Genomic DNA, 115343 nt, shown 5'->3' on the forward strand with positions numbered 1-115343 from the left:
CACAGTTTTCTACATTTCCTCGACGGTGGCGGCGGTGATATAGGTTCAGCGGATTTCCCGTTGTCGACGTCAGTAAAATCATGCGGGTAATCAGGTGATGTGATTTTGCTGGTGGATATGGGCGTGATTCGGGGCAGGGTTTCTATGTTGATTGTGCAGTGATATTGCGTCAGACCTTCGCTCATAATCGATTGGTCCGCAGTTCAAGTCTGCGAGGGGCCACCATATTTCGAAAGGCGTAGCAGGTTAATACCTACTACGCCTTTTTTGTATCTTATATCTTTGGGTACAGTTTCGGTTGCGGTAACTCGTCACTAACCTCGTAATAGCTTTTCTTCTTCCCCTCTTCTTTAACTATTATCTGGCTTTCTATACGAGCAATAGAAACAAAATGTCTGCTCGTGATTTAAACCATTGACCCTCAGACAACTTCTGATAGTATGGACATATAAACGTATGGACGTCTAAAGCAAAAATGGAGCTACAATGAAAAGTATTGGTCACTTAAAGAAACTAGCTTTGATTCTCACGGCAGTAGTCGGCTTAAGCGCTTGTGGAGAAAAAGATGACTCTGTCATTAAAGTGGGCGCGACAGTTGGACCACATGCACAAGTAGTCGAGGCGGTAGCGAAGGAGGCAGCGAAGCAAGGTTTGAATGTCGAAGTCATTGAGTTTTCTGACTACGTGACACCTAATGCCGCTCTTAGCGATGGTAGCATCGATATTAATAGCTATCAGCACCAGCCATTTTTAGACAACTTCAACAGTAGCCATAACGCCCAATTAGTATCAATTGGTCAGTCCATTCTTATGCGTATGGGGCTTTATTCCAATAAGTATCGCTCACTGCAAGAGCTTCCAAACAATGCACGTATAGCGCTTCCAAATGACCCTACCAACGGTGGTCGTGGTCTGTTGCTACTCGCCGATGCAGGTTTAATTGAGCTGAAACAGGGTGTTGGCCATAAAGCCGCCCTAACTGATATCACAAAAAACGCAAAATCATTTGAATTTGTCGAGGTAGATGCCGCTCAGCTACCAAGAACATTAGATGATGTGGACGCGGCTGCGATTACAATGAACTACGTAATGTCTTCTGGTTTAGATCCGAAGAAACAAAGTATCTATCTTGAAGCAAAAGACGCCCCATTAGCAGTCATGGTCATCGCCACTCGTGACGCAGACAAAAATAATGAAGCGTATAAAAAGTTCGTTTCTATTTATCAATCTCAAGCGATTCGTGATTATCTCGATCGCACTTTCAAAGGCACAATCGAAGCAGCTTTTTAATCAATAAAGCAGCGACTACTTTGCCCCACGAATCAGATAGAAAAGAGGCTAATGTTTTCTCATAGCCTCTTCTTTTCATTACTCACTAAATCGACTCATTGTCGACTTTCAGCCTCTAACTTCATTGCCAAATAAGCTTGATCAGCAGAAACCAATTCAGGGCGGTTAATCAACTTCCAGAGGAAGTATGGTGGGATTAAAAATACGATGAAGTAGAGAGATTCATGGAAAAAAACATCGGCTATCGTTTGCTGATGCTCCCAAAGTGCCGTCAGTGCGAAGAGCTCTAACATCACGCCTAATACGCCAAAGACGACAGAGACAACAATCGCTAAACCCAGTAGTTCTCTAACAAAGTGCTTGTATGCCATGATACTAATTCCTTCTAGCAATAAGTCATACTAACTTACGCTCATAAGAAACAAGTGAGCTTGATTATTATCAAACTCACCTCATCACTGTTAAGAACTTAGTTTTATAAAAAAGTACTTGTATATAGCGTCAGCGAAGACTGATTTCCCTATCACAGAGCATAGATACCTCTACAAATAGAAGGTGATGGAACGACCAACTATTGACTATATGAGCGCAACTTTAATCAGATAAGTAATATTGAACCGTCGATACCACTCGTACTTTCTTAATGTAAGGCGTGTTGCTGTCTCGGTCATAAATCGAGAACTGCCCTTGAGTTGCACGTTTGATCTTACCCAGTGAACTCTGTGAGTCTTTCGCAAATTTCTCAGCCACTTCACGCGCATTCTTAGTCGCTTCTTCGATCATGTCTGGCTTCACATCATTCAGCTTAGTAAAGCTGTACTCAACACGATTTGCATAAGGATCTTGGTTAAGCAAAACGCCTTGCTTTCCTAGCTCACCTATTTCATTGATTGCCGCTCGAACAACATCAACACTCTGGCTATAAACCGTAACGGTTCGCGAGGCCAAATAACGATACTCAATGTCTTGCTCGCTCCCATATTGCTGTGCTTTTCTGTCAATGACCGCTGGGGAAGAAAGGGAAACGCTGGTTTCAGGAAGCCCTTTGGCACTTAGAAAGTCCAAAATCAAACGGGTTTGCTGGTCAATTTCATCAAACATGGCTCCCATATCATTACTCGCTAGAGTAAATTGAATCGGCCAAATCACCGTATCAGCAGGATACTCACGCTCCGACAAACCTTTTACTGTCACGACTCTTTCATAGGCTCGGTATTTCACCGCCGTCTGCTGCATAAAATAGCCAAGGATGCCAAGACCAAGTATCAAACTTAGTCCAATCCAAAGTGCTGCTTTATTGGAAACTCGTTCCATTATTTCCCCCTGATAAATATCAACTTAGCTTAATCTTTGTTCTAGATAAGATAGCCTATCTATTGTTTTAAGAGGGAGACATAACGCGAGTTTTGATTCATAGCACAGTGATATACCGTTTTCTTTAGTCAATAAAGCTTCATTGGTTTGTCACCAAAGGCTCATGCTTTTGCCTCTTAACTGTCATCTGTAATTTCTACTATCCAATCAGCAACTTGTACGCTGAGGTAAATATGGATAGTTCAACCCCTTTTCGTCTCCCTCGTAAAACGCCGTTTGGCATTGGTGAAAACGTTGCTGAATGGGCAACCGGTTTAAACCAACTTGATAAGTTCTACGCCCAACGCCCCGTTAATGCCGATACCAAAACTTTTCTCCGCTTCACGCTGGATATCTTAGGTATCGATTATCGCATTGCTCATGGTTCACTCGACTCAGTACCTAAGCAAGGTGCTACCGTCATTGTGGCGAACCATCCGCTTGGTTGTGTGGAAGGCGTCATCTTGGCCGAACTCTTGTTGATGGTACGAGACGATATCCAAATTCTAGCCAATCAATACCTGAAAACCGTACCAGAGTTAGATCAGCTCTTCATTGGTGTCGATGTGTTTGAAGGCAAAGACGCCGTCAAATCGAATATGAAGGCCCTGAGAGCGGCCAATAAACACCTAGCAAGTGGCGGCTTATTGCTTGTCTTTCCTGCCGGTGAGGTTTCCCAGTTAGTCGATGCCAAACAGCAACGCTTGGAAGATAAAGCGTGGAGTCGAAGCGTAAGTAGCCTAATCCGCAAAAACAAAGCAACGACAGTTCCAGTATTCATCAGTGGTCAGAACTCGAAACGCTTCTATATGGCAGGGAAAATCCATCCACTTTTGCGCACCCTACTGCTTGGGCGAGAACTGCTGAACAAACAGGCGCAAACCATCAACTTATCCTTTGGCCAAGCGATAAAATTTAAAGAGCTGAACACACTTAGCGATGATCAAGTGGTGAACTATTTGCGGCTCAACACTTACTTACTCAATCGTGAAATCCAATCGGTGAAGCCCTCTTCCTCATCAGAACGGCTCTCACCAATAGCGGCAGGGTTACCCGTAGGCGAATTGCTTGAAGAACTGAACAACTTACCAAAAGAGTCCAAGCTGCTAACAAGTGGTGAGTTCGATGTCTACTGCACGGAGTCGCAGAATATCCCTTCCCTACTGCATGAAATTGGTCGCCTACGTGAGCTCAATTTCCGACAAGTTGGCGAAGGGACGGGACTAGCAATAGACATTGACCATTTCGATCATGATTACCTGCATCTGTTTGTGTGGGACAGAGAGAACCAATGCTTGGTGGGCGCGTATCGTTTAGGTCTGGTTGATCAACTGATTGAAAAGCGCGGCGTAGCAGGTCTGTATTCACGAACGTTGTTTAACTATGACCAACGCTTTATCGACCAAATGGGTAAATCCATTGAGATGGGGCGCTCTGTGATTGCACAGCAATATCAAAAGAGCATGAGCGCGCTACTGCTGCTGTGGAAAGGCATCGCAACGTTCGTTCATCAAAACCCAGATTACACTCACCTATTTGGTCCGGTAAGCATTAGCAACGATTATAGCGATACTGCACGTCAATTACTGGCTCAATCAATGACACTGCACCACTACGACAACAACTGTGCAGAATACGTCACGCCTTCTAACCCACTTCCTGAGCACCACCGTGACTGGAATACCAGCATGCTCACCGCTCTGGGTGATTTACAGCTATTGTCACGTGTCATTGCCAGAATCGATGAAGGGAAAGGAGTGCCCGTTTTGCTGCGTCAGTACTTAAGCCTCAATGGCAAGCTGGTATGCTTCAACATCGACCCTGCATTCAATAACGCTCTAGATGGATTGATTATGGTGGATTTGCGCGATGTTCAAGAAAAGACGTTGGCAAGGTATATGGGACGCGAGCAAGCTCATGACTACCTCGTCTATCATACTAATAGCAACGATGATTAAGAACAGTGATTAAGTAGAGAGTTGGGAATCACAAGAAGAACCGTGTGGCGACTCTCTTTATTTACCCTTTCATCAACTAATTAGGCGTGCTCCGTGAAGTGCGCCGAAAAGACTCTCATAGATACAATCTATCGAAAGATCTAGATAGCATTTATCTCACCAATTCCGTCACAAACTTTCACAAAAAACAAAAACAAATCCAGGTCACACTTTAAATCCACCACAACTCAACACAAAACGTGACATTGATCATTACAAGTATTTAATTCGAATTTCAAAAAAAATCAAAAGTGATCAAAGTCACAAAGTATTTTAATTTTAAATTTGTCAGAAGATCGGATTGATCACTAAGATTTTTATTGACAGATTTGAAAGTGGCTTTTTGTTATTAAGTTACAAGTTAATAAGTTGAACTTGGTCACTTAAAAACCGTTTCTCAGCCTAAGAAATGCGGGCGTAGATCACGAAAAACCCGTTGTCAGTTCCAATTGGAAAATGTGTGGTAAATTGATTGGGTACTAAGCAATCAAACAAACGGTTTTGGCGAACCGTTTACTACAACAAGATTCATCAGAACATCGAACGGGGAATTGTTATGATATCACCAGATGCCAAGATCAAGATACAAAATTTTGGTCGTTTTCTGTCAAACATGGTAATGCCAAACATCGGCGCGTTTATCGCGTGGGGCTTTATCACTGCTCTATTTATCCCAACTGGATGGCTACCAAACGAAACGTTAGCCTCTATGGTTGGCCCAATGATTACCTACTTGCTGCCACTACTTATCGGTTACACCGGTGGTAAATTAGTTGGCGGCGATCGTGGTGCGGTAGTCGGTGCAATCACAACAATGGGTGTGATTGTCGGCACAGACATCCCAATGTTTATGGGGGCAATGATGGTCGGCCCAATGGGCGGCTGGGCTATCAAGAAATTCGATAACTACATCGATGGTAAAGTAAAAAGTGGCTTCGAGATGTTGGTTAACAACTTCTCTGCGGGCATCATCGGCATGCTATGTGCGATCCTTGCCTTCATCTTTATCGGTCCATTCGTAAAAATTCTTTCTGGTGGCTTGGCGGCTGGCGTTAACTTCCTAGTTTCTGCTCACCTACTACCACTGACTTCAATCTTCGTTGAACCTGCGAAGATCCTGTTCCTAAATAACGCGATCAACCACGGTATCTTCTCTCCACTGGGTATCCAACAAGCGTCTGAGACAGGTCAATCGATCTTCTTCCTAATCGAAGCAAACCCTGGTCCTGGTCTAGGTATCCTGCTAGCTTACATGGTGTTTGGTAAAGGTACGGCTCGTCAAACTGCAGGTGGTGCATCAATCATCCACTTCTTCGGCGGTATCCACGAGATTTACTTCCCATACATCCTAATGAACCCTCGCCTAATCCTTGCGGCTATCGCAGGTGGTATGACTGGCGTATTCGTTCTAACTATCTTTAACGCAGGTATCGTTTCTCCAGCATCACCAGGTTCAATCTTTGCAATCTTGTTGATGACTCAGAAAGGCTCAATCGTTGGTGTTCTAGCGTCTATCGCAGCAGCAACAGGCGTGTCATTCGCCGTAGCAGCACTGCTAATGAAGACACAAACGTCAACAGAAGAAGACGGTGATGAAGCAGCCTTAGAAAAAGCGACATCACAAATGAAAGACATGAAATCTGCATCTAAAAACGATGCGGTGGTAAACAGCCAAAGCAAAGGTGACGTAGACCTAGCGACAGTACAAAGCATCATTGTCGCTTGTGATGCGGGCATGGGATCGAGTGCAATGGGCGCGAGCATGCTACGAAAAAAGGTTCAAGACGCAGGTCTGAACATCCACGTAACCAACCTTGCCATTAACAGCTTACCAGAGAGTGCAGATATCGTGATTACTCATAAAGACTTAACGGATCGTGCACGTAAGCATGCTCCAAACGCACACCACATTTCATTGACTAACTTCCTAGATAGCGAGATGTACAACCAGCTAGTCACCAAACTACTAGCAGCGCAAAACCAATCCGCAGCCAATGACGACCAAATGGTAAAAGTGTCAGTCATGGCAGCAAACGACGACAACTTCGAGCCACAGCAAACGTCGGTGTTCCAAATCCAGCGTGAAAACATTCACCTAGGTTTGAAAGCTGCCAACAAAGAAGAAGCGATTCGCTTCGCGGGCAACAAGTTGGTCGAACTTGGCTACGCAGAACCAGAATACGTAGACGCGATGTTTGAGCGTGAAGCATTGGTTCCAACTTACCTAGGCGAATCTATCGCAGTGCCTCACGGCACGGTAGAAGCGAAAGACCGCGTGAAGAAAACCGGCATTGTAATCTGCCAATACCCATCGGGTATCCAATTTACTGAAGACGACGATGATGTAGCGAAACTGGTTATCGGCATTGCCGCTAAGAACGATGAGCACATCCAGGTGATTACCACCATTACGAACGCGCTCGATGAGCCGGAGGCAATTGAGAAGCTAACCAGCACCAACGATGTGGAAGAGATTCTAAACATCCTTGGCGGTCAACAAGCGGCTTAATTACCCCTTTAATTTGCTCCTGAGGCAAATGAGGTCAGCTGTCACCCCCTATGCGGTTGGCCTCCCCCTAGTTTCGTAAGTCAACATTTTAGACATTGGTAGGTAAGAATTATGAAAAACGCAGTTCATTTTGGCGCAGGTAACATTGGTCGTGGCTTCATCGGTAAACTATTAGCAGACGCAGAAGTCGAGGTGACATTCGCAGACGTTGACGCTCCACTCGTCGACCAACTGAGTCACAAGCAAGAATACAAAGTAAAAGTGGTCGGTACTGAGTGCCAAATCGATACAGTAACTCACGTCACCGCGGTTAACTCAGCCAGTGAAGATGTCATCGACCGCATTGTAAAAACCGACTTGGTAACAACAGCGGTTGGCCCTAACGTACTGGACATCATTGCAAAAACCATCGCTACCGGCATTGCTAAACGCTTTGCAGCAGGTAACGATAAACCATTGAACATCATCGCGTGTGAAAACATGGTTCGTGGTACCACACACCTAAAAGGTGAAGTGTACAAACATTTGGATGAATCATTACACGCGAAAGCAGACGAGCTAGTTGGCTTCGTCGACTCCGCAGTGGACCGCATCGTACCACCAGCAGAAGCAGCGAACGATGACCCACTAGAAGTGACGGTAGAAAGCTTTAGCGAATGGATTGTGGATGAGCAGCAATTCAAGGGCGAAATCCCTGACATCGCAGGCATGGAAAGAACCAACAACCTAATGGCATTTGTAGAACGCAAGCTGTTCACTCTCAATACAGGCCATTGCATTACCGCTTACCTAGGTTGCTTGAAAGGCCATCGTACCATTCGTGAAGCAATTGAAGACCCAAGCATTCACGCTGAAGTAAAACAGGCGATGCAAGAGAGTGGTGAAGTGCTGATCAAACGTTACGGCTTCGACCGTGACATGCACAACGCCTACATCGAGAAGATTTTAGGACGCTTTGCCAACCCATACTTAGTGGATGAGGTGGATCGCGTAGGTCGTCAACCAATTCGAAAATTGGGTGCAAACGATAGATTAGTGAAGCCTTTACTCGGTACAATTGAGTATGGCACTGAAAATCAAACACTTTTGAAAGGCATTGCCGCTGCGTTGAAGTACACTAACGACACCGACCCACAAGCAGTAGAACTGCAAACCTCATTAAAAGAAGTGGGTGTGAAGAAGACGCTAGCGACATACACAGGTCTTGCAGAAGACAGTGATGAAGTGGCTCAAATCGAGACACTTTACAACCAACTTTGATTTACCTAGGGGAGCTTGGCTCCCCTTCTATGTCCTTCTCTGCTTGAAGAGTTGGGATAGCTAATAATTAGAAATGTATTCAGTATATGGCAGATAACATCAACGAAACCGAGATCATTGAGCGATTAAACAGCGCACCATCGGTACGAGGCTTTTTCATTGCAGCAGTCGACGTTTTTAACGATTCGATCGACGGGTTGGTGCAAAGAATCTTTCGTAAAGATAACTTCGCTGTTCAATCGGTTGTCGGTCCGCTGCTACAAGACTCTGGACCGCTGGGCGATCTATCTGTTCGTTTGAAGTTATTGTTTGGCTTGGGAGTGCTCCCCGATGACATTTACCACGACATCGAAGACATCATCAAACTCAAAAACCAACTCAATAGTGACGCTTCAGATTACGAATTCACTGACCCGAATATTCTAGAACCAATTAAGAAACTGCACTTGGTGAAGAAAATGGGCATGGTGCAACTGGAAGTCAGCGAACCAGATGACGACATCGACCTTGAGTTTTATCAGCTACAGCTGCAACGTCAACAACAAATCATTAAGTCAGGGCTCTCACTTGCCATTGTCGAGATTTGCAATGAGCTCGGCAAAGACAGCCCTTTTTAATCGAAAAACTGGCAAGGAAGCCTCCTCAACTCGCCCCTCTTTTTGCACATTCTTCTATACAACGTGCGTGAAAGCCATCACAGTCCATATTCCGATGTCTCTGTAACATCAGACCAATCTATCGCTAGTATTGAAACGGGATCGCATGCTTTCAATCGAAGACACTAAAACTAAGTGGGAGTTTTTCCAGAAACACCACTGGGTATCTCCAGAATTTTCCCGCACTCCCGTCCTCGAGTCGTGGGAGCGTTGCATAAAGCAATGCAGCCCTTACACCTGGTCAAAACCACATATTGCCTCTGGATTTACCTTCTCATCTCTAATGAAGCGCAACGAACATCTCATCGAATGCGCCACGACCGTACTTGAAGATACATACGATATGCTTGGTGACGAAGACCTGGTATTGATGGTAACCGATGGCAACGGCTGTATTCTCTCTACCGTCGGGCACGACTCTATGCGACAAGAGATGCAAGCGCTCGGCATAAAACAAGGCTGTTTTCTCTCCGAAGGAAAGATAGGCACAAATGCAGTCAATCTCTGTATCAACACTCATATCCCGTGTGACGTTTTTGCTGCCGAACATTTCAATCGCCACTTGCACTCTTATGCCTCTGTAGCGGCGCCTGTTTTCGACCAATTTGGCAAATTACGCGGTACAACATGCCTTTTCAGAAAAGCGGAAAGCTATAAGAAAGAAGACTTAGTCATCATCGCGTCGAGCGCGAAAGAAGTCAGCTTGCAAATCCATATTCAGTCGGAACAAGAAAATATGAACCGCCTCACTTGTGCGCACAACGCAACGTTAGAGTGCATGGATGACGGCCTTCTGGCCTGGGATGAAGAAAGCCGTATAACCATGGTAAATCACCAGTCCGAGCGCTTGTTAAACATTGAAGCCAGTCAGGTCTTGGATAAAGAAGTCTTTTCTGTTTTGCGCTTCCCACCGAATGTCCTTACTAGCATTGAGTCAGGTGCGAGCATAAACCGTAAACTCACAACGGTAGAGGTTCGTGGCGAGTTTGTTGAAGCGATCATCACCTTGCGTCCACTCAACGACGGCACACACTTATTGTTCTTGCACCCTATCGATAAAATTCGCGAACTTGCTCAACAACAAATAGGTGGCAGTGCGCGCTATACGTTCAGCACTTTGCCCGTCATTTCACGAAAAATGAAGCATGTCATAACCGTGGCAAAACGGGCCATAAAGTCCAAATCACCGATTCTAATTACGGGTGAAGAAGGTGTAGGAAAAGCCACTCTCGCCATGGCGATTCATAACGAAAGCACCTACAAAGAAGGGCCGTTCATTACGCTCAACTGCCGCTCCATCAATACAGAGCAACTGGTCAAAGAAACCCTGGGGTATGACGAAGGGCAAGGCATGCCTTCAAAGTTTGAGCTCGCCCATGGCGGTACGCTCTTTTTAGAAAAGGTGGAATATCTGTCGCCCGATTTACAAGCCGTGCTACTTAAGTTGTTAAAAACTGGGCTCGTCAGCCGCAGCGACAGTTTGCGATTGATCCCCGTAGATTTTCAACTTATTACCAGCACCGCTTCAGAGATCAGCGAGTATGTCACTCAGCGCTCATTTGGTCGGCAACTTTATTATGAAATCTCCTCGAACGAGCTGCATATTCCACCACTACGAAAGCGTAAAGAAGACATTGAATTTCTCGTCCAGCAGCTTATCAGCCATTACGAACGCCGCCACAATGTGACGATCTCGATAGAGCCAGTCGCACTGGAAGCGTTGATGAATTTTCGTTGGTCAGGCAATAACTCCGAATTAAGAAATCGAACTGAGCGAATTTTGCTTAACCGCAGTTCCAACTTAATCAAGCTGAACGATATTCCTGAAGACATTAAACTGAATTCTCGCCATACCGCAGAAAATACGCCAGTAATCACGTTAGAAGAAGCCGAGAGAAGAGCGATTGTTCAGGCTTGGAATCAGTGTGATGGCAAAATGCATGATATGGCGAAAGCATTGCAAATTGGCCGCACGACCTTATGGAGAAAAATTAATAAGTTTGGGCTGCTGGAGCAAATGAAGCTGTATTAAGTCGTGAATTGGCGTTCCTATAACAAAAGTAAAACCGGCGTAAGCACGCCGGTACAGGTGTACTAACGATAAGGTATCGATTAAACATCGACAGACAACTGACGAATCTGCGCTTTTAGTCCCGGTAGCATGCTCGAACTGGCGCTGAATTTTCGCAACCCCACGCGAAGCAATGTTTCTGTGGCATTTGGATCGCCAGCCATCTCACCACACATACTAACCGGTATGCCCGCGCGATCGCCTGCTGCACACGTGAGCTCAATGGCTTTTAGTACCGATGGTTCAAAGTAGTTCACCAATTCAGCAACGGCGGCGTTACCTCGATCGGCGGCCATAACATATTGAGTCAAATCATTGGTGCCGATAGAGAAAAAGTCGACTTCTTGGGCTAACGCATCAGCACTTAATACCGCGGCTGGCACCTCAATCATAATACCAACGGGCAAATGAGTCGCATCCAAGCCGAGTTGGTTTGCTTGATGCGCCAACAGCGCTTTTACTTTTCTCACTTCTTCAACCTGAGCCACCATCGGTATCATCAATTGAATATTCGGTTGCTCGTGAAAGGCTCTCAGAATGGCTCGAAGTTGAGCGGTAAACAATGACTCATGTTGAAGGCACAACCGCACCCCTCTCAAACCTAAAAATGGATTATCTTCTGCTGGCATAGGATAAGCGGCTAAAGGCTTGTCACCGCCAACATCTAGACTACGAATCGTAAGTGGCTTATCACCAAGTGCGGCAGCAATATCACGATACACTTGGTATTGCACTTCCTCAGTCGGCAACTCATCACTGTTTTGAAATAGAAACTCAGTCCGGAATAGACCAACGCCCTCAGCTCCTGATGTTAGTGCATCATCAATATCTTTCGGTCCACCAATATTGGCGAATACTGGAATATGGACACCATCACAGGTGACTGCGGCTTGCTGAGCACTCGCTAGTGCACTTTGTCGGGTGCTTTGCCACTCAATTTGTTGCGCTTCTAATTCCTGCTGTACGGCATCTGAAGGAGAGAACCATAAATACCCTCGGAAGCCATCAATAGTCACCACTTGACCAGCACGCACAGCATCAAGGCAGCCCTGAGCTTTAACGATGGCAGGAATACCCATCGCACGGGCAAGAATCGCACTGTGAGAGGTTTTTCCTCCTTCACTCAAACAGATACCAAGCACTTTCGATTTATCAAGCCCGGCCACATCAGAAGGCATCAGGTCGCGGGCCAACAAAATACTCGGTTCCTGAATGTCGATGGCATTAGGCGTTACGCCTGTCATTTCAACCATAACTTGGCGTGCGATATCATGCACATCAGCTTCGCGTTCCCGCATGTACTGACTTTCTGCCTGGCGAAACTCTTCGGCCAACCTTTGCAGTGATTCTACCCAAGCTTGCTCGGCTATCATGCCCGTTTGAATTCGCGACTCGACCGATGCCCATAATTCTGGGTCACTGAGCATCATGCTATGAGCAGCAAATATTTCCCCTTTCGGCTGCTTCGCTTGCTCCTGCAAATGTTGAACAACCACGCCTATCGCACGCTTAACCCGTTCAATTTCATCTTGTTCACTTTGGAAATCACGTTCAGGCACAGCTGGCATTTCATGAGTAAAAAGGACAGCAGGAGCAGTAGCGATACCGTCATTAACTCGAATACCAACAACAGCACCTTCAATCTGACTTGAGGCCATGCCATCGAGCAGAGTATCCGAGCTTTCTTCAGGTTCGACAATGCCTTGCTCAACCGCCTCTTTTTCTCCGAAGTGCTCACTAGCTAAGGCTTCAAATGCCTTGATTGCTTCACTGGATTGAGGTCCAAGTGCGCATAAGGTGATCGTCTCTTGACTACGAACGCCAAGTTTCGCAATGCTGTTTAAGCTTTTCGCGTTCACACGGCGCTCGCCTTTTTTCAACCATAATTGGCAGTCGAAAGGCGCGAGTGCACCAACAATGGCCGCAGTGGGGCGAGCATGTAATCCATGCGGATTTTGCACTACCCAATCAAATGTCCGTTCTTGCTCAAAGTTCTCTGATACTAGCGCTATCTCAGCGGATGTTAGTGGCTGATCACCAAGATGCTCTTGTTTTACGCTTAACGCATTCTGTGCCTCTTCGACTACCGTCGATAAAGGTAGTCCGGCAGCAGCAGCCACCGACGCCGCCATGGTTCCTTCAACAATAGGTGCCGAGATAAGGGTGACATTTTCCCTCACATGATCATCAATCAGGTCCAGAGCCATTTCCGTGCTAAGCAACGCGCTGCCAAGATCCATCAACACAACAACCCCTTGTTGATCTTGTACCTGCTCAATCGCTTCCATCACGGCAATGGCATCGGTTCCGATCGGGTTCTCTGGATCATCAATCCCAGCAGCAATCGCAAGCTTGGCTTTGCCTTGCGTCATTTGGGTGGCAAGTTCTGCCACCCCTTCGGCAAGTCGACGACTATGAGATACAACTACAATTCCCACCATCTTAATTACCTGCTATTGCCTGCTGTAGTGCTTTAATCATTAACAAAGAAGAGGTTGCACCGGGATCTTGGTGACCAATACTGCGTTCACCTAAATAGCTTGCTCGCCCTTTTTTCGCCAACATTTCAATCGTGGCAACCGCGCTCGTTTCTGCTAGCTCAACCATTTCATTCAGTAAGTGATCGGCGCTCATGCCATTTTCTAACGACGCCTTCACGCTAACTAAAACGGGTAACCAAACATCACACATGGTTTTATCACCCAGCTCTGCTTTACCACGAGACACCACGCCATCCACACCGCTTTTTAGTGCATCCACTAACTCTTCAAACGTTAATTGCTCTCGAGTTCCGACAGCGGCAGCCGTGCGAATAAACAGCGTGCCATACAGCGGGCCACTTGCCCCACCAACACTAGAAAGTAAGGTCATGCCCGTATTCTTGAGAATGCTGCCGATATTTTGGTCCGCAAATTGCGGCAGTTTTTCAGCAACTTTTTTAAAGCCACGGTTCATATTGAGACCATGGTCTGCGTCACCAATATCACGATCAAGGTCGGTCAGAAAATCTTGATTCTCTTGATACGTTTTTGCACATAACTCTAGCCAGTGAACGATATGTTGTTTTTCAATTTGCATGTTTGCTCCCCCCTCTTACCACTTGATCGCGGCCGTATCGACAGGAGCATCGAACAGCTCCAACATCTCTTTATCTGCCTTCAGCAACGTAATCGAAACGCCTTCCATATCGAGTGACGTACAGAAGTTACCAACCATATTACGCACGATACGGAACCCTGCTTGCTCGCAGTTATGAGCCAGACGGCGGTACACTCCGTAAAGCTCTGAAGTTGGCGTACCGCCCATACCATTCACCATCACGATGTAGTCGTGTTCAGCGGCGAAAGGCTCAATGCTGGATTCCACTTCATCCCATTCACCTTCGTCACGATTCCAAATACGCAATGTGCGCTGATAAGGTGTGTTTTCAGCAACTTCAGCAAACATTTCATCCACTAACGTATCGACATCGGTGTATTTCACTCGCTTGATACCTGGTTCACCATGGATACCAACACCAAACTCCACTTCATCATCTTCCAGAACAAAAGATGGTTTACCTGCTGCGGGTACAACACAAGCATTAAGCGCCACGCCAAATGAACGACAGTGATTATTAACGCGACGAGCCAGTGCTTCACATTGCTCCAACGAATAACCTTTGCTCGCGGCAGCCCCAACTAACTTTTCAACCAATACCGTTCCAGCTACGCCACGGCGACCAGCGGTATACAGGCTGTCTTTGACTGCAACATCGTCATCCACCAACACCGACCCAACTTTGATGCCATCGGTATGAAGCAGCTCCACAGCCGTTTCAAAGTTCAACACGTCTCCGGTGTAGTTTTTAATGATAAATAGCACGCCTTCACCAGTATTCACTTGGTTGCCACATTCGTACATTTGATCTGGCGTTGGTGAAGTAAATACCTCTCCAGGGCAGGCGCCTGTCAGCATGCCTTTACCAATAAAACCTGCGTGCAAAGGTTCATGACCACAGCCACCACCAGAAACCAGTGCCACTTGCCCCGGTGTTTCCTCGTGCCACATGTAACGAGGTTCGTAGTTCGCTTTTAGCTCTGGGCGAGATAAAGCCAGACCTTCCATTTGCTGCAATACAACATCATCAACTTGGTTAATTAACTTTTTCATCGTTCTATCTCATTCCATTTATATTTTTATGTAGGGTATGAATTCATCTTAAACAGAGAAAATGCGTGCTCAACAAAAATCAATCCGTTTCATATTGAAACAAAAACTTCGGCATTATTGTTTCAATATGAAACGAAAAACGACAAATTTTCCTGAATAGTGATCGTCGCCATAAAGCATGCTGATTCTTATTACTTCTGGCAGTCGGTTTGACACAGAGGTCATAAAAGCATGGAACAAAACCAGAGATATCCTTCACCACTTACCACACCAAACCTAATATAAACCTTATCCCTACAATGGATATTCATTGCAGTCCAAAACACACATAAAAAAGGTTAAAGGTTTGAATTATGGACAAAATTATTATCAGCCCAAGCAAATACGTCCAAGGTGAACAAGTACTTACATCTATCGCTCACTATGTGAAAACATTGGGTGAACGTCCGTTAGTAATTGCCGATGAGTTCGTGACTAACCTGGTTGGTGATGACGTCAAACAAAGTTTTGCTGACGAAAAGCTTCCACTCGCTATGAACATTTTTGGTGGCGAATGTTCACGCGTTGAGATTGAACGCATCACGGACATTTGTGCCACTCAGAAACACGATGTCATTGTCGGTATTGGTGGTGGTAAAACGTTAGATACAGCAAAGGCTGTTGCGTTTTACACAAAAATTCCTGTCGTGGTGGTTCCTACGATTGCCTCGACTGATGCGCCAACCTCAGCGCTTGCGGTGATATACACACCTGAAGGTGAATTTGCAGAATATTTGATGATCCCTAAAAACCCAGACATGGTCATCATGGATACGTCAGTCATCGCCAAAGCCCCTGTTCGCTTACTTGTATCGGGGATGGGCGACGCGCTTTCCACCTACTTTGAAGCTCGTGCCAACATGACTTCTGGTAAGGCAACAATGGCTGGTGGGTTAGCGACGCGTTCAGCACAAGCGCTTGCGAAACTTTGCTATGAAACCTTGCTTGAAGATGGTGTAAAAGCAAAAGCTGCAGTAGAAAATGGTGTGAGCACCAAAGCGGTAGAAAACATTATTGAAGCCAATACATACCTTAGCGGTATCGGTTTTGAAAGCAGTGGTCTAGCGGGTGCTCACGCTATTCATAACGGCCTAACTAAGCTTGAAGAGTGTCATCATCTCTATCATGGTGAGAAAGTCGCGTTCGGCACACTAGTTCAGCTGGTACTAGAAAACGCAGCGATGGAAGAGATTAATACGGTTCTTGCATTCTGCCGCTCTGTAGGTCTACCAACCAACTTATTTGATATGGGCGTTAAAGAGCTTAACCACGCTAAGTTGCGCGAGGTCGCCGAAGCCTCAACGGCCGAGGGAGAAACCATCCACAATATGCCATTCCCAGTGACGGCAGAAAATGTCTACTCTGCAATTCTAACCGCTCACCAGTTGGGTCAATAACTCACAAACCTTAAAATGGGTTTAAATAAAAAAGCGGCACATACTCTCGCATGTGCCGCTCAGGATTTTTGCTGTTAAGCGTAATTACTCAACCGTTACCGCTTTCGCTAGGTTACGTGGTTGGTCTACGTCCGTACCTTTGATCAGTGCTACGTAGTAAGACAGCAACTGCATTGGGATGGTGTAGTAGATCGCCGCCGTGATTTCACTAACGTGAGGCATAGTGATGATCTTCATTGTCTCATCGCCTTCGAAGCCTGCGTCTGCATCTGCGAATACGTATAGAAGGCCGCCACGCGCACGCACTTCTTCAACGTTTGATTTTAGCTTTTCAAGTAGGTCGTTGCTTGGTGCAACCACAACAACAGGCATGTCAGCATCAATTAGAGCCAGAGGACCGTGTTTCAGTTCACCCGCCGCGTACGCTTCTGCGTGGATGTACGAGATCTCTTTCAGTTTTAGAGACGCTTCCATCGCGATTGGGTAGAACTCGCCACGGCCTAGGAACAATGTGTGGTGCTTGTCTGCAAAATCCGTTGCAAGTGCTTCAATTTCTTTCTCGAAAGAAAGTGCCGCGTTGATTTGCTTAGGAAGTGCGTGTAGCGCTTCAACAATCTCTTTTTCTTTCTCTTTGCTGATGCGACCTTGCTCTTTACCCAGTGCTGTTACCAGCATAAGTAGTGCAGAAAGCTGAGTCGTGAACGCTTTGGTTGAAGCCACACCGATTTCAACACCAGCGCGAGTCATGAACGCAAAATCTGATTCACGAACCAGAGAAGAGCCTGCTACGTTACAAATGGTCATCGCCGCCATGTAACCTTTCTCTTTTGCTAGGCGAAGTGCTGCTAACGTATCTGCAGTTTCACCAGACTGAGACAACGTAATAAGAAGGCTGTTTGGACGAGTCACAAACTTGCGGTAACGGAATTCAGACGCAATTTCTACATCACAGCTAACGCCTGCAATGTCTTCAAACCAGTAACGTGCCGTCATACCTGCGTTGTAAGACGTACCACACGCCACGATTTGTACGTGTTCTACTTTGCTTAGAATGTCTGCCGCGTGCACACCGATCGCGTCTGTCACAACAGAATCTGACGTGATACGACCTTCCATTGTGTTGATCAACGCTTTAGGTTGCTCATAGATTTCTTTTTGCATGAAGTGACGGTATTGGCCTTTATCACCTGCATCATGCTCTGCATTAGATTCAACAATTTCACGCTCAACTGGCTCACCCGTTGCATCAAACACAGTGACTTCACGGCGAGTAATTTCTGCTACGTCCCCTTCTTCTAGGTACATGAAACGGCGCGTAACGTTAAGTAATGCAAGTTGGTCAGACGCTAGGAAGTTTTCACCTACACCAAAACCGATCACGATCGGGCTGCCTGAACGTGCTACTACGATGCGAGATGGGTCTTTGCGATCCAACGCTACCGTGCCGTATGCGCCTTCAAGTTGTTTTGCTGTTTTTTGTACCGCTTCTAATAGCGTTTCTGAAGTACGAAGTTCCCACTCAACCATGTGTGCGATAACTTCTGTATCCGTTTGCGATTCAAACACGTAGCCACGAGATTGAAGCAGCTCACGCAGCTCTTCATGGTTTTCGATGATGCCGTTATGGACCACTGCGATATCACCAGACATGTGTGGGTGAGCATTGATTTCAGAAGGTTCACCGTGCGTCGCCCAACGAGTGTGCGCAATACCAGTTCCGCCGATCACTTTTGCTTCTTCTACTGCATCAGCCAATTCTTGTACTTTACCCAAGCGACGAACGCGCGTTAGGTTTGATTCGCCATCAACAACCGCAACGCCAGCAGAGTCGTAACCGCGGTACTCTAAGCGGCGTAGACCTTCAACCAAAATTTCTGCAACATCTCGTTGTGCTACTGCACCTACGATTCCACACATGTGTTTATCTCCGTTTGTAGTTTTGTTCTTCCCTAGCCATGATTTCAAATAGAGGCAGCAAGCAAAGGCCTTTATCCAGAGGGAAGTAAAATATGAAACTGATTACATTATTAGGCGCAAATGACTTTCACGCCATGTTGTTCAATCTGTACTTTATGCTCTGCTTGGATATCTGCATCGGTCACCAACACATCAACTTGATGCCAAGCGAGCTCTAAGTTTGGGATCTTACGGCCGATTTTTTCGGACTCGATCATTACGATCACTTCACGTGACGCTTCTGCCATTACCTTACTTAAGCCAACCAACTCATTAAATGTCGTGGTTCCACGCTCGAGATCGATGCCATCCGCACCGATGAATAGTTGGTCAAAGTCGTAAGCTCGTAATACAGATTCGGCCACTTTGCCTTGAAAGGACTCTGAGTGCGTATCCCAAGTACCGCCAGTCATCAGCAGTGTCGGTTCGCTCTCTAATTCATTTAGGGCGTTAGCAACATGCAACGAGTTGGTCATGACCACTAAGCCACGTTTGTCATTCAACTGTTGAATCAGCGCGGCAGTCGTGCTGCCACTGTCGATCACGATGCGATTATGATCGCGAATCAATGATGCTGCTGCTTTTGCTAAGCTTAACTTTCGAGTCGAAACATTAGCGCCCAATTCTTCGTGAATGACTTCCTTTGGGATAGCAATCGCACCGCCATAGCGGCGTAGAAGTTGGCCGTTTTTCTCTAAAGAAGCTAAATCCTTTCTAATCGTGACCTCTGAGGTTTCGAATTTCTGAGCAAGTTCATCAACGCTGACTTCTCCTAGTTCAGAAACCAAGTTAGAAATGGCGTGTCTTCTTAATTGAGTGTTTCGTTTCGACATTTAAGTTTTTATTTTAAGTTTCGATGTGAAACTTATTATAGTCAAACCGAAACTTTCAAGTCCATTTATTTCGATCCAAAAAATTAATATTTCTCGATAAAACCTTGTCCTAAGACAATTCTTAAACAGTGATATTGGATTCATTCAGTGGTAGAATTCGCCACCGAAAAGAAAAAAAATTACAGAATTGAAGGCTATTTTTTTGCAACTTTCTGCATATAAAGTGGGATTAGTCACAAAAAGGTAACCAAAATCGCCGATCTTTTAGTCATAAAATGACTAAACTTGGTGAAAGACTTTCAGAATCTGAAGTTCTAATAATGAGACGAAAAATCGGTGGGTGACAGGTACTAAATGTCATCAAAAACGTCCTGACTTCAGAGTAAATAACCGACTTTCAAATTGTAACTATACTTACCGGAGAGTATCTTCCATGAAAAAGACCAAAATCGTATGTACGATTGGCCCTAAAACAGAATCTGTAGAGAAGCTAACTGAACTAGTTAACGCAGGCATGAACGTAATGCGCCTTAACTTCTCTCACGGTGACTACGAAGAACACGGCACTCGTATCGCGAACTTCCGTAAAGTAATGGAAGCTACTGGCAAACCACTAGCAATTCTTCTAGATACTAAAGGTCCAGAAATCCGCACTATCAAGCTAGAAGGCGGTAACGATGTTGATCTAGTAGCAGGTCAAGAATTCACTTTCACAACTGACACTTCAGTTGTAGGTAACAAAGATAAAGTTGCAGTAACTTACGCTGGTTTCGCAGCAGACCTAAACGTAGGTAACACTATCCTAGTAGACGACGGTCTAATCGAGATGGAAGTTATCTCTAAGACTGAAACTGAAGTTAAATGTAAAGTTCTTAACAACGGTGCACTGGGCGAAAACAAAGGTGTTAACCTTCCTGGCGTTTCTGTAAACCTACCTGCACTATCTGAAAAAGATAAGAACGACCTTAAATTTGGTTGTGAGCAAGGCGTTGACTTCGTAGCAGCTTCTTTCATCCGTAAAGCGTCTGACGTTCAAGAAATCCGTGAAGTACTTGCTGCAAACGGCGGCGAGAACATCCACATCATCTCTAAGATCGAAAACCAAGAAGGTGTTGATAACTTCGACGAGATCCTAGAGCTTTCTGACGGCATCATGGTTGCACGTGGTGACCTAGGTGTTGAAATCCCAGCTGAAGAAGTAATCTTCGCTCAGAAAATGATGATCGAGAAGTGTAACCGTGCACGTAAGATGGTTATCACTGCAACTCAAATGCTTGATTCTATGATCAACAACCCACGTCCTACTCGTGCGGAAGCAGGCGACGTTGCTAACGCGGTAATGGACGGTACTGACGCAGTAATGCTTTCTGGTGAAACGGCGAAAGGTAAATACCCTGTTGAAGCGGTAACTATCATGGCTCAAATCGCGAACCGTACTGACTCAGCGCTAAAAGCTGAACTAGGTTCTCGTCTAGACAGCCCACGCCTACGCATCACTGAAGCAGTATGTAAAGGTGCAGTAGACACAGCTGAGAAACTAGCTGCTCCACTTATCGTTGTTGCAACTGAAGGCGGTAAGTCTGCACGTTCAGTACGTAAGTACTTCCCAACTGCAAACATTCTAGCGCTAACAACTAACAAGAAAACTGCTGCACAGCTAGTTCTAACTAAAGGTGTTACTCCTGTAGTTGTTGATTCAATCGAAAGCACTGACGCATTCTACGTAGCGGGTAAAGAACTTGCTCTAGAATCAGGTCTAGGTAACAAAGGCGATATCGTTGTTATGGTTTCTGGCGCTCTAGTTGCTTCAGGTACTACGAACACAGCTTCTGTACACGTACTATAAGACTGAACTTTTAACACTTCAGTTTCTTGAGAAGGAGGGCTTATGCCCTCCTTTTTTATATTTTATATGGCTTTCTTGCTCTCATAATAGGCTAATTGTATTATTCACCTCTATCAGAATTTCGTACTGTTTAATTTTATCGTCACGATTAAAGTTTCTTCTATGAGGTGTATGTGTCTAGTCCCACTCTTACCGACAAAGTATTAAGAATGCTCCGTCAGGATATTCTCGATGGCGAGCTTAAACCAGGTCAAAAACTCGTGGTTGCCGAACTCAAAGAGAAGTACAACTTAGGAGCGTCACCCATTCGAGAAGCATTGGTGCAATTATCTTGGAGCAAATACGTCAAACTCGAGCCGCAAAAAGGCTGCTGGGTTGCACCTGTATGTAAAGATGAGTTACATGACTTGTACGAAAGCCTGCAAATGGTCTCCGCATGCTTACTCAGTAAGGCAATTATGATTGGCGATGAAAAATGGGAACTGGATGTACTAACTGCTTATCACAAGTTATCCCGAGTAAAACCTGGCGAAAGCTTTTGCTGGAGGGAATGGGAAGAGCGCCAAAATCAGTTTCTTACTGCGCTGTTTGAAGGTGCTGGCTCTGTCAATATGTTTGGGTTTTTCCGCGATCTACTCACGCAAATTAAACGCTACCAATACTTCGCGATGCAGATTTTAGGCACAGGGAACCCTGGGCACTGTAATCTCGATGAGCAAGAAATACTGATGAAGGCATCGCTAGACAAAAAGAGTCAGGATGCTTTAGGTTATCTAGAGCGTTATTTGAGACAGTCAATACAGTGTATCGAAGCCGCCATCGACAACCAATGTCGCATACTGGCTAGCGAATAACGCTGAGACTAAAAAGCGGGGGTCTATCCCCGTTTTTTCGTTTTTGTAAAAGCACTAAGCAATATCATCATAACTATGACATAGCGATACGCAGTTACGCCCTGCACTTTTTGACTCATACAAAGCAATATCAGCACATTTATACGTTCTTGTACGATCAGAGGTTAAATCACTATACCCAGCACTGACAGTAATGCCTCTATCACTACGCATTTGAACCGCGACACGTAGCCTGTTCAATACAATTTCAGCCTCTTCTAGTGTTGTATGCGGCATAATCACTGCAAATTCCTCACCACCGACACGAGATACAAAGTCTGTGCTGCGGACTTCTTCTAGGAGGGTTTCTGCGACACTACAAATCACCTTGTCTCCTTCGTCGTGGCCAAGCTCGTCATTAATACGTTTAAAGTGGTCAATATCAAACAACGCCAAACAAGCAGGAGGGCTATCAGGATAGCGTTCAATAATCCCCGCATATTGCGCCAATTGCTCTTCAAATTTTCGGCGGTTCCACAACCCCGTCAAGCCATCTTTTTCGCTTAGGTTTCGTAATTTTTCTTCTAACTCTTTTTGCCCAGAGATATCCACCAGCGACGTAATGTAATAACTCACTTTACCTGACTTGGTTAAATTCGCCTGAATACGCATTATTGCAGTAAAGACTTGATTAAACTTAGTTCGACAACGAATCTCCCCTTCCCATACGTGTTCACTCTTCAGTGTTTTCCAGATACTCAGGTTTGCTTCGAGATCTTCAGGTAAGAGAATTAAATGATGTGCACTCCAACCTTGGGCATGCTTGGTTGAGTAACCCATCATGTTTTCAAACTCTTGATTAACCATGATGATTCTATGTGAAGCATCCGAGATCATCACCGCAGTCATACCATCAAGAGCAGCTCGAGCCAACTTCGATTCCATACTATGACGCCGATAATGCAGAGCAAGGGCTGCCGTCGGCAAAGTGAAGCCGAGCACCAAACTTAAAACAAAAAACGCTTCTTGGATTAAGTCATCAATATCCCTCTGAGCTCGGGATAATAACTGCTCATTGGTAAGATCAATAACCAGATGAAGAGGTTCGCTAGAAACAAACTGGATGGTGCGATACGCGACCAAATTCGAACCATTGTAAGCATAGCCCGAATCTTTTGAATTTAAACTACGCCAAATGTTTGGGTACATCCGGCCAAAATTAAATTGAGAGCGAGCGGGAATTATATGGCCATACAAACGAGCTGATTTAGGGCTATCAATGTAAAATCCGTCACTCTTAATCAGCTCAATATGGAAATCAAGCACTGACGAATAGTTGAGTCGAGAGGATAAATAGTCAATATCAACATTAAGCACAAGATACCCTTCGCGCTTTCCGTTAAGCGAAATAGGCATCAAAATACGCAGTGACGGGCTATAGGGATAGACTAACTCGCCATACTCTCGTTCTAAACCTATCCCCCACGAAGCGATTTCGCCATCGTCTAAGTTCTTAGCGAATTGAAAGTAATCTCGCTCTGACTTATTTTGCAATTTGATCGCGGGCAACGCAGCGCCTGTTTCAATCTCATAATTAATCCTAACTTTTTCTCGACCAGAAACATCAAGAAAGCGAATTTGCTTATACAACTTTTGATTGATTGCGACCGAGATCCACATGTCTTCTAAGATGGAACGGTTCACCCGGTTAGGTTGGCGCAGATATTCATACAGACTTTGGCTGTGACCAAGTAGGTCACTGATCGTTTCGATTTGATCCTGAATATTGCTGTATTCACGGCCAGTATAGGCCAATTGATGTAACGCTTCTTGAGCGGTGTTCTCAACATTGTTTTCTAACAACGTCAGATATTTCTGATAGTAGTAAGCGGCAGTGAGTGCACTAAAAAATAGTGCTGTCGCCAATAAGGTGCCGACTCGCTTAGGTACTTTCACACGTCTAATGCCTATCATGCTTACTAAAACGACAATTATATCATTAATTGTTATTTTCTAAACAAAAAAGCCACTTAGATTAAGTGGCTTTTCTATATGCAATCAGAGAGTTAAGGTTTGAGAGCTCGCTCTCCTCGCGCAATGCCAACGACACCACTACGAGCAACTTCGACAACTTCGGTCACTTCGGATATCGCTTGAATGAAGGCATCTAGCTTTTCACTCGTACCCGCAAGTTGTACGGTGTATTGGGAAGCCGTGACATCCACGATCTGGCCACGAAAGATGTCTGCCGTCCGCTTCACTTCTGCTCGCGCAAAACCACTGGCTTTCACTTTCACCATCATCAGTTCACGCTCAATGTGCTCATACTCGGTGACTTCTTGCACTTTCAGCACATCGATCAATTTGTGTAACTGCTTCTGAATTTGTTCCAACTGCATCTCATCAGATGTCGTGGTAATGTTCATTCGCGACAGGGTTTCATCATCAGTCGGTGATACCGTCAAAGATTCAATGTTGTAACCACGTTGAGAGAACAAACCAACAACACGAGACAACGCACCCGGTTGGTTTTCCAATAGCAATGAAATAATGTGTCTCATATTAAGTTCTCTCCGTTTTGCTTAGCCACATTTTATCCATACCCTCACCTTTGATTTGCATCGGGTATACGTGTTCGGTTTCGTCTACGTTGATGTCCACAAACACCAGACGATCTTTCATATCCAACGCTTTTTGTAGCCCTTCTTCGAGCTGATCAGGCGTTTCGATACGAATACCGACGTGACCATAAGCTTCTGCAATCGCTGCAAAGTCAGGAACAGAACTCATGTAAGAATTAGAGTGACGTCCTTGATAAATAATGTCTTGCCACTGTTTTACCATGCCTAAGAATCGGTTGTTCAGGTTGATGATCTTCACTGGAATGTCGTATTGCATGGCTGTCGACAATTCTTGAATATTCATCTGAATACTGCCGTCACCAGTCACAACCACGACCTCTTCTTGTGGCATGGCAAACTTCACGCCCATGCCAGCCGGAAGACCAAATCCCATGGTGCCAAGACCACCAGAGTTTATCCAACGGCGCGGCTTATTGAATGGGTAGTACAGCGCCGCAAACATCTGATGCTGGCCCACATCAGACGCCACATATGCGTCGCCATTAGTTAGCTTGTGCAGCGTTTCAATTACTTGCTGTGGCTTGATTCGTTCTGGAGACGTTTCATAAGACAAGCAGTTGCGGTCACGCCATACTTGAATGTCATCCCACCATGCGGTGATAGCATCTTGATCATTTCCACTACCTTGCTCTGCAAGCAGCCCGAGCATGGTTGTCAGCACTTTTTCCGCAGAACCTACGATCGGCAAATCCACTTTCACGTTTTTCGAGATCGATGACGGATCGATATCAATATGCATCACTTTTGCGTTTGGGCAGTACTTTTCAAGGTTGTTGGTTGTACGGTCATCAAAACGCACACCGATACCAAAAATAAGATCCGCTTCATGCATTGCCATATTAGCTTCGTAAGTGCCGTGCATACCCAACATGCCCAGTGAGTTTTTATGTGTACCCGGGAATGCCCCCAAGCCCATCAAAGTACTCACTACTGGTAGGTTCAGTTTGTCGGAAAGCTCTAAAATATGTTCATGGGCGCCAGAAATCACCGCACCACCACCGATATAAAGCACTGGTTTTTTCGCTTCTAATAGCGATTTAAGCGCTTTTTTAATCTGGCCTTTATGGCCCGAAGTTGTCGGCTTGTAAGAGCGCATAGAAAGCGTTTCTGGATATTGATAAGGCAGTTTGATTTGCGGGTTCATTACATCTTTTGGCAAATCAATCACAACTGGACCAGGTCGACCTGTAGTCGCGATATAAAACGCTTTTTTGATTGTTTCAGGAATATCTTCCGCTTTTTTTACTAAAAAGCTGTGTTTGACCACTGGGCGGGAGACACCGACGATGTCACACTCTTGGAAAGCATCATTACCAATTAGGCTATTCGGTACGTTACCCGAGATAACGATCATTGGGATAGAGTCCATATACGCTGTTGCAATACCCGTAATGGTATTGGTCGCGCCCGGCCCCGAGCACACAAGTACGACACCCGGTTTACCGGTAGCTCGAGCGTAACCATCTGCCATATGAGTGGCGGCTTGCTCATGCCTTACAAGTACGTGTTTGATTTGATCGGTTTTAGCATGCAGTGCATCGTAGATATCCAAAACAGAGCCACCTGGGTAGCCAAAGATCTGCTCTACGTGCTCTTCTATCAGAGATTGAACCACCATCTCTGCGCCTGACAACATTGCTGTCATAATTGTTCTCCTTAGCCAGTTTCCTCACCGTAAGGTCAACGGATTGGTCTGGTTTTACATAGTCTAGGTCTTATTCGTAGCCTAATCGAAATACTTCCACGTTTTCGGCTATGTCTTGCGTTCGTCATAACATCCCGCAAGGTTACCCAACAAATGTAACGTTTTATTATCAAAGGGTCTAATGAGAGATTGGTCTACTTTTTAAACAAGATACTAGTAATTAGAATGTTAGTAGGAATAGCAGCCACACATCTCCTATTTCACAGTACAAACTAAAAATTCAACGCTCAAAAAAAGAACATTATTTCATAAGCTTTTAGCTATTGGGTGCGAAATAGCGTTATTTGACGAGCAAAGCAGAAAAAATCAATACAAACAAAAATCCCCAGCAATGCGCGATCACATCACTGGGGATTTTTTCATCAATATAAAATCTAAGTCAGCTTAAGTTACTTTTTATCCGACTTTTCCTTATACATTTCTTCAATTTCATCTTGGTATTTGTCATTGATGACTTTACGACGAAGTTTTTGAGTTGGCGTTAACTCACCATCATCCATAGAGAAAGCTCTTGGTAACAGTTTAAACTTCTTCACTTGTTCAAACTTTGCCAACTCTTTTTGAAGATCGTTCACACGCTTCTCAAGCATTTCGACCACCTGGTGGTGCTTAATCAACTCAACGCGATCGTGATATTTGATATTCAGCTCTTTCGCGTACTCTTCTAGCGAGTCATAACAAGGCACGATAAGCGCAGAAACAAACTTACGAGTATCCGCAATGACTGCGATTTGCTCGATAAAGTGGTCTTTACCAATCGCACCTTCAATCATTTGTGGAGCGATGTATTTACCACCTGAAGTTTTCATCAACTCTTTGATACGGTCGGTGATGAACAAGTTGCCATTTTCATCAATGTAACCAGCGTCGCCCGTTTTTAGGAAACCGTGCTCATCAAAGGTCTTTTCCGTCTCTTCTGGCATTTTGTAATAGCCACGCATCACCATTGGACCACGAACCAGAATCTCGTTGTTTTCGCCGATCTTAACCTGTGCGCCAGGCATCGACATACCAATAGAGTCGGGGTTAAAACATTTATCATCCCAACACGATACTGTCGCCGTGGTTTCAGTCATGCCGTAGCCCAACTTAACGTTGATACCAATCGCATGGAAGAATCGACCGATGGTTTCATCCAGCTTTGCACCACCACAAGGCATAAAGTTGATTTGCCCGCCAAGTAGCGCACGCAGTTTGCTCAGAACCAACTTATCCGCCAAAGCGTATGACTTACGCAGCAAGAGCGATGGCTGACGTTTTTCTTGATGACAAGCGGCCATTTTTGCGCCCATGTTGACTGCCCAAGTAAACATGATCTTACGATGAATCGGCGCGCGAGACACTTTCTCGTGAATCGCAGAGAAGATCTTCTCATAGAAACGCGGTACGGCACACATCACGGTAGGTCTCACCTGGCTCAGTGCATCACGTACTTGCATGGTGTCTTGCAAATAGCAGTTGGTCGCCCCTTTGTACAATACATAAAAGGTCCAAGCGCGCTCAAATACGTGTGACAACGGAAGGAAACATAATGACACGTCACTTTGAGAAAGGCTCAAGCGCTGATCGTGCCCTTCCAATTGCGCCGCAATGTTTGCGTAGTCCAACATAACGCCTTTTGGCTGGCCTGTTGTACCCGAGGTGTAGATCAGCGTGAGTAGATCATCTTCTTTTGCCTGATCTAAACGCGCGTCCAATTCAACTTGATATGTAGCGTCGCCTTTGGCAACAAATGCTTGCCAAGAGATAACGAAATCATGATCGCCAAGTTCTATATCATCAGACATCGCAACAATGAGCTCTAACTGTTCGCACTGGTCGAAAATGCTCACTGCTGCATCAAATTGAGGCTGTTCACCAACAAACAGAACTTTGACGTCTGCATTGTTAATGATGTACGCCGACTGGGCGGCAGTATTGGTTGGGTAAATAGGTACTGTCACGCTGCGTAATTGCAGTGCTGCGATATCAGCGATCGTCCATTGCGGCATGTTGTTCGAGAAAATGCCGATCTTATCTTGGACTCCTAATCCCTGAGCCAAAAGTGCAAGTGATAAAGCATCAACTTGCTGACCAAATTGCGTCCACGTAATACCTTGCCACTCCTCACCCACTTTATGCTTGAGTGCAACGCGTGTACCACCGTTCGCAATTTGTTCACGAATACGTTTAACGATATGAAAATCTAACTTGGCCATTCTTTTACTTACCTTTTGGCTTACAGGCGTAAGCTAATTGAGCGAACAAGTGTACTCACGGCTTGCTAAAACGCAACTGACCAGTATCAAACTTATCACTAATAAGAGACAACTATCACTTATACGTCGCGAACGTACCTCAAATTGCTGAATGATTACTCTATTTAACTTACTGTTTCGATTGTTGATTACGAAAACAAAAAGCCCCGAGAGACAAAAATCGCTCGGGGACCAATGAATTGTAAAAATTGATGATTACCAATATGGTCTAATCGAGAAGACCAAACGTCATCTTATTTTGCGGCAACGACTTCACCACAAGTGATCATCAGTTGATCGCGTAGCCAAATGTGGCCTTTATCTTTTTCACTTGATTCATGCCAGCTTAAGAATCCGCTGATTTCTTTGTTCGCAAATGGGAAATCAAGAATTTGCAGTTGATCGCTGTTTACCGCATTTTCCGCCATCCAACGTGGTGCAATAGTCACAAGCTCAGATTGACCCACCACGTATAGTAGGTTGCTTAAACTAGAACCTTCATACGCCGCTTGGCAATCCAGTTCACGGTACGCTTGCTCTGAGAAACTACGTTGGCCATGCACTTTCGATAACTTCGCATGCTTTTCGTTAAGCAGTTGCTCAGCCGTCACACCACCTTGAATGCGTGGGTGTGTTTTTGATGCGATAACCACTAATTCATCTTTGAAGATTTCAGTACTTGAGAAACCTTGCTCATCAAAACGAGCGTAGTCGATCACGAAATCAATTTCTTGGTAGCGCATACGCTCAGACAACAAACGGTCAAATTCTGCATCTAGGTGAAGCTGAACGTTTGGTGCTTGTTGATTCACTTTTGCCATGATCTTCGGAGCAAAACGCATGTCGCAAGGGCTGCAAATCGCAAGCTTGAATAAGCGAGTCGAAGATTCTGGTTGGAATACAGAGCTAGGAAGTTCATTGCGAATCAGCTGTAGTGCTTGGCGAATAGGGCCAAACAGTTGACGTGCTCGTTGCGTAGGCTGAATACCACGGCCTTGGCGCATGAATAGCTCGTCGTTAAACATCACTTTTAAGCGTGCCACGGCGTTACTTACCGCCGGCTGAGACATGCCTAGGTTATGTGCTGCACGAGTAATATTTTGCTCTTGCATTACAGCATCAAATACAGTCAGTAGGTTTAAATCTACACCACGCAAAGTGCTTTCCATACGGTAGCTAGCAATTGCGCTCATCGCGTCTTTCTTCTCTAACATTGAGTGCGCCTCTTTTGTAATCGTCAACTTTGTTCATTAAATTCATAACGAATAGAATCCCATCTCGCACAAAAGACGGCGGCTGGATTCGAATCATTTTACGAATAGATAACCTAACTTTTTATTATATTTATCGTCCGGATACTTCCGGCTCGAACTGTACTATCAACTAATCGATTGCGGTTTCGCAACTAGATTGATATTTAATCAGTAAATTTTAGCCAATTAGGTATTTATTTGTTAAATAACAAAGATTTGATAAAAACATAAAAAACTATAAAACACGTAAAAATGCATTCTTTGAGGACGTATTTAGCAAATTGATAGGACAGGCGGTCAACACAAGCATGCATTTAGCTCAGTTATTAGTTGAAATAAGAACAACAGATGACAGCTATATCTCTGATTGAATTTTGCACTTATCAGTCAAATTATCAGCAAATACACACTGAATAGAAATGAGAGAGGAAGAATAAAAATGCAGCCTTCCAAATAGAAAGGCTGCAACAAAATCGTGTCAAAAATGGAAGGAACAATGTACTTAGAACAACGTACTTAAATGTTCGACACGTAACTTGGAAAATCAACCTGCTCCCACAGCTGTCTGGATAACTCTGCTTTTGAATCCCATGCACCTTGCAGTACCCAATGAACAATAGCCTGAGCAACATCTGGGTATTTCACACTTTCGGCTTGTTGCTCCTTTAGCCACTGGCGTACTGCGGAAATGTCTAAGCTCTCCATCGACATCGCAAGCCCTAAATCTTCTAAGGTCGCAACATTGCTCTGCTGCTCGAATTGACCCGCGAGTGGCTTTAGTAACAATTTTTTCCCCAAAGACAAGGCTTCTGAAGGAAGCTCAAACCCACCATTAGCAATGACACCACTACAGCGATGCAAATGATGCTGGAAGTTGCTGTGGCATAAAGGGCGCAGTTCTATGTTTTCTACCTGCTCACATTCGATCACATCCGGGTGATAACAGATAAACGCTTGTTGATTAAAGTGGAACAATAAGTCCGAGATATCTTCAATCGATTCGAACGGTAGATACACCAACACGAAGTCGTCGTTTTCTGCTTGGCTATCGACGGTATGCACTATCGGTGGTAACAAAGGTTGATCAAAATGATGCCAATGCAAACCAAGGTGGTGTTGAGAAGGCGCAAAGTATTCAATGACGGATTTATCTAACCAACTTGCTCCCTTTAGTGGCACCGGATAACGGAAAGCATTTTGGTGGCTGATACCAATAGAAGGCTTATTTTGTTGTCTCGCTGCCCACGCAGTCACAGGTTCGAAATCATTAATGATAAGATCGTAGGACGACAGATCGAGTTGCTTAACTTCTTTGAAAAACTGCACCAAATTGTTATTCAATGCTGTTTTCGCGTAGTTTACAGAGCCTTTTTCGGTAATAAAGGTGAAGCCTCGGCGAGTCTGGTAATCGCCAAATGCTTCCATTGAAAAGTATTTTTCCGGCGCTCGCCCAGAAAACAAAAAGTCGACCTCAACATCGTGCTCTTTAAACGCATGACTCATCGCCCTTGCGCGTGCAATATGTCCGTTTCCTGTCCCTTGAACACCGTACAAGATTTTCATCAATTAGCCTCCTAACATCGCAATCGCTAATCCACCACAAAGACTGCCAAGCAGCGCACCAATGATGACATCGGTAAAAAAGTGCACACCCAATAAGATTCGCGCGGTTCCGATTAAACTTGCCCAAAAGAATGCAGCAACGCCTAGGCTCGGATAGAAATGGTCAATCAGCGTCGCCATGACAAACGCAGCGGCAGTGTGTCCTGAAGGAAGACTGTAGCGATCAGAGGGTGTAATAAAAGCAGGAAGGAGTGCATTAAGCTCTTCAGGGCGACGACGCTTAAAACTATTTTTCAGCGTCCAATAAATTGGTAGCTCGATAGCAAAAGCAAGTAAACCCGCCAGTAAAAACCAGACTCCTTGCTCCTTATCTAAATACCAAGCTAATAAACCCAACACCAAGTAAAGGTGCCCGTCACCACTGTGGGAGACTCCTTTGCTGATATTGGCGACTTGTTGATTAAAACGGTGCTTAAGACAAACACTAGAGAGCGCTAAATCAAACTTAGCAATGGTTGCAATTGGCTGTGTAATTGTCTCTATGGTTCGCATGTGACCTTTCCTTACTTTGACAACGCCTTTGTGTGAAAAGTAGGAGGTTTAGGTGACAACAGCATGACGGGAATTTGGACAATTAATGACAAAGGCCAAATTAAGGTGTGCCCAACAATTTATCTATTGGGCATAACCATAAAAATAGAGCATTAAGAAGGGTTTGTTGGTTGCGGTTGAGGGGTGTCTATATACCAGACTTTTCTCTTCTTGCGGCAGGCGCGCAAAGAGCCCGTCGTCATGTCGCCATCTTTTGTAAGCTCATAGCTCAGTGAGCGGCAAGTATAGTTTCCCGACAGTTCATGCTCTATACTCGTTTGCTCCGTTTTACTCGATTTAGGCTCTAGTAGAGGGTTAGGCTGAGTAGATAAAATGTCACGATTTATCACATTGCTGCGCGCATAATCCTTATGGACATAACCTTTTATCACTCCTTTCTGTTCAACGAGAAACCAAGGTTGATCAACCACTTTTGCTAGCACATTAAAGACTTCCCCTTTCGATAATACGCCAAGCTTTGCCCCTTCAAGACTCGGTTTGGAGCGTAGGTTTAATGTGGTCTTAGAGCGGTAAGAGACATCCATAAACTCTACTGGGTTTGAGGTATCGACACCTTCAGTGGTTGGTCGGAAAACTTCCGCTTGCTGTTTCTCACTAGGCTGGACACGGATCTTCCACCAAGAATACGTTTCCGGATCTTTACCTTTAAACTTATTTCGGCTGTCAGACTCAAGGGCAACAAGCATCTGATTCAAGAACGATTCGCGTCCTTCATAACTCAAAAATCGATCCATTTGATCATTGATGACCATGACGCTCTGTGAGTGATCATTCATAACAACGGGGGAAGCCACTTCCACATAGGTCTGCGATTGAAACAGCTGACAACCCGACAAGCTGACCAGAGTAAGTACTATGGCTGAACGTCCAAATTGTTTTGTTAACCTCATTCTTTCCCTAACCCTTATATTTCTTTTACCTAGTGCAACTGCACTACTATAAATGGTCATTCAAAACTTTTGCCAAACAATTCGGACCTTTGTGTGACAAGTCGCAATCCCGATGCTTGTTTTGGTAATGAAACGTCGCAAACTTGATGAGAACTTACTTCTTCTAGCACGTTTCTATCGCATCATGCCGTTTCACTTAGTGCTTCATTTTTCTCAAGCAAACGAAAAGACTCATCCGATATGAATAAAAAATCGACTTTAGGGTTGACGCGCTTCATGGAGTGCGGTACTAATTTGTTAACTTAATTATGTGGAAAGCTTAACAACTATGTCAGCTCATTTTTCTATCCTGCTTAGCCTCCTCCTGATCGTGACCAGTTCGCGCGGGTAGGCTGTGGAAGAAAAATAACCACACCAATTTCTAAGAACCCGCATGAGAATGCGGGTTTTTTTATATCTAAATACTGGAAGTAAACGATTCACTTGCGCGAAAGTGCAGAAATCAGGAAGGAAGCAAACATGAACGATCAGGTCATTATATTCGACACCACATTGCGTGATGGCGAGCAAGCGTTGTCAGCAAGCTTGACGGTTAAAGAAAAACTGCAGATTGCCTATGCGCTGGAAAGACTCGGCGTTGATGTTATCGAAGCTGGCTTCCCAATCTCTTCACCAGGTGATTTCGAGTCTGTACAAACCATCGCAAAAAACATAAAAAACAGTCGAGTTTGTGCCCTTTCGCGTGCCGTTGCGAAAGACATTGATGCTGCCGCTGAAGCATTAAAAGTGGCTGACCAATTCCGTATTCACACGTTTTTAGCCACTTCCACCATTCACGTAGAAGACAAACTACGCCGCAGCTACGACGATGTACTAGAAATGGCAGTCAACGCCGTTAAACATGCACGTAACTACACTGATGATGTCGAGTTTTCTTGTGAAGATGCTGGTCGTACTCCAATCGACAACCTATGTCGCATGGTAGAAGCCGCCATCAATGCAGGTGCGAGTACAATCAACATTCCAGATACCGTTGGCTACACCGTACCAAGTGAGTTTGGTGGGATTATTGAAACTCTATTTAACCGCGTTCCGAACATTGATAAAGCGATCATCTCCGTTCACTGTCACGACGATTTGGGGATGTCAGTTGCCAACTCTATTGCCGCCGTTCAAGCTGGCGCACGTCAGATAGAAGGAACGATCAATGGCATTGGAGAGCGAGCGGGTAACTGTTCACTTGAAGAGATCGCAATGATCATCAAGACGCGTCAAGAGTTTTTGGGCGTTCACACTGGCATTAAGCATGATGAAATTCACCGCACTAGTAAGTTGGTTAGCCAGCTATGCAATATGCCGATTCAAAGCAATAAAGCAATTGTGGGTGCAAATGCGTTTAGCCACTCTTCAGGCATCCACCAAGATGGCATGTTGAAGAATAAGAATACCTACGAAATCATGACCCCTGAGTCTATTGGCCTAAAAAACCAAGCTCTGAACCTAACCAGCCGCAGCGGTCGCGCTGCCGTGAAGAGCCATATGGACACCATGGGTTACAACGAAGACGAGTACAACCTAGACGCGCTGTATGCGGATTTCTTGAAACTTGCTGATCGCAAAGGCCAAGTGTTCGATTACGACCTAGAAGCCCTAATGCACTTCTCGAACTTACGTGAAGAAGATGACTTCTACAAATTGAGCTACCTAAGCGTGCAGTCTGGCAGCGTAATGGCCACCACCAGCATCAAAATGCAATGCGGTGATGAAGAAATGTGTGAAGCAGCGGTCGGTAATGGCCCAGTTGATGCGCTATACCAATGTATCTACCGCGTGACAGGCTACGACATCGTTCTGGATAAATTCGACCTAACCGCGAAAGGTGAAGGTGAAGATGGTTTGGGTCAAGCAGACATCATTGCCAACTACAAAGGTCGCAAATACCACGGTACGGGTGTTTCCACCGACATCGTTGAGGCTTCCGGCCAAGCATTATTGCACGTTATTAACAGCATTCATCGTGCAGATAAAATCGAAGAAATGAAGCAGAAAAAGATTGCGACTGTGTAATAACAACCGGGCTACACGGCTCAGGAAAGAACACGCTCGTTGAAATAATTAAGCTCAAAATTAGAAAACTTAAAGGATTAACATGACAGACAAATCGTACAAAATTGCCGTCCTACCCGGTGACGGCATTGGCCCGGAAGTAATGGCGCAGGCACATAAAGTATTGGATGCAATCGAAAAGAAACATGGTATTGCGTTTGAGCGTGACGAGCATGGTGTAGGTGGTATCGCGATCGACAATCACGGTTGCCCACTTCCAGAGAGCACAATAAAAGCATGTGAAGAGTCTGATGCAGTCCTATTCGGCTCGGTTGGCGGCCCTAAGTGGGAGCACTTACCACCAAATGACCAACCTGAACGCGGTGCCCTACTGCCACTACGCAAACACTTCCAACTGTTCTGTAACTTACGTCCAGCGCAAATTCACTCAGGTCTTGAAGCCTTCTCACCACTTCGTGCAGACATCTCAGGCCGTGGTTTTAACATCGTCGTGGTCCGTGAACTGACTGGTGGTATCTATTTCGGTCAACCAAAAGGCCGTGAAGGCGAAGGCGCGACAGAAAAAGCATTTGATACTGAGGTGTACCACCGCTTTGAGATCGAACGTATTGCAAAAATCGCTTTTGAGTCTGCTCGTCTACGTCGCAATAAAGTGTGCTCTATCGACAAAGCGAACGTTCTACAAAGCTCTATCTTATGGCGTGAAGTAGTCGAAGAAATCGCAAAAGACTACCCAGATGTCGAGTTGTCACACATGTACATTGATAACGCGACTATGCAGCTTATCAAAGACCCTGCTCAGTTCGACGTAATGCTGTGTTCAAACATCTTCGGCGACATCATTTCTGATGAATGCGCGATGATCACAGGCTCTATGGGTATGTTGCCATCAGCAAGTCTAAACGAAAGCAAATTCGGTCTGTACGAGCCAGCAGGCGGCAGTGCACCAGATATCGCAGGTAAGAACATCGCTAACCCTGTGGCACAAATCCTATCTGCTGCACTGATGCTGCGTTATAGCCTAGGTGAAGAAACGGCGGCACAAGACATCGAAACGGCAGTTTCAAAAGCACTATCAGCGGGTGAGCTAACGGGTGACCTTGCTGGTGACAACCCTGCACTTTCGACGTCTGAGATGGGCGATAAGATCGCTGAGTACATCTTAAACTCTTAATACAAAACAGATTCATAATAAATACTAAATCCTCGGTCAACCAATGGCTTTCCTCTAAGTCATTGGTGCAATAGCAAGGCAGCAAGCCCATTTATATTAAGGCGTTTAGTTCGCTAAATAACTGGATAAATGGGTGTCGCTAACGCAGTTATTGCGGCAAAGGCGACGAGGAAAGGAAGCAAACAATGGGCAAAACATTATACGAAAAAGTCTACGACGCACACGTTGCCGTCGCAGCAGAAGGGGAAAACCCAATCTTGTACATCGACCGTCACTTGGTACACGAAGTGACGTCTCCGCAAGCATTTGACGGCTTGCGTGAAAAAGGTCGTAAAGTGCGTCAGGTCAGCAAAACTTTTGCCACCATGGACCACAACGTTTCGACAACCACCAAAGACATCAACGCATCCGGTGAGATGGCTCGTATCCAGATGGAAACGCTATCGAAAAACTGTGAAGAGTTTGGGGTTACGCTTTACGACATTAACCACAAATACCAAGGTATTGTGCACGTTATGGGTCCAGAGCTTGGTATTACCCTACCCGGCATGACCATTGTTTGTGGTGACTCGCACACTGCTACACACGGTGCATTCGGTTCTCTCGCTTTTGGTATTGGTACATCTGAAGTTGAGCACGTATTAGCGACTCAAACGCTAAAACAAGCGCGCGCTAAAACGATGAAGATCGAAGTGAAAGGCAAAGTGGCTCCGGGCATTACTGCGAAAGACATTGTGCTAGCAATCATCGGAGAAACGACAGCAGCTGGCGGTACAGGCTACGTGGTTGAATTCTGTGGTGAAGCGATCACAGACCTTTCAATGGAAGGCCGCATGACCGTATGTAACATGGCAATTGAGCTAGGTGCGAAAGCCGGTTTGATTGCACCAGATGAAACCACGTTCGAATACATCAAAGGCCGTAAATTCTCACCTCAAGGTGCCGACTTTGATGCAGCAGTAGAATACTGGAAGACATTAAAAACGGACGATGATGCTCAGTTTGATGCAGTCGTGACGCTAAACGCAGCAGACATTAAACCACAAGTCACTTGGGGTACTAACCCAGGCCAAGTGATCGCGGTAGATCAACCTATCCCAGCACCAGAAAGCTTTGCCGACCCAGTAGAAAAGGCATCGGCAGAAAAAGCATTGGCTTACATGGGCCTAGAGGCAGGCAAGTCATTATCTGACTACAACGTCGATAAAGTCTTCGTTGGTTCTTGTACTAACTCACGTATCGAAGACATGCGCGCAGCCGCTGAAGTAGCGAAAGGTCGCAAAGTCGCGCCTCACGTTCAAGCGCTAATCGTTCCTGGCTCTGAGCAAGTAAAAGCGCAAGCAGAAGCGGAAGGCTTGGACGTTATCTTTAAAGAAGCGGGCTTTGAGTGGCGCCTACCTGGTTGCTCGATGTGTCTAGCAATGAACAATGACCGTTTGGGTCCACATGAACGTTGTGCGTCTACTTCAAACCGTAACTTTGAAGGCCGCCAAGGTCGTGATGGCCGTACCCACCTAGTGAGCCCTGCGATGGCAGCGGCAGCAGCAATTGCTGGTCACTTTGTAGATATTCGTGAACTAGACTAAGGAGCAAACCAATGTCAGGCTTTAAACAACACACAGGCTTAGTTGTTCCTCTAGATGCAGCGAACGTTGATACTGATGCCATCATTCCAAAGCAGTTCCTACAAAAGGTCTCTCGCCTAGGCTTCGGTAAGCACCTATTCCATGACTGGCGCTTCCTAGACGATGCTGGCGAACAACCGAACCCAGAGTTCGTGATGAACGCACCTCGCTACCAAGGCGCTTCTATCTTGCTGGCTCGTGAGAACTTCGGCTGTGGCTCATCTCGTGAGCACGCACCGTGGGCACTAGCGGATTACGGCATCAAAGCGATGATCGCTCCAAGCTTTGCCGATATTTTTTACGGCAACTCAATCAACAACCAAATGGTGCCAGTTCGTTTGACTGAACAAGAAGTGGATGAAATCTTCCATTTTGTTGAGGCGAATGAAGGTGCAGAAGTCGAGGTCGACCTAGAAGCGAATGTGGTTCGTGCCAACGGCAAAGAGTACAGCTTTGAAATCGATTCGTTCCGTCGTCATTGCTTGCTAAACGGTTTGGACAACATTGGTCTAACCCTTCAGCACGAAGATAAGATTGCCGAGTACGAAGCGAATATTCCAAGCTTCTTGCGTTAAGACGCGTTAGTAAATACACAAATCAAGGGCTGGCAATTGTCGGCCCTTTTAATGTTTTGGGTAACTGTTCTCATATCGCTTTGCTTACAGAATACCGAACGCCTCTGTTGAAATTCGTCATCCTGAACAGCGACGAAGGAGTGTAATTCAGGATCTACTGCCAGAGCGCACTGTGCAGATTCATACTGTCTTTACTCAAGAGTTTGTGGGTATTAGATTCCTGATATCGCTTATGCTCCTCAGAATGACGGCGAATAAAGGCCACTGATTACTGAAAGAAAACAAGCACTAAACTGGTCTACACTATCAACAATATCTCATTCAAAGGTATCTCTATGAAGCGTCTGTTATTGCTGTTGTGTGCTCTGGTTTCTTTCTCGACATTTTCCGCTCCAAAATCCGACTTATGGCCATATTGGAAACAATCGAATCAAGCCAACCAAACCCTAATTTCTCATCAAGAATGGCAACAACTACTCGATACTTATTTAGTTGAACAAGGCGAGAATACCTTGTTTCGTTATAGCCAAGTCTCCTCTGTCGATAAAACTAAGCTGAAACAATACATCCAGCGTTTGGCAAAACTAGACCCTCTACAATACAACCAAGCAGAGCAATATGCCTATTGGGTAAACCTTTACAACGCCATCACGGTAGATCTTATTTTGGATAACTATCCAGTCGAATCAATCACCAAGCTAGGTGGTTTATTTAGCTTTGGTCCTTGGGGAGACGATGTGGTCGTGGTCAACGGGAAGGATCTAACTTTAAACGATATTGAACATCGAATTTTGCGTCCAATTTGGAATGACCCAAGAACGCATTACGCGGTTAACTGTGCCAGCCTAGGATGCCCTAATCTGCAATCTCAAGCATTCACTGCTGACAACACGCAAGCTCTACTGGATAGTGCCGCCAAAACATTTATCAACAGCAGCAAAGGCGTATCTATCCAAGGAAACACGGCGCAGCTGTCTTCTATTTATGATTGGTTTGCAGCGGACTTTGGTGGAGAGAAACAAGTCTTCAACCACATCGCAAAGTATGCTCCGCAATACAAAAACTTCTCTGGCAAAGTGAAATACGAATACGATTGGGACTTGAATCAAGCCAACTAAACTGGGGGGATGTGAGGTCAATTAGCATTAGGGACATGATAGGCCAAAAGCTAAAGACACCGACAACTCAAAGACTAAGACATGAAAAAGGGCACTGAGTGCCCTTTTTTACATCCAAATGTTTGATAGAAAACGTCCGACTACTTAAAGCCTTTAACCTTCTTAATAAGATCGTAAGCGTTTTGAATCTCTTGAGATTTCTCTTTCGCGACGTTCATCATCTCTGGTGGTAAACCTTTAGCCATCAATTTGTCCGGGTGATGCTCGTTCATCAATTTACGATAAGCACGCTTGACGGTTTTACTGTCGGCATCTGAAGACACATCCAGAATTTTGTACGCGTCAGCCAGTTGATCTGCTTGTGAAGCTTGTTGCCAGCTACCACCAGAAGATTGGCCTTGATGCTGACCATGAAAACCGCCCTGGCTTTGGAAACGAAATGCGGCTTCTTGCATTTGCAAACGACGCTCTAATTGCTCAGAAGAGAAACCCAAACCACGTGCAATCTTGTGTAGTACATTTCGTTCACTCGGGTGGATCGAGCCATCTGCAAAGGCCGCCGAGATTTGCAGCTCTAAGAAAAATTGCAACAAGTCAAAGCGACCAGCTGTCGAAATTTTCACACGAACAAGAACATCTTCTAACGGAAAGTCGCTGTCTTTACCTTCACGAAACGCGTCTTGCGCTGCGCGACGCTGTTCGCCATGCAAATTCATGCGGTCCATCATGGCTGAAGCCAGTTGGATTTCCTCTTTGGTGACTTGGCCTTTCGCTTTTGCCACATGTCCCATTACCGCAAACGCCGCTTTAAAAAACTCTTCTTGGCGCTGAGCTTGACTTGGCCCTTTTCCAAAGCCGCCAGTAGAGAACCCGGCTTGACTCAAGCGACGTGCTTTATCGAATTGATGGCCAATAAATAAGCCAAAGAGTAAACCTAGCGGCCCGCCAAGTAACAAGCCAAAAAAGGCACCCAGAATTTTGCCAAAAATATGCATTATGTGTTCTCTATCAATGAATTTTTATCGACGACGGCGGTCTTATAGTGCCGGATGCAACGATTTCCTTTATGATAATGGAATTAGTTTTATTTCGGCTAGGCCATTTCGCCTGCTTATCTTTGCAGCTATTTTGTCGTCATTATGCCACAGTGAATCAATACGCTGGGATAAATGCGACTATAGTTGATTCATTTGGCTATTACGCTAGGGTACAACAAGCCCTATAGCCATCGAGTAGTAGTGACACAGGAAAGTTCAATTCAATGCAACATTTCTCCCGCACATTTTTAGCGGCCTCTATCAGCACCGCCTTGTTTGTACCCACCACTCAAGCTGAAGCGAATATCCATGATAGTGTGCAGGAAATGCCCGCCACAGATCAATGTTTGGTCGATACAAGTGGCGAGGAGGACGCTCTTAATACCCCAGTAGTGGTAGAAGCTGACACCCTGCAAGCCATCAATGGTGACAAAGCTCAGTACTCAGGTAATGTACAAGTCACCCAAGGCCAGAAGAAAATTACCGCAGATAGCGTAACGCTGCACCAACAAGACAACGTCGTGGTTGCCGAAGGCAACGTGACTTTCAATGACGGCCAAGTCAAAGCTCGATCTGATCGTGTTACTAACGACATTAATCAAGATACGTTTTCACTTGAGAACACCGATTATCAGTTCCTTTGCCAACAAGGCCGAGGCACTGCAGCCTATATCGCCCGCACAGGTCAGTCGGTTTATGAACTCGAAGACGGCTCTATCACATCGTGCCCTCAAGGCGATAATTCATGGCGATTGGTTGCGTCAGGCATCGATGTTGACCAAGATGAAGAGACAGCGACGCTGCACCATCCTCGATTTGAAGTGTTAGATGTGCCTGTTTTCTATGTGCCGTATCTAACCATGCCAATTGGAGATACGCGTAAAACGGGTTTCCTCTTCCCTTCTTTATCGTATGGTTCTAGTGATGGTATGGAAGTCGAGGTGCCATTCTATTGGAACATCGCGCCTCAATATGACATGACACTCACCACGCTCTATATGCAGCAACGTGGTACAAAACTCGATACTGATTTCCGCTACCTAACAGATGGTTGGGGAAATGGGGAAATCAAAGGCGAATACCTCAATAGTGATCGCAAATATCAGGACGAGTCTCGTTGGGGCTACCAAGTTAAACACGACGGTATCATCAATAAACAGTGGATAGTCAAAGTCGATTACTCAAAAGTGAGTGATATTGATTACTTCCTCGATCTAGACTCCGACATTGGTAACCGTGAAGATGGTCAACTGGTTCAAGAAGGACAAGTACAATATCGTTCTGACTTCTGGGATGCCTCGTTAACCGTTCGTGACTTCCAAATCTTATTGAAAGAAGAGAACCGCCCTTATCGCCTGCTTCCTCAGTTAGACTTGAACTACTACACGCCGTTGTGGGGAGACTACCTTAACTTTGACGTGAAGAGCCAAGTGAGCCGCTTCGATACCAGCGATGCTGCGCGACCAAATGCGACCCGTGTTCACATTGAACCAGGGCTTACATTACCACTCTCAAACTCATGGGCAACGTGGACAACAGAAGCGCGTGTGCTCTCTACGTATTACTCTCAAGACTTAACGGGTTTGACAGATGTAAACTTGCAAAACCAGTTGGATGATGAAGTTTCTCGTGTTATTCCTGAGTTCCGTACGCATGCGCAACTTTACTTAGAGCGAGATACAAGCTGGATCAAGGGCTACACCCAAACACTGGAGCCTCAGCTGCAGTACTTGTACGTACCTGAAGAAGATCAAACCAACATCTACAACTACGATACCACCTTGCTACAAACCGACTACTACGGGCTATTCCGCAGTCGTAAGTACAGTGGCATTGATAAAATCGCCTCGGCGAACCAGTTAAGCTACGGTGCGAGTACTCGCTTCTTTGATGATGACTATAAAGAGCGTCTTAACGTTTCATTTGGTCAGATTTACTACTTCGATAAAAAGACCAAACTGAGCAACAGCCCAAATCTTCCGGATGAGACCACCAATTACTCATCATGGGCGATTGAAGCTGATTTCAACTACAACGATTACTTGTTCTATCACGGTGGAATTCAATACGATATTGATTTGAGCTCCATGCAGTTGGCAAACAGTACCTTGGAATACCAATTCAACGGCGGCTTTATTCAGGGTAACTATCGCTACGTTACGCGTGAATACATCGAAGATACGATCATTCTCGAAAACCTAGACACAATTACTCGTAAAGGTATTTCTCAAGCAGGTATTGTAGCGGCCTACGAGTTCAACCCGAACTGGTCTGCGAGTGGTCAATACTACTACGACCTCAATGAAAATGCGGACCTAGAATGGTTAGCGAGCCTGCGTTACCAATCTGACTGTTGGTACATTGGCGTCACTTACTCAAACCAATTGCTTGGTTGGGAAGACCAAGCTATCGGCAGCACCGGGGCATCACCTGAATACGAAAATAACTTCAGCGTTAACTTCGGTATTCAAGGCTTTGCGACCAACCAGCGTGAAGACACTGCTGTCAAAGAACTGGATGGTTCTGACAACGCGATTAAGTACGGCCGCCCATTCTATCTGAACAATTAATCAAAATAGGCGTCTTAAATGAATAAGACGCCTATTCAAAAATACTGACGGAATTTTAAATGAAAATTTGGAAATCAATCTTATTCACGACCCTACTCTCTTGCGGAGCGGTTGCAGCACCAGTAGAGATCGATAAGGTTGCGGTCATCGTGAACGACGGTGTAGTTCTACAAAGCGACATCGAAACAGCGATGAAAACGCTGCAAGCCAACGCTCGTCAAAGTGGAAAGAGCTTACCTTCTACCAGCGTGTTAAAAGAACAAGTCGTTGAAAAACTTATCATTGATACGTTGCAAGGCCAAGAAGCAGACCGTATTGGTGTGCGTATTGACGACAACCGTTTAAACCAAGCGATTGCAGAGATCGCACGTAATAATGAGCAATCGGTAGAACAACTCGCTGCTTCTGTAGAAAGTGAAGGTTTAAGTTACCCAGAATTCCGCGAACAAATTCGTAAGGAAATCGCCGCATCAGAAGCTCGCAATGCACTGGTTCGTCGCCGTATTAATATCCTTCCAGCAGAGGTCGATAGCCTTGCTGAGCAACTATCACAAGAAACCAATGCGACTGTTCAATACAAAATTGGACACATTCAACTGCGCTTCTCTGACGATAAAGAAAAGTCAGCTGTAGAAGCAGAAGCTAAAGCGCTCGCGAAAAAGCTAAACGAAGGTGCAGACTTTACGGAGATGGCCTACACCTACTCAAAAGGTCCTAAAGCTTTACAAGGTGGTGACTGGGGCTGGATGCGTAAAGAAGAGATGCCAACCATCTTTGCTGATCAGATCAAGATGCAAAACAAAGGCAGCATTATTGGTCCTTTCCGTAGTGGCGTTGGTTTCCACATCCTAAAAATAGAGGATGTAAAAGGCCTAGAAACGGTTGCGGTAACGGAAGTAAATGCGCGTCATATTTTGATTAAACCAACCGTGATTCTGAGCGACGAAGGGGCGAAGAAGCAACTGAATGAATTTGTACGCCGCATCAAAGCCGGTGAAGCAACGTTCGCTCAATTGGCAACACAATACAGTCAAGATCCTGGCTCGGCAGCACAAGACGGTGAACTAGGTTATCAAACACCAGATCTTTACGTGCCAGAATTTAAGCACCAAGTAGAAACTCTGCCAGTTGGCTCAATCAGCGAACCGTTCAAAACCGTTCACGGCTGGCATATCGTTGAAGTGTTGGATCGTCGCCAAGTTGACCGCACTGACTCAGCGATGAAGAACAAAGCTTACCGTATTCTATTTAATCGTAAATTTAATGAAGAAGCGGGCGCATGGATGCAAGAGCTACGCGCAAGTGCGTTTGTTGAAATCGTGGATGACAACAATGACAACTAATACAATTCGTAGAATTGTCGTAACCGCAGGGGAACCTGCGGGTATCGGCCCAGACTTAGTGCTTGCCCTATCGAAAGAAGATTGGGCGCACCAAATTGTCGTCTGTGCCGATAAGAATATGCTGACGGAGCGAGCCAAGCAGCTTGGCATCGAAGTCCAACTGTCTGATTACAATCCAGAAGAAGCACCTAAAGCACAAAAAGCGGGCACGCTTATCGTTGACCATATCCAAATATCGGAACCTGCGGTCGCAGGCGAGCTCAATGAAGCGAATGGCCACTATGTACTAAAAACGCTAGAAAGAGCGGCTTTAGGCTGTATGAATGATGAATTTGATGCTATTGTCACCGGCCCTGTTCATAAGGGGGTGATTAATCGCGCAGGTGTTGCATTCAGTGGTCATACTGAATTTTTCGCCGAGAAGTCACAAACGCCGCTAGTCGTAATGATGCTAGCAACGGAAGGACTGCGCGTGGCGCTGGTTACAACACATATTCCTTTAGCTTATGTGTCCAAAGCTGTCACCGAAGAGCGATTAGAAAAAATCATCGATATTCTTCATAAAGACCTTGTAGAAAAGTTTGCTATCGCACAACCAAACATCTACGTTTGCGGGCTTAACCCTCATGCTGGCGAAGATGGCTGCTTAGGTCGTGAAGAGATCGAAACCATCACTCCGACACTGGAAAAAATTCGACAAGAAAAAGGTATCAACCTGATCGGCCCTCTGCCGGCTGATACCATTTTCAATGAAAAATATTTAAATGATGCTGATGCTGTTTTAGGCATGTACCATGATCAAGTATTGCCAGTATTAAAATACAAAGGCTTTGGTCGTTCAGTAAACATTACTCTTGGTCTACCTTTTATTAGAACATCGGTGGACCACGGTACTGCATTAGATCTGGCAGGGACAGGTCAAGCGGATACAGGGAGTTTCCGAACAGCGCTCACGCATGCGATAGATTTGGTAGAGAAGAAACAATGAGAAATGATGTCCATTTAGGACACAAAGCGCGTAAACGTTTTGGTCAAAACTTCCTGAACGATCCATACATTATTGATGGAATCGTATCAGCGATTAACCCAAAACCAGGTCAAAACCTGGTTGAAATCGGTCCTGGTCTTGGTGCTATCACTGAGCCAGTAGGTCGTGAAGTAGATAAGTTCACAGTTATCGAATTAGACCGCGATCTGGCGGAACGCCTACGTACTCACCCTGAACTGGCAGATAAGTTGACCATCCATGAGGGTGACGCTATGCGTTTTGACTTCACTCAACTAGTGAAGCCAAACAACAAGCTGCGCATTTTTGGTAACTTGCCATACAACATCTCTACACCATTGATGTTCCACCTTTTTGAGTTCCATAAAGACATTCAAGACATGCACTTTATGCTGCAAAAAGAAGTGGTAAACCGCTTAGCCGCCGGCCCTGGCAGCAAAGCTTACGGCCGTTTAACGGTAATGGCTCAGTACTACTGTAAAGTGGTACCAGTACTGGAAGTGCCGCCAACGGCATTCGTTCCACCACCGAAAGTGGATTCTGCCGTTGTTCGTTTAGTGCCTTACGAAGAGCTGCCATGCCCGGCGAAAGATCTGCGTTTGCTCGATCGCGTTTGTCGTGAAGGCTTTAACCAACGTCGTAAAACAGTTCGTAACTGCTACAAATCGTTGTTAAGCACAGAAGTACTAGAAGAGCTAGGTGTTAATCCAAGCATGCGTCCAGAGAACCTGACGCTAGAACAATTCGTAGCAATGGCGAACTGGCTTGCGGATAACCCGCAGCACTAAGAACTCAAACAATGAGCCAAACCCTTGTAGGTTTGGCTTATTATTATTGGGATATTACGTTTCTGAGGAGTGCACATGGACGTCATTCAACCTTGCATCAAAATTCAAGTTCACACCAAATACATCGAAGAACAGTCCAACCCAGAGCTACAACGCTACGTTTTCGCTTATATCATCACCATCAAAAACCTTAGCCAGCAAACCGTACAGTTAGTGAGCCGCCGCTGGCTAATCACAGACTCGAATGGCAAGCAAATGACGGTTGAAGGTGACGGAGTGGTAGGCCAGCAGCCCTTTATTCCAAGCAATGATGAATACACGTACAGTAGCGGAACCGCGTTAGAAACCCCTGTCGGCGTTATGCAAGGACACTACAAAATGCTGGATGAGAAAGGGCAAGAGTTCATCACCGAAATCGAACCATTTCGCTTGGCTGTTCCAAATGTTTTAAATTAGTAAATTGGAGATTCAGTGGCTACCTATATTGTTGGTGACATCCAAGGCTGTTTTGATGAATTGCAGCGACTACTAGAAAAAGTATCTTTCTCTGCGAAAAAAGACCAACTTTGGCTTGCTGGTGATTTGGTCGCCAGAGGGCCTAAATCACTAGAAACGTTACGCTTTGTCAAGTCACTTGGCGCAAACGCAATCGTCGTGCTTGGTAATCACGACCTTCACCTTCTCGCAGTGGCTCACGGGATAAAAAAGGTCAAAGACAAAGATAGAACCGCACCTATTTTCACGGCCCCTGACAAAGAGGAACTACTGACATGGCTAGCTCAGCAACCTCTAATGGCCGAGCATGACGAGTTCGTGATGTGTCACGCTGGCATATCACCGCAGTGGAATCTAAAAACAGCGAGAAAGTGTGCCCGTGAAGTTGAGCGCATCATCCAAAGTGAAGAGCTGCCTTGGCTATTAAAAAACATGTACAGTAATCAACCTGATTCCTGGGATGACTCTCTACAGGGTTTGGACCGATACCGTTATATTATCAATGCTTTTACGCGGATGCGCTTTTGTTTCCCTGATGGTCGTTTGGATATGGATTGTAAATTGCCACCGCAACAAGTTTCCGGTAACGAACTTATTCCATGGTTTGATGTGCCTAAACGTATCCACTTAAACAAAGCGGTGCTCTTTGGGCACTGGGCTGCACTACAAGGCTATATGAACAACGAAGTCATCGGGCTAGATACTGGCTGCGTTTGGGGAGGAAGCCTGACCATGATCCGTTGGGAAGATAAGAAAATTTTTACTCAGGATGCGTTAAGTTAAACACTGAATAACAGTCGATAATCCATAGTAGGAAGAATACCTGTCACTTAACACCTCCTGTAGGGTCATTCCAACGAGCCTTAACGAGACTAGGAATCTAATATCCTCGCGCTGCGAATAGATAGAAATACCTTTGACAACAAAGTACTCGTATAGAGGCTCCTGAATCTCGCTCTTTCGTCGCTTTTCAGGATGACGGTAGGTTGGGATGGCCGCTCGCTGTTATACGAACGGCATTACCGTATTAACTACGCGGTGTTAATCTCGAATTACTTTTCTAACACAGTAAAGCGCATGTTGTAGGCGTTCTTCTCATCGGCTTGATACATTTCTGAGTAAGTTTCCTTAAACTCGTCTCCCCAATCTGGGAACTGAGTATCACCATCAATGGCCGCTTCAATGTGTGTTACATACAGTTTATTGGCCATAGGCAGACAAGTGGTGTAAATCGCACCACCACCAATGATCATCACTTCTTCCACATCACCTGCGACTTCCAGAGCCTGCTCAATCGATGTTACGGTAGTGACACCTTCGATCTTTAGTGTCTCATCACGGCTAATAACAATATTCAAGCGACCAGGTAAAGGGCGACCAATAGACTCATAGGTTTTGCGTCCCATCACAACCGGTTTTCCCATGGTACAACGCTTAAACCAAGCGAAATCGGCGGGAAGATGCCAAGGCATTTGATTGTCTTTGCCAATGATGCGATTGTCGGCCATCGCGGCAATCATACTAATGATCATGTTAGGTCCTTATACAATTGGTCTGCGGCGATAGAATAACAGCCCCGGAACCGCAAGACCAACTGCTAAACCTGCAATAATAAACATGGCCTTAAGAAAGTTTTCCATACAGGTTGCGACAAGCTCGGGTGAGTAGCCAACATGATTGATTTCTACCATAGCGATCATTGCTTTGTACGCAAACACACCCGGCACCATCGGGATCAAAGCAGCCACAGTAAACACTTTTGGATGCGCGAGAAAACGGTGAGACCAGTACACACCGATCATCCCAACTAACGTCGCGGCAAAAAAGGTTGCCCACTCAATAGGAATGCCAAACTGCATCATCAAGTAGCGGCTACCATGACCAATCGCACCACCAACAGCGCAATACACTAAAGCTCTTTGTGGCACGTTAAAAACCAATGCAAATCCTACGGCGGGAATCGCCGCAAAAAACATGTCATTCAAAAGGCCAAACATCAAATCAAATAAACTCATTAGATTGCCCACCCCCAAATTCCAGTTACACTCATCGCAGCAACGATCCCCAAACATGTCGCCAACGTTAGTAAACTAGCCATCACAAATCGAGCAATCCCCATATTAAAGTGGCCTTTCAACATATCTGCGACAGAGTTAATGAGTGGGAAACCAGGTACAAGCATTAATACTGACGATGCCATTGCTACGGTAGGTAGATTACCGACTTGGTAAATTTCCGCCTGTGCTGAAATTAAGGTAGTCACAAAAGCGGTCGCAGCAAAGTTCAATAGAGGGTTGAAATGACGATGACCAATTTCTTGGCGAACGATCATGCCACCAGCTGAAGCTAAAAAGGTCATGATGAATACTCCCCAATCACCACCAGCTAGATGACTGAATGCCGCACAAGACAAGCCAATCATAAACACCACCAACCAGCGGTTATAACGCTCTGGACTGATAGCGTTCAGCTTTTTCTGCGCCATGGTTGAATCGAGTAAACCACGCTCCATCATGATACAGATTCGTTGAATTTGCGTAATAACGCGCATATTGATGCCACGATCAGCGCAGCTTCGGGTGGTGGTGATGCAGTGCCCATCCATTACCGTCGTCACAACCAATGCATTAGCTGATAGTGCAACCGCAACTTCATTCACCCCACAAGCAAGGCCAATACGACGCATAATATCGCTCACAAGAGTACTTTCAGCACCATGAGCAAGTAGCATTTGTCCGGCTTGGGCGACAAGACGAGAAATCGATCGTTGAGTAGATACCGCCAACTCTCTAGGCGGTATGGTTTCTAGAGTCATAAATAAGTCTAATTCCTTTTAGGGTGTTACTCATTCATACGCGCGAGGGCCAAACTAACCCTCAAAAAAACACGACGTATCAGTTATTGTGCCGTAAATCACATCACCTAAATATGATTTAGATACAAAAAAAGCCGCAATAAATAATTGCGGCTTAATGAATTATAGGCAAACAGGCATTGTTTGACCGTTCTGATTAGTCACGAACGTAGACAACGTGACCGTCATCTTCTTCATCGTCCCAGTCATCCCAATCGTCGTCGTCATCTTCAGTGATAACGTCTTTACCCGCCATCGCATCTTTATGGTAATCATCCCACATGAAGTTAACTTTATCTTCTTCAGCCACTTCTTCCTCTTCGCGAGGCAGGTTATCCATAAAGTCAGCCAGTTTGTAACAAAGCTCTTTAGTACCGTTACGATTGATCGCCGAGATCTTAAAGTACTCGTCTTCCCAACCTAGTGCGTCTAAGATTTCTTGGATCTTCTCATTCGCTTCTTCTTCAGGCATTAGATCAACTTTGTTGAACACTAACCAACGCGGCTTACTTGCCAGTTTTTCGCTGTATTGTTCTAGTTCATCAATGATCGTCAATGCATTTTGCACCGGATCGGACTGATCAATTGGCATAATATCGATCATGTGCAGCAACACTCGACAACGCTCTAAGTGCTTCAAGAATCGAATACCAAGGCCAGCGCCATCTGCTGCACCCTCGATCAAACCAGGGATGTCTGCAACAACAAAGCTTTTCTCTGGTACGACACTTACGACACCCAAGCTTGGGATCAAAGTCGTGAATGGGTAATCAGCGACTTTCGGTTTTGCTGCTGATACTGCGCGGATAAAGGTTGATTTACCAGCATTAGGTAGACCAAGCATACCCACATCAGCAAGAAGCAATAGCTCAAGGCGAATTTCGCGTACTTCACCCTTTGTACCCAATGTTCTCTGACGAGGCGCGCGGTTTACTGAAGATTTGAAACGCGTGTTACCTAGACCGTGCCAACCGCCTTTTGCGATCATCACTTTCTTACCGTGTTCAGCAACTTCCGCCACGATTTCATTTGTGTGGATATCCACAGCGCGCGTACCCACAGGTACACGAAGAACGATGTCTTTACCACGCTTACCTGTACAGTTACCACCGCGACCGTTTTCACCACGCTCAGCTTCGTAGAAGCGCTGGAAACGGTAATCAATCAGGGTATTTAGGTTTTCATCGGCTTGGATATAAACATCACCACCGTCACCGCCATCACCGCCATCAGGGCCACCTTTAGTGATGAATTTTTCACGCCAGAAACTGACAACGCCACTACCGCCATCACCAGCCTGAACTTTTACTACCGCTTCATCTACGAACTTCATCTTTTACTCCGACTACTTCGTGCGTGGATTAAATCTTACTATGTCATCCGACAATTTTAGCAGATGACAGATCTAAGCTCCCAGATTCAAATCGCTTAGGATCTTAGCGAGAAACTTCGATATGTCGACTGCCACAAATAAAAAACCCCGCCGATTCGGCAGGGCTTTTGAATTCAGCTTAAAGCTATTAAGTAATTTGGTTAAAAACCTAATTACTCAGCTTCGATGCTTACAAACTTACGGTTCTTAGGACCTTTCACTTCGAACTTCACTTTACCTTCAGTAAGAGCGAATAGAGTGTGGTCTTTACCGATACCTACGTTGTTACCAGCGTGGAACTTAGTACCACGTTGACGAACGATGATGTTACCTGCAAGTACAGATTCACCACCGAAACGCTTAACACCTAGACGTTTGCTTTCTGAATCGCGGCCGTTACGAGTAGAACCACCAGCTTTTTTGTGTGCCATTGTTAAACTCTCCTAATAGATTAAGCGTTGATACCAGTGATCTTCACTTCAGTGAACCACTGACGGTGACCCTGTTGCTTACGAGAGTGCTTACGACGACGGAACTTAACGATTTTAACTTTATCGCCACGACCGTGTTGTACAACTTCAGCAACAATTTTGCCGCCCTCTACAAGAGGAGCACCAACTTTGATGTCTTCGCCGTTAGCAACAAGAAGAACTTTATCAAATTCTACAGTTGCACCAGTTTCAACGTCTAATTTCTCTAAACGAAGAGTTTGACCTTCGCTTACACGGTGTTGTTTACCACCAGATTGGAAAACAGCGTACATATTTTACTCCGCTTTTTCCGCACAGCCTTTCTTGAGGGTGTGCGCTAAACTAATCATCAATAGGGCGCAGATTCTACAGAATAGATGCTCCTATGACAAGCCATATTTTGAAAAAATTGGCGAAAAGCTAATCGCCAAAGAAAAGTGCGGCAATCATGCCCTTTAGTAATGTATTAATCAACGTTTTTTAGTGTATTATTCGACAATTATATAAATCGAATAAGCCTTGCAGGGTCTAACTTCAGCCGGATATACGATGGATTTTAAAACTATCCAAGCGCTTACTGCCGATGACATGGCAAAAGTGAATGAAACAATTCAAGCCCAACTTAATTCTGATGTCTCTTTAATCAACCAGCTCGGTTTTTATATCGTGAGTGGTGGAGGCAAACGTCTAAGACCGCTTTTAGCGATACTGTCAGCCCGTGCACTTGGTTACCAAGGCAATGGTCATACAATGGCAGCTGCGTTTATTGAGTTCATCCATACAGCGACTTTGCTGCATGATGACGTGGTAGATGAATCAGACATGCGCCGTGGTAAAGCCACTGCGAATGCAGCATTTGGCAATGCGGCTAGCGTATTAGTTGGGGACTTTATCTATACACGCTCATTTCAGATGATGACAGAACTAGGATCCATGAAGATCCTTAAACTAATGAGCAATGCCGTAAACGTGATCGCCGAAGGTGAAGTACAGCAGTTGATGAACTGTAACGACCCTGACACGACAGAAGAAAGCTACATGCAAGTCATCTACTCTAAGACTGCGCGCTTATTTGAATCCGCAACTCAAATCGGTGCAATCTTAAATGATGCTCCTGAGCATGTGGAAATCGCAATGCAAAATTACGGTAAGTATCTAGGCACTGCGTTTCAGCTCATTGATGACGTCATGGATTACACTTCTGATGGCGAAGACATGGGTAAAAATGTGGGTGATGACTTGGCCGAAGGCAAGCCAACTTTACCTCTACTCCATGCTATGCGTAATACCACACCAGAAAACGCCATCATGATTCGTGAAGCGATTGAGAAAGCGAATGGTATGGATCGCTTAGAAGAAATTCTTGCGGTCATGAAAGAAGCAGGCTCTCTGGAATACACAACGCAAAAAGCTCTAGAAGAAGCAGACAAAGCAATCGCAGAACTATCAGTGTTGCCAGAGTCTGAATACAAACAAGCGCTTGTTACTCTGGCTCATGTCGCAGTACAACGCACGAAGTAATCAATAGCTACCCATAACGCAAGACTTATAGCAAAAAGGAAGAGCATGCTCTTCCTTTTTTTACGTTTGATACCTAATGACGACGCCGGAGGCGCTAGTAATATCTGTCACTACCGCCATGCAGTTGTGGATCATCTTCTATTTCATCAAAGCTAACGGCGAGCTGCTGTTCAGTCCCTTGTTTGGACAACAATACCGTCTCTGCTTCATGGTCGACCACTAATATCGTACCGACGCCTTGTTGGCACTCAACAACCATGCCTTTACGGATTCGACTCGCTTCCATCATCTTCTCCTTCACTACGTGGTTTTATTGGAAAGTTTTACGAAGTTGAGAAATCAAGGATCAAAAAAGCCGATCAAAATGATCGGCTTTCTTCTTATATAGGCTTTCTAGATTACTTTGCGAATTCAACACCAATGTTGATGTCGCCATTTAGTGTTTCTAGCATACCGTCTAATGCAGACTTTTCGTAATCGCTGAGTTTGCCGTAGCTTAGTACTTCTTCAACGCCTTCTTTACCCAGTTTCACAGGTTGCGCGAAGTACGTCGCGTGTTCGCCGTCGCCTTCAACGTAAGCGCACTCAACTACGCCTTCTTCACCTTGAAGAGCACGAACCAGAGACAGACCAAAGCGACATGCAGCTTGGCCCATTGATAGTGTTGCACTACCACCACCCGCTTTCGCTTCTACAACTTCAGTACCTGCATTTTGAATACGTTTCGTTAATGCTTCTACTTCTTCAGCTGTAAACTCAACACCTTCAACTTGAGACAGTAGAGGTAAGATCGTTACGCCAGAGTGACCACCAATTACTGGCACGCGAACGTCACCTGGATCTTTGTCTTTTAGCTCAGCAACAAACGTTTCTGAACGGATAACATCCAACGTTGTTACACCAAATAGACGACGCTTATCATAAACACCCGCTTTTTTAAGAACTTCAGCAGCAATTGGCACTGTTGTATTTACAGGGTTTGTGATGATACCAACACAAGCTTTCGGACATACAACCGCAATCTTCTCCGCTAGCGATTTAACGATACCAGCGTTTACATTAAATAGATCCGCACGATCCATACCTGGCTTACGCGCAACACCAGCAGAAATTAGCACAACATCCGCGCCTTCTAGTGCTGGAGTAGGATCTTCACCAGCGTAACCTTTGATAGAAACTGGCGTAGGGATGTGGCTAAGATCAGCGGCCACACCAGGAGTTACTGGAGCAATATCATATAGGGCTAGATCAGAACCAGCAGGAAGACGGTTCTTAAGTAGAAGGGCCAGGGCTTGACCGATGCCACCAGCGGCACCAATAACGGCTACTTTCATGTAGTTCTCCTTGAGAGTATTTCTCTTATAAACGTATTCGTAGGGTAGTTTGTAACCAACTTAAATAAAGCTATCGGAATCACAACTTGATTACAATCAATTAACGCTAGCTTTGCGACCTCGCGCAACTCGCTGTTACCGTGCTACAAATGGGGCTTGGATTATTCTTTTATTCTGTTGAAATGACAAGGAATTCAAGAAAACAGATACAGCCCTACTTCAGCGCGCTAAAGAATTCTATGTGGTATATAGTTTACAGTGACGCATCTAACATAATCCTGGGACTCTTTGGCACCGCCTGAATATATATGCGAGAATATGCAAAATTGCTGACCCGTAATAAGAGATTTGTAATGACTATGCGCAATTCAGAAAAACAAGACAACTTAGTTCGCGCCTTTAAAGCCCTGTTAAAAGAAGAAAGCTTTGGCTCACAGGGCGAGATTGTTGACGCACTCAAACAGCAAGGGTTTGAGAGTATCAACCAATCTAAAGTCTCACGTATGCTGACTAAATTTGGCGCCGTCCGTACGCGCAATGCAAAAATGGAAATGGTTTACTGTCTTCCTGCTGAGCTAGGTGTCCCAACAGTCAGCAGCTCTCTGCGTGAACTGGTACTAGACATCGATCGTAACGCAGCGTTAGTAGTAATTCACACCGGCCCAGGTGCAGCGCAGTTGATTGCTCGCTTGCTTGATTCACTCGGTAAATCCGAAGGTATTCTTGGTGTTGTCGCGGGTGACGATACCATTTTCATTACGCCAACCATGGCAATTACGACTGAGCAACTCTTCAAATCAGTGTGCGAGCTGTTCGAATATACTGGTTAAGTTCTATAAAGCTTCAATCAGCTAACTCATTGTGGGTTATAAAAGAAGTCTCATTTTGTAGCCCATAATTTATGTAAATTTTTTGCTTACTCCGCTCATTCTTTAACCATCCGTTTTGTGATTAACATCACGCAATTGATCTTTTTCATTTCAGTCACTAAACGTTAATTAAGTAATTGTTATAAAAAGAATTAAATCACAAATTGAATCCTATCCCCTGATACAAAATTCAGACTTATCAACTATAACATTTAACAATTGGATAATTTTCTGCCAATTTTTTGTTATGATTCGCTCGCTTTTTCAAACGATTGGATTGAAAAAGGTGCCGTTTCCAAATAGGAAACTCCAGAAGTGATTTATGGTTATTTCCGGGTAAATAATGAATATAAGGAAGGGAAATTCATGGCATTTAACAAACTTCTCAAAGTAGGCGCTATCGCTGCAGCCGTAATGGGCGCAGGCGCAGTTAACGCTCAAGAGTTTATTACCATCGGTACTGGCTCTGTGACAGGTGTTTACTACCCAACTGGTGGTGCTATCTGTAAGTTGGTAAATAAAGGTCGCAAAGACCACAACATCCGTTGTTCAGTAGAATCGACTGGTGGCTCAATTTACAACGTTAACACTATCCGTGCAGGCGAATTAGATTTTGGTATCGTGCAATCGGATTGGCAGTACCACGGCTACAACGGTACGAGCAAGTTTGAAGAACAAGGCCCGTACAAGAAGCTACGCGCAATGTTCTCTCTTCATACAGAACCTTTCAACATCATTGCGCGTGCAGATTCAGGTATTGAAAACGTTGAAGACCTGAAAGGTAAGCGCGTAAACATCGGTAATCCAGGCTCTGGTGACCGTGCAACGATGGGCGTTGTCATGGAAGCGATGGGTTGGACAAACGACAGCTTCAAATTGGCGTCTGAGCTAAAAGGCTCTGAACGCTCTCAGGCACTTTGTGATAACAAAATTGACGCCTTCATTTACATGGTCGGCCACCCGAACGGTTCAATCAAAGAAGCAACCACATCATGTGATGCGAAGCTAGTTTCAGCAACAGGCCCTAAAATCGATAAAATTGTTGCCGACAACCCATACTACGCCTTTAGCTCAGTACCGGCTGGTATGTACCGCGGTACAGACAAAGACGTAAACAGCTTTGGTGTTGCAGCAACAATGGTAACGACCTCTGATGTTTCAGACGATGTCGCTTACAACGTGGCAAAAGCTGTGTTTGAAAACTTTGATACCTTCAAGCGTCTACACCCTGCGTTCGCAAACTTGAAGAAAGAAGACATGGTGAAAGCTGGTCTTTCTATTCCTCTTCACCCAGGTGCAGAAAAATACTACAAAGAAATGGGTCTAATTAAGTAATTTCCTCAGACTCTACATACAGGCAGGAAAGAATATTTTCTGCCTGTTTGAGCATACAGGTTGTAGCACGTTCTAACTGTATGCTTCATTCGCCAGTTTTCTTCTGAAAACTGCGAGCTCATACCCAAGAAAACTTAAACGCCGCCTAACAGAGTATCCAACAATCAACACTTTGAGTTCAGGCAGCAAAATACTCGAAAGCAAACTTCGCTCCATTCACTACACTGATAGAGGCGAAGTGTGGTTCTCGATAAAAATCAGACAGGACCATCAATAATAAGGAAAAAGTACATGGCGACGAATCAAGCTCCGTCACAAGATGTGCAAGAAATGGTGGCTCAGGCAGACACAGGTGCACGTAGCCCTTCGGGAATGCAAGGACGAATCCTTTGGTTTGTTCCTCTGTGTTGGTCACTATTTCAATTATGGTACGCATCCCCGTTACCATTTATTTTCAATTTTGGCGTACTGAACGACACGGAAGCGCGATCTATCCACCTTACTTTCGCGATCTTTTTGGCTTTCACTGCTTATCCAGCGATGAAGAACTCTCCTCGCGATCATATCCCTCTTGTTGATTGGATACTCGCGTTGGCTGGCAGCTTTTCAGCAGCCTATATATACCTTTTTTATACCGAGCTAGCAGGACGCTCAGGCGCACCGACAACGGTTGATATCGTTGTTGCTGTTATCGGTATGATCCTCCTTTTAGAAGCAACACGCCGAGCTCTTGGTCCACCATTGATGGTCGTGGCTGCTGTTTTCCTTACTTACACCTTTGCAGGCCCTTACATGCCTGACGTTATCGCACACAAAGGGGCAAGCTTGAACAAGGCCATGTCTCACTTGTGGCTAACAACAGAAGGCGTATTTGGGGTTGCGCTAGGTGTTTCTACCTCTTTTGTCTTCTTGTTTGTATTGTTTGGAGCAATGCTGGAACGCGCTGGTGCTGGTGCTTACTTCATTAAAGTTGCCTTCTCGTTACTTGGCCATATGAAAGGTGGTCCAGCTAAAGCGGCCGTTGTTGCATCAGGTTTATCTGGTCTGGTTTCTGGCTCTTCAATCGCAAACGTAGTAACAACTGGCACCTTTACCATTCCACTGATGAAGCGTGTTGGCTTTCCCGGCACAAAAGCGGGTGCGGTAGAGGTAGCGGCTTCAACCAATGGTCAGTTAACACCGCCAATCATGGGTGCAGCAGCATTTTTGATGGTGGAATACGTCGGTATCTCCTACGTTGAGGTGATTAAAGCCGCCCTACTTCCAGCGCTAATCTCTTATATTGCTTTAATTTACATTGTTCACCTTGAAGCGTGTAAAGCAGGCATGACAGGCCTTCCTCGTCGCCACAACCCAACACTAGTACAAAGTCTGCTGTCCTTTACTGGTACAATCTTAGGATTGTGTGTGATCAGCGCATTGGTTTACTACGGAGTGGGTTGGACAAAGGACGTCTTTGGTGATGCCGCGACACCAATTGTTACCGTCGCACTATTAATCGCGTACGTTGGGTTGGTGAAAGTCTCAGCAAATCACGTGCAAGATGGCGCAATTGAGATTGATGCAGAATTAACAGAAGTACCTGATCCTGGCCCAACCGTTAAGTCAGGCTTGCACTACCTACTCCCTATCGTCGTATTGGTTTGGTGTTTGACTGTCGAACGTTTCTCACCTGGCCTTTCGGCATTCTGGGCAACGGTGTTCATGATTTTCATTTTGCTGACTCAACGTCCGTTGATTGCACTGCTGTCAAAGCAAGGTGACATGCTTCAGCAAACCAAAGATGGCTTTGTCGATCTTGCCGAGAGCTTAGTTTCTGGTGCGCGCAATATGATTGGTATCGGCGTTGCAACCGCGGCAGCGGGCACCGTTGTTGGTGTTGTTACACTAACGGGTATCGGCCTAGTGATGACCGACTTCGTCGAGTTTATCTCTGGTGGCAGCATCATTCTTATGCTGCTGTTTACCGCCATCATTAGCTTGGTTCTGGGGATGGGTCTGCCAACAACGGCGAACTACATCGTGGTCTCTACGCTAATGGCGCCGGTTATTGTTACGCTCGGCGCAGCGCATGGCTTAATTATTCCGTTGATAGCGGTGCACTTGTTCGTTTTCTACTTTGGTATTTTGGCCGACGATACCCCACCTGTAGGCCTTGCGGCTTTTGCAGCAGCAGCAATTGCGAAATCAGATCCAATTCGTACTGGTATCCAAGGTTTTACTTACGATATTCGAACCGCTATTTTGCCGTTCATGTTTGTGTTCAATACCCAGCTATTGTTAATGGGGATCGACTCTTGGTGGCATTTGGCACTCACGGTCATCTCATCGATCATTGCAATGCTGATTTTCTCTGCGGCAACTCAAGGGTGGTGGTTCACGCGTAACAAGTGGTGGGAAACAGTCCTATTATTAGTACTGACATTTTCGTTTTTCCGTCCAGGTTTTTGGTGGGACATGCTGTACCCAGCGAAAGTTCTTTCTCCTGGCGTTGAGGTAGCTCAAATCACGGAAACACTAAATGTAGGAGAATCATTGGAGTTACGTGTTGCCGGTGAAAACCTTGAGGGCGACTACATTGAGAAAACGGTTCGTCTTCCATTCGAAGACAGTGCGACAACAGCAGACGCACGTATTTCATCTATGGGTCTGATGCTGACCGAAAGTGACAACAAAATGATTGTCGATATGGTTGAATTTGGTAGTCCAGCAGAGTCCGCAGGTATCGACTTTGATTGGGAAATCAAGTGGGTTATCCAGGATGCAGACCGTCCGATGAAAGAGTGGGTGTTTGTACCATGCTTAATGATTTTGCTGGTGCTTGCAATGAACCAAAAACGTCGTGCTCGTAAGGAACAATTGAGCGCATAACCGATTTGGCCCCGAGGATAAAGGGGCCTTAATGAGAGACATTGAATGTACAAACAAATTCTTGTTCCGGTTGATCTAAATGACCAAGGCTTTTCAGACCGAGCGGTTGAACTAGCGGTTTGGCAGGCAAAGCAAGCAAATGCTCAAATCCATCTTCTGACGGTACTACCTGGTATTCACATGTCGATGGTTGCCACATACTTTCCGAAAGATGCTGCGGCCAAAATGAAGCAAGACGTGAAGCAGCAACTAAAAACTTTCGCTAATGAGCATATTGCTGAAGATGTGGTTTACCAAGTGCATGTTGCTGAAGGCAAGGCCTACGCGACCATTCTTGATTATGCAGAACGTTTAGGCGCTGATCTCATCATTATGCCAAGTCACAAGCGCTCTAAAATCAATAAAGTAATGCTTGGCTCTGTCGCGAGTAAGGTTGTGGAATATTCTCCAATCAATGTGATGGTCGTAAAACCGCAAGGCTAAGTAAATACAGAAACGAAAAAGGACGCTAACATTAGCGTCCTTTTTATATTAAATAAGTAAGGGTTATGCCATCACTGGGTAATCGGTATAACCTTCTGCTCCACCCAAATAAAAGTGTTCTGGTTTCGCCTCATTAAGAGGTGCATTTTTCTTAAATCGCTCAACTAAATCTGGGTTTGCGATAAAGGGAACGCCAAATGCGACCACATCAACTTTGTTTTCTGCAATTGCTGTTGCCGCTTCTTGTGCACTGTAGCCCACGTTCGCCATTAAGTGACCTTGATAGTTTTCGCGTGCTGGCTTGAGAACATCTGCTTTTTGTACGCCTTTCAGATCCGCACGCATCACGTGCCAATAAGCAAGATCGAAAGAATTAAGTTGCTCTGCTAAGTAACGCATCAAGCCAACTGGATCACTGTCTTTCATGTCATTAAATCCATTTAGCGGAGATGTGCGCAGACCGACTCTTCCAGGTCCCCACACCTCAACGACTTCTTTCACTATCTCAAGTAAAAATCGAGCACGATTTTCAACCGAGCCACCGTATTCATCGGTACGTAAATTTGAGCCGTCACGAAGGAAGTTATCAATAAGATAACCATTGGCGCCATGTATCTCGACCCCATCAAAGCCGGCTTTCTTGGCGTTTTCTGCACCTTGTTTAAACGCCGCAACAATGGAAGCTATCTCATCCACTTCGAGTGCTCGTGGTACCGTATATGCTTGCTTACCCGAAGGGGTATGGACTAATTCATCACGAATGGCCAATGCGCTCGCCGCTACAGGTGTTTTTCCTTCATTCAGATCAGGATGACAAGCTCGTCCCGCATGCCAAATTTGCAGTACAATCTTACCGCCTCTCTCATGAACCGCATCCGTTACCTTTTTCCAAGCTGCGATTTGCTCTTCGTTGTAAATACCCGGCTCTGCCATGAAAGCAGACGTACCTTCCATCACCATGGTGCATTCAGCAATGATAAGTCCGGCACTCGCACGTTGAGCGTAGTATTCAACCATAAGGTCATTAGGAATATGGTCTGCGCCAGCACGAGCTCGCGTTAAAGGCGCCATAATGGCACGGTTATCTAATGCTAATTGACCGAGTTCGATAGGAGAAAATAAGTCTACAGAGTTGGACATGTTGTTTACCTCAAATGACAATAACTTGATGGCTAAGGATGAGGTGCCAGACTATAATCAGATTAATATTGAAACAATATGGATAATTGAAAGTGATTGTTCGCAATTTAGAAACAATTGACTTTAGAACGCTTTCTATCTTTGTCACAAGCTGTCGACTACTGAGCTTAACCAAGTGCGCGCTGGAGTTAAGCCTACCGAAATCTACTGTTAGTAAAGCCATAACCAAACTCGAACAACACTTTGAAGCCAAACTCCTAGAGCGCACAACCCGAAAGTTAGTGATCACCGAAGCTGGCCAAATGGTTTTAGAGCGTGCTGCAAGCTTAGTTGAGGAATTCCACTCAATTGGCCATGACGTACAGGAGATGGAACAACAGATCCAAGGCCGGCTGCGTATTTCCGCGCCACCAGCGTTGGATGCGTATATGGCGGAACACATCTTTTTGCCATTTTTAAAACAATGGCCAAAAGTACAAATTGCGTTAGAAGCATCGAACGATTTTGTTGATCTGTTTTCACACGGCTTTGATATGGCAATTCGAGTCGGTCAGATAGTTGATGATCGATTGATCGCAAAAAAATTAGGCTATACCACTCGAGTCCTGGCTGCTAGCCCTGAGTATTTAGCTGAGTTCGGCGTACCTGAAACGCCAGAAGATCTGACAAAACACAACTGTTTGAGGTATCAATATGTTTCAGAAATAGGGCCTTGGACGCTGATCTCACACGATAATACCGTCAATGTTTCAATAACCAGTAACTTCTCAAGTACAACTGTAGAAGCAATATTGAAAGGCGCACTTAAAGGACTAGGCATCGCTAACTTACCTGTGCAGAACATGACGCAAGAGCTAGAAAGTGGCACCTTAGTCAGAGTGTTACCGCAATGGCACACGGTACCAATGCCTATTTATTTAGTCTATCGTCCTGGAGCAAACCGCCCACGGCGTGTACAAGCAATGATTGACCATATCATGAGCTTAAGATCTCAATTTGAATTTGGACCTCGGCATGGTTTGTGTTGCGGAGAAGCATAACCTAGCAACTATCAGGCACTAGCATGCTGCTCGGATAAATGCCGCAAGCTTCTCACTAGCATGCTGTTCACTCAATGCAGACATATCACCCGCGGCTTCCACTTTACCATCTGCCACAAACACAAAGTGGCTGGCAATCGCTTTGGCATCGCTTAAATGGTGCGTGACCATCAATACGGTTATTCCCCGCTCTGCTGCGAGTTTTTTTACCAAGCTCAGCATCTCTTCACGCAACACCGGATCAAGCGCCGAGAACGGCTCATCCAATAGCCACATGGGATGAGGCTGAACAAAACAACGCGCTAAGGCAACACGTTGACGCTGGCCACCAGAAAGATGCTCTGGCAAACGGTCGAGGTACTCTGCAACACCAACTTGCTGCGCGGCTTGTTCAATCTGACGATTTTGGTCCACCGTAAGCTTTAGCCCTGGGTGTAAGCCCAAACCGATGTTGTCACGCACCGATAAGTGAGCAAACAAATTGTGCTCTTGGAACAACATAGAGAACGGACGCAGATAAGGCTCTTTACGCACAATGGACTCACCATCAACACAAATATCACCACGGTCAGGATGGATGAATCCTGCCACCAACGCCAGCAAGGTTGACTTCCCTGCCCCACTTGGTCCCATCAGCGACACAATCTGTCCTTGCTCAATCGTTAAGTCAAAACGAAACAGTTCACGTTGGTAGGTGTACTGCACATCATCCAACACTAACATTACGCTCTCTCCTTCGTTTTCAATACTTTCTCAATCAAGGCAAAACAGCCCACACTCAACAACAATAAGGTCACCGATACCACCGCAGCCGCGTCCATCTGATAGCTGCCAAGCAGCTGGAATAAATACAGAGGTAAAGTGCGGAACTCTTGTCCGCCAAACAACGCAATAGCACTTAAATCGCCAATCGCAAACATAAAGCTGATCGCAAACGCATGTGCAAACGGCTTGCGTAGCGCCTGCCACTCCACCACTTTAAACCGTTGCCAGCCACGCATGCCTAAGCTGGCACATACATACTGATACTGTTGTTCAATGTGCAGCATTGGCTGTGCCAGCGTTTTGATCACGTAGGGCAAAGCCATCAAACCGTTCACCAAAATCACGACAAAAAATGCCAAGCTAAAAACATCGGTAAATGCGCGCAGTAGTAAGAATAAACCGGTGCTAATCACCAGACCTGGAGTCACCAAAATAATGGTGCCGATCGACTCAATCTGATCGGCTCGCGTGTTTTTGTACTGCAACCGCCAACGGCGACTGGTCAATAGTATGGACACCCCTGCAGCGACCGCAAGCGCGCTAGCGACACAGGCGACTTTGAGAGAGTTCAATAGCGCAGACCAAAAACGCTCATCGGTTAATACTGTCCAAACTTGTTGGTTGATGCCACTCAGTAACACCATCAATAACGGCGGTATTACCAGTAAAAAGGCACCTATGATCCAAAAGCTATCCCAAGCTTTTGACCACCCATGATCCTTCGTTAAATATTGCTGTACCGATGTGCTTCCAGCACTGATAGAAACAGGCCTTGTTAACTTCTGCACTCCAATAGCAAGCAGTCCACATAACAGCATCTGCCACAGCGCCAATAACGCCCCAGCTTGTAAATCAAAATCAAACTTAATCGCTTGGTAAATGGCCAATTCAATGGTGGTGGATTTTGGCCCGCCCCCCAACGCCATTACAGTGGCAAAACTGGTAAAGCACAACATAAACACCAACCCACAAACGTGGGGAAGCTGCTGCCTTAAACGCGGCCATTCTACCCAGCGAAACTTATCCCAATGGCTCATCCCAAGATGCGCGCAAAGCTTATGCTGCTCGGCAGGAATAGACTCCAAGGCTTGCAGAAGCAATCGTGCCGCGTAAGGTAAATTAAAGAACACATGGGCGAGTAAAATGCCGTTCAAACCGTAAATAGAGAATGGCAGTTTAGTGTCGAAACTTTGCAACCACTGCGCCAACAAACCACTGTTGCCATAAATCGCTAACAGCCCAAAAACACCAACCAAAACCGGCAAAACCAGTGTCGATGCAAACAGCTTAAGCAGTAATGATTTACCAATAAATTGGCGACGCGAAAGTGCGTGCGCTACTGGAATGGCAAAGCCAACACTGAGCAATGTGGAAAGAAACGCTTGGTAGAAACTGAACTTGGTGACATGTTGATAGTACGGGTCGCCCCATACCACAGACACATCAAGTGAAGGGGCTTGAACAATCAAAGCACCTAGGGCAGAAATAACAAAGGTCGCGATGATCATCGCGACCCCTAAACCTATTTTTGGAACAGAATTCAAAGGTAAAACCTATCTCATTCAGATGAGGGTGGAAACGTCAGCTAAAACGTCAATGCGCTTTGCCATTCGCGAATCCAAGACTTACGCATTTTTGCCACTTCATCAGCACTAAAGCTCAACGACTTGCTTGGAACACTCAAAGTTTCAAAACCTTTAGGTAACTCAACGTCAGTGACTGGGTACATCCAGTTACCCGTTGGCATCGCCGATTGGAACTCATCACTTAAAATGAAACTCATAAATTGATCAGCAAGTTCTGAATTTTTTGCCCCTTTCACTTTGGCGGCGACTTCAACTTGCATGTAGTGGCCTTCAGCAAAATTCGCCGTAGCAAACTTCGAATCGTTTTCCGCAATTAAGTGGTACGCAGGTGAGGTGGTGTAAGAAAGCACTAAATCGGACTCACCATTGAGGAACATAGAATACGCCTCAGACCAACCTTTCGTGACCGTTACGGTTTTGCTCGCTAGCTTCTGCCACGCTTGCGTCACATCGTCGCCATAAATAGATTTCATCCATAGCATTAAGCCTTGGCCCGGCGTTGAAGTCCGCGGATCTTGGTAAATCACTTTCAGATCGTCGCGCGTTTCCACCAGCTCTTTCATGCTTTTCGGCGGATTAGCCAGTTTCTCTTTGTTGTACACAAACGCGAAGTTGCCGTAATCGTACGGTACAAACGTCGTGTCACTCCAACCGTTTGGTAACACTGTGTTAGCCGTATCCACATTGTGCTCGGCAAGCAGATCGGTTTTCTTCGCTTCTGCCATCAGATTGTTATCCAAACCTAATACGATGTCCGCTTTGCTATTACCGCCTTCAAGACGAAGACGATTCAGAATCGACACACCATCGTCCAACGCTACGAAGTTAACGTCACAGCCACATTTTGCTTCAAAAGCTTGCTCGATTTTAGGACCCGGCCCCCAATCTGCGGCAAAAGAGTCGTAGGTATAGATGGTTAATGTGTTTTCAGCGGCAAACGCTGAAGTAGAGGTGATTGCAGCTAGGGCAATCAGATTTAGAGTGGGTTTCACTGCTCGCTCTCCATGAGTATTTCAGAGAAATAAGTTGAGCGGCACAGGGTTTGAGGCGGCTATTAAGGACTTCCAATATCCAGACTCAATTCCTACGCCAGCATTATCTGGTTCAGGTAATACGGGTCCATAGTTAAACACTTAGGTCTCAGCGCCCCAATGCATTGATTGACTCAATGCTAAATGGGTTTGCTCCCCGATGAGTTGGATGGATTGTAAAGGTATTTGAGTGGTTACACAATCAGCTCACGAGCGCTGGTCATAACCCCAACGACGCACCAAACCTTGCTCAATACCTAAGTGGTCAAGAATTCTCGCCACCATAAAATCCACTAAGTCTTCAATACTCTTTGGCTGATGATAGAAGCCTGGAGCTGCTGGCATGATGGTGACGCCCATTTGCGACAGTTTGTGCATGTTCTCCAGATGTAGCGTTGAAAATGGTGTTTCGCGAACCACGAGCAACAGCTGCCCGCGCTCTTTCATTACCACATCAGCGGCCCGCTCGATCAAGTTATCTGACATACCATGCGCAATCGCTGCAACGCTTCCCGCAGAACATGGGCAAACCACCATTTGCTTTGGTGCAGCAGAACCAGACGCAACCGGTGAGAACCAGTCATCTTTACCGCAAACGGTGATGTTATTTCGATTGCAGTTCAGGTGCTCTACCAATGCTTGCTGCGCCGCTTCTGGGCCACTTGGTAGCTTAAGATTATGCTCGGTTGCCATCACAACACGAGCCGCCGAAGAAATCAGAACGTAGACATGATAATCCGCCGCAACCAAGCATTCTAAAAGACGAAGGCCGTAGGGAGCACCAGAAGCACCCGTTAATGCCAACGTGATGGCTTTTTTATGAGAGGGTTGTGTTTTGTTTTGCATATCAATCAGGCTTTTTGTTTTAACTGCTCAAGAAGTTTTCCGTGAATACCACCAAAGCCACCGTTGCTCATGACTAGAATTTGGTCACCTGGTCGCGCACGTTCGACGATCTTGGCTACAAAGTTATCTATATCCGCATCGACAAACGCTGGCTGTGTGCATTGGTCGGCAATGTCTTGCACAGACCACTCGATATTATCTGGCTGGAACAAGAAGACTTCATCTGCACTGTGTAGTGACTCTGCAAGTGTGTTTTTGTGTACGCCACGCTTCATGGTGGCAGAACGCGGCTCTAACACAGCTAGGATGCGTTTTTCACCTACCTTGTTACGCAAACCACCGACAGTAAGTTCAATTGCCGTTGGGTGATGCGCAAAATCATCGTAAACCGTCACACCTTGTTCTTCACCTTTCAGCTCTAAACGGCGCTTGGTATTGATGAAACGCCCTAATGCTTGGCAAGCAAGATCCGGAGTGACTCCAACATGTCGTGCAGCAGCGATTGCCATCAGCGCATTATCCACATTGTGGTCACCCACCAAATTCCATTCGACGGTACCAACCTTCTCGCCTTGCAACGCAACGTCAAATTTTGAGCCATCAAGCACTAATTTGTGCGCTTGCCAGTCACCATTCTCACCAGAGAACTGTTTTTCAGTCCAGCAGCCACGCTCTAATACATCCGCTAACGCCTGATCTTTTCTCGGCGCTAAGATCAATCCATTGCCCGGTACAGTTCGCACTAAATGATGGAATTGGCGCTTGATCGCTTCTAGATCATCGAAGATATCAGCATGATCAAACTCAAGATTGTTCATGATTAAAGTGCGAGGATGGTAATGCACAAACTTAGAACGCTTATCGAAAAAAGCACTGTCATATTCGTCCGCTTCAACGACAAAAAACATACTTTCACCCAAACGAGCAGACACTCCGAAGTTACCGAGTACCCCACCGACTAAGAAACCCGGTTGATAACCACAATCTTCAAGTATCCAAGCAAGCATGCTCGACGTGGTCGTTTTCCCATGTGTACCCGATACCGCCAATACCCAACGATCATGCAGCAAAAACTCGTTGAGCCACTGCGGGCCAGAGGTGTAACGCATGTTAGTGTTGAGCACATGCTCGACACACGGGTTGCCACGGCTCATCGCGTTACCAATCACCACAAGATCTGGTTGGGGGTCGAGTTGAGACGGGTCAAAGCCTTCAATAATTTCAATACCTTGAGACTCAAGCAGTGTGCTCATTGGCGGATAAACGTTGGCATCAGAACCAGTGACTTTATGTCCTAATTGGCGCGCTAGAATCGCTGCGCCGCCCATAAATGTGCCACAGATACCCAAGATATGAATGTGCATAAACTAAACCTTGTAATGCGTTTTTTAATGCTTTCATTATCGCGATTACCGCCTGAAAAGCGAGTGACTTTAGCCTTCTTCTTGCAGTCCCTTTCACAAATATGACAAGGTTGAACACAGACTGTACAACCTCTTGCTTACTGATGAATCCCTCAAACAAGTCTACAAATAAATTGAGATCTCAAACAGTTACTTCATTACCATTAAAAAGATCTGCGACTTAAACTTACATCCAGCGCAATCGTTTAACATCCATAAAGAGATGCTCACTTGCGCACTACCCCCAATGAAATGAAAATGTAAGGATTAACCATGTCAGGACTGCGCACCCTAGGCGAGTTCATTGTCGAAAAACAAGCGGATTTCCCCCACGCTAGCGGTGATCTATCATCCCTTTTAGCCTCCATTCGTTTAGCTGCAAAAATCGTTAACCGCGAAATCAACGCAGCGGGTCTCGGTGATATCACTGGTGCTGTAGGCACGGAAAATGTCCAAGGTGAAGATCAGCAAAAGCTCGATGTTTACGCGAACGATAAGTTCAAAGCCGCGCTTGAAGCTCGTGATCAAGTGTGTGGCGTTGCCAGTGAAGAAGAAGACGAAGCAGTTGCGTTCAATAAAGAACTCAACCAAAACGCCAAATATGTAGTACTGATGGACCCACTTGATGGTTCTTCTAACATCGATGTGAACGTCTCTGTTGGTACTATCTTCTCGATTTACCGTCGTGTTTCTCCAATCGGTACTCCACCAACTGAAGAAGACTTCCTACAACCTGGTCACAAGCAAGTGGCTGCGGGCTACGTGATTTACGGCTCCTCCACCATGTTGGTATACACAACTGGTAACGGCGTAAACGGCTTTACTTACGACCCATCTATCGGCAGCTTCTGTCTTTCTCATGAAAACATGATGATTCCTGATGATGGTAAGATCTACTCCATCAACGAAGGTAATTACATTCGTTTCCCTCAAGGGGTGAAGAAGTACATCAAGTACTGCCAAGAAAACGTGCCAGAAGACGGTCGCCCATACACTTCTCGCTACATTGGCTCGCTGGTTGCTGATTTCCACCGCAACCTACTGAAAGGCGGTATCTACCTTTACCCAAGCACACAAAGCCACCCACAAGGCAAGCTACGCCTGCTTTACGAATGTAACCCTATGGCATTCCTCATTGAGCAAGCTGGCGGCATTGCATCGGACGGCGTGAATCGCATTATGGACATCAAGCCTACTGAGTTGCACCAGCGTGTACCTTTCTTTGTGGGTTCGAAGAACATGGTTCGCAAAGTTGAAGAGTTCCTTGAACTGCACCGCGACGAAGAATAATTTCAGACCTTTGTCCAACGCGGCAGGTGTTTACCTGCCGCGTTTTTGTCGCTAAAGTGAAACGCGAATTTATCATCAGATGAAACCGCTTTTGTGTGACTCATCGTTAATGAAAAGGAATATTCTAATGAGCTTAAACCATGTACCAGCAGGCAAGTCGCTGCCTGAAGATATCTATGTCGTTATCGAAATTCCTGCAAATGCAGATCCAATCAAGTACGAAGTAGATAAAGACTCTGGTGCTGTATTTGTCGACCGTTTCATGTCTGCACCAATGTTCTACCCATGCAACTATGGCTACGTGAACAATACCCTGTCTCTTGATGGCGACCCAGTCGACGTATTGGTACCAACACCATACCCACTCATGCCAGGTTCAGTCATTCGCTGCCGCCCTGTTGGCGTTTTGAAGATGACAGATGAATCGGGTGAAGATGCAAAAGTGTTTGCGGTTCCCCACTCAAAAATCTCGAAAGAGTACGAGCACATCCAAGATGTGGACGATATCCCAGAACTACTGAAAGCGCAGATCACGCAATTCTTTGAGCGTTACAAAGAGCTTGAAGCAGGCAAATGGGTGAAAGTGGATGGTTGGGCAGATGTTGCTGCCGCCAAAGCTGAAATCCTAGAATCTTACGAGCGCGCTCAGAAAAAATAAGCATCACTGCTGATACAAAACTAAAAAGAGCTGCTCTAGGGCAGCTCTTTTGCTTTCATCTTACCTGTGTCAACTAGATAGGTGCGCCTGCTGAAGACATTCGTCCAGCGTCGTAGTCATGTTGAAAGAAGGGGTCAACATCATCACAAATGCCAAAATACGGACGCCCGATAACACCGAGCATATAAGCACTTTGCTCACAATACTCTTGTTTACCTTGCTGGTAACCCGCTTGATAAGCCATTATCAGTTCTGGCGTCGCATGGTTAACATCATCCAGCTTCGCAATTCGCTCCTCAGATAACTCCCGTAATCCATCTAAAGCTGACTGCTTACCAAACACTTGCCAATCGGTCACATTATTCGAAGTCGGTAGTGTTGTTTGTGCGCATGCAGCAAGAAGCAACGCCATTACTCCAATTACGAATGCTTTCATCGTGACTCCTTAGTGTTTAGCTCGTTGCTATTGATAATGTCAGTATAGCTCACACCTTTTGACACCAATCTCCGGAAGCGATTTCTTCGGTTAACTGCTCAATATCTTGATATAAGTAGATCCAAGCTTGGCCAAAAGGCGTAACGATGCTCTCTCGGCGATATTCCACTGGCACATCTTCTAACCTATCTAGCTCCGATAAGGTTTCATCATCAATCAGATACACTTCACCTTGAATCGAGCGTTGCCCAACAGACAACGCTGGATAAGGGCCTAAGTCATACATTGCAAATTGAGCATCCGTTTCATGTAAACCAAGAAACTGCGCCGAGCGCAAATACTGATGGTTGTACTCTCCCTTGCGTAACGTGCCGTAGACAAAAATCAAATGCTGCATAACCACTCCTTAGTCATGACTGTGTATGCTTAGGTTAAAGCACTTTAATCGAACTCAAACTGATAGAGTAGGTCAACGGCGCTATCTACACCAGATACCGCTTCTAAATACAAGTCTTGCATCAATCGGTAACGCACAGTGAACTCACCTAGGGAGTTAAAGATGCCGACACCATATTTCACCTGCAAACCTGGCAGAATATAACCACTCACCGTCACTTGCGAATCATCGCCCGACCCAGCAGTGTCCAGCTGTAAATCTTGTACGCCAAAGGCTTCACCAATTTCACCAACCACACGACCACTCTTCGCCAAGCTTAAACCAATTAAGGTAGTCGTCATTGCATTACCACCGGCTTCACCATCAATATCTTGACCACGAAGTAGATAAGAAAGTGCATTGGCTTGGTTCATCGCGGGCTCTGAGAAAATTTCTATACTCGGATCAGATGCTGGGCCCGACACTTGTACCCCCGCAATGACATCATCTTGGGTATTGTCTGGATTACGAATCGCTTTGATAGACAAGTAAGGTTGATCTGGTGGACCATTCATCAGAATCTTACCTTCTTTAATCAATAAGTCCTGACCAAACGAACGATAAGAACCGTCGACAACATTCACTTCACCAACGATGAAAGGACCTTTGTCTTTTTGTGTCACGTTTAGGTTCCCTTTCAACCCACCTTTTAAACCAAAAGCGGCAAGTTGGAAGTCATCACCAATTTTAATGTTGATGTTCGTTTCCACATCAAACGGCATCGCAGCGACATCGTCCACTGGCTGCAAGTTTTTATCGAGAATAACGGTATCACTCGATACGCCTACCGCACTTGGTGGAAGCTCTTCGACGACAACTCTGCCCCATGGCAAATTAATATCACCCTCAATTTTCGCAAGCTGAGGAGTCACATCTATTGTCATGTCAGGCTCAACTTTGATTTTTACCATTGGAGGCAAATCAACATTGAGCTCTTTAGCAAATACACGCGCTTTAGTACGCCAGTTCTGTAAGTCCTGCCAGTCGGCATCACCGGTAACGTTCAACTCACCATCCGGGGTTAGAATTCCGGCATCCAAGTCCGCTTGATGGCCTTTAAAGTTGATGACGACCTGCCCTGAGTTTATATCTATCGGTGTGACTTCACCCTGTAGCTTCATCTGGTCAATCAAGAACTGGCCGTTCACCTTCGGATGCATGACGTCACCTGATATCGCTAGGTCAGTATTCATGTTTGCTTTAAACAAGCTGTACTCACCTATCAACGGTGCCAAGAAATCCAAGTGGAACGTAGAGAGTGAAACCTTACCATCAATAGTGGGCTTTTCAGACGAGACATTCAGTAAAGAAACCTTACCAGACAAGTCACCGTTATCTTTCACATCAAATAGCCACTCGGCATCAAGCTTGTCTTTCGCTAATGCCGCTTTAAAGTTGAAGCTTTCCCAACCGACTTTAATTGGCTGCTCAAGCGCTTGTTCAACTTGGCCTTTTGGCATATTGACACTTAAGGTTACTTCAGGCTTTTTCTCTGGTGCCCATTTAGCAAAAGCCTGTGCATTAACCGAGCCTTGCAGCTTGGTTTCTGGCGGCAGGAATTGCTTGATTTGGTCAAAATCAAAATCATTGATGGCTAACTTCGCCTGGCCACTCTTACCGACACTAATGTCTTCGGTTAGACATACGCTCGACTCCGCTTGCAACCAACAATGCGCTTGAACGTTCGCGATCTGTTTGTCGATATTGACCTTCACCGCGGTCGATTTTTGCAACGCCCACGGGCCTTGTTGCGAGCTCAGCGTCAAGCGGCGCAGAGCCCCATCCCAAATCATTTCTGGTTTCTGCTGGAATGTCCCTTCAATTTCTAAACTGGTCGACACCAGGTCAGACACTACATCGAGCGTCAGTTGATGCAGTTTTTCATCCCCAGAGACTTCAAGGTCAGCACTATCAACTTTTATGTCGTCATAGGTAATGTTGTTCGCAATTAGGCTTATGTTCGCTTTTGGTGCTGGCAGAGGCTTCACATCACCCTTTAAGGTGATCGTTTCTACGTTCGCCTGTTGCTGCCAGTTTATCTGATTTAAAGCGAGATCAAGATTGATGTCTGGTTCTTTCAAGCTACCACGTAGTGCGACTTTACCTTGCATCTTACCTGCAAGATCCGGAACACTTTTCGCAAAATCAGGGAAGTTAACCTCAACATCCATCAGAATTTGCTTATCGATCTTACCCTTTGCACTGAGTTGGTTTGGACCATGAGAAAGCGCTAAACCCTGAGTGGTAAGTTGGATGTCTTCGCCTTTGCCGTTTTTATCAGACGCTTCAAGTTGCCCTTCAACATTCAGCGGATACCCTCGCAAAATGCCGTCAATGTCTAACTTAGGCAAACTGACTTGCCAACCGCCTTGTTCTGTTAACGACCCCGAAGTCGAAAGGTTACCGCTGATATCCCCTTCAGCTTCTTTCCATTGTAAACCTGGTTGAATGTTTTTCAGGTTCAAGTCAGCTTGCCAGTTGATTGGCGCGGCCCAATTGGCCATGACTTTCCCAGAGAGTTCGCCCCCTAAGGTTTTCACTACAAGGCTTTCGAGGTCAATTTGCTCTAGCGTACCTTTGCCGTTTAGTGCGACATCAACGGCGGGAATATCTTTGCCCGAAGCTTTGGTTTCTAATGCGACTTCGTAGCCATCAAGTGAGCCTTTTGCCGCCAAGCTTGGTACAGAAACCTGGTAATCGCTTTGTCCAAATAGCGGCCATTGCGCCTGTACATTTTTAATCGCGACATCAAACGGCAACTGTGTTTTAAGCGGTTGAATATCACCTTTGATCTCCGCTTGTACAAGCTCAGAAAGCGTAGCATTTAGTGACAAATCACCAACCGAACCCGAGACCGAAAGCGACAGTTTTTGTCCCTTCGCATCCGCTTGCTTCACTAACGCGTCCAATTGCGCTTTGATAGGGTAATCAGAAGAAAGCGTCACTTGTGTGCTCAACTTGCCTTCCACTTCTGGCATGTCGAGCTCTAACGTTTTGACATCAACACGTTCACCGCCTGCTCTTGCAACCAAACCAAGATGATTGACGATCACTGGCGTTTCACCCGCCAGTTTGAAATTGTGAATATCAAGACGACGCGCTTCAACCGTCAGTGGAATCCATACTTCGGGTAACACAATATCTTGCGGCGTAACGTCAGTTTCTTTCGGCTCCTCGGCAGCCGCTTCAGGTTCAGCCTCACTTGGTGCTAAAGCCACATTAATGTCTTTCAACGCGGTAGGTGCGATCACCAAACGATCACCCTGCATCGACAAAGCGGTCGAGAATGTTTGCCAATCAATTTGATTGCCCAGCACATTGACATTGATGTCATTAAAGCTGACTTTATTAACAAAAATTGGCACTGGCGTACTGATAGAACGCAGTGGTGGTGTTTCCTCTTGCTCCTCGCTTGCTGGCGGTAGCTCTGGCATCTTAAAGTCAAGCCCCTGCAGTCTTAACTCATCGACACAGACCTTAGGGTCAAAGAAACAGCGGAAGTTCACTGCCAAAGCTAAACGCTCGACTTTGGCGTCGATATTCAAAGACTCATCGACAAAACTGACGTTATGCAGTTCGAAGCGAGGAAACAATGAACCCTGCACTTTTTCAATCTGCAATTGTGGTAATGCTTTTTCAGCTCCCCACAAGGCAAATTTGAGGCCTGGGTGGGTAAACAAAACTGTCGCGACAATAATGATGAGCAACAGCAATAGGCCAATCAAACTGAGCGACAGCCATTTGGTCCACTTAAACATCATTTTGATCATAGCTCAGGCCCCAATGAGAAGTGGATACGAAACTCTCGTTCTGGTTTTGCATCCAACCCCCATGCAAAATCAAAACTAACAGGGCCCACCGGAGACGCCCAGCGGATACCAACACCAGCACCTGATTTCCAATCTGGTGTTTCATTAAACGCATCACCAATATCGTAAAACGTTGCAGCCCACCAGTTTCCATAAACACGATATTGGTATTCTAATGTACTGCTAACAATGTATTTACCACCCGTCAAAGCACCACTCTCATCCACAGGTGAAATAGATTCATAGCCGTAACCACGAATATTATTGTCACCACCTGCGAAGAAACGCAGCGACGGTGATAGCTTTTCAAGTTCATCGGTAATATTCGCACCACCTTCTAAGCGGAACAAACCACGATGATTCTCTCCAATACCACGAATCCAAGAAGTCGAGCCAATTAAGCGGAGCACTCTAGTTTCAGAAAGCATAGCGGTATCACCATACTCAATAGTGATGCTTTGCTTGTCTCCCCACATTGGCATATTGCCCCCTCGAACCCTAGTCCGAGAAAATGTCGCACCTGGAAGTACGAAGTTGAATTCATCATCTTGTAAACCTTGCGTAAAGCTCTCGTACAAATGACGAACATAAACGGTATTATGCCAACCACCGTCTGCTAACCAATGACGCTCCACTGCAAGGTTAGACTCGATACTCTGCGTGTCACGGTTGTCTAGGTTTTTAAGCCCATATTGAACTTGATAATAATCGTTAGCGACATCTTCTAAAGGAATTTTGTAAGAAGCAGTCACGGTTTGCTCTGGCTTAGATAGGGATAAAGCGGTGTTGAAACTGTGTCCTCGGGAGCTCACCCAAGGTTTCTTCCACTTCAACGTCCCTCGAACGCCGACATCCGTTGAGTAACCAATACCCGTCTCGATCTGATTCTTGGAAGCAGGAGATAAAGACACTTTAATTGGCAAGTCTCGGCCATCATCAAGCCTATCCAATTCAGGCTCAACAAAAACTGAGGAAAACCACTCCGTATTTGATAGCTTCTGGTTAAACTCGCCCAGCTTCGAAACGTTGTATGGGTCCCCTTCTTTAAAAGGTTGTAATGATGCGACACGATCTTCCCAGATGTGGTTGCCAATAAAAGAAACGTCGCCAAAATTGAAACGTATTCCACTGCTGTAGTGCAAACGGACATTAGCTTCGTTCAGATCAGGGATAACCTCTAATCGACTTAGCGTAAACTCACCATTGAAGTAACCACGCTGAAGCGCCAAGTTACGAATGCCTGACTTAAGGCTGTCGTATTGGCCTTGATTCAAAACTTGACCAACTTTGAGCGGAGAGCGCTCAATAAGTTTTGCAAACTCTTCATCGTCCTTGGCCTCTCCAGTGATGGCCACATCCATGACTTTCACTTTCACTGGCAAGCCCGGCTTGATGAGCACAATTAACTCATCATTCGCTTCAGGAATAGAGTATGAAATTTTTGCATGATAATACCCAAGCGCGTTAAGCGCTTCAGTGATACTTTGATCTAATCTCGCTTGAAAACGCAGAGAAGTGGAGTAATCCTTCTCTGGAATAGATGATAGATACGCACTGACATTCTCTTCTAAAGCGCCATCAATGCCTTTCAAAGTCAAAGAAACATCGGCATAGGCACCATGAGAAAAGGCAAACAGGCCAACAATGGTGGGGAGAGCTTTTTTTATCATGCTTTTATGGCTGAATGAGGTTAAGTAAACGTAAATAATGATAACGCCAATTAGATTCTAAGTCTGTAATATTAATAGGTTTAACGCGGTCTATGTCATCACAGCATCAGATACAGACGAAATGAAAAAGTTCGCAAATTTAAGACACGTATTGAAGGACAAATACCATGCTCAACAAACAAACATTGATCAGTATAGAAGATGCCTTGCCAGGTAGAGATCAACCAATGCAGATTGACGATCATCATTTTGTAAATAAATCTAACCTAAAGGCGCCTCTTGCGTCACACCAACAGCAGATTTTGCTCGGAATGGGCTGTTTTTGGGGCGCTGAGCGCGTATTTTGGCAACTCGACGGCGTTGTATCTACTTCGGTCGGTTACGCTGGGGGGTACACACCCAATCCCACGTATGAAGAGGTCTGTACAGGTAAAACGGGTCATACTGAAGTCGTACGAGTCGTTTTCGATGAACGCGTCATCTCATTAGAAAAGCTACTGGCTGTTTTTTGGGAAAAACACGACCCAACTCAGGGAATGCGTCAAGGTAACGACTTAGGTACTCAATATCGTTCTGCAATTTACACTTATTCGACGGAGCAGCTCGAGAGCGCAGAGAAATCGAAACTCTTGTATCAGCAAGCACTGCAAGAAGAGCAACGCGCGAACATCACCACCGAAATACAACCAGCAGGTCCGTATTACTTTGCGGAAACCTACCACCAGCAATATTTGGCGAAAAACCCTGATGGTTACTGTGGCATCGGAGGAACGGGAGTTTGCTTCCCACCAAGCCTCCAAGGATAAACCTAACCAGCAACAAAAAGAGCGACCGATATGGTCGCTCTTTTCTAAATCTAAGTGGGTACCAAGCTAACTAAGCCGATAATGATGCTATCACTTGGTTGACTTCTTTAAAGATGGTGAGCCTTTTATGATCGTTGACGTCAGGTAGTAACACTTTGCCATTGTCGAACTGAAAACAGCCAACCCCCAACAATAAAAAACTGACCTTTGAACAACGTTTTAACAAAACGGGCCACTTGTAATGGTCGATATACAGCAAACTCACGTAGCATAACTCACCTCAATTCCTTTGAGAAAACACGGATTGCTTATTTTTCCTCTGCAATCTTAATGCGCAATTTGCGACGGAACTCATTTTAGCAAATTCTAAATATAACGCAAGATTACACCACTCCATACGTTAAATAAATGTTATCAACGGTCCTACAAATTTCTAGGTTCTGGATATATACTGGAAGCTTCCAAACCTCGTACGGAATATAACAATATGAAAACTAAGACTCTCCTACCTCTATTACTGGCCTTAACGCCAAGCTTGACCTTTGCACACAACTTGTCAGTGGGAAAAAGCGTTCCTCCTGTCAATGTTGCCGCTTACGGCGAGATTGTTTTACAAGGCGAAGGCGTTGCATACCAACCCTGGGCAACTCAACATATGCAAGGCAAAGTTCGTGTTATTCAAGCCATTGCAGGCCGTAGCAGTTCAAAAGAAATGAATGCCCCTTTAATGTCGGCAATAACAGCGGCAAATTTTCCACAAGAAAGCTACCAGACCACAACTATCATCAACCAAGATGATGCAATTTGGGGGACAGGCTCTTTCGTGAAGTCTTCAGCTCAAGACAGCAAAAAAGAGTTTCCTTGGTCATCCATGGTTCTTGATGAAAATGGCGTAGTTGCCAATACTTGGGGCCTGAAAGAAGAAAGTTCGGCCATTATTGTTCAAGACAAAACGGGCAAAGTTCTGTTCGTCAAAGAGGGCGCACTTGAGCAAGATGAGATAACAAAAGTCATTGAGCTTATTAAACAGAACATCTAGCTTCATTGAATGGCTCCTTGTTCTTGTTGTAAGGAGCTATATGAATTTGATTAGAAGCATGGGCAGTGATAACTCTGCTCTTTATAAGTGCGACACTTCCATCAGAGAGTATTACCAATATTTTTCGGCACGTATGTGTGGAGTTAAATTTTTCTGCTAGCCAACAAAAGAGTGAACTTTTATTCATTATGGGTGTTATATTATAACAGTCGGTAAGAGGAGCTCAGATGTACCACCACCAGCAAAAAACACTAAGATATTGGTATCGCACTGCTTTATTTTTCAGTGTTGCGTTGCTGATCGCTTGGAACTTTGCGGTTGTACTCCATCAAGTCGATCTGACGCCCGACCATCATACCCATCATCATTGCCAATTGTTTTCTGGTGTTCAGCACGGTATAGCAAAGGTACAACCTACCCTCTCTACACCGACTTTTGCGCGCGCCCAGCATCATCATGTTTTTTTGCATCTCGTGTACGGCGAAGAAGTTCTTGGCGCTGCTCGTGCCCCTCCTTATTTTGCTTAATTTCCAAACTATTCCACACTCAAAATTATTGAGTTCATTCCCGCACCTAGTGTGTCAGGGAACAATAACTTAGTGAAACTCGAATCTGAGCAATACCGCCTTTGGTTAATGCCAGTAAAATTAGGAAAAATACAATGTCATCAAAACACGTTTTAGCCCTTGCTATTGGCCTCACTTTATCGACAGCAGCGAATGCAAACGAATACCGCCAGCATGGTGCTCATGTGCATGGTCACGTCGAGTTTAATATCGCCCAAGATGGCAAAGATCTGTTAGTAGAGATCACAGCTCCTGGAGCTGATGTTGTGGGTTTCGAACATGCTCCAGAAAACGCACAACAAGAGCAAGCGCTTAAACAAGCCGTCGCTACACTCGAAGACAGCAACGCATTGTTCGCTATTAACTCACAAGCTGATTGTAATATTGAAGAAGCTTACGTGAGCCACAACCTAAGCGAAACTCATGAGGAACATGATCATAGTGAGCACGACCATGATGACCATGCACATCACGATCATGAAGGACACGAACACCATGATCATAATGAACATCATGATAAACATGACCACCATGACGATCATGATGAGGCGCACGATCATGGCGGTCACGGTGAATTTTCGGTGCAATATCGCTTCAATTGCGAACAAGTTAATCAGCTTAGCCAAATCCAAACCGATTGGTTTAACCAATTCCCAACTACAGAGTCCATCAGCGTCAATATATTCACTGATACCATGCAATCAGCAATTAAATTAAGCAAAGATAACACCCAAATCGTAATCAAATAACACGAGTGGCGTGTAAGTACCCACTTACACGCCACAGCTTTGGTGATTTAATATGACTGAAACCACACCAAATGTTGTCGAGCTAGAGGATGCCCAATTTTTCTGGCCCGGTTCAACCAACGCGACCATCCACATCCCCAAATTACACATTACACAAGGCGAACATGTGTTTATCAAAGGTCCAAGTGGCTGCGGTAAATCGACCTTGCTCGCTTTGTTGACGGGGATTAACACATTAACTTCAGGCTCTCTATCTGTACTCGATACTGACCTTGCTAGTTTAAGTGCCAGTCAGAGAGACCGCTTTCGCGCCAATCATATTGGCTACATCTTTCAACAGTTCAATTTATTGCCGTACCTTAACGTACTTGAAAACGTATTATTGCCATGTCAGTTCAGTAAAATACGACGTGACCGTGCCCATTTAGGTGCCTCATCTCAAACGTTAAATGAACAGGCTCAGGCCCTACTAGAACGACTGCACTTGCCAAACGAGCTTCATACACGCCCTGTCTCTGAATTGAGTATTGGTCAACAACAACGTGTGGCTGCGGCTCGAGCTCTGATAGGACATCCAGAGTTAGTGATCGCTGACGAACCAACCTCAGCTTTAGACTATGACAATCGTAAAGCATTTATTGAGCTCCTTATGGAGCAAGCGAATCAAGCCAATGCCACACTGGTATTCGTTAGCCACGACCCAACACTCGAACCCTTATTCGATCGCACGCTCAATCTACCCGACATTAATCAAGTATCTAGCCTAGGAGCCATATCATGAGTGCTGTTGTAAAGCTCGCCTGGAAGAGCTTGATGAACCGCAAAGCGACGGCAATTCTAACCATCATGACCGTTGCGATTTCAGTGGTACTCCTCTTGGGCGTCGAGCGTATCCGAACTCAAGCCAAGGATAGCTTCGCCAATACAATTTCAGGCACAGACCTCATTATTGGTGGACGCTCTGGGCAAGTGAACCTATTGCTCTATTCTGTGTTTCGTATTGATAATGCGACCAACAACATCGATTGGAAAAGCTACCAAGAGTTTGCCAATCATCGTTCAGTCGATTGGGCTATTCCAATCTCGCTTGGCGACTCGCATAAAGGCTTCCGAGTTATGGGAACCAATCACAGTTACTTTGAGCATTACAAGTTTGGAAGTAAGCAACCACTAACATTCAGCAAGGGTAGAGAATTCAATGGTTTATTTGAAACCGTACTAGGTTCTGATGTCGCTAAACAACTTGGTTATGATATCGGTAGCGAAATCATCATTGCCCACGGCATTAGCGACGTTGGCTTTAGCCGTCATGACAATCTGCCATTTAAAGTTGTCGGTATCCTTGCACCTACAGGAACACCAGTCGACAAAACTGTCCATGTATCATTGGAAGCCATCGAAGCCATTCACGTTGGGTGGGAAAGTGGTGCGCGTTTGGGCCCGACACCCAAGGCACAAGATCTCAAAAACAGAGACTTTCAGCCCAAACAAATTACCGCTATGCTCGTTGGTTTGAAATCTCGTATTCAAACTTTCGCCCTGCAAAGACAAATTAACACCTACCCCAAAGAGCCGCTTAGCGCCATTATGCCCGGCGTTGCGTTGCATGAGTTATGGGGAATGATGTCGGTTGCAGAGCAAGCCCTAATGGCAGTATCTGGTTTTGTCGTGATTGCAGGGTTGTTAGGTATGTTAAGCAGTCTATTAACTAGCCTACAGGAACGCCGCCGTGAAATGGCGATTTTGCGTGCCATGGGAGCAAGGCCTCGTCATGTTTTCTCACTCTTAATTAGTGAAGCCAGCTTGCTTACTGCTGCTGGTATTATTACTGGCGTTACAGGGCTGTATGCTATTCTTGCTATCGCGCAGCCGATCATCCAACAGCACTATGGAATACATCTCACCTTAAGCATCTTATCTACTTATGAGTGGATACTATTAGGTTTCGTACAATGCGCTGGTATTGTGATTGGTTTCATTCCCGCACTCCGCGCCTACCGACAGTCACTGAGTGACGGAATGACAATAAGGATTTAATAAAATGTGGAAAAAAATACTCGCAAGTTGCTTGCTGGTCGTCGCATTCACAGCGCCTGTTATGGCCAGCGAAGAACCATTGAAGCTTGACTGGATTGACCTTGTTCCAGAAAAAGAGCGTAAATTGTTCGACAGTATAGGCATGCCTGCATCTGATCACAGTGGTGGCGCAGCGCAGCAGTCCAAGATTGGTAATGTTCGACCAGAACTGAACGGAAGCCAAGTTAAAATTCCAGGGTTTGTTATCCCACTTGAAGGTGATGCCGATACCGTCACCGAGTTTTTATTAGTGCCATACTTTGGAGCTTGTATTCACGTGCCACCACCGCCTCCAAACCAGATCATTTACGTGAAGTTTCCGAAAGGCGCGCCTGTTCAAGAGTTGTGGGATGTTATATATGTGGTTGGAACGTTGAAAACCGAGACGATAAACCACGAACTAGCAGAAACGGCTTACGTTATTGAGGGATCAGAAATAGAAGCCTACGACGATATGTAATTTAAGTCGTCGATAAGCCTCGCTACACCTAAGGCGTCACACTGGCGCCTTTTTTAGCTTTGTGCTACACGATATAACGAGATAAATACGCTAATACGCCCACATAAATAACCAAAAGAAACGCTATCGACAGGTGCTTTTTGAGTTTACCTGCTTCTGAGAACTTCATAGCCCCTCCAAAATAACGATAACAATTTTAACAACTCATTATCATTTTGAATAGCCCTATTCGTTCAAAAACTGAGAACTCCTGTCTGGTCGCTTGGTCAGATAAGGTGTAAATTTAAACGTGCGAACCGCGCAGTTCTTGGTAGGAAAACGAATGGCAGACCCGACAAAGCAACCTGTTGTCATCGAACATCAGTCAGACACAAAAAAAAATACGCAACAAGAAAAGAAACAAGGCTACATAAAAGACAGTGCTAGTAAGGTAAAAACCATTGCCCAAATACACGGTCTTGACGCCTTACTGCAAACCGGCCCGCCAGCCAAATCTGCGTTTGAAAGAGCCCAATTGCGAGAGCAAAGACGCCAAGAACAGCGACAAAAAAACTTAGAACAGATTTTAAAATTAGCGCACAGTTCATGCCGAGATGAGACAGCGGGAGAGCCAGACCAAGATTGGTTGCATCGATTTTTTGAGATGGCTCAAGACATCCATAACAGCGCGATGCAAAAGCTATGGGCTCAAGTGATGAAGCGTGAAGTGACCAATCCGGGTTCAACGTCCATGAAAGCGTTGAAAACCCTCAAGGATATGTCACCAAAGGAAGCACAAACTCTGCAAAGAGCCGCCTCTTTAGCGTGCAGTTTTGGAGGGGATCACAGCAGAAAACTGCTGATTGGTTACAAAGCGCAAGGAGGCATATTTAGCTTCGGCAAGCGAGACGTCGCTAACAGCCTAAATATGGGAAGTTTTCAACTGCCGTATTCAAGCTTGTTGCTCTTAATTGAATTAGGGCTGCTGCACAGTGCCGAACTTGAATCTGGCGAAATTAGTATCGAGACACCGTTGGTCCTCACCTACCAAGGTAAAAACTTATCACTGAACGTAAACAGCAAAGGTGTCCGCCTTTTATATTACCGATTCACACCCACAGGTAATGAGCTCTGTACCTTGCTCGGTAACAAACCACATGCCGAATACTACGACCAAATGCTTGCACTGTTAAATCATAGATTTAGTGTCCATAGTGAAGCTAAAAGTACGGTTCATCATACCGTCTAGCCAGCTTGAGAAGCATTTGACTACCTATGAGCCAAATACTTCTCCAGCTGTTCAAAGAGCTTTAGGTCACCTATGATCTAAATGCTTTTTTATCGGATCACACCGCGTTGTTTAAGATCGATTAAGCACAAATCCACCAGCTCATCGACACTCTTTTCTCCCGCGGGCAAATCGATTTCAGGGTTCTCTGGCGCTTGATATTCCGAATCAATACCAGTGAAATTAGGAATCTCTCCCGCACGGGCTTTACGGTATAAACCCTTAGGATCTCGACCTTCGCAAACCTCTAGAGATGCATTGACATACACTTCGATAAACTCGCCTTCTGGCAATAAATCGCGCACTAACTTCCGCTCTGCACGATGCGGTGAAATAAACGCCGACAGAACAATTAAACCCGCATCTGCCATCAACTTCGCCAGTTCACCAATGCGACGAATGTTCTCGCGACGGTCCTGTTCAGAAAAACCTAAATCGCTACACAAACCATGTCGTACATTATCACCATCCAATAAATAGGTGTGGTAACCCAATGCTGCAAGGCGATTTTCCAACGCCCCAGCTACGGTTGATTTACCCGCTCCAGATAAACCAGTGAACCACAATACGGCAGGTTTTTGCTTCTTTAATTCAGCACGAAACTGTTTATCAACCGAATGCTGGTGCCAAACAATGTTTTCATCTTTTACCGTCGTTTCGGCAGTCATAACGTATCCTTGTAAATATCGGAATTAAAACGGGAAAAAGACCGGGATCAAAGTAAGTACTAATACAGAGTACACAATCGAAATTGGCACTCCAATTCTCACGTAGTCGGTCAATTTGTAATTTCCTACGCTGTACACCAGCAGGTTAGTTTGGTAACCGTAGGGAGAGATAAAGCTCGCACTCGCGCCGAACAAAACCGCCATGATGAATGGCATCGGATCCACGCCATAACCCACCGCCATGCTATAGCCGATAGGAAAAGAAAGCGCAGCCGCGGCATTGTTTGTCACCAATTCAGTGAGTACCAATGTCATGATATAAGTCGCCACCAAGGCACCAAATACTCCCCAGCCATTAAACGCTTCAATAAACATCACTCCCATTCTTTCTGACAATCCAGAAGAGATCATCAGTTGAGCAATAGACAAAGCGGAACCGACAATCACGACGATATCGATCGGAAAACGGCGGCGCAGTTCTGAAATCTGCACAATACCAAACGCAATAAGCGCGATAAGGTACGCAGCTAGACCTTTAATAATTGGCACTAACTCTAATAGAGCGCATCCAATTACGGCTGCAAAGCCCAGTAATACAATGGAAGACTTATTGGTATCAAGCCGAGCGCTAGAGTCCAAGTCATGCACTAAGACAAACTCTTTACGATGAGCTCGGCGTTCAGACTCAAAACGCTTGCCTGGAACCAGAACTAACGTGTCCCCTGGCGCTAAGGTAATACTACCCAAGCCACCTTCTAGGCGTTCGTGGCCTCGGCGAATCGCCACAACAACGGCATCGAATCGGTCGCGGAATCGGCTCTCTTTGAGGGTTTTGTAGCAAAATGTCGCCGACGAGCTCACCACAACTTCGATAAAGTTTTGCCCATTTAAGTGCTGCTGACCAAACAACTTGAGGCCCGGAATTTCTTGCAGGGTCGCGACGCTCTCAACATCGCCACAAAATAACAGGCGGTCTTTTGCATTGAGCACAAAATCCGGTCCCACAGAAGAAACAGTAACACCATCGCGCACCACTTCTGCAAGAAACAGTTTGCGCAGAGCACGTAAATTATTCTCGCTGATCGTACGCCCAACTAGCGGTGAGCCTGGCTCAACGCGAGACTCAAGAAAGTAAGGTAAATCTTCTTGGTTTTGATCATCATAATTCGGTAGCAAGTAGCTGAGCGGGATAAGAATCAGCATCCCTCCCACCAGCACAGCCAAACCTATCATCGTGGGTGTAAAAAAGCTCAGGCTCGGTAAGCCTGCGTCTTCGACAAAGCTGTTGATGATTAAGTTAGTCGACGTACCAATCAAAGTTAATGTGCCACCAAAAATGGCGGCGTAAGACAAGGGAATAAGTAATTTCGAAGGTGCATGCTGCTGATTACGCTTAATCGCCCCAATCAATGAGACAACCACAGCGGTATTATTCGTAAATGAAGAGAGCAAGGCTGTCGATACACCGAGCTTAGCAATCACGCTGCCTAACTGACCCTCAGAGATACTTCGGCTCACCCAACTGATCAGCAGTGTTTTTTCTAGAGCACAGGATGCAAGAATCAATAAAACCAGGGTTAACAATGAAGAGTTGGTAAAATTGGATGCGATAGTGGCTGAATCCATCATCCCAGCCATGAATGCAATAAAAGCGGCACCCGCAAAGACGTAACTAGGCTTAATTTTCGTGACAAGCAAGCAAGTGATAATGCCAAGCAAAATCGCTAACACAAACCCTTGTTCCCACATAGCCTTTCCTTACCAAATAGCCCCAAAGGGCACAACAACGACTCATTTATCCATGAAACACCGACAAACGAGTAAACAGACAAAAATCAGCGCAAGCGAAAAGAACATCAGAATGCTCGGTTTTCTTGGGCTCCACCGAAGCATTCTGGTATTAGGAGAATACCTAACGACATTTCGCAATTCAGTTAGGTAGCGACGCCCCAAGTACAACAGCAGACAGAGCCTGAAATTATCGTACTTGGGTAAGCCAGTTACTTTTTCAGAAACTGGCTGACGTCTTTTGCTTCCCAGTGTGGGAAGTGTTTACGGACAAGCGCATTAAGCTCAACTTCAAACGCAGAGATGTCCGTCAAATCGCGCTCAACCACGGCGAGGCTCTCTTTAACCATGCCAGCACCAACCGTCACGTTTGTCAGACGATCGATAATGATAAAGCCACCGGTATCTGCACAGTCTTGATAATTGTCCAGCGCGACTGACTCATTAAGAGACCATTCACACAAACCAATACCATTCAATGGCAGCTCTGCCGAGCTATGAGTCGAGAGATTATTAATGTCATATTGATGACGAATCGCTTCAACATGACCTACGGTTTTCTTACCTGCGATTTTGATGTCATAGTCACGACCCGGTTGCAGGGGTTGCTCTGTCATCCACACCACATCGGCAAGCAAATGGTTTGTGGTTTCCACTTGAGCATTATCTAGAACAATTAAGTCGCCACGGCTAATATCGATCTCATCGCTTAGCGTCAGAGTGACAGCTAATCCGGCACGAGCTTCTTCGATATCACCATCAAAGGTCACAATACGAGCCACAGTTGACGTTTTACCCGATGGCAATGCTTTAATGGCATCACCGACTTTGATCGAACCAGAAGAAATGGTCCCCGCAAAACCACGGAAATCGAGGTTAGGACGATTAACGTATTGCACAGGGAAGCGGAATTCACCCGCGCCTTTTTCTTGATCCACATCGACCGTTTCAAGAAGCTCAAACAATGATGGGCCTTTAAACCAAGTCAGGTTTTGGCCTTTATCCACCACATTGTCCCCTTCAAGCGCTGAGATCGGGATGATTTGAATATCAATATCCCCTGTCAGATTCTCAGAGAACTTCAGATACTCATCGCGGATCTCTTCAAAGCGCTCTTGGGAGTAATCCACTAAGTCCATCTTGTTGATCGCCACAACAAAGTGCTTCAAACCCAAAAGGTTGGAAATGAAAGAGTGACGACGAGTTTGATCGAGAATGCCCTTACGTGCATCAACCAGAATCACAGCTAAGTCACATGTCGATGCGCCTGTAGCCATGTTACGTGTGTACTGCTCGTGTCCAGGAGTATCTGCAATGATGAATTTACGTTTCTGCGTCGAGAAATAGCGGTAAGCCACATCAATCGTGATCCCCTGCTCTCGCTCAGCTTGTAAGCCATCGACCAACAACGCAAGGTCGGGCTTTTCACCCGTGGTACCCACACGTTGGCTGTCTGAATGCACTGCCGCTAGCTGATCTTCATAAATTTGTTTTGAGTCATGGAGTAAGCGACCGATTAATGTACTTTTACCGTCATCCACCGAGCCACAAGTCAAGAATCTAAGTAACGACTTGTACTGGTGTTGTGTTAAATAGCCTTCGATACCAAGCTCGGCTAATTGAGCTTCAACTGCACTGTTCATTATCTTTCCTTAGATCCTTTAGAAGTAACCTTGACGTTTCTTAAGCTCCATCGATCCTGACTGATCGTGGTCGATCGCTCGGCCTTGGCGCTCACTCGACGTTGCCACCAGCATCTCTTCGATAATGCCAGTTAAAGTGTTTGCTTCAGACTCGATGGCCCCGGTCAATGGATAACAGCCAAGGGTACGGAAGCGCACACTCTTCTCTTCAATCACTTCACCCGGTTGAAGCTCCATACGATCATCATCAACCATGATCAGCATGCCATCGCGTTCAACAACTGGGCGTTTGTCCGCGAGGTAAAGCGGCACGATCTCGATGTTTTCTAAATAGATGTATTGCCAGATATCAAGCTCAGTCCAGTTAGACAGTGGGAATACACGAATGCTCTCACCCTTATTGACCTGACCGTTGTACGTCTTCCATAGCTCAGGACGTTGGTTTTTAGGGTCCCATGTATGGTTCTTATCGCGGAATGAATACACGCGCTCTTTCGCCCGTGATTTCTCTTCGTCGCGGCGCGCGCCACCAAAGGCCGCATCAAAACCGTACTTGTTCAGCGCTTGTTTTAAGCCTTGAGTCTTCATGATGTCAGTGTGCTTAGAAGAACCATGAACAAACGGGCTACAGCCCATGGCTAGACCTTCTGGATTCTTATGTACCAAAAGCTCAAAACCGTATTTGGCCGCGGTGCGATCACGAAATTCAATCATCTCGCGGAACTTCCAATCGGTGTCAACATGCAGCAATGGAAATGGAATCTTACCTGGGTAAAAAGCTTTACGCGCAAGGTGCAGCATCACTGATGAGTCTTTACCAATCGAATACATCATGACTGGGTTATCAAACTCAGCCGCAACTTCACGGATGATGTGGATACTCTCCGCTTCGAGTTGTTTAAGGTGAGTTAAACGTTGTTGGTCCATGTTTTGTATTTCCTTTTTAAGCTTGAAGGCGCATTACGTCTCTAATCTTTGGTCTGAAATTATATGGAGTTGGCAATAGCACTTTTGTTGAATTCAGTACTAGACAAAAACCAGTCTAACTTTTGAGACAGTCGCACTACCTCTCCGACAACAATCAAAGATGGCGACTGTGCTTCCTTCGATAAATCAGAGAGTTGGGAGAGTTCTCCCGTAAATACTTTTTGTTGAATCTGCGTGCCACGCTCAATAATGGCAATCGGAGTCGACGCTGAACGACCATGCTTAATGAGTTGATTCTGAATATAGTGTGATTTCATCAGCCCCATGTAGATCACTAAAGTCTGATTCCCACGCGCCAACGTGGACCAATCCATCTCATCACTTTCTTCTTTCAAGTGGCCAGTCACAAAGATGGCCGATTGCGCATAATCACGATGAGTCAGTGGAATACCAGCATAAGCGGTTGCGCCAGCTGCTGCGGTAATGCCAGGGACAACTTGAAAACGAACGCCGGCATCAGCAAGCACTTCTAACTCTTCACCACCACGACCAAATACAAACGGATCACCACCTTTAATGCGTACTACTTTGTAGCCCTGCTTGGCAAAATCCACCAAAAGCTGATTCGTCTTCTCCTGCGGCACACTGTGATGCCCAGCTCGCTTCCCAACGCACACCAAAATCGTATCGCTTGGAATCAATGCCATGATTTCTTCAGACACCAAGTAGTCGAACAAAACCACGTCAGCTTGCTGCAAGCAGTTCAGTGCTTTCACCGTCAGAAGTTCAGGATCGCCTGGTCCTGCACCTACTAAGGCGACTTCACCAGGCTGTAGTGATTGCTTTGCAAAACGAGTAACACCAGCGACTGGGTTGTCAGAAACTAACCGGGGCTTTGGTTTAGGAAAAGAAGTGACTGAATCGTTCGTTGCCATGTGCTTGCTCATCGTCCATTGATATCGTTATGCAAGCATTATGGCGGGGCGTTTATATTACCTGAAATTCTAAAATTTCATTTTTTATTCAAAAATCTGCTAAGAAGTTTTTGTTTGGTCTCATTCAAAAGCGTGAAAAAGTCGGCGGTTAATATGAATAAGGTTCAGTAAACTGATTAATGTTCACAGTTTTCTGTATCTTTATCATCGAGTTGCATCTGTGTTTGATACATTACGCAGTACGATTTCCCCTTATCATTGAATTGGAGCACCAAATGAAAGTGGCAGTTCATCCTATTTCCCTCGCAGTATTAAGTGGCATGCTAACGCTTGCTGGCCCAGCAATGGCCGATACCATCAAGCTTCGTATTATCGAAACCACCGACATTCACACCAACGTGATGGATTACGATTACTACAAAGACCAACCATCACAGCAAATCGGTTTAAGTCGCGCTGCGACAATAGTGAGACAGGCTAAGTCCGAGACAGAAAACACGGTACTAGTAGATAACGGCGATTTAATTCAGGGCAGCCCAATGGGCGATTACATGGCGGCAAAGGGGATTAACCCCGACGACGTGCACCCAGTCTACAAAGCGATGAACAAGCTAGACTACGATGTGGGCAACATTGGCAATCATGAGTTCAACTATGGCTTAGATTTCCTACAAACGACGTTGAAGGGTGCAAACTTCCCTTACATCAATGCAAACGTATTTGATAAACAAACCGGTGAGCATTACTTCAAGCCTTACCTCATCAAAACTCACACATTTAAAGACACAAACGGCGAAGCGCATCAAATAAAAGTGGGTTACATCGGCTTTGTACCACCACAAATTATGGTGTGGGATAAGAAGAACTTAGAAGGCAAAGTCTTTGCTAAAGACATTAAGGAAACAGCAGAGAAACTGATTCCTCAAATGAAGAAAGAAGGCGCAGACGTGATTGTGGCGATTCCACACTCGGGCATTTCTACTGATCCATACAAGCTAGGCGCTGAAAACTCTGTTTACTACCTCACAGAAGTTGAAGGTATTGATGCAATTGCTTTTGGCCACTCTCACGCAGTCTTCCCAGGGAAAGACTTCGCAAACCTACCTGGTGTTGATATAGATAAAGGGACCATCAATGGTGTAACGTCCGTGATGCCGGGTCGCTGGGGAAGTCACGTAGGTGTGATGGATTTGATGCTGAAAGAGAAAGACGGCAGATGGCAAGTCATCGAAGGCCAAGCAGAAGCACGCCCTATCTTCGATAAAGTAAATAAGAAGTCATTAGCTAAAGCCGATGAAGATATTGTGAAAGCGTTAGAAGAAGATCACAAAGGCACTCGTGAATTTGTAAACCAACCAATCGGCAAAGCAAATGATGTCATGTACAGCTTCTTGGCATTAGTGCAGGACGACCCCACCATTCAAATCGTTAACCTTGCTCAGAAAGACTACGTAGAACGCTTTATTCAAGGCGACCCAGACCTTTCTGACATTCCAGTACTGAGTGCGGCAGCACCATTTAAAGTCGGCGGTCGTAAGAACGATCCGAATAACTTTACAGAAGTAGAATCCGGTCAGCTCACCTTTCGTAATGCGGCCGATCTTTACTTATACCCAAACACCTTGGTTGCGATGAAAGTGAAAGGTAAAGAAGTTCGCGAATGGCTAGAGTGCAGTGCGGGTCAATTCAACCACATCGACATCAACAATCCTAAACCGCAATCTTTGATTGATTGGGATAATTTCCGTACTTACAACTTCGATGTTATTGATGGGGTTAACTACCAAATCGACGTTACCCAACCGCCGAAGTACGATGCGGATTGTAAAGTGATTAATCCAGATTCTCAGCGTATTGTGAACCTGACGTTCAACGGTAAGCCTTTCAATCCGAAGCAAGATTTCATCATCGCAACCAATAACTACCGTGCATATAGCAATACTTTCCCTGGTACAGGCCCAGATTTCATTGCATTTGACGCACCAGATGAAAACCGCTCTGTCGTCGCCACTTATATTTCTCGCGTGAGTGAAGAAAAAGGAGAAGTGACACCAAGCGCTGACAACAACTGGTCTTTCGCACCGATTAAGTCCGATAACAAGCTAGATATTCGTTTCGAAACCTCCCCTAGCGATAAAGCGGCGCAGTTCATCAAAGAGAAAGGACAATACCCAATGAAACGTGTCGCGACTGACGATATTGGTTTCGCGATTTACCAAATCGATCTGATTGAACTACCACACCCCTAAAGGAGTGTGGATTCCTGTCGTCTGCGACATTTGCGCTCCATTACTAAAATCGAGTCGGCTTACATTGTCTCTTACAGGCGTTTAACGTGTTGGTAGTCCCTACCACCACAAATACTTAAGCTGCTAACCGTAACCCCTCTATGTGGATATTGTTAGCGGCATTCAAATCCCTGTCGTTTACAGAACCGCAGTCACATCGCCATTCACGAATAGCAAGTGACCATTTGCCCTGATATACAGCCCCACAACAAGCACACAATTTAGAGCTTGGGAACCACTGGTCAATCTTAGACACTATTCGACCATACCAAGCAGCTTTGTACTCTAGCTGCCTGACGATTTCGCCAAAGTTTGCGTCACTAATTGCTTTTGCTAGCTTTTTGTTTTTCACCATGTTTTTAACTCGCAATGACTCGGTACAGATCACTTGGTTTTCGTTTATCAGTTTCGTCGTCATTTTATGCGTGAAATCAACACGACAATTTGCAATCTTCTCATGGATCTTTGCCACGATGATGCGTTGCTTATTGAAATTGTTAGAACCTTTCGTCTTCTTGGAAAGTTTACGTTGCGCTTTAGCCAGCTTCTTCTCGTACTTCGTGGTGTATTTGGGATTGTTGAATACAACGCCATCAGAACAAACCGCAAGTGATTTGATACCAACGTCTACACCAACAGTTTTGCTTGCAATAGGTAACGGTTGAATTTCGGTTTCAACAAGCATAGAAATGAAGTATTTGCCTGTTTTAGTTTTGGATACATAGACGGAAGACGGGCTGCCATTGAATAGTCTTGATAGTTTGACTTTCAGTGGATTTTTCATCTTGGCTAAGGTGATTTGCTTTGTATCAGCGTTGAATTTAAAAGCGTTCGCCATGTAGCAAGCAGATTGCTTACCACGTTTGTTTTTGAACTTAGGATAGCCAAATCCAGATTTGAAAAATGCTTTAAACGCTTTATCAAGATGACGGAGCGATTGCTGTAACGGCACACTTGATACGTTCTTCAACCAAGAAAACCCAGCATCTTTTTTAAGTGTAGTTAGATTTTTATTCCAATCGTTGAAGTTGGTTTTATTACCTTGTTCATACTGCTCTTTCGAGAAAGCCAAAGCATTATTGTAAACAAATCGCACGCAGCCAAAGGTATGCTCAAGCATTTCTGCTTGCTCTTTACTTGGCTTAAACCGATATTTGTAAGCTACTAATGTCATTTGGTCTTTCCTGATAAGATGCCTTATTATGAATAGACTTAAACAACAAATCAATAGTTGGTCTAATGACACATAGCCAAGAATATCCGATCCGTCGAGGTCGCCATTGCGTCAGCGTATTACACGCACATTTGGTTTTTGTTACCAAGTATCGGTCGAAGGTGTTCAATGACGAAATACTGATCCGTTTGGAACAAATATTAAGAGAGGTATGTAACGATTTTGAAGTTGAGCTAAAGGAGTTCAACGGTGAGAAAGATCACGTTCATCTACTGCTTGAGTACCCTCCAAAAGTGCAGTTATCGAAGCTGATCAATTCATTGAAAGGGGTTAGTTCTAGGCTTCTACGGCAAGAGTTCCCTGTCATTCATCGTTACTTGTGGAAAGGGGCGCTTTGGAGTCCTAGTTACTTTGCTGGATCTTGCGGAGGAGCAAGTCTTGAAGCTTTAACTAGGTACATTGAGAGTCAGAATCGTCCTGACTAATTTTTGCTACTTCGTAGCAATGGCTTACATCCTCCCCATAAATGGGGAGGTTTTACGCCAAAATGATAAAGAAAACCGTTTCTGAGTTATCACATGCACAGCGATCTTTTTTCAGACTTAGTCAATCATGGCTTCTTAGACACAGAAGCAAACCAACTTATCGAAAATGGTGAGTTACTCGAACTGCCTACGCGCCACATTCTTAACCACCAAGGAGAGTTTAGCTCGCACCTTTACTTCATTATTGAAGGGTTATGCCATGCAAGCTATCTCACTGAGCAGGGCAAAGAGTTCAGTAAAGAGTTTTATTGGGAGAAAGACTGGGTTATCGGCTTTGAGAGCATAATTAAGAACCAACCTTCGCCTTACTTATTGGAAACGCTGAGCGCTTGTCAGCTATTTTGCTTACCAATTGAAACGTTGCATCAATGGCGAGCAGAAAAACACGCCATTTACTTAAAGCTACTCGAAAACCAACTGGTTAATAAAGAGAACAAAGAACGCTTTATGCTGCTCTACTCGCCAGAGGAACGATACCAATTATTTTGCGCCCACTACCCAGACTTAAAGCTACGTATTACCGATAGCCAAATAGCTGCTTATCTTGGGATCACGCCTATCAGTTTGAGCCGAATTAAAGCGCGCTTAACTAAAGATCACACATCCAAGTAAACTCGAAAAAGAAAAGGCCCTTCAAACGAAGAGCCTTTCTATGCTATTTAAGCTATTTAAGAAGCCGCGCCCGGAACTGACGCCCTTTCATCTTGCCATTACTAATGGTTTGTAGAGCCTTTTTGGCAGCTGACTTCTCGACCGCAACGTAGGCGCGCATCGGGAAAAGGTGAATCTTGCCAACTTGAGAGCCTGGGATACCATTTTTTCCCGTCAGACACCCTAAGATATCACCCGGTCGTACTTTCTGTTTCTTACCGCCATCAATGTTAATCGTCACCATCTTCGCTTGGTATGGCTGCTGATTTGATTTGGCAGGCAATGTTGCTGGTACCACGTCCATATCTAGGTATTCTTCAATACGAGCTACACGCAAACCGTCTTTCTCTCCAAAGAAGCTGAACGCCAAACCTTTACTACCTGCACGGCCTGTACGACCGATACGGTGTACATGAACCTCAGGATCGCGCGATAGCTCAAAGTTAAAGACTGCATCAAGGTTATCTACGTCCAAACCACGCGCCGCGACGTCTGTTGCGACAAGGATAGAAACACTCTTGTTAGCAAACTGCACCAATGCTTGATCGCGTTCACGCTGTTCTAAGTCCCCATGGATATCGATAACGCTGAACCCTTTGCGATGCAACTCATCTGCGACACTTTGCACTTCTTTTTTGGTATTGCAAAAAACCACAGCGGACTCTGGTTGGTGAGTCAGTAGCAAGTTCGCCAACGCTTCATCACGCGCTTCCGAACCTTCAACTTTGTAGAAATGCTGAGCAATGCTTGAGGTATCATGAGTCGATTCCACCTTAATGACTTCAGGCGTCTGCATAATACGCTGCGCAATTTGCTCAATTTTCTCTGGGAAAGTAGCACTGAAAAGTAGAGTTTGACGCTGCTTTGGCGCTGCATCAATAATCGCATCTAATGCGTCTTGGAAACCCATGTCCAACATGCGATCAGCTTCATCTAGCACCAAGGTATTCAGCTCGCTCAGGTTAATTCGGCCTTTCTCAAGGTGATCCAAAATACGACCAGGAGTACCAACTAGGATATGCGCACCATGCTCCAGCGAACCAATTTGTGGCCCCATTGGCATCCCACCGCAGAGAGTAAGCACTTTAATATTATGAATGCCGCGACCTAAAGTACGAATTTCTTTCGCTACTTGGTCTGCAAGCTCACGTGTTGGACACAATACTAATGACTGGACACGAAAGCGTTTGACGTTGAGGTTCGATAAAACCCCTAAACCAAATGCAGCGGTTTTACCTGAGCCCGTTTTACCCTGCCCGATGACATCACGATGTTTTAGGATTGCAGGCAAGCTCAAAGCTTGAATTGGCGTCATGTGGGTATAGTTCAGGGAATCAAGTGTGGCGAGTAACGCTGGGTTCAGCCCAACTTGATCGAATGTTTGTTTGCTCACGGGGATATCCTCAGGTGAGATGGAAAGAGGGCACATTATCACCAGATTTGGTGGGAAAACCAGTGCTAATTAACCTTTGTTAATGAGTATGAGCTCAAAACAAAGTAAAGTCAGTCACTCGATTCTCATTACGGATAACAACATGCTCACTTGGATTACTTTGCCCTTTGCTCAGCTAACAACCACACAGCTGTATGAAATGATGAAATTGCGTGTGGATGTATTCGTTGTTGAACAAACCTGCCCTTATCCTGAACTGGATGGTAAGGACACACTCGAAGGCGTTTATCATCTAATAGGCTATCACGGTGATGAACTGGTTGCTTGCGCACGATTACTGCCCGCAGGCACCACGTATGACAATGTGAGTATTGGTCGAGTGGTGACAAAGCAAACCGCGCGAGGCGGTGGCTTAGGTCATAAGTTATTGGACAAGGCCTTGGCACAATGCGAAACATTATGGCCAGGGCTGACAATCGATATAGGTGCTCAAGAACACCTCATCCAGTTTTATGCAAGTCATGGATTCAAGGTTATCTCAGAGTGCTATCTTGAAGATGGTATCCCTCATGTGGATATGCGGAAAGAATCCGTAGCGCTATAAGCTTCAACTCGATTGGTTACTATGAAAACTAATCGCTATGAAAAACTGACTAAAAAGACGCGATATCTTCGCGTCTTTTCATTTGAAGCGTTTACTTGTTACGTCCAAAGGTCCCATCCGATAAACGGAAAAACATAACGGACCGCCCGCTTTTTTCCAGCTGTAGCATATCTAACTCACCTTCGTCACTAAGCTTAAAGCGAATCAACTGTCCCTGCTTTATTTGGCTTAGCGGCTTATCACTGCCTTCTATTTTGACCAGAGCGCTAAGATCCGCCATAGAGAGCTGATTGCTTCTGAAAACCTGCGCTAATGTATCACCATTTTTAACCGTGTACTCTTTCCAGTCTTCAGATTTCGGTCCAGAGTTCTGAGAGGTTCTCTGCTGGCTTAAACTCTGCGCGTTCAGCTCAATCGCTACGCGTTGATGATCGACCTCAGTCTGCTCAACTGGTTGATCTGTTTTATTTGGCAAAGGAATGACAAGGAGTACCAGAATCAATGGCACTAAGACCATCAAAGCACGCTGATGAAATTTAGGCAGACGCAACCAAAACTGCTTAACAGGCTGTATACGCTCCAACCATTGCTCTTTGTTGAACGGCTGCTTCCAGTCGATAGCAGCGAATTTTTGTTTAACCAATTCGACATAGTCGACTTGCTGCTTTTTCTTTCTGCGACGATTCATTGTAATGAGTCCCTTAATACTTCTACGGTCAGTATAAAAATACCGACGCGGAGAGTATATGTTTTTCACCAAACTAAAATGGAATTGGGATTAAATTAGCAGAAATTTCACTTGGAGTAAGAGATAAGTCACAACCTGGCCGCCTCAATTAAGCATTCAGTCGCAATCATTTAAACCTAAGCTCGAAACTGATATCCTGTTACCTTTATCACTCCTAATAAGAGCGACATTCATGTCTGAAATTAAATTTGAAACTGCAGAACAAAAAGCAAGCTACGGCATTGGTCTGCAAATGGGTCAGCAACTTGCAGGCTCTGGTCTTGAAGGTCTTAGCGTTGATGCTATCGCAGCAGGTATTGCAACAGCACTAACTGGTGACATGCCATCAATCGAAATTGATGAAATCAACAAAGCACTACAAGAACTTCACACTCGTGCAGAAACAGCTCGCCAAGAAGCAGCAAAAATTGCGGCAGCAGAAGGCGAAGCGTTCCTAAAAGACAACGCTCTACGACCTGAAGTTAACGTTCTAGACTCTGGTCTTCAGTACGAAATCATTTCTGAAGGTACTGGTGCAGTTCCTACAGCAGAAAGCTCAGTTCGCGTTCACTACCACGGTGAGCTAACTGACGGTACTGTATTCGATAGCTCTGTATCTCGCGGTCAACCTGCTGAATTCCCTGTTACAGGTGTAATCAAAGGTTGGGTAGAGGCACTACAACTAATGCCTGTTGGCTCTAAGTGGAAGCTATACGTACCACAAGATCTTGCGTACGGTGAGCGTGGCGCTGGTGCGGCTATCCCTCCATTTGCAGCTTTAGTTTTCGAAGTAGAACTATTAGATATTATCTAATTGAAACCATTTTCAATTATGATTAAATAAAACGGCGCACTAGCGCCGTTTTTTTGTCTAAACTGAATAGACTTTCTCACCTCTGAACCTTTCACTCTGATAGCCTTTAAAAATAAAATCACTTTTAAAAAACGCTCAACCTTTGGAGGTACTATGCGTAAAACACTCCTAACTCTAGCACTCCTATCAATCAACATTGGTAGTGCGCACGCATTCTTAGATTCAGTCACTCAAAAAAGTAAAGAAAGTGGCCTGATGGACATGGTCGGCAGCAGCTTGAACACCGAGTCGTCTCCATTAACAGACATGCTAACTAGCCAATTACCAGTATCCACTGAGCAAGCAGCCGGAGGCAGTGGTGCACTACTCGCTTTGGCTCAAAGCCAGCTTTCGCAAGAAAATAGTAGTGAATTACAGTCTTTGATTCCTGGACTTTCAAACTTGCAAGGAGCACAAAGCTTACTAGGAAATATTGAGAATATCAGTGCAGTAAAAAGTGCATTCGATACGTTAGGTTTAGACCCATCTATGATCAGTCAGTTTGCTCCAGTAATCTTGGATTACTTGAACAAGCAAGGCGCTAGCGAAGGGCTTCTAAGTTCGTTGGGCGGGTTGTGGAATACTAGTAAATAAGCGTAAGTGATAATCACTTTTTAAATTGCCAGTCTGCATGGGTTGAAATAAATGTAGGCTGGATATAAAGGTTTACTGAATTACAGATACAAAAAAGCCGAGCTAATGCTCGGCTTTCTCGTTCTTACGAACTGATTACTCAGCAGCTTCTTCAGCAGCTGGGCGATCTACAAGCTCAATGTAAGCCATTGGAGCTTTATCACCAGCACGGAAGCCAGCTTTTAGGATACGAGTGTAACCGCCCTGACGAGCAGCAAAACGTGGACCTAGTTCGTTAAATAGTTTTGCAACTACTTCGTTGTCACGAGTACGTGCAAATGCTAGACGACGGTTAGCAACACTGTCAGTCTTAGCTAGTGTAATCAAAGGCTCAACTACGCGACGTAGCTCTTTTGCTTTTGGCAAAGTAGTCTTGATAACTTCATGACGTACTAGAGAGCTAGCCATGTTGCTGAACATCGCTTTGCGATGTGAGCTGTTGCGGTTGAGTTGACGACCACTCTTACGATGGCGCATGACCTAATCCTTCTAACTAGTATCGATTAATCTTCAGCGATTGATGCAGGTGGCCAGTTTTCTAGGCGCATGCCCAGAGACAGACCACGTGACGCAAGTACGTCTTTAATCTCAGTAAGAGATTTTTTACCAAGGTTAGGCGTTTTAAGTAGCTCAACCTCAGTACGTTGTACTAGATCACCGATGTAGTGAATCGCTTCTGCTTTCAGACAGTTAGCAGAGCGAACTGTTAGTTCAAGATCGTCTACAGGACGCAGTAGGATCGGATCGAATTCTGGCTTCTCTTCCTTCTCCTCAGGAACTCGTACATCACGAAGATCTACGAATGCATCCAATTGTTCAGCTAGGATTGTAGCTGCACGACGGATTGCTTCCTCAGGTTCTAGAGTACCGTTTGTTTCCATATCGATAACAAGCTTGTCTAGATCAGTACGCTGTTCTACACGAGCTGCTTCTACAGCGTAGGCAATTTTGTCTACTGGGCTGTAAGTAGCATCTACTAGTAGGCGACCGATAGGACGCTCGTCTTCTTCGTTATGGATACGCGCAGAAGCTGGAACATAACCACGACCACGTTCAACTTTGATACGCATTGCGATCTCAGCGTTGTCATCCGTTAGGTGACAAATTACGTGTTCAGGGTTAGCGATCTCTACATCACCATCATGGGTGATGTCACCTGCAACCACAGGGCCCGAGCCTGATTTGTTCAAAGTAATGAACACTTCATCTTTGCCTTCGGCAACGCGCACAGCCAAACCTTTAAGGTTTAGAAGAACTTCAAGAATATCTTCTTGAACGCCTTCTTTCGTGCTGTACTCATGAAGTACGCCTTCGATTTCTACTTCTGTTACAGCACAACCTGGCATAGAAGATAGAAGGATGCGGCGAAGTGCATTACCCAGAGTATGACCAAAGCCACGCTCTAATGGCTCAAGAGTTACTTTTGCGTGAGTCGAGCTGATTTGTTCAATGTCAACTAGACGTGGCTTAAGAAATTCTGTTACAGAACCCTGCATTGTGTCCTCTCTTTAGTTTAAACCTTACTTAGAGTAAAGCTCGACGATCAATTGTTCGTTGATGTCAGCTGATAGATCAGAACGCTCAGGCATACGCTTGAATGTACCTTCCATCTTGCCACCATCTACTTCAATCCAAGTTGGTTTTTCACGTTGTTCAGCAACTTCTAGAGCTGCTTTGATACGAGCTTGCTGTTTAGCTTTCTCGCGAATAGAAACAACGTCATTAGCCGCTACTTTGAAAGAAGGAACGTTTACAACTTTACCGTTTACTAGGATAGCTTTGTGGCTAACTAGCTGACGTGCTTCTGCGCGAGTTGCGCCAAAGCCCATGCGGTAAACTACGTTATCAAGACGACCTTCAAGAAGCTGAAGTAGGTTTTCACCAGTGTTGCCTTTTAGGCGAGCAGCTTCTTTGTAGTAGTTACGGAATTGTTTTTCTAAAACGCCGTACATACGACGTACTTTTTGCTTCTCACGAAGCTGAACGCCATACTCAGATAGACGACCGCGACGAGCGCCGTGTACACCTGGTGCGTTATCAATTTTACACTTGGTATCGATCGCGCGAACACCAGACTTAAGGAATAAGTCAGTGCCTTCACGACGGCTAAGCTTCAGCTTAGGACCCAAATATCTTGCCATGATTCTTCTCCAATTGTCCTAGAAACGTTATACGCGACGTTTCTTAGGTGGACGACAACCGTTATGAGGGATTGGTGTAGCATCAACGATGTTTGTGATGCGGAAACCAGCGGCGTTTAGTGCACGAACAGTAGATTCGCGACCTGGACCAGGACCCTTAACCATAACTTCCAAGTTCTTTAGGCCGTATTCTTTAGCCATTTCAGCACAACGCTCAGCAGCAACCTGTGCAGCGAACGGAGTAGACTTACGAGAACCACGGAAACCAGAACCACCTGCAGTAGCCCATGCAAGAGCGTTACCTTGACGGTCAGTAATGGTTACGATTGTGTTATTGAAAGAAGCATGGATGTGCGCAACGCCATCTGCAACTTGCTTGCGTACGCGCTTACGAGCGCGAGTTGGTTGTTTAGCCATTGTACTCTACCTTCCCGATTATTTCTTGATCGGCTTACGCGGACCCTTACGGGTGCGAGCGTTGGTTTTAGTACGCTGTCCACGTAGTGGTAGACTGCGACGATGACGAAGACCACGGTAACAGCCAAGGTCCATAAGACGCTTGATGTTCATAGATACTTCACGACGTAGATCACCTTCTACAGTGTACTTAGCTACACCATCACGCAGTTGATCGATCTGCTCTTCAGTTAGTTCACTGATCTTAACATTTTCAGCAATACCCACTTCAGCTAGGATAGCTTGAGAGCGAGTTTTACCGATGCCGTAGATCGCTGTTAGAGCGATTACTGCATGTTTCTGATCAGGAATGTTAATGCCTGCTATACGGGCCATTATTCACTCCTAAGTGTTTCTATAAAAGAATTAGCCGCAGCAAAGCCCGTTATGGATACGCTGCGGAATACTACTTCTTTTGCACGCAAAAGGTAGGCCGAGGAATATACTCGACCCAACCTTCATTTTCAAGTAAAAATTTCTGCTAATTAGCCTTGGCGCTGTTTGTGCTTTGGCTCACTGCAAATCACGCGAACGACACCGTTACGCTTGATTACTTTACAGTTACGGCAGATTTTTTTAACGGAAGCACGAACTTTCATTGCTAAACTCCGTAAATGAAACTGAGTCTACTGCCGGATTAACGGCCGTAGCCTTTCAGATTCGCTTTCTTCAACACAGAATCATACTGTTGAGACATCAGATGAGTCTGTACCTGTGCCATAAAGTCCATAATTACAACAACTACGATTAGTAGCGATGTACCGCCGAAGTAGAAACGTACGTTCCACGCGACCATCATGAACTCGGGAATCAGACAGATAAAGGTAATGTACAGTGCACCAGCAAGGGTTAGACGTGTCATTACTTTATCAATGTATTTCGCTGTCTGCTCACCTGGGCGGATACCGGGTACGAATGCACCAGACTTCTTCAAGTTATCTGCTGTTTCACGTGGGTTGAAAACCAACGCAGTGTAGAAGAAACAGAAGAAGATAATTGCTGCTGCATAAAGCATTACATACAACGGTTGACCTGGGCTAAGAGCCAAAGACACGTCAGTTAACCAACCAAACGCGCTGCTCTCACCGTTTTGACCAAACCACTGAGCCAATGTTCCTGGGAACAAGATAATACTTGATGCAAAGATCGCGGGAATTACACCTGCCATGTTAATTTTAAGAGGCAAGTGCGAGCTTTGCGCAGCAAATACTTTACGACCTTGTTGACGTTTCGCATAGTTAACGACGATTCGGCGTTGACCACGTTCCATGAAAACAACGAAGTAAATTACTGCAAAAGCTAATACCGCGATTAGCAACAGAAGAAGTACATGCAATTCACCTTGACGCGCTTGCTCGATTGTTTGACCGATTGCAGAAGGCAATCCAGCAACAATACCTGCAAAAATTAGTATCGAAATACCATTACCAATTCCGCGCTCTGTAATTTGTTCACCTAACCACATCAAGAACATGGTACCGGTTACTAAACTTACGGTAGCAATTAGCGTAAACATGGTTTGGTTGATAACAACCAGATTGTCGACCATGTTTGGTAGGCCAGTTGCAATACCTATAGCTTGGAAGGTTGCAAGTACAAGCGTGCCGTAGCGTGTGTATTGGCTTATCTTACGACGGCCTGCTTCACCCTCTTTTTTGAGTTCAGCTAACGCTGGATGAACTACAGTTAGCAATTGGACAACAATAGATGCCGAAATATACGGCATGATGCCCAATGCTAATATAGATGCACGCTCAAGAGCACCACCGGAGAACATGTTAAACATTTCAACGATGGTACCTTTTTGCTGTTCGAACAAATCGGCAAGTACAGCAGCGTCAATACCAGGAATCGGCACAAAAGAGCCGGCTCGGAATACTAAAAGTGCACCAATTACGAATAACAAGCGCGACTTTAGTTCACTTAAGCCGCTCTGAGCACTACGAAAATCTTGTCCTGGTTTCTTAGCCATCTGTACCTCGTTCCTCGAGATTATTCCTCGATTTTACCGCCTGCAGCTTCGATTGCAGCTTTAGCGCCTTTAGTCACACGTAGACCTTTAACAGTCACTGCTTTGTTGATTTCACCAGAAAGAACAACTTTTACAAATTCGATGTTCTTAGTGATGATGTTAGCAGCTTTAAGACTGTTTAGATCAACTACGTCACCAGAAACTTTCGCTAGCTCAGCTAGACGAACTTCAGCAGACACTAGGCTCTTACGAGAAGTGAAACCGAATTTTGGTAGACGTTGTTTCAGAGGCATCTGACCGCCTTCGAAACCTGGACGAACACTGCCGCCAGAACGTGATTTTTGACCTTTGTGACCACGGCCACCAGTTTTACCTAGGCCTGAACCGATACCACGACCTACTCGCTTCGCAGAAGTTTTCGCGCCAGCAGCCGGTGCTAGAGTATTCAAACGCATTCTGATTACTCCTCAACTTTAACCATGTAGTAAACCTTGTTGATCATACCGCGAATACACGGAGTATCTTCAAGTTCTACTGTGTGGTTGATTTTACGAAGACCTAGACCGCGCAAAGTAGCTTTGTGCTTTGGCAGACGACCAATTGAGCTTTTAGTTTGAGTTACTTTAATAGTTGCCATGGTGTTCTTACTCCGAAATAGATTCAACAGTTAGACCACGTTTAGCAGCAACCATTTCTGGTGACTTCATGCTACCTAGTGCATCGATCGTTGCACGAACGATGTTGATAGGGTTCGTAGAACCGTACGCTTTAGATAGTACGTTGTGTACACCAGCAACTTCTAGTACTGCACGCATCGCACCACCTGCGATAACACCAGTACCTTCTGCAGCAGGCTGCATGTAAACTTTAGAGCCCGAATGGCGACCTTTCACTGGGTGGTGAAGAGTGCCTTCGTTTAGAGCGATCGTAGTCATATTACGACGCGCTTTTTCCATTGCTTTTTGAATCGCTGCAGGTACTTCACGAGCTTTGCCGTAACCGAAACCTACACGACCGTTACCGTCACCAACTACTGTTAGTGCAGTGAAGCTCATGATTCGACCACCTTTAACCGTTTTAGAAACACGGTTAACTGCGATTAGCTTTTCTTGCAAATCATTCGCTTGAACTTGTTGTTCTTTAGCCATCTTCCAACCCTACCTTAGAATTTCAGACCAGCTTCGCGAGCAGATTCTGCTAGCGCCGCTACTCGACCGTGGTATTGGAAACCAGAACGATCAAATGCAACTGCAGTTACGCCCTTCTCTAGAGCGCGCTCAGCAATAGCTTTACCCACTGCTTTAGCTGCATCAACGTTACCAGTGTATTTCACTTGCTCACGGATCGCTTTTTCTACAGTAGAAGCTGCTGCGATAACCTCAGAGCCGTTAGCCGCGATAACCTGTGCGTACACGTGACGAGGAGTACGGTGTACAACTAGGCGAGTCGCACCCAGTTCTGCAATCTTACGACGTGCACGTGTAGCACGACGGATGCGAGATGCTTTCTTATCCATAGTGTTACCTTACTTCTTCTTAGCTTCTTTAGTACGCACATTTTCATCTGCGTAACGAACACCTTTGCCTTTGTATGGCTCAGGCTCACGGTAAGAACGAATGTCAGCCGCAACTTGACCAACTAGTTGCTTGTCAGCACCAGTGATCACGATTTCAGTTTGGCTTGGACATTCAGCTTTAATACCCGCTGGCAACTCGTGCTCAACTGGGTGTGAGAAGCCTAGTGTTAGACCTACAGCGTTGCCTTTGATAGCAGCACGGTAACCTACACCTTTAAGAGTTAGCTTCTTAGTAAAGCCTTCAGTAACACCAACAACCATGTTGTTAACTAGAGCGCGAGCAGTACCTGCTTGAGCCCATGCGTTAGCAACACCTTCTTTAGGACCGAAAGTCAGGTTATTTTCTTCCTGAGCGATTACAACTGCGTTGTTAAGAACGCGAGTTAGTTCGCCTTTCGCACCTTTTACAGTGATTTCTTGGCCGTTTAGTTTCACCTCTACGCCAGCTGGAATAGCGACAGGTGCTTTTGCAACACGAGACATAGTCTACTCCTTATTAAGCTACGTAAGCGATGATTTCACCACCAAGACCTGCTTTACGTGCAGCGCGGTCTGACATAAGACCCTTGGAAGTAGAAACGATAGCAATACCAAGACCACCCATTACAGAAGGAAGTTCATCTTTCTTCTTGTAAACACGTAGACCTGGACGAGAAACACGTTTAAGTTGCTCGATTACTGGTTTAGCTTGGAAGTACTTAAGTGTAACTTCTAGCTCAGGTTTTGCTTCGCCTTCAACAGCGAAGTCAACGATGTAACCTTCAGCTTTTAGTAGTGCAGCAATTGCAACTTTAAGCTTTGAAGAAGGCATTTTTACAGCAACTTTGTTTGCTGCCTGACCGTTACGAACGCGGGTCAGCATATCCGAAATCGGATCTTGCATGCTCATATGATTTACTCCAAATGATTAAGTGGCAATTACCAGCTAGCCTTACGAAGACCCGGAATCTCGCCTTTCATGCAAGCTTCACGAACCTTAATACGGCTTAGACCGAACTTACGTAGGTAACCGTGTGGACGACCAGTTTGGTTGCAACGGTTGCGCTGACGTGATGCACTTGAATCACGTGGAAGAGATTGCAGTGTAAGAACCGCGTTCCAACGATCTTCTTCAGATGCGTTTACATCGCTGATGATAGCTTTTAGCGCTGCACGCTTTTCAGCGAACTTAGCTACTAGCTTCGCACGTTTTGCTTCACGTGCTTTCATTGAATTTTTAGCCATAACAGTAACCCTTCACCTTACTTACGGAATGGGAAGTTAAAGGCAGCCAGCAGAGCACGGCCTTCCTCATCAGTACCAGCAGACGTCGTAATAGTGATGTCTAGACCGCGTACTCGATCAACTTTATCAAAGTCGATTTCCGGGAAGATGATTTGCTCGCGAACGCCCATGCTGTAGTTACCGCGACCGTCAAAAGACTTAGCGCTAACACCACGGAAGTCACGTACACGTGGAAGAGCGATGTTAATTAAACGCTCAAGAAAATCCCACATACGTTCGCCACGCAAGGTTACTTTACAACCGATAGGGTAGCCTTCACGGATTTTGAAACCTGCAACAGATTTGCGCGCTTTTGTGATAAGTGGCTTTTGACCAGAGATCGTTGCCATATCAGACGCTGCATTTTCTAGCAGTTTCTTATCGTTGATTGCTTCACCAACACCCATGTTTAGGGTGATTTTCTCGATTCTAGGGACTTGCATGACGCTTGTGTAACCGAACTGTTTGGTCAGTTCAGCGACTACAGACGACTTGTAGTAATCATGCAGTTTCGCCATAGTAGAACTCCAAATTACTTCTATTAGTTAGAAACGGTTTCGCCGTTAGACTTGAAGAAACGAACTTTTTTGCCGTCTTCAAAACGGAAACCGATACGGTCAGCTTTACCAGTAGCTGCGTTAAAGATAGCCACGTTAGAAACGTCGATAGCTGCTTCTTGCTCTACGATACCGCCTTGGATACCCATAGCTGGAACAGGTTTCTGATGTTTCTTAACTAGGTTGATACCTTCAACGATAACTTTACCAGTTGCTAGAACCTTAGTTACTTTACCTTTCTTGCCTTTGTCTTTACCAGCAAGAACGATTACTTCGTCATTACGACGGATTTTAGCTGCCATTTCTACGTGCTCCTTACAGAACTTCTGGAGCCAGTGAAACGATCTTCATGAACTTATCGCCACGAAGTTCGCGTGTCACAGGACCAAAGATACGTGTACCGATTGGTTGCTCAGTATTGTCGTTTAGCAATACGCAAGCATTTCGGTCGAAGCGAATGACAGAACCGTCAGGACGACGTACGCCTTTACGGGTGCGCACTACCACCGCCTTCAGAACATCACCTTTTTTAACTTTACCGCGAGGGATTGCTTCCTTCACAGTAACTTTGATGACGTCACCGATATGTGCATAACGGCGGTGAGAGCCACCCAGAACCTTAATACACATTACGCTGCGTGCGCCTGAGTTATCAGCTGCGTCCAGCATACTTTGCATTTGGATCATGTTAGTGCTCCGCTAAATATTAATAACTAGACCCATCACGGGTCGGGCTGCCTCTTTAAAAGGGACGCGAATTGTACCACCCTTTTTTGTGATTGGGTAGTCAAAAAATAAACGGCTCCAAAAATATTTTGGAGCCGCTTTAGTTTCATAGAATTAACGAGATTAAATCTTCGCCTTTTCTAGAACTTTTACCAAAGTCCAAGACTTAGTCTTAGACAGTGGACGACACTCTGCGATTTCAACTGTGTCGCCTAGGCCACACTCGTTGTTCTCGTCATGTGCGTGTACTTTAGTCGTACGTTTTACGTATTTACCGTAGATTGGGTGTTTTACGAAACGTTCGATAGCAACAGTGATAGACTTGTCCATCTTGTCGCTAATTACACGACCTTGTTGAGTACGTTTTACTTCGCTCATTATGCGCCTGCCTTCTCAGTCAAAACAGTTTTCACACGTGCGATATCACGGCGTACAGCTTTCAGAGTATGAGTTTGCTGTAGTTGACCAGTCGCAGCTTGCATGCGCAAGTTGAACTGTTCGCGTAGCAAATTCATTAGCTCAGCGTTAAGCTCTTCAACGCTTTTCTCGCGTAGATCTTGTGCTTTCATCACATCACCTGCTTAGTTACAAATGTAGTTTTGAAAGGCAGTTTACGTGCCGCAAGACGGAACGCTTCACGTGCCAATTCTTCAGGTACACCACCCATTTCGTACATAACCTTACCAGGTTGGATTTGGGCTACCCAGTACTCAACGTTACCTTTACCCTTACCTTGACGAACTTCAAGTGGTTTTTCTGTGATTGGTTTGTCTGGGAACACACGGATCCAGATTTTACCTTGACGCTTAACGTGACGTGTCATTGCACGACGTGCCGCTTCGATTTGACGAGCAGTTAGACGACCACGGCCAACAGCTTTAAGACCGAATTCGCCGAAGCTTACATCAGTACCTTTAGCTAGACCACGGTTACGACCAGTCTGAACCTTACGGAACTTAGTACGTTTAGGTTGTAGCATCTGTCGACTCCTTACTTACGGCCTTTACGCTGCTTCTTAGGCTTGTCGCCTTTAGGCTCTACAGCGTTAGCTGCTGGCATACCACCTAGGATTTCACCTTTGAAGATCCAAGTTTTAATGCCGATCACACCGTATTGAGTGTGAGCCGAAGAAGTTGCGTAATCAATGTCAGCACGTAGAGTGTGTAGAGGCACACGGCCTTCACGGTACCACTCTGAACGTGCGATTTCAGCGCCGCCTAGACGACCGCTTACTTCCACTTTGATACCTTTAGCGCCTAGGCGCATTGCGTTTTGTACTGCGCGCTTCATAGCACGGCGGAACATAACACGACGCTCTAGCTGAGACGCGATGCTGTCACCAACAAGTTGCGCATCTAGTTCAGGCTTACGTACTTCAGCGATGTTAATTTGCGCTGGTACACCTGCAATTTTAGCTACAGCTGCGCGTAGCTTCTCAACGTCTTCACCTTTCTTACCGATAACAACGCCTGGACGAGCAGTGTGAATAGTCACACGGATGCTCTTAGCAGGACGCTCGATAACGATACGTGATAGAGACGCTTTTTTCAGTTCACTTGTAAGGAACTGACGTACCTTGAAGTCGCCGTCTAGGTTGTCAGCGAAATCTTTGGTGTTAGCAAACCATGTAGCATTCCAAGGCTTAACGATGCCTAGACGAATACCATTTGGATGTACTTTTTGACCCATTGCTTACTCTCCTAGTCTCTAGCGATCTGCTACAACAACAGTGATGTGGCTTGAACGCTTCAAGATACGATCCGCACGACCTTTAGCACGAGGCATAATACGCTTCATGGTTGGGCCTTCATCTACAAAGATTTTTGCGACATTCAGATCGTCAATATCTGCACCTTCGTTGTGCTCCGCGTTAGCGATAGCAGACTCTAGAACTTTCTTAACTAGTGCAGCAGCTTTTTTGTTGCTGAACGTTAGGATTTCTAGAGCTTGGTCAACAGATTTACCACGGATTAGATCCGCAACTAAGCGAGCTTTCTGAGGCGAAATGCGAGCAAAGTTATGTTTAGCAATTGCTTCCATTATCTACTCCTTAGCGCTTCTTAGCTTTCTTATCCGCAGCGTGACCGCGGTAAGTGCGTGTTGGTGCGAATTCACCCAGTTTGTGACCGATCATTTCATCAGTTACAAATACTGGTACGTGCTGACGACCATTATGGACAGCGATGGTCAAACCGATCATCGTAGGGATGATCATTGAACGACGGGACCAAGTCTTAATAGGCTTTTTGTCTCCGCTTTCCACCGCTTTCTCTACCTTCTTCAGCAAGTGTAGGTCAATAAAAGGACCTTTCTTGAGAGAACGTGGCATGGCGATTCCTCTTTATATAGATTACTTGTTACGACGACGTACGATGTACTTGTCAGTGCGTTTGTTCTTACGAGTCTTGAAGCCTTTAGTAGGCATACCCCAAGGAGATACTGGGTGACGACCACCAGAAGTACGGCCTTCACCACCACCATGTGGGTGGTCAATCGGGTTCATTACAACACCACGAACCGTTGGACGGATACCGCGATGACGTGATGCACCTGCTTTACCAAGTTCACGTAGCATGTGCTCAGAGTTACCAACTTCACCGATTGTTGCACGGCCTTCAGAAAGAACTTTGCGCATCTCGCCAGAACGTAGACGGATAGTTACGTACGCACCGTCGCGAGCAACGATTTGAGCGTAAGCACCAGCCGAACGAGCTAGCTGACCACCTTTACCAGGCTTAAGTTCAACGTTATGTACTGTTGAACCTACTGGGATATTACGCATTGGTAGAGTGTTACCAGCTTTGATTGGTGCATCAACACCAGACTGAATAACATCACCAGCTACAACACCTTTAGGTGCTAGGATGTAGCGACGCTCACCGTCTTTGTAAAGAACTAGAGCAATGTTTGCGCTACGGTTTGGATCGTATTCAAGACGCTCAACTGTCGCTGGAATACCATCTTTAGTACGTTTGAAGTCAACTACACGGTAGTGGTGCTTGTGACCACCGCCGATGTGACGTACTGTGATACGACCCTTGTTGTTACGACCACCGTTCTTAGAGTTTTTCTCTAGAAGAGGTGCGTATGGCTTGCCCTTGTGTAGGTCAGCGTTAACAACTTTAACAACGTGACGACGACCAGGGGAAGTCGGCTTACATTTAACAATAGCCATTTTTAACTACTCCTGTTATTCCGCGCCGCCAACGAAGTCAAGATCTTGACCTTCTTTCAAAGTAACGTACGCTTTCTTAACGTCGCTGCGGCGACCTTGGCGTAGACCTTGACGTTTGGTCTTACCCTTAGTGATAAGAGTATTTACAGACTTAACTTCAACTTCAAATAGCTTTTCTACAGCTGCTTTGATCTCTTTTTTAGTCGCATCTTTCGCTACTTTGAAAACGATAGTGTTCGCTTTCTCAGCTGCCATAGTTGCTTTTTCAGAGATGTGCGGTGCACGTAGAACTTTTAGGATACGCTCTTCAGTGATCATGCTAGCATTTCCTCTACTTGCTTAACTGCTTCTGCAGTCATTACAACTTTGTCAAACGCGATTAGAGATACTGGATCGATACCAGCAACATCACGTGCGTCAACTTTGTATAGGTTACGAGCAGCTAGGAATAGATTCTCATCTACTTCGCTAGTCACGATTAGAGCGTCAGTTAGCTCAAGCTCTTTAAGCTTAGCAACTAGCTCTTTAGTCTTTGGTGCTTCAACTGAGAAGTTATCAACAACGATTAGACGCTCTTGACGAACAAGCTCAGAAAGAATGCTCTTCATAGCACCACGGTACATTTTTTTGTTTACTTTTTGGCTGTGATCTTGTGGTTTCGCAGCAAAAGTAACACCACCTGTACGCCAGATTGGGCTACGGATTGTACCAGCACGCGCACGGCCAGTACCTTTTTGACGCCATGGCTTAGCGCCACCGCCAGAAACTTCTGAACGTGTTTTTTGAGCACGAGTACCTTGACGAGCACCTGCTGCGTACGCAACAACTACTTGGTGTACAAGAGCTTCGTTAAACTCACGTCCGAAAGTAGTTTCGGAAACAGTTAGTGCATCGGCACCTTTAACCATTAGTTCCATTACTTACTCCTGAGACGTTATGCTTTAACAGCTGGTTTAACGATCACGTTGCCGCCAGTTGCGCCTGGGACTGCACCTTTAATAAGAAGCAGGTTGCGCTCAGCGTCAACACGTACGATCTCTAGGTTTTGAGTCGTTACACGCTCAGCACCCATGTGACCTGCCATTTTCTTGCCTTTAAATACGCGACCTGGAGTCTGACATTGACCGATAGAACCAGGAGCACGGTGAGACAATGAGTTACCGTGAGTCATATCTTGAGTACGGAAGTTCCAACGCTTAACAGCGCCTTGGAAACCTTTACCCTTAGATGTACCAGTAACGTCTACTTTCTTAGTTTCGTTGAATAGTTCAACAGTTAGTTCTGAACCAACTTCGAACTCTTCGCCGTTTTCTAAACGGAATTCCCAAAGACCGCGACCAGCTTCAACGCCAGCTTTAGCAAAGTGACCTGCTTCAGCTTTGTTTACGCGGTTAGCTTTCTTAGAACCAGCTGTAACCTGGATTGCTGCGTAGCCGTCAGTTTCAAGAGTTTTCACTTGAGAAACACGGTTAGCTTCAACCTCAACAACAGTTACTGGGATAGAAACGCCTTCTTCAGTAAATACGCGGGTCATGCCCACTTTACGACCGATTAGACCAATCATACTTCTAATCTCCCTTAACCTAGGCTAATTTGAACGTCAACGCCCGCAGCAAGGTCTAGACGCATTAGAGCATCAACAGTCTTGTCTGTTGGCTCAACGATGTCGATTAGACGCTTGTGAGTACGGATTTCGTACTGGTCACGTGCTTTCTTGTTAACGTGTGGAGAGATAAGAACTGTGAAACGCTCTTTACGAGTTGGCAGTGGGATTGGACCACGAACCTGTGCGCCAGTGCGCTTAGCTGTTTCAACGATTTCCGCTGTAGAAGCATCGATTAGTTTGTAATCGAAAGCTTTTAGGCGGATACGGATACGTTGGTTCTGCATGAGACAGAGCTCCAAATTTAATAAATTACACAAACAATATCGCCACTCAAACTCGTCAAGACGAGAGAATGCCGATTGATTTATGTGAAACCGTAGCATCCAAGATTAGGACGCATTGTCAGTTAATTTTCGATTAACTATCCCTATATGCCAAAGTCACCTTTGAGGATAGTTTTTCCGAAGAAAAGATAGCTAATTGTATTAACCGCGAACATAAGCTGAGTATACATTACCTCACAAATCCTTAGATTTGCTCGCTCCTCACTGCTCATTGGTTCACAACTGGCTTAACCAGTGCGCTGCATTATACAGATCACACTTTAGGTTGCAAGCGCTGAGTGAAAAATAATCGGGAATATTCCAAACCCCATACATTCATCTTCGCTTGGTAGCCATTAAAACAAAAAGGACGCCGAAGCGTCCTTTTCTAAACTGTAATCGTAATAGCGGCTGCTATTATTTCTTACCGCTTGATAGTGCACCGAAACGCTTGTTGAAGCGATCAACACGGCCGCCTGTATCAACGATACGTTGCTTACCAGTGTAGAATGGGTGACACTTGTCACATACGTCTAGGTGGATAGACTCTTTACCTAGAGTAGAGTTGAACTCAAAAGAGTTGCCGCAAGAACAAGTCGCTTTTACTGCTTTGTATTCTGGGTGGATACCAGCTTTCATGGGATAACCTCAATAGTAGGCCGTGTCGCTATACGAATCTAAGCCGCACACCACACGCAATTAATAATAAAATGGGATACCGCATCAACTAATTGCCGAAGCCATATCTCAAGGCGCGATATAGTAAAGAATCACATTGCTCGGATCAACACATTTGGCAACTTTTTCGCCACTTTTTTAGCCAGACTAATCATAGAGGCACGATTCACGCTGAATCGCATTGCTTTACTCGAATTTCCATACCGATTTTAATAGACTCTCATTTCCTTTCCCTCTTTTTTAATAGCTAAGAATTTATGCGTCCAACCATTGCTAGAGTGGCATTACCCGTTCCGCTCGACAAACAATTTGATTACGCCATTCCGGGGCACCTGTTTCCGATCATTGGTGGACGCGTTTCCGTACCTTTTGGACGCCAAACCTTAGTCGGCATCGTCACCGCAATGGTGAACCACTCCGACTTTCCTAAAGAGCAGCTTAAGCCAATCAAAGCGGTATTAGACTCCCAACCGATATGGCCAGAGACGCTTTATTCTCTGCTAAATTGGAGCAGCCAGTTCTATCAGTACCCTCTAGGTGACACTCTACACAATGCAATGCCTGCCGCGCTGAGGAAAGGCAAACCGGCTGACTTTGCAACGCTACAAGAATGGCAACTGACAGAAGCAGGAAGAAATAAGCTCATGCAAGGGCTTGGACGTGCGATAAAACAACAGCGTGCACTCCAAATGATGGTCAACGGCCCAACCTCGCATCAAGAGCTCTTGGATCAAGAAGTAAACTCAACCATCTTAAAAAACCTCGAAGAAAAAGGTTGGGTCGAGCGCATCGAGAAAAAGCCGACCATTACGAAATGGAGTCAAAATGTAGAGTGTACGGTTGAGAAACCAAAGCTTAACCATGAACAAGCACTCGCGATTGCCAGCGTAAATAGCCAAACGGGCTTTGCTTGCTATTTATTAGAAGGGGTAACTGGCTCTGGTAAAACCGAAGTTTACTTAAACCTTATCAAGCCCGTTCTAGAGCAAGGGAAACAAGCATTAGTTTTAGTACCTGAGATCGGTCTAACGCCCCAAACCATCAACCGCTTTAAACATCGATTTAATGTCCCGGTAGATGTGATTCATTCCGGTTTGAATGAAACAGAGCGTTTGAACGCCTGGTTATCGGCTCGCGATAAAGCCGCGGGGATCATCATTGGTACGCGCTCAGCCCTACTGACACCTTTTGCTGATTTGGGGATTATTATCGTTGATGAAGAGCATGACGCATCGTATAAGCAACAAGACAGCTTGCGTTACCATGCCCGTGATGTTGCCGTCATGCGTGCCCATAAAGAGCAAGTACCGATTGTCCTTGGCTCAGCGACGCCAGCGTTAGAAACCCTACATAATGCACTGTCTGGTAAATATCACCATTTAACACTCACCCAACGAGCTGGCTCTGCCGTGCCAACCACCAATAAAGTGTTAGATGTAAAAGGTCAGTATTTAGAAAGCGGCTTATCCGCCCAACTGATTGCAGAAATGCGCAAACACTTAAAAGTGGGCAATCAGGTTATGTTGTTTCTTAACCGCCGAGGTTTCTCGCCCGCTTTGATGTGCCATGAATGTGGTTGGATTGCAGAATGTAAACGCTGTGATGCGTACTATACGTTCCACCATTACAGCAACGAAATACGCTGCCATCACTGCGGCTCACAACAACCTGTCATTCATCAGTGTCAGGGGTGTGGTTCAACTCAATTGGTTACCGTCGGCGTAGGAACGGAACAACTCGAACAACAATTGGCTCAGTTATTTCCAGAATACAACGCCATTCGCATCGACAGAGACAGCACACGTCGCAAAGGTAGTTTGGAAGATGCCCTTGAGTCGATTCGTAAAGGTGAATACCAAATACTGATAGGCACTCAAATGCTGGCTAAGGGGCACCACTTTCCAAATGTAACGCTCGTAGCTCTTTTGGATGTTGATGGCTCTTTGTATAGTAGTGATTTTCGCGCTTCGGAGCGATTAGCTCAGCTGTTTATTCAGGTCGCAGGTCGTGCTGGCCGAGCAAGTAAACCTGGCGAAGTGATCCTGCAAACTCACCATCCTGAGCACAGCTTGCTGCAAGCCCTACTTCAAAAAGACTATCGTCACTTTGCTATGACAGCTCTGGAAGAACGCAAACTGGCTCAGCTTCCGCCTTATAGTTTCTTGACTCTGTTTAAAGCAGAAGCAAACCAAAGTGAGGTAGTTGAAGACTTCCTGCGTCAGGTTCGCTTTACGTTAGAATCACACCCTCTGTTCGATGATTCCTGCATGGTGTTAGGCCCCACTCCTTCACCTTTGGCCAAGCGGGCTGGTAAATACCGCTGGCAGCTGTTACTTCAAACCCAGCATCGTTCATTGATGCAAAAGTTATTAACCAGTGCCAAACCTGCTATTGAGTTGTTGCCAAATGCCAAGAAAGTTCGCTGGAATTTAGACATAGAGCCACAAGATCTCAGCTAGCAAACGTTTAACTATGTAATGAATTACCATTTAATGTGACGAGCATCACGACGGGATTGCAATTTTTGTTAAACAGACCGTAACTTTCACTTTAGAAATGAATAGACTATCCAAATTAGAAAAGTCTAAAGTGACTTGTTCGCACAGGCTTAGATTAAAACAATGACTATTCCCACAAATTGATGTCGCAGTGAAGAATCCATTTTTCCACTTGTTAACACGAACTGAGCGAAGAGCAAACGCTGCTCTAACTCAGCGTGATTACTATGATTTCAAACCGGAATAACGTCATCTTGGCAAAAAATAAACGAGAGGTTAAAAACTATGGCGACAATGAAGGATGTTGCCCAGCTTGCGGGAGTGTCTACGGCTACGGTATCTCGAGCATTAATGAACCCAGAGAAGGTCTCTTCTTCAACGAGAAAAAGAGTAGAAGATGCCGTACTTGAAGCGGGTTATTCTCCAAACTCATTAGCGCGTAACTTACGTAGAAACGAATCAAAAACCA

At 45.3% G+C, this 115343-nt stretch carries 115 protein-coding genes, 1 pseudogene and 1 riboswitch (1 of these 117 running past the window's edge); of the genes and pseudogenes, 44 read left to right on the forward strand and 72 right to left on the reverse strand.

The annotated features are described in order from the left end of the window. The first annotated feature begins 486 nt into the window (after positions 1-486). Positions 487-1290, forward strand: coding sequence for a MetQ/NlpA family ABC transporter substrate-binding protein (locus R7Z10_RS11255; RefSeq protein WP_017633488.1), 804 nt, complete (start codon positions 487-489; stop codon positions 1288-1290). A 95-nt stretch (positions 1291-1385) separates the two neighbouring features. Here R7Z10_RS11255 and R7Z10_RS11260 read toward each other — a convergent pair whose 3' ends face one another. After that, complete coding sequence (locus R7Z10_RS11260; protein WP_005379716.1) at positions 1386-1661, reverse strand: hypothetical protein; 276 nt, start codon at positions 1659-1661, stop codon at positions 1386-1388. A gap of 223 nt (positions 1662-1884) precedes the next feature. After that, positions 1885-2604, reverse strand: coding sequence for an SIMPL domain-containing protein (locus tag R7Z10_RS11265; protein ID WP_005379714.1), 720 nt, complete (start codon positions 2602-2604; stop codon positions 1885-1887). 233 nt (positions 2605-2837) lie between these two features. On the opposite strand from R7Z10_RS11265, the gene R7Z10_RS11270 reads away from it, so the two are divergent. The 5 genes from R7Z10_RS11270 to dhaR all read left to right on the forward strand — a co-directional run bounded on the left by R7Z10_RS11270 (position 2838) and on the right by dhaR (position 11097). Continuing rightward, positions 2838-4601: a GNAT family N-acyltransferase gene (locus R7Z10_RS11270; RefSeq protein WP_318100793.1), complete on the forward strand. Its 1764-nt coding sequence runs from the start codon at positions 2838-2840 to the stop codon at positions 4599-4601. Between the two features lie 595 nt (positions 4602-5196). Beyond that, positions 5197-7149 (forward strand): PTS mannitol transporter subunit IICBA, encoded by a 1953-nt coding sequence (locus R7Z10_RS11275; RefSeq protein ID WP_318100796.1) that lies wholly within the window; start codon positions 5197-5199, stop codon positions 7147-7149. 111 nt (positions 7150-7260) lie between these two features. Next, on the forward strand, positions 7261-8409 hold the full coding sequence (locus R7Z10_RS11280) for a mannitol-1-phosphate 5-dehydrogenase (protein ID WP_318100800.1): 1149 nt from the start codon (positions 7261-7263) through the stop codon (positions 8407-8409). An 86-nt stretch (positions 8410-8495) separates the two neighbouring features. Beyond that, complete coding sequence (locus tag R7Z10_RS11285) at positions 8496-9026, forward strand: MltR family transcriptional regulator (RefSeq protein WP_005379708.1); 531 nt, start codon at positions 8496-8498, stop codon at positions 9024-9026. Positions 9027-9171: 145 nt separating this feature from the next. Continuing rightward, a complete protein-coding gene (dhaR, locus tag R7Z10_RS11290) occupies positions 9172-11097 on the forward strand; it encodes a dihydroxyacetone kinase operon transcriptional regulator DhaR (RefSeq protein ID WP_318100802.1) in 1926 nt (641 codons plus the stop codon). Positions 11098-11177: 80 nt separating this feature from the next. On the opposite strand, the gene ptsP is transcribed toward dhaR, so the two are convergent. From ptsP to dhaK, 3 genes are read right to left on the reverse strand one after another with little or no spacing between them, the layout of a single operon-like run. Beyond that, complete coding sequence (gene ptsP / locus R7Z10_RS11295; RefSeq protein ID WP_318100805.1) at positions 11178-13577, reverse strand: phosphoenolpyruvate--protein phosphotransferase; 2400 nt, start codon at positions 13575-13577, stop codon at positions 11178-11180. A gap of 1 nt (position 13578) precedes the next feature. Beyond that, positions 13579-14214 carry a dihydroxyacetone kinase subunit DhaL gene (gene dhaL / locus R7Z10_RS11300; RefSeq protein WP_053304323.1) on the reverse strand — a complete coding sequence of 212 codons (636 nt, stop codon included), beginning with the start codon at positions 14212-14214 and terminating at the stop codon, positions 13579-13581. A gap of 15 nt (positions 14215-14229) precedes the next feature. Beyond that, a complete protein-coding gene (dhaK, locus tag R7Z10_RS11305; RefSeq protein WP_005379704.1) occupies positions 14230-15288 on the reverse strand; it encodes a dihydroxyacetone kinase subunit DhaK in 1059 nt (352 codons plus the stop codon). Between the two features lie 353 nt (positions 15289-15641). Between dhaK and R7Z10_RS11310 the strand changes: the two genes are divergently transcribed. Further along, positions 15642-16724, forward strand: a complete 1083-nt coding sequence (locus R7Z10_RS11310; RefSeq protein ID WP_017820260.1) for a glycerol dehydrogenase — start codon at positions 15642-15644, stop codon at positions 16722-16724. 84 nt (positions 16725-16808) lie between these two features. Here R7Z10_RS11310 and glmS read toward each other — a convergent pair whose 3' ends face one another. Both glmS and R7Z10_RS11320 read right to left on the reverse strand, forming a co-directional pair. Beyond that, the gene (gene glmS / locus R7Z10_RS11315; protein ID WP_005379702.1) at positions 16809-18641 is read right to left on the reverse strand and encodes a glutamine--fructose-6-phosphate transaminase (isomerizing); all 1833 of its coding nucleotides are present in this window, start codon (positions 18639-18641) and stop codon (positions 16809-16811) included. Between the two features lie 110 nt (positions 18642-18751). Next, positions 18752-19513 (reverse strand): DeoR/GlpR family DNA-binding transcription regulator, encoded by a 762-nt coding sequence (locus R7Z10_RS11320; RefSeq protein ID WP_005379701.1) that lies wholly within the window; start codon positions 19511-19513, stop codon positions 18752-18754. 433 nt (positions 19514-19946) lie between these two features. Between R7Z10_RS11320 and pykF the strand changes: the two genes are divergently transcribed. Next, complete coding sequence (gene pykF, locus R7Z10_RS11325) at positions 19947-21359, forward strand: pyruvate kinase PykF (RefSeq protein WP_005392243.1); 1413 nt, start codon at positions 19947-19949, stop codon at positions 21357-21359. Between the two features lie 167 nt (positions 21360-21526). After that, positions 21527-22213: a GntR family transcriptional regulator gene (locus R7Z10_RS11330; protein WP_081008270.1), complete on the forward strand. Its 687-nt coding sequence runs from the start codon at positions 21527-21529 to the stop codon at positions 22211-22213. Positions 22214-22267: 54 nt separating this feature from the next. Here the strand turns inward: R7Z10_RS11330 and R7Z10_RS11335 are convergent, their stop codons facing one another. The 8 genes from R7Z10_RS11335 to R7Z10_RS11370 all read right to left on the reverse strand — a co-directional run bounded on the left by R7Z10_RS11335 (position 22268) and on the right by R7Z10_RS11370 (position 33094). Further along, on the reverse strand, positions 22268-24148 hold the full coding sequence (locus R7Z10_RS11335) for a GGDEF domain-containing protein (protein ID WP_005379698.1): 1881 nt from the start codon (positions 24146-24148) through the stop codon (positions 22268-22270). Between the two features lie 110 nt (positions 24149-24258). Beyond that, positions 24259-24753, reverse strand: coding sequence for an acetolactate synthase small subunit (gene ilvN / locus R7Z10_RS11340; protein ID WP_005379697.1), 495 nt, complete (start codon positions 24751-24753; stop codon positions 24259-24261). 1 nt (position 24754) lies between these two features. After that, positions 24755-26479, reverse strand: a complete 1725-nt coding sequence (locus tag R7Z10_RS11345) for an acetolactate synthase 3 large subunit (RefSeq protein ID WP_005379695.1) — start codon at positions 26477-26479, stop codon at positions 24755-24757. A 449-nt stretch (positions 26480-26928) separates the two neighbouring features. Further along, positions 26929-28737, reverse strand: a complete 1809-nt coding sequence (locus R7Z10_RS11350; RefSeq protein ID WP_005379694.1) for a long-chain fatty acid--CoA ligase — start codon at positions 28735-28737, stop codon at positions 26929-26931. A gap of 293 nt (positions 28738-29030) precedes the next feature. Next, a complete protein-coding gene (gene calR / locus R7Z10_RS11355) occupies positions 29031-29990 on the reverse strand; it encodes a LysR family transcriptional regulator CalR (protein WP_005379693.1) in 960 nt (319 codons plus the stop codon). Positions 29991-30545: 555 nt separating this feature from the next. Continuing rightward, positions 30546-31592 (reverse strand): MJ1255/VC2487 family glycosyltransferase, encoded by a 1047-nt coding sequence (locus tag R7Z10_RS11360; RefSeq protein ID WP_005379691.1) that lies wholly within the window; start codon positions 31590-31592, stop codon positions 30546-30548. Positions 31593-31595: 3 nt separating this feature from the next. After that, positions 31596-32144, reverse strand: coding sequence for a phosphatase PAP2 family protein (locus tag R7Z10_RS11365; RefSeq protein ID WP_033906038.1), 549 nt, complete (start codon positions 32142-32144; stop codon positions 31596-31598). Positions 32145-32296: 152 nt separating this feature from the next. Next, positions 32297-33094 (reverse strand): SH3 domain-containing protein, encoded by a 798-nt coding sequence (locus R7Z10_RS11370; RefSeq protein ID WP_213971579.1) that lies wholly within the window; start codon positions 33092-33094, stop codon positions 32297-32299. 519 nt (positions 33095-33613) lie between these two features. Here R7Z10_RS11370 and leuA point away from each other — a divergent pair. The 5 genes from leuA (at position 33614) to R7Z10_RS11395 (ending at position 39653) form a co-directional block, all read left to right on the forward strand. Next, complete coding sequence (gene leuA / locus R7Z10_RS11375; RefSeq protein WP_005379685.1) at positions 33614-35161, forward strand: 2-isopropylmalate synthase; 1548 nt, start codon at positions 33614-33616, stop codon at positions 35159-35161. An 82-nt stretch (positions 35162-35243) separates the two neighbouring features. Further along, a complete protein-coding gene (gene leuB / locus R7Z10_RS11380; RefSeq protein WP_213971578.1) occupies positions 35244-36335 on the forward strand; it encodes a 3-isopropylmalate dehydrogenase in 1092 nt (363 codons plus the stop codon). A gap of 185 nt (positions 36336-36520) precedes the next feature. After that, positions 36521-37921 (forward strand): 3-isopropylmalate dehydratase large subunit, encoded by a 1401-nt coding sequence (gene leuC / locus R7Z10_RS11385; protein WP_005379681.1) that lies wholly within the window; start codon positions 36521-36523, stop codon positions 37919-37921. A gap of 11 nt (positions 37922-37932) precedes the next feature. Beyond that, the gene (leuD, locus tag R7Z10_RS11390) at positions 37933-38535 is read left to right on the forward strand and encodes a 3-isopropylmalate dehydratase small subunit (RefSeq protein ID WP_042522424.1); all 603 of its coding nucleotides are present in this window, start codon (positions 37933-37935) and stop codon (positions 38533-38535) included. A 335-nt stretch (positions 38536-38870) separates the two neighbouring features. Then, a complete protein-coding gene (locus R7Z10_RS11395; RefSeq protein WP_213971577.1) occupies positions 38871-39653 on the forward strand; it encodes a DUF547 domain-containing protein in 783 nt (260 codons plus the stop codon). A gap of 140 nt (positions 39654-39793) precedes the next feature. Here the strand turns inward: R7Z10_RS11395 and djlA are convergent, their stop codons facing one another. Then, positions 39794-40648, reverse strand: coding sequence for a co-chaperone DjlA (gene djlA / locus R7Z10_RS11400; RefSeq protein ID WP_005383076.1), 855 nt, complete (start codon positions 40646-40648; stop codon positions 39794-39796). Positions 40649-40914: 266 nt separating this feature from the next. On the opposite strand from djlA, the gene lptD reads away from it, so the two are divergent. The 6 genes from lptD to apaH all read left to right on the forward strand — a co-directional run bounded on the left by lptD (position 40915) and on the right by apaH (position 47675). Then, positions 40915-43260, forward strand: coding sequence for an LPS assembly protein LptD (gene lptD / locus R7Z10_RS11405; protein WP_005379673.1), 2346 nt, complete (start codon positions 40915-40917; stop codon positions 43258-43260). Between the two features lie 59 nt (positions 43261-43319). Then, a complete protein-coding gene (gene surA, locus R7Z10_RS11410; RefSeq protein WP_005379672.1) occupies positions 43320-44603 on the forward strand; it encodes a peptidylprolyl isomerase SurA in 1284 nt (427 codons plus the stop codon). Continuing rightward, entirely contained in the window at positions 44593-45591 is a 999-nt protein-coding gene (gene pdxA / locus R7Z10_RS11415) for a 4-hydroxythreonine-4-phosphate dehydrogenase PdxA (protein WP_005383085.1), read from the forward strand. The genes surA and pdxA overlap by 11 nt, the downstream gene beginning before the upstream one ends. After that, positions 45588-46397, forward strand: a complete 810-nt coding sequence (rsmA, locus tag R7Z10_RS11420) for a 16S rRNA (adenine(1518)-N(6)/adenine(1519)-N(6))-dimethyltransferase RsmA (protein WP_005379669.1) — start codon at positions 45588-45590, stop codon at positions 46395-46397. The genes pdxA and rsmA overlap by 4 nt, the downstream gene beginning before the upstream one ends. A gap of 75 nt (positions 46398-46472) precedes the next feature. After that, positions 46473-46853, forward strand: a complete 381-nt coding sequence (gene apaG / locus R7Z10_RS11425) for a Co2+/Mg2+ efflux protein ApaG (RefSeq protein WP_005379668.1) — start codon at positions 46473-46475, stop codon at positions 46851-46853. Positions 46854-46868: 15 nt separating this feature from the next. Then, positions 46869-47675: a bis(5'-nucleosyl)-tetraphosphatase (symmetrical) ApaH gene (gene apaH / locus R7Z10_RS11430; RefSeq protein ID WP_213877113.1), complete on the forward strand. Its 807-nt coding sequence runs from the start codon at positions 46869-46871 to the stop codon at positions 47673-47675. 269 nt (positions 47676-47944) lie between these two features. Here the strand turns inward: apaH and folA are convergent, their stop codons facing one another. The 6 genes from folA to rplU all read right to left on the reverse strand — a co-directional run bounded on the left by folA (position 47945) and on the right by rplU (position 51881). After that, positions 47945-48424 carry a type 3 dihydrofolate reductase gene (gene folA, locus R7Z10_RS11435; protein WP_005379666.1) on the reverse strand — a complete coding sequence of 160 codons (480 nt, stop codon included), beginning with the start codon at positions 48422-48424 and terminating at the stop codon, positions 47945-47947. Between the two features lie 9 nt (positions 48425-48433). Further along, positions 48434-48907, reverse strand: a complete 474-nt coding sequence (locus tag R7Z10_RS11440) for a threonine/serine exporter family protein (RefSeq protein WP_005379665.1) — start codon at positions 48905-48907, stop codon at positions 48434-48436. Beyond that, complete coding sequence (locus R7Z10_RS11445; protein WP_130544790.1) at positions 48907-49707, reverse strand: threonine/serine exporter family protein; 801 nt, start codon at positions 49705-49707, stop codon at positions 48907-48909. Before R7Z10_RS11445 ends, R7Z10_RS11440 begins: the two co-directional genes overlap by 1 nt. A 196-nt stretch (positions 49708-49903) precedes the next feature. Continuing rightward, positions 49904-51079, reverse strand: a complete 1176-nt coding sequence (gene cgtA, locus R7Z10_RS11450) for an Obg family GTPase CgtA (protein ID WP_005383091.1) — start codon at positions 51077-51079, stop codon at positions 49904-49906. A gap of 212 nt (positions 51080-51291) precedes the next feature. Continuing rightward, positions 51292-51549 carry a 50S ribosomal protein L27 gene (gene rpmA / locus R7Z10_RS11455; protein WP_005383095.1) on the reverse strand — a complete coding sequence of 86 codons (258 nt, stop codon included), beginning with the start codon at positions 51547-51549 and terminating at the stop codon, positions 51292-51294. Positions 51550-51569: 20 nt separating this feature from the next. After that, on the reverse strand, positions 51570-51881 hold the full coding sequence (rplU, locus tag R7Z10_RS11460) for a 50S ribosomal protein L21 (protein WP_005383096.1): 312 nt from the start codon (positions 51879-51881) through the stop codon (positions 51570-51572). A 256-nt stretch (positions 51882-52137) separates the two neighbouring features. Here rplU and ispB point away from each other — a divergent pair, with 256 nt between their 5' ends. Continuing rightward, the gene (ispB, locus tag R7Z10_RS11465; RefSeq protein ID WP_005383097.1) at positions 52138-53109 is read left to right on the forward strand and encodes an octaprenyl diphosphate synthase; all 972 of its coding nucleotides are present in this window, start codon (positions 52138-52140) and stop codon (positions 53107-53109) included. Positions 53110-53203: 94 nt separating this feature from the next. Here the strand turns inward: ispB and R7Z10_RS11470 are convergent, their stop codons facing one another. Continuing rightward, positions 53204-53395 carry a hypothetical protein gene (locus R7Z10_RS11470; protein ID WP_005379661.1) on the reverse strand — a complete coding sequence of 64 codons (192 nt, stop codon included), beginning with the start codon at positions 53393-53395 and terminating at the stop codon, positions 53204-53206. Between the two features lie 112 nt (positions 53396-53507). Next, positions 53508-54443: a malate dehydrogenase gene (gene mdh / locus R7Z10_RS11475; protein ID WP_005379660.1), complete on the reverse strand. Its 936-nt coding sequence runs from the start codon at positions 54441-54443 to the stop codon at positions 53508-53510. A gap of 359 nt (positions 54444-54802) precedes the next feature. Between mdh and argR the strand changes: the two genes are divergently transcribed. From argR to R7Z10_RS11495, 4 genes are all read left to right on the forward strand, one after another. Then, on the forward strand, positions 54803-55273 hold the full coding sequence (gene argR / locus R7Z10_RS11480; protein ID WP_005379659.1) for a transcriptional regulator ArgR: 471 nt from the start codon (positions 54803-54805) through the stop codon (positions 55271-55273). A gap of 405 nt (positions 55274-55678) precedes the next feature. Next, a complete protein-coding gene (locus tag R7Z10_RS11485; protein ID WP_005379657.1) occupies positions 55679-56647 on the forward strand; it encodes a TAXI family TRAP transporter solute-binding subunit in 969 nt (322 codons plus the stop codon). Positions 56648-56938: 291 nt separating this feature from the next. Next, positions 56939-59518, forward strand: coding sequence for a TRAP transporter permease (locus tag R7Z10_RS11490; protein ID WP_005383099.1), 2580 nt, complete (start codon positions 56939-56941; stop codon positions 59516-59518). A 45-nt stretch (positions 59519-59563) separates the two neighbouring features. Beyond that, entirely contained in the window at positions 59564-60001 is a 438-nt protein-coding gene (locus R7Z10_RS11495; RefSeq protein ID WP_005379654.1) for a universal stress protein, read from the forward strand. A gap of 63 nt (positions 60002-60064) precedes the next feature. On the opposite strand, the gene R7Z10_RS11500 is transcribed toward R7Z10_RS11495, so the two are convergent. After that, entirely contained in the window at positions 60065-61141 is a 1077-nt protein-coding gene (locus R7Z10_RS11500; RefSeq protein WP_213971576.1) for an alkene reductase, read from the reverse strand. Between the two features lie 92 nt (positions 61142-61233). Between R7Z10_RS11500 and R7Z10_RS11505 the strand changes: the two genes are divergently transcribed. Beyond that, the gene (locus R7Z10_RS11505) at positions 61234-62181 is read left to right on the forward strand and encodes a LysR family transcriptional regulator (protein WP_213971575.1); all 948 of its coding nucleotides are present in this window, start codon (positions 61234-61236) and stop codon (positions 62179-62181) included. 18 nt (positions 62182-62199) lie between these two features. Here the strand turns inward: R7Z10_RS11505 and thiQ are convergent, their stop codons facing one another. The 5 genes from thiQ to mpl form a co-directional block, all read right to left on the reverse strand. Continuing rightward, positions 62200-62904 carry a thiamine ABC transporter ATP-binding protein gene (gene thiQ / locus R7Z10_RS11510; RefSeq protein ID WP_005379648.1) on the reverse strand — a complete coding sequence of 235 codons (705 nt, stop codon included), beginning with the start codon at positions 62902-62904 and terminating at the stop codon, positions 62200-62202. After that, positions 62904-64490, reverse strand: a complete 1587-nt coding sequence (gene thiP, locus R7Z10_RS11515) for a thiamine/thiamine pyrophosphate ABC transporter permease ThiP (protein WP_213971574.1) — start codon at positions 64488-64490, stop codon at positions 62904-62906. The genes thiQ and thiP overlap by 1 nt, the downstream gene beginning before the upstream one ends. 41 nt (positions 64491-64531) lie before the next feature. After that, on the reverse strand, positions 64532-65524 hold the full coding sequence (gene thiB, locus R7Z10_RS11520) for a thiamine ABC transporter substrate binding subunit (RefSeq protein ID WP_213971573.1): 993 nt from the start codon (positions 65522-65524) through the stop codon (positions 64532-64534). 72 nt (positions 65525-65596) lie between these two features. Further along, a riboswitch (TPP riboswitch) is annotated at positions 65597-65733 on the reverse strand. A gap of 37 nt (positions 65734-65770) precedes the next feature. Next, positions 65771-66409: a flavin prenyltransferase UbiX gene (locus R7Z10_RS11525; RefSeq protein WP_213971572.1), complete on the reverse strand. Its 639-nt coding sequence runs from the start codon at positions 66407-66409 to the stop codon at positions 65771-65773. A gap of 5 nt (positions 66410-66414) precedes the next feature. Continuing rightward, a complete protein-coding gene (mpl, locus tag R7Z10_RS11530) occupies positions 66415-67773 on the reverse strand; it encodes a UDP-N-acetylmuramate:L-alanyl-gamma-D-glutamyl-meso-diaminopimelate ligase (protein WP_033906021.1) in 1359 nt (452 codons plus the stop codon). 312 nt (positions 67774-68085) lie between these two features. On the opposite strand from mpl, the gene fbp reads away from it, so the two are divergent. After that, on the forward strand, positions 68086-69102 hold the full coding sequence (gene fbp, locus R7Z10_RS11535) for a class 1 fructose-bisphosphatase (RefSeq protein WP_005383114.1): 1017 nt from the start codon (positions 68086-68088) through the stop codon (positions 69100-69102). Between the two features lie 127 nt (positions 69103-69229). Continuing rightward, complete coding sequence (ppa, locus tag R7Z10_RS11540; RefSeq protein ID WP_005379635.1) at positions 69230-69760, forward strand: inorganic diphosphatase; 531 nt, start codon at positions 69230-69232, stop codon at positions 69758-69760. Positions 69761-69833: 73 nt separating this feature from the next. On the opposite strand, the gene R7Z10_RS11545 is transcribed toward ppa, so the two are convergent. Genes R7Z10_RS11545 through R7Z10_RS11560 form a run of 4 tightly spaced genes read right to left on the reverse strand, consistent with a single transcriptional unit; the run spans position 69834 to position 76111 of the window. Then, positions 69834-70196 carry a DUF2799 domain-containing protein gene (locus tag R7Z10_RS11545; RefSeq protein ID WP_017633454.1) on the reverse strand — a complete coding sequence of 121 codons (363 nt, stop codon included), beginning with the start codon at positions 70194-70196 and terminating at the stop codon, positions 69834-69836. Between the two features lie 49 nt (positions 70197-70245). Then, a complete protein-coding gene (locus R7Z10_RS11550; protein ID WP_170890672.1) occupies positions 70246-70593 on the reverse strand; it encodes a gamma-glutamylcyclotransferase in 348 nt (115 codons plus the stop codon). Between the two features lie 44 nt (positions 70594-70637). Further along, positions 70638-74402: a translocation/assembly module TamB domain-containing protein gene (locus R7Z10_RS11555; RefSeq protein WP_213971571.1), complete on the reverse strand. Its 3765-nt coding sequence runs from the start codon at positions 74400-74402 to the stop codon at positions 70638-70640. Next, positions 74399-76111, reverse strand: a complete 1713-nt coding sequence (locus tag R7Z10_RS11560) for an autotransporter assembly complex family protein (protein WP_053349698.1) — start codon at positions 76109-76111, stop codon at positions 74399-74401. Before R7Z10_RS11560 ends, R7Z10_RS11555 begins: the two co-directional genes overlap by 4 nt. Positions 76112-76278: 167 nt before the next feature. Here R7Z10_RS11560 and msrA point away from each other — a divergent pair, with 167 nt between their 5' ends. Next, entirely contained in the window at positions 76279-76917 is a 639-nt protein-coding gene (gene msrA, locus R7Z10_RS11565; protein WP_005379620.1) for a peptide-methionine (S)-S-oxide reductase MsrA, read from the forward strand. 70 nt (positions 76918-76987) lie between these two features. Here msrA and R7Z10_RS11570 read toward each other — a convergent pair. Next, a pseudogene (locus R7Z10_RS11570) lies at positions 76988-77189 on the reverse strand (DUF1107 domain-containing protein). 215 nt (positions 77190-77404) lie between these two features. On the opposite strand from R7Z10_RS11570, the gene R7Z10_RS11575 reads away from it, so the two are divergent. The 7 genes from R7Z10_RS11575 (at position 77405) to R7Z10_RS11605 (ending at position 83035) form a co-directional block, all read left to right on the forward strand. Then, the gene (locus R7Z10_RS11575) at positions 77405-77956 is read left to right on the forward strand and encodes a YtfJ family protein (RefSeq protein ID WP_213960810.1); all 552 of its coding nucleotides are present in this window, start codon (positions 77405-77407) and stop codon (positions 77954-77956) included. Between the two features lie 227 nt (positions 77957-78183). Further along, positions 78184-78483: a DUF2607 family protein gene (locus R7Z10_RS11580; RefSeq protein ID WP_132936729.1), complete on the forward strand. Its 300-nt coding sequence runs from the start codon at positions 78184-78186 to the stop codon at positions 78481-78483. Between the two features lie 134 nt (positions 78484-78617). Further along, positions 78618-79271: a DUF2796 domain-containing protein gene (locus R7Z10_RS11585; RefSeq protein WP_085569684.1), complete on the forward strand. Its 654-nt coding sequence runs from the start codon at positions 78618-78620 to the stop codon at positions 79269-79271. A gap of 52 nt (positions 79272-79323) precedes the next feature. Continuing rightward, complete coding sequence (locus tag R7Z10_RS11590; RefSeq protein ID WP_042522447.1) at positions 79324-80052, forward strand: ABC transporter ATP-binding protein; 729 nt, start codon at positions 79324-79326, stop codon at positions 80050-80052. Next, a complete protein-coding gene (locus R7Z10_RS11595) occupies positions 80049-81308 on the forward strand; it encodes an ABC transporter permease (RefSeq protein WP_318104920.1) in 1260 nt (419 codons plus the stop codon). Before R7Z10_RS11590 ends, R7Z10_RS11595 begins: the two co-directional genes overlap by 4 nt. Before the next feature lie 4 nt (positions 81309-81312). Then, on the forward strand, positions 81313-81807 hold the full coding sequence (locus tag R7Z10_RS11600) for a DUF3299 domain-containing protein (RefSeq protein ID WP_005379600.1): 495 nt from the start codon (positions 81313-81315) through the stop codon (positions 81805-81807). A 322-nt stretch (positions 81808-82129) separates the two neighbouring features. Continuing rightward, a complete protein-coding gene (locus R7Z10_RS11605) occupies positions 82130-83035 on the forward strand; it encodes a TIGR03899 family protein (protein ID WP_064368954.1) in 906 nt (301 codons plus the stop codon). 89 nt (positions 83036-83124) lie between these two features. Here R7Z10_RS11605 and cysC read toward each other — a convergent pair whose 3' ends face one another. The 5 genes from cysC to cobA form a co-directional block, all read right to left on the reverse strand. Continuing rightward, on the reverse strand, positions 83125-83742 hold the full coding sequence (cysC, locus tag R7Z10_RS11610; RefSeq protein WP_005379598.1) for an adenylyl-sulfate kinase: 618 nt from the start codon (positions 83740-83742) through the stop codon (positions 83125-83127). A 24-nt stretch (positions 83743-83766) separates the two neighbouring features. Further along, positions 83767-85491, reverse strand: a complete 1725-nt coding sequence (locus R7Z10_RS11615; RefSeq protein WP_005379596.1) for an SLC13 family permease — start codon at positions 85489-85491, stop codon at positions 83767-83769. Positions 85492-85742: 251 nt separating this feature from the next. After that, positions 85743-87173 (reverse strand): sulfate adenylyltransferase subunit CysN, encoded by a 1431-nt coding sequence (gene cysN / locus R7Z10_RS11620; RefSeq protein WP_213971569.1) that lies wholly within the window; start codon positions 87171-87173, stop codon positions 85743-85745. Positions 87174-87191: 18 nt separating this feature from the next. Then, positions 87192-88100 (reverse strand): sulfate adenylyltransferase subunit CysD, encoded by a 909-nt coding sequence (gene cysD / locus R7Z10_RS11625; protein ID WP_005379592.1) that lies wholly within the window; start codon positions 88098-88100, stop codon positions 87192-87194. A gap of 59 nt (positions 88101-88159) precedes the next feature. Then, the gene (gene cobA / locus R7Z10_RS11630; RefSeq protein WP_167426973.1) at positions 88160-89035 is read right to left on the reverse strand and encodes a uroporphyrinogen-III C-methyltransferase; all 876 of its coding nucleotides are present in this window, start codon (positions 89033-89035) and stop codon (positions 88160-88162) included. 275 nt (positions 89036-89310) lie between these two features. Between cobA and cpdB the strand changes: the two genes are divergently transcribed. Then, on the forward strand, positions 89311-91284 hold the full coding sequence (gene cpdB / locus R7Z10_RS11635) for a 2',3'-cyclic-nucleotide 2'-phosphodiesterase (protein WP_213971568.1): 1974 nt from the start codon (positions 89311-89313) through the stop codon (positions 91282-91284). 115 nt (positions 91285-91399) lie between these two features. On the opposite strand, the gene R7Z10_RS11640 is transcribed toward cpdB, so the two are convergent. Further along, complete coding sequence (locus R7Z10_RS11640) at positions 91400-92497, reverse strand: RNA-guided endonuclease TnpB family protein (protein WP_213971567.1); 1098 nt, start codon at positions 92495-92497, stop codon at positions 91400-91402. Positions 92498-92562: 65 nt separating this feature from the next. On the opposite strand from R7Z10_RS11640, the gene tnpA reads away from it, so the two are divergent. Next, on the forward strand, positions 92563-92982 hold the full coding sequence (gene tnpA / locus R7Z10_RS11645; protein ID WP_213971566.1) for an IS200/IS605 family transposase: 420 nt from the start codon (positions 92563-92565) through the stop codon (positions 92980-92982). Between the two features lie 93 nt (positions 92983-93075). Beyond that, positions 93076-93654, forward strand: coding sequence for a Crp/Fnr family transcriptional regulator (locus R7Z10_RS11650; protein ID WP_012841168.1), 579 nt, complete (start codon positions 93076-93078; stop codon positions 93652-93654). Between the two features lie 52 nt (positions 93655-93706). Here the strand turns inward: R7Z10_RS11650 and dbpA are convergent, their stop codons facing one another. Continuing rightward, positions 93707-95086 carry an ATP-dependent RNA helicase DbpA gene (dbpA, locus tag R7Z10_RS11655; RefSeq protein ID WP_047009023.1) on the reverse strand — a complete coding sequence of 460 codons (1380 nt, stop codon included), beginning with the start codon at positions 95084-95086 and terminating at the stop codon, positions 93707-93709. A gap of 142 nt (positions 95087-95228) precedes the next feature. On the opposite strand from dbpA, the gene R7Z10_RS11660 reads away from it, so the two are divergent. Then, complete coding sequence (locus tag R7Z10_RS11660) at positions 95229-95690, forward strand: GNAT family N-acetyltransferase (RefSeq protein ID WP_213971565.1); 462 nt, start codon at positions 95229-95231, stop codon at positions 95688-95690. Positions 95691-95781: 91 nt separating this feature from the next. Here the strand turns inward: R7Z10_RS11660 and R7Z10_RS11665 are convergent, their stop codons facing one another. Continuing rightward, positions 95782-96378 (reverse strand): LysM-like peptidoglycan-binding domain-containing protein, encoded by a 597-nt coding sequence (locus R7Z10_RS11665; RefSeq protein WP_017820296.1) that lies wholly within the window; start codon positions 96376-96378, stop codon positions 95782-95784. 232 nt (positions 96379-96610) lie between these two features. Here R7Z10_RS11665 and R7Z10_RS11670 point away from each other — a divergent pair, with 232 nt between their 5' ends. Next, positions 96611-97231 (forward strand): FKBP-type peptidyl-prolyl cis-trans isomerase, encoded by a 621-nt coding sequence (locus tag R7Z10_RS11670; protein WP_005383137.1) that lies wholly within the window; start codon positions 96611-96613, stop codon positions 97229-97231. Between the two features lie 153 nt (positions 97232-97384). Beyond that, positions 97385-97864: a DUF2780 domain-containing protein gene (locus R7Z10_RS11675; protein WP_017820297.1), complete on the forward strand. Its 480-nt coding sequence runs from the start codon at positions 97385-97387 to the stop codon at positions 97862-97864. Positions 97865-97999: 135 nt separating this feature from the next. On the opposite strand, the gene rplQ is transcribed toward R7Z10_RS11675, so the two are convergent. From rplQ to rpmE, 29 genes are all read right to left on the reverse strand, one after another. Beyond that, positions 98000-98380 carry a 50S ribosomal protein L17 gene (gene rplQ / locus R7Z10_RS11680; protein WP_005383141.1) on the reverse strand — a complete coding sequence of 127 codons (381 nt, stop codon included), beginning with the start codon at positions 98378-98380 and terminating at the stop codon, positions 98000-98002. A gap of 26 nt (positions 98381-98406) precedes the next feature. Continuing rightward, the gene (gene rpoA, locus R7Z10_RS11685) at positions 98407-99399 is read right to left on the reverse strand and encodes a DNA-directed RNA polymerase subunit alpha (RefSeq protein WP_213913697.1); all 993 of its coding nucleotides are present in this window, start codon (positions 99397-99399) and stop codon (positions 98407-98409) included. 24 nt (positions 99400-99423) lie between these two features. Further along, complete coding sequence (gene rpsD / locus R7Z10_RS11690; RefSeq protein WP_005383146.1) at positions 99424-100044, reverse strand: 30S ribosomal protein S4; 621 nt, start codon at positions 100042-100044, stop codon at positions 99424-99426. Between the two features lie 27 nt (positions 100045-100071). Beyond that, on the reverse strand, positions 100072-100461 hold the full coding sequence (gene rpsK / locus R7Z10_RS11695; RefSeq protein WP_001118870.1) for a 30S ribosomal protein S11: 390 nt from the start codon (positions 100459-100461) through the stop codon (positions 100072-100074). An 18-nt stretch (positions 100462-100479) separates the two neighbouring features. After that, positions 100480-100836 (reverse strand): 30S ribosomal protein S13, encoded by a 357-nt coding sequence (gene rpsM, locus R7Z10_RS11700; protein ID WP_005383154.1) that lies wholly within the window; start codon positions 100834-100836, stop codon positions 100480-100482. A gap of 149 nt (positions 100837-100985) precedes the next feature. Further along, positions 100986-101099 carry a 50S ribosomal protein L36 gene (gene rpmJ, locus R7Z10_RS11705; RefSeq protein ID WP_000868186.1) on the reverse strand — a complete coding sequence of 38 codons (114 nt, stop codon included), beginning with the start codon at positions 101097-101099 and terminating at the stop codon, positions 100986-100988. 38 nt (positions 101100-101137) lie between these two features. Continuing rightward, the gene (gene secY / locus R7Z10_RS11710) at positions 101138-102472 is read right to left on the reverse strand and encodes a preprotein translocase subunit SecY (protein ID WP_005379562.1); all 1335 of its coding nucleotides are present in this window, start codon (positions 102470-102472) and stop codon (positions 101138-101140) included. A 20-nt stretch (positions 102473-102492) separates the two neighbouring features. Further along, the gene (rplO, locus tag R7Z10_RS11715) at positions 102493-102927 is read right to left on the reverse strand and encodes a 50S ribosomal protein L15 (protein ID WP_005383155.1); all 435 of its coding nucleotides are present in this window, start codon (positions 102925-102927) and stop codon (positions 102493-102495) included. Between the two features lie 5 nt (positions 102928-102932). Further along, the gene (gene rpmD / locus R7Z10_RS11720) at positions 102933-103109 is read right to left on the reverse strand and encodes a 50S ribosomal protein L30 (protein WP_005379565.1); all 177 of its coding nucleotides are present in this window, start codon (positions 103107-103109) and stop codon (positions 102933-102935) included. 7 nt (positions 103110-103116) lie between these two features. Beyond that, positions 103117-103620 carry a 30S ribosomal protein S5 gene (rpsE, locus tag R7Z10_RS11725; protein ID WP_004745894.1) on the reverse strand — a complete coding sequence of 168 codons (504 nt, stop codon included), beginning with the start codon at positions 103618-103620 and terminating at the stop codon, positions 103117-103119. A 14-nt stretch (positions 103621-103634) separates the two neighbouring features. Further along, entirely contained in the window at positions 103635-103988 is a 354-nt protein-coding gene (gene rplR, locus R7Z10_RS11730; protein ID WP_005379568.1) for a 50S ribosomal protein L18, read from the reverse strand. Between the two features lie 9 nt (positions 103989-103997). Then, positions 103998-104531 carry a 50S ribosomal protein L6 gene (gene rplF / locus R7Z10_RS11735; protein WP_005379570.1) on the reverse strand — a complete coding sequence of 178 codons (534 nt, stop codon included), beginning with the start codon at positions 104529-104531 and terminating at the stop codon, positions 103998-104000. A gap of 13 nt (positions 104532-104544) precedes the next feature. Beyond that, on the reverse strand, positions 104545-104937 hold the full coding sequence (gene rpsH / locus R7Z10_RS11740) for a 30S ribosomal protein S8 (protein ID WP_005379572.1): 393 nt from the start codon (positions 104935-104937) through the stop codon (positions 104545-104547). Positions 104938-104966: 29 nt separating this feature from the next. Continuing rightward, a complete protein-coding gene (gene rpsN / locus R7Z10_RS11745) occupies positions 104967-105272 on the reverse strand; it encodes a 30S ribosomal protein S14 (RefSeq protein WP_004410442.1) in 306 nt (101 codons plus the stop codon). A gap of 17 nt (positions 105273-105289) precedes the next feature. After that, the gene (gene rplE, locus R7Z10_RS11750; protein ID WP_005379573.1) at positions 105290-105829 is read right to left on the reverse strand and encodes a 50S ribosomal protein L5; all 540 of its coding nucleotides are present in this window, start codon (positions 105827-105829) and stop codon (positions 105290-105292) included. A 23-nt stretch (positions 105830-105852) separates the two neighbouring features. Then, positions 105853-106170 (reverse strand): 50S ribosomal protein L24, encoded by a 318-nt coding sequence (gene rplX / locus R7Z10_RS11755; protein ID WP_005379574.1) that lies wholly within the window; start codon positions 106168-106170, stop codon positions 105853-105855. A 13-nt stretch (positions 106171-106183) separates the two neighbouring features. After that, entirely contained in the window at positions 106184-106555 is a 372-nt protein-coding gene (gene rplN / locus R7Z10_RS11760; RefSeq protein ID WP_004410450.1) for a 50S ribosomal protein L14, read from the reverse strand. 162 nt (positions 106556-106717) lie between these two features. After that, positions 106718-106972 (reverse strand): 30S ribosomal protein S17, encoded by a 255-nt coding sequence (gene rpsQ, locus R7Z10_RS11765; protein ID WP_140367210.1) that lies wholly within the window; start codon positions 106970-106972, stop codon positions 106718-106720. Continuing rightward, positions 106972-107163, reverse strand: a complete 192-nt coding sequence (gene rpmC / locus R7Z10_RS11770) for a 50S ribosomal protein L29 (protein WP_005379576.1) — start codon at positions 107161-107163, stop codon at positions 106972-106974. Before rpmC ends, rpsQ begins: the two co-directional genes overlap by 1 nt. Then, positions 107163-107573 (reverse strand): 50S ribosomal protein L16, encoded by a 411-nt coding sequence (rplP, locus tag R7Z10_RS11775; protein ID WP_005379577.1) that lies wholly within the window; start codon positions 107571-107573, stop codon positions 107163-107165. Before rplP ends, rpmC begins: the two co-directional genes overlap by 1 nt. A gap of 11 nt (positions 107574-107584) precedes the next feature. Beyond that, entirely contained in the window at positions 107585-108283 is a 699-nt protein-coding gene (gene rpsC / locus R7Z10_RS11780) for a 30S ribosomal protein S3 (RefSeq protein WP_005383161.1), read from the reverse strand. An 18-nt stretch (positions 108284-108301) separates the two neighbouring features. Then, on the reverse strand, positions 108302-108634 hold the full coding sequence (gene rplV, locus R7Z10_RS11785; protein WP_005383164.1) for a 50S ribosomal protein L22: 333 nt from the start codon (positions 108632-108634) through the stop codon (positions 108302-108304). 10 nt (positions 108635-108644) lie between these two features. Further along, positions 108645-108923 carry a 30S ribosomal protein S19 gene (gene rpsS / locus R7Z10_RS11790; protein ID WP_004394525.1) on the reverse strand — a complete coding sequence of 93 codons (279 nt, stop codon included), beginning with the start codon at positions 108921-108923 and terminating at the stop codon, positions 108645-108647. 21 nt (positions 108924-108944) lie between these two features. Beyond that, positions 108945-109769 (reverse strand): 50S ribosomal protein L2, encoded by an 825-nt coding sequence (gene rplB, locus R7Z10_RS11795; RefSeq protein ID WP_005383168.1) that lies wholly within the window; start codon positions 109767-109769, stop codon positions 108945-108947. 15 nt (positions 109770-109784) lie between these two features. After that, positions 109785-110087: a 50S ribosomal protein L23 gene (gene rplW, locus R7Z10_RS11800; protein ID WP_004398471.1), complete on the reverse strand. Its 303-nt coding sequence runs from the start codon at positions 110085-110087 to the stop codon at positions 109785-109787. Further along, positions 110084-110686 carry a 50S ribosomal protein L4 gene (rplD, locus tag R7Z10_RS11805; RefSeq protein WP_005379556.1) on the reverse strand — a complete coding sequence of 201 codons (603 nt, stop codon included), beginning with the start codon at positions 110684-110686 and terminating at the stop codon, positions 110084-110086. The genes rplW and rplD overlap by 4 nt, the downstream gene beginning before the upstream one ends. A gap of 17 nt (positions 110687-110703) precedes the next feature. After that, positions 110704-111333, reverse strand: coding sequence for a 50S ribosomal protein L3 (rplC, locus tag R7Z10_RS11810; RefSeq protein WP_005379555.1), 630 nt, complete (start codon positions 111331-111333; stop codon positions 110704-110706). 14 nt (positions 111334-111347) lie between these two features. After that, a complete protein-coding gene (rpsJ, locus tag R7Z10_RS11815; protein ID WP_004410492.1) occupies positions 111348-111659 on the reverse strand; it encodes a 30S ribosomal protein S10 in 312 nt (103 codons plus the stop codon). A gap of 456 nt (positions 111660-112115) precedes the next feature. Further along, positions 112116-112337: a 50S ribosomal protein L31 gene (gene rpmE / locus R7Z10_RS11820; RefSeq protein WP_005379546.1), complete on the reverse strand. Its 222-nt coding sequence runs from the start codon at positions 112335-112337 to the stop codon at positions 112116-112118. A gap of 296 nt (positions 112338-112633) precedes the next feature. Between rpmE and priA the strand changes: the two genes are divergently transcribed. After that, positions 112634-114835, forward strand: coding sequence for a primosomal protein N' (gene priA, locus R7Z10_RS11825; RefSeq protein WP_213971563.1), 2202 nt, complete (start codon positions 112634-112636; stop codon positions 114833-114835). A 303-nt stretch (positions 114836-115138) separates the two neighbouring features. Beyond that, a protein-coding gene (gene cytR / locus R7Z10_RS11830) for a DNA-binding transcriptional regulator CytR (protein ID WP_254901949.1) crosses the window boundary here: on the forward strand, positions 115139-115343 show its 5' portion. The gene runs 824 nt beyond the window's last position; only the first 205 of its 1029 coding nucleotides appear in the window; its start codon is at positions 115139-115141; its stop codon lies beyond the right edge, outside the window.

This window comes from Vibrio sp. Vb1018, from assembly GCF_033338775.1.
In the GTDB taxonomy this organism is placed as follows: domain Bacteria; phylum Pseudomonadota; class Gammaproteobacteria; order Enterobacterales; family Vibrionaceae; genus Vibrio; species Vibrio alginolyticus.

Excerpts from the sequence above, each read along its gene's own strand:
- R7Z10_RS11255 (WP_017633488.1), top strand. The coding sequence starts at position 487 with ATGAAAAGTATTGGTCACTTAAAGAAACTAGCTTTGATTCTCACGGCA.
- R7Z10_RS11260 (WP_005379716.1), bottom strand. The coding sequence starts at position 1,661 with ATGGCATACAAGCACTTTGTTAGAGAACTACTGGGTTTAGCGATTGTT.
- R7Z10_RS11265 (WP_005379714.1), bottom strand. The coding sequence starts at position 2,604 with ATGGAACGAGTTTCCAATAAAGCAGCACTTTGGATTGGACTAAGTTTG.
- R7Z10_RS11270 (WP_318100793.1), top strand. The coding sequence starts at position 2,838 with ATGGATAGTTCAACCCCTTTTCGTCTCCCTCGTAAAACGCCGTTTGGC.
- R7Z10_RS11275 (WP_318100796.1), top strand. The coding sequence starts at position 5,197 with ATGATATCACCAGATGCCAAGATCAAGATACAAAATTTTGGTCGTTTT.
- R7Z10_RS11280 (WP_318100800.1), top strand. The coding sequence starts at position 7,261 with ATGAAAAACGCAGTTCATTTTGGCGCAGGTAACATTGGTCGTGGCTTC.
- R7Z10_RS11285 (WP_005379708.1), top strand. The coding sequence starts at position 8,496 with ATGGCAGATAACATCAACGAAACCGAGATCATTGAGCGATTAAACAGC.
- dhaR (WP_318100802.1), top strand. The coding sequence starts at position 9,172 with ATGCTTTCAATCGAAGACACTAAAACTAAGTGGGAGTTTTTCCAGAAA.
- ptsP (WP_318100805.1), bottom strand. The coding sequence starts at position 13,577 with ATGGTGGGAATTGTAGTTGTATCTCATAGTCGTCGACTTGCCGAAGGG.
- dhaL (WP_053304323.1), bottom strand. The coding sequence starts at position 14,214 with ATGCAAATTGAAAAACAACATATCGTTCACTGGCTAGAGTTATGTGCA.
- dhaK (WP_005379704.1), bottom strand. The coding sequence starts at position 15,288 with ATGAAAAAGTTAATTAACCAAGTTGATGATGTTGTATTGCAGCAAATG.
- R7Z10_RS11310 (WP_017820260.1), top strand. The coding sequence starts at position 15,642 with ATGGACAAAATTATTATCAGCCCAAGCAAATACGTCCAAGGTGAACAA.
- glmS (WP_005379702.1), bottom strand. The coding sequence starts at position 18,641 with ATGTGTGGAATCGTAGGTGCAGTAGCACAACGAGATGTTGCAGAAATT.
- R7Z10_RS11320 (WP_005379701.1), bottom strand. The coding sequence starts at position 19,513 with ATGTCGAAACGAAACACTCAATTAAGAAGACACGCCATTTCTAACTTG.
- pykF (WP_005392243.1), top strand. The coding sequence starts at position 19,947 with ATGAAAAAGACCAAAATCGTATGTACGATTGGCCCTAAAACAGAATCT.
- ilvN (WP_005379697.1), bottom strand. The coding sequence starts at position 24,753 with ATGAGACACATTATTTCATTGCTATTGGAAAACCAACCGGGTGCGTTG.
- R7Z10_RS11345 (WP_005379695.1), bottom strand. The coding sequence starts at position 26,479 with ATGACAGCAATGTTGTCAGGCGCAGAGATGGTGGTTCAATCTCTGATA.
- R7Z10_RS11350 (WP_005379694.1), bottom strand. The coding sequence starts at position 28,737 with ATGGCCAAGTTAGATTTTCATATCGTTAAACGTATTCGTGAACAAATT.
- calR (WP_005379693.1), bottom strand. The coding sequence starts at position 29,990 with ATGTTAGAGAAGAAAGACGCGATGAGCGCAATTGCTAGCTACCGTATG.
- R7Z10_RS11360 (WP_005379691.1), bottom strand. The coding sequence starts at position 31,592 with ATGAAAATCTTGTACGGTGTTCAAGGGACAGGAAACGGACATATTGCA.
- R7Z10_RS11365 (WP_033906038.1), bottom strand. The coding sequence starts at position 32,144 with ATGCGAACCATAGAGACAATTACACAGCCAATTGCAACCATTGCTAAG.
- R7Z10_RS11370 (WP_213971579.1), bottom strand. The coding sequence starts at position 33,094 with ATGAGGTTAACAAAACAATTTGGACGTTCAGCCATAGTACTTACTCTG.
- leuA (WP_005379685.1), top strand. The coding sequence starts at position 33,614 with ATGAACGATCAGGTCATTATATTCGACACCACATTGCGTGATGGCGAG.
- leuB (WP_213971578.1), top strand. The coding sequence starts at position 35,244 with ATGACAGACAAATCGTACAAAATTGCCGTCCTACCCGGTGACGGCATT.
- leuC (WP_005379681.1), top strand. The coding sequence starts at position 36,521 with ATGGGCAAAACATTATACGAAAAAGTCTACGACGCACACGTTGCCGTC.
- leuD (WP_042522424.1), top strand. The coding sequence starts at position 37,933 with ATGTCAGGCTTTAAACAACACACAGGCTTAGTTGTTCCTCTAGATGCA.
- R7Z10_RS11395 (WP_213971577.1), top strand. The coding sequence starts at position 38,871 with ATGAAGCGTCTGTTATTGCTGTTGTGTGCTCTGGTTTCTTTCTCGACA.
- djlA (WP_005383076.1), bottom strand. The coding sequence starts at position 40,648 with ATGCATATTTTTGGCAAAATTCTGGGTGCCTTTTTTGGCTTGTTACTT.
- lptD (WP_005379673.1), top strand. The coding sequence starts at position 40,915 with ATGCAACATTTCTCCCGCACATTTTTAGCGGCCTCTATCAGCACCGCC.
- surA (WP_005379672.1), top strand. The coding sequence starts at position 43,320 with ATGAAAATTTGGAAATCAATCTTATTCACGACCCTACTCTCTTGCGGA.
- pdxA (WP_005383085.1), top strand. The coding sequence starts at position 44,593 with ATGACAACTAATACAATTCGTAGAATTGTCGTAACCGCAGGGGAACCT.
- rsmA (WP_005379669.1), top strand. The coding sequence starts at position 45,588 with ATGAGAAATGATGTCCATTTAGGACACAAAGCGCGTAAACGTTTTGGT.
- apaG (WP_005379668.1), top strand. The coding sequence starts at position 46,473 with ATGGACGTCATTCAACCTTGCATCAAAATTCAAGTTCACACCAAATAC.
- folA (WP_005379666.1), bottom strand. The coding sequence starts at position 48,424 with ATGATCATTAGTATGATTGCCGCGATGGCCGACAATCGCATCATTGGC.
- R7Z10_RS11440 (WP_005379665.1), bottom strand. The coding sequence starts at position 48,907 with ATGAGTTTATTTGATTTGATGTTTGGCCTTTTGAATGACATGTTTTTT.
- R7Z10_RS11445 (WP_130544790.1), bottom strand. The coding sequence starts at position 49,707 with ATGACTCTAGAAACCATACCGCCTAGAGAGTTGGCGGTATCTACTCAA.
- cgtA (WP_005383091.1), bottom strand. The coding sequence starts at position 51,079 with ATGAAGTTCGTAGATGAAGCGGTAGTAAAAGTTCAGGCTGGTGATGGC.
- rpmA (WP_005383095.1), bottom strand. The coding sequence starts at position 51,549 with ATGGCACACAAAAAAGCTGGTGGTTCTACTCGTAACGGCCGCGATTCA.
- rplU (WP_005383096.1), bottom strand. The coding sequence starts at position 51,881 with ATGTACGCTGTTTTCCAATCTGGTGGTAAACAACACCGTGTAAGCGAA.
- ispB (WP_005383097.1), top strand. The coding sequence starts at position 52,138 with ATGGATTTTAAAACTATCCAAGCGCTTACTGCCGATGACATGGCAAAA.
- R7Z10_RS11470 (WP_005379661.1), bottom strand. The coding sequence starts at position 53,395 with ATGGAAGCGAGTCGAATCCGTAAAGGCATGGTTGTTGAGTGCCAACAA.
- mdh (WP_005379660.1), bottom strand. The coding sequence starts at position 54,443 with ATGAAAGTAGCCGTTATTGGTGCCGCTGGTGGCATCGGTCAAGCCCTG.
- argR (WP_005379659.1), top strand. The coding sequence starts at position 54,803 with ATGCGCAATTCAGAAAAACAAGACAACTTAGTTCGCGCCTTTAAAGCC.
- R7Z10_RS11485 (WP_005379657.1), top strand. The coding sequence starts at position 55,679 with ATGGCATTTAACAAACTTCTCAAAGTAGGCGCTATCGCTGCAGCCGTA.
- R7Z10_RS11490 (WP_005383099.1), top strand. The coding sequence starts at position 56,939 with ATGGCGACGAATCAAGCTCCGTCACAAGATGTGCAAGAAATGGTGGCT.
- R7Z10_RS11495 (WP_005379654.1), top strand. The coding sequence starts at position 59,564 with ATGTACAAACAAATTCTTGTTCCGGTTGATCTAAATGACCAAGGCTTT.
- R7Z10_RS11500 (WP_213971576.1), bottom strand. The coding sequence starts at position 61,141 with ATGTCCAACTCTGTAGACTTATTTTCTCCTATCGAACTCGGTCAATTA.
- thiQ (WP_005379648.1), bottom strand. The coding sequence starts at position 62,904 with ATGTTAGTGTTGGATGATGTGCAGTACACCTACCAACGTGAACTGTTT.
- R7Z10_RS11525 (WP_213971572.1), bottom strand. The coding sequence starts at position 66,409 with ATGCAAAACAAAACACAACCCTCTCATAAAAAAGCCATCACGTTGGCA.
- mpl (WP_033906021.1), bottom strand. The coding sequence starts at position 67,773 with ATGCACATTCATATCTTGGGTATCTGTGGCACATTTATGGGCGGCGCA.
- fbp (WP_005383114.1), top strand. The coding sequence starts at position 68,086 with ATGTCAGGACTGCGCACCCTAGGCGAGTTCATTGTCGAAAAACAAGCG.
- ppa (WP_005379635.1), top strand. The coding sequence starts at position 69,230 with ATGAGCTTAAACCATGTACCAGCAGGCAAGTCGCTGCCTGAAGATATC.
- R7Z10_RS11545 (WP_017633454.1), bottom strand. The coding sequence starts at position 70,196 with ATGAAAGCATTCGTAATTGGAGTAATGGCGTTGCTTCTTGCTGCATGC.
- R7Z10_RS11550 (WP_170890672.1), bottom strand. The coding sequence starts at position 70,593 with ATGCAGCATTTGATTTTTGTCTACGGCACGTTACGCAAGGGAGAGTAC.
- R7Z10_RS11555 (WP_213971571.1), bottom strand. The coding sequence starts at position 74,402 with ATGATCAAAATGATGTTTAAGTGGACCAAATGGCTGTCGCTCAGTTTG.
- R7Z10_RS11560 (WP_053349698.1), bottom strand. The coding sequence starts at position 76,111 with ATGATAAAAAAAGCTCTCCCCACCATTGTTGGCCTGTTTGCCTTTTCT.
- msrA (WP_005379620.1), top strand. The coding sequence starts at position 76,279 with ATGCTCAACAAACAAACATTGATCAGTATAGAAGATGCCTTGCCAGGT.
- R7Z10_RS11575 (WP_213960810.1), top strand. The coding sequence starts at position 77,405 with ATGAAAACTAAGACTCTCCTACCTCTATTACTGGCCTTAACGCCAAGC.
- R7Z10_RS11580 (WP_132936729.1), top strand. The coding sequence starts at position 78,184 with ATGTACCACCACCAGCAAAAAACACTAAGATATTGGTATCGCACTGCT.
- R7Z10_RS11585 (WP_085569684.1), top strand. The coding sequence starts at position 78,618 with ATGTCATCAAAACACGTTTTAGCCCTTGCTATTGGCCTCACTTTATCG.
- R7Z10_RS11590 (WP_042522447.1), top strand. The coding sequence starts at position 79,324 with ATGACTGAAACCACACCAAATGTTGTCGAGCTAGAGGATGCCCAATTT.
- R7Z10_RS11595 (WP_318104920.1), top strand. The coding sequence starts at position 80,049 with ATGAGTGCTGTTGTAAAGCTCGCCTGGAAGAGCTTGATGAACCGCAAA.
- R7Z10_RS11600 (WP_005379600.1), top strand. The coding sequence starts at position 81,313 with ATGTGGAAAAAAATACTCGCAAGTTGCTTGCTGGTCGTCGCATTCACA.
- R7Z10_RS11605 (WP_064368954.1), top strand. The coding sequence starts at position 82,130 with ATGGCAGACCCGACAAAGCAACCTGTTGTCATCGAACATCAGTCAGAC.
- cysC (WP_005379598.1), bottom strand. The coding sequence starts at position 83,742 with ATGACTGCCGAAACGACGGTAAAAGATGAAAACATTGTTTGGCACCAG.
- R7Z10_RS11615 (WP_005379596.1), bottom strand. The coding sequence starts at position 85,491 with ATGTGGGAACAAGGGTTTGTGTTAGCGATTTTGCTTGGCATTATCACT.
- cysN (WP_213971569.1), bottom strand. The coding sequence starts at position 87,173 with ATGAACAGTGCAGTTGAAGCTCAATTAGCCGAGCTTGGTATCGAAGGC.
- cysD (WP_005379592.1), bottom strand. The coding sequence starts at position 88,100 with ATGGACCAACAACGTTTAACTCACCTTAAACAACTCGAAGCGGAGAGT.
- cobA (WP_167426973.1), bottom strand. The coding sequence starts at position 89,035 with ATGGCAACGAACGATTCAGTCACTTCTTTTCCTAAACCAAAGCCCCGG.
- cpdB (WP_213971568.1), top strand. The coding sequence starts at position 89,311 with ATGAAAGTGGCAGTTCATCCTATTTCCCTCGCAGTATTAAGTGGCATG.
- R7Z10_RS11640 (WP_213971567.1), bottom strand. The coding sequence starts at position 92,497 with ATGACATTAGTAGCTTACAAATATCGGTTTAAGCCAAGTAAAGAGCAA.
- tnpA (WP_213971566.1), top strand. The coding sequence starts at position 92,563 with ATGACACATAGCCAAGAATATCCGATCCGTCGAGGTCGCCATTGCGTC.
- R7Z10_RS11650 (WP_012841168.1), top strand. The coding sequence starts at position 93,076 with ATGCACAGCGATCTTTTTTCAGACTTAGTCAATCATGGCTTCTTAGAC.
- R7Z10_RS11660 (WP_213971565.1), top strand. The coding sequence starts at position 95,229 with ATGCTCACTTGGATTACTTTGCCCTTTGCTCAGCTAACAACCACACAG.
- R7Z10_RS11665 (WP_017820296.1), bottom strand. The coding sequence starts at position 96,378 with ATGAATCGTCGCAGAAAGAAAAAGCAGCAAGTCGACTATGTCGAATTG.
- R7Z10_RS11670 (WP_005383137.1), top strand. The coding sequence starts at position 96,611 with ATGTCTGAAATTAAATTTGAAACTGCAGAACAAAAAGCAAGCTACGGC.
- R7Z10_RS11675 (WP_017820297.1), top strand. The coding sequence starts at position 97,385 with ATGCGTAAAACACTCCTAACTCTAGCACTCCTATCAATCAACATTGGT.
- rplQ (WP_005383141.1), bottom strand. The coding sequence starts at position 98,380 with ATGCGCCATCGTAAGAGTGGTCGTCAACTCAACCGCAACAGCTCACAT.
- rpoA (WP_213913697.1), bottom strand. The coding sequence starts at position 99,399 with ATGCAGGGTTCTGTAACAGAATTTCTTAAGCCACGTCTAGTTGACATT.
- rpsD (WP_005383146.1), bottom strand. The coding sequence starts at position 100,044 with ATGGCAAGATATTTGGGTCCTAAGCTGAAGCTTAGCCGTCGTGAAGGC.
- rpsK (WP_001118870.1), bottom strand. The coding sequence starts at position 100,461 with ATGGCTAAACAACCAACTCGCGCTCGTAAGCGCGTACGCAAGCAAGTT.
- rpsM (WP_005383154.1), bottom strand. The coding sequence starts at position 100,836 with ATGGCCCGTATAGCAGGCATTAACATTCCTGATCAGAAACATGCAGTA.
- rpmJ (WP_000868186.1), bottom strand. The coding sequence starts at position 101,099 with ATGAAAGTTCGTGCTTCCGTTAAAAAAATCTGCCGTAACTGTAAAGTA.
- secY (WP_005379562.1), bottom strand. The coding sequence starts at position 102,472 with ATGGCTAAGAAACCAGGACAAGATTTTCGTAGTGCTCAGAGCGGCTTA.
- rplO (WP_005383155.1), bottom strand. The coding sequence starts at position 102,927 with ATGCGTTTGAATACTCTAGCACCGGCTGCTGGCGCGAAAACTTCTGCG.
- rpmD (WP_005379565.1), bottom strand. The coding sequence starts at position 103,109 with ATGGCAACTATTAAAGTAACTCAAACTAAAAGCTCAATTGGTCGTCTG.
- rpsE (WP_004745894.1), bottom strand. The coding sequence starts at position 103,620 with ATGGCTAAAGAACAACAAGTTCAAGCGAATGATTTGCAAGAAAAGCTA.
- rplR (WP_005379568.1), bottom strand. The coding sequence starts at position 103,988 with ATGGATAAGAAAGCATCTCGCATCCGTCGTGCTACACGTGCACGTCGT.
- rplF (WP_005379570.1), bottom strand. The coding sequence starts at position 104,531 with ATGTCTCGTGTTGCAAAAGCACCTGTCGCTATTCCAGCTGGCGTAGAG.
- rpsH (WP_005379572.1), bottom strand. The coding sequence starts at position 104,937 with ATGAGCATGCAAGATCCGATTTCGGATATGCTGACCCGCGTTCGTAAC.
- rpsN (WP_004410442.1), bottom strand. The coding sequence starts at position 105,272 with ATGGCTAAAAATTCAATGAAAGCACGTGAAGCAAAACGTGCGAAGCTA.
- rplE (WP_005379573.1), bottom strand. The coding sequence starts at position 105,829 with ATGGCGAAACTGCATGATTACTACAAGTCGTCTGTAGTCGCTGAACTG.
- rplX (WP_005379574.1), bottom strand. The coding sequence starts at position 106,170 with ATGGCAGCTAAAATCCGTCGTAATGACGAAGTAATCGTTCTTGCTGGT.
- rplN (WP_004410450.1), bottom strand. The coding sequence starts at position 106,555 with ATGATCCAAATGCAAAGTATGCTGGACGCAGCTGATAACTCAGGCGCA.
- rpsQ (WP_140367210.1), bottom strand. The coding sequence starts at position 106,972 with ATGAGCGAAGTAAAACGTACTCAACAAGGTCGTGTAATTAGCGACAAG.
- rpmC (WP_005379576.1), bottom strand. The coding sequence starts at position 107,163 with ATGAAAGCACAAGATCTACGCGAGAAAAGCGTTGAAGAGCTTAACGCT.
- rplP (WP_005379577.1), bottom strand. The coding sequence starts at position 107,573 with ATGCTACAACCTAAACGTACTAAGTTCCGTAAGGTTCAGACTGGTCGT.
- rpsC (WP_005383161.1), bottom strand. The coding sequence starts at position 108,283 with ATGGGTCAAAAAGTACATCCAAATGGTATTCGTCTAGGCATCGTTAAG.
- rplV (WP_005383164.1), bottom strand. The coding sequence starts at position 108,634 with ATGGAAGCAATTGCTAAACATAACTTTGCTCGCATTTCGCCTCAGAAA.
- rpsS (WP_004394525.1), bottom strand. The coding sequence starts at position 108,923 with ATGCCACGTTCTCTCAAGAAAGGTCCTTTTATTGACCTACACTTGCTG.
- rplB (WP_005383168.1), bottom strand. The coding sequence starts at position 109,769 with ATGGCTATTGTTAAATGTAAGCCGACTTCCCCTGGTCGTCGTCACGTT.
- rplW (WP_004398471.1), bottom strand. The coding sequence starts at position 110,087 with ATGATCACTGAAGAGCGTATCCTAAAAGTTCTACGTGCACCGCACATC.
- rplD (WP_005379556.1), bottom strand. The coding sequence starts at position 110,686 with ATGGAACTAATGGTTAAAGGTGCCGATGCACTAACTGTTTCCGAAACT.
- rplC (WP_005379555.1), bottom strand. The coding sequence starts at position 111,333 with ATGATTGGTCTAATCGGTCGTAAAGTGGGCATGACCCGCGTATTTACT.
- rpsJ (WP_004410492.1), bottom strand. The coding sequence starts at position 111,659 with ATGCAGAACCAACGTATCCGTATCCGCCTAAAAGCTTTCGATTACAAA.
- rpmE (WP_005379546.1), bottom strand. The coding sequence starts at position 112,337 with ATGAAAGCTGGTATCCACCCAGAATACAAAGCAGTAAAAGCGACTTGT.
- priA (WP_213971563.1), top strand. The coding sequence starts at position 112,634 with ATGCGTCCAACCATTGCTAGAGTGGCATTACCCGTTCCGCTCGACAAA.